Genomic DNA, 113354 nt, shown 5'->3' on the forward strand with positions numbered 1-113354 from the left:
CCACCTCCAGCAGCGCTTCCGCCTGGCGGACGCGCAATGCACGCTTGCCACCGCGTTCCCAGGTCCAGCCCAGGCCCACGGTGCTGTCCACCCGCTTGTCCTGCCAACGTCCAGGGCCGATGCCGTGCTTGGGGCTGATCTTGCTGGTGCCGATCGACAGCTCGGTGGCCGGGCGCAGCGCCGCCGTCTGCGCGTCACCCTGCACCCCGCGCAGTTCCAGTGCCGCGGCGCGCAGGTCCGGGTTGTGCGCTTCCATTGCACGCTGCGCTTCTGCCAGGGACAGCGCCGAAGCCGCAGGCGCGCACAAAAGGGCGGCCAGCACGACCGCAAGACGAGGGGAGAAATTCATGCACGTCACGGTAAGGTGACGGACTTGCGCCAAACTTGCCCCAACCTTGCACGAAGCTTGCAATGCGAATCCTGCTGATCGAAGACGACGCCGCACTGGCCGATGGACTGATCCGTGCCCTGCAGGGCGCCGGTCATCTGTGCGACCACCTCCCGCGCGGGCTGCACGCGCCGGCCGCGCTGGCCAGTACCCCATATGACGTCATGGTGCTCGACCTTTCGTTGCCGGACGTGGATGGCCTCGACCTGCTCTCGCGACTGCGCAACGACGGCGCTACCCTGCCGGTGCTGATCCTCACTGCGCGCGATGGCGTGGAGGACCGCATCCTCGGTCTCGACCGCGGTGGCGATGATTACCTGGCCAAGCCATTCGCACTGGGTGAGCTGGAAGCCCGCCTGCGTGCGCTGTCACGCCGCCGCAGCGATGCGCCGGCACAGAAGCGACTCGGCCGGCTGTGCTTCGACAGCATCCGCAATGAAGTGCAGGTGGAAGGCCAGCGCATCGAGCTGACCGCACGCGAGCTGTCTCTGGTCGAAGCGTTGATGCAGCATCCGGGCCGCACCGTCACCAAGCAGCGGTTGTTCGATGCGTTGTACAGCTGGGACCACGAGGCCAACCTGTCGGTGATCGAGGTGCATGTCAGCCGCCTGCGCCGCAAGCTGGAACAGGCGCGTGCCGGCGTCGGCATCCGCATGCTGCGTGGCCTTGGCTACCGGTTGGAGGCGGTGGGTGACTGAGCGCGTGCACAGCCTGCGCGGCCTGCTGCTGCGGCGCCTGTGGCTGCCGCTGCTGGTGCTGCTGCTGTGCAGCGCAGTAGGTTCGTTCGCGCTGGCGCGCTTCTACGCCGGCCAGGTCTACGACCGCTGGCTGCTGGACTCGGCGATGTCATTGTCCGAGCTGGTGACCGTGCAGGATGGCCGCGCCTCGATCGAGATCACCCCGGCCGTATCGCGCATGTTCACCTGGGACACCGCCGACGAAGTGCATGGCGAGGTGGTCGACGCTGCAGGCGGGCGCCTGTATGGCGACCTGCCCGAAGCATTGCCGCGCCCGGCGAGCGCTGCCGCGGATGACGACGCGGTCTACTACGATGCCCGCCTGCGTGGGCAGCCGGTGCGCATGGTCGAAGTGGTGGTCAGCGCCGGGCCGGGCCATGACATCCGGCTGCGCGTGGCCGAGACGCTGCGCAAGCGTCACCGGCTGGAACGCAAGCTGCTGCTGACCAGCGTTCCGTTCCAGGCCGCGATCTTGGCACTGGCGGCGTGGCTGGCCTGGTCCGGCACCGGCGCCGCCGCACGCCACGCGAACCTGGTCGCACGGAAGCTGGCCAGCCCGCGGCCGGATCCATTGGCACCGCTGGACCCGGCGCAGGAAGCTCCCCGCGAACTCTGGCCGGCGGTGGAGGCCTACAACGCCTTGCTGCAGCGCCTGGACGCGATGCAGGGGGCGCAACGCCGCTTCGTCAGCAACGCCGCACATCAACTGCGCACACCGTTGGCGGCCATGCAGGTGGAGCTGGAGAGTTCATTGCGCCAGCACGATCCGCAGGCGCAGCAGCTGGCGTTGTCCGGCACGCTGGCCGGGCTGGCGCGGCTGCAGCACCTGGTCAACCAGCTGCTGATGCTCAGCCGTTCCGAAGACCCGCAGGGCAGCGCGCTGCCGCTGCAGCCGGTGGATCTGGCCGTGCTGGCACGTGGCGTGGTGGAGCGTTACGCCGACCGTGCGTTGGCGGCGGGCGTGGACCTGGGTTACGACGGGCCCGACGACGGCGTGCAGGTACAGGGCGACCCGCAACTGCTGCGCGAGGCACTCGGCAACCTACTGGACAACGCACTGCGCTACGGTGCCGTGCGTGGTGTGATCACCCTGGGCCTGCAGCAGAATGCCGAAGGCGTCCAGGCATGGGTGGATGATGACGGCACCGGCATTGCCGAGGCCGAACGCGGACGCGTCACGGAACGCTTCTACCGGGCCAGCAGCGAAGGCGATGGCTGCGGGCTGGGTCTGGCGATCGTGGCCGAGATCGCACAGCGGCATGGTGCGACCCTGATGATTGATACCGCCCCGATCGGTGGCGCACGGGTGGGGTTGCGGTTTCGATCCCGCTGACGTCCTGCGTGCCCACCAAGGTTGGCACCTACCCGGTCACGCCACCCGGTAGTCGCCCACCTTGGTGGGCGCTGTTGACCTCCCGTGTGCCAACCAAGGTTGGCACCTACCAAAGCGGGATTCCCCGGGAGCATGGCTCGGTAGACGCCAACCTTGGTTGGCGCCGTTGACGTCCCGCGTGCCAACCAAGGTTGGCACCTACCAGAAGCGGGATCCCCGTACGCCAACCCACAACCCATCACCGGCTCATCGAATACGGCGCCTGCGCGCCCTGCCCCGGCCAGTCCTTGTTCGGCTCGGCCTGCATGCTGAAGCGCAGCTCGCCGCCGGCCAGGATCTCGTCATGGCGCAGGAAGGTGCGCTGTAGCGGCTTGCCGTTGAGGCTCACGCTGCCCACATAGGTGTGCTTGTCATCCAGCCCATCGGCCACGATGGTGAAGGTCTTGCCGTTCGGCAGGCGCATCGTGGTCTTCGGCAGGAACGGGCGGCCGAGGATGTACTCGCCCGAGCCCGGCGCCACCGGATAGAAGCCCAGCGCGGTGAACACGTACCACGCCGACATCTGGCCGACGTCATCGTTGCCGGCCAGGCCATCGGGGCGGTCGGCGTACTGGGTGTCCATGATCTGCTTCAGGCGCGCCTGGGTGCGCCACGGCTGGCCGGCATACGAATACAGGTAGGCCACGTGGTGGCTGGGCTCGTTGCCATGCGCATACCAGCCGATCAGGCCGGTGATGTCTTCCATGTGCTCGAAGATGGATGGATCGACCTTGGCGTTGAACACTTCGTCCAGGCGCGCGAGCAGCTTGTCGCTGCCCCCGTGCGCGGCGGCCAGGCCGGCCACGTCCTGCGGCACGTACCAGGAGTACTGCCAGGCATTGCCCTCGGTGTAGTCGGTGCCGTAGCCACTGGCGCTGGGGTCGAATGGCGTGCGGAAGCTGCCATCGCGCTTGCGTGCGCGCATGAAGCCGGTGTCCTTGTCGAAGGCGTTGCGCCAGTTGCCGGCGCGCGTGTCGAAGGTGGCCGCAACATCGGTCTTGCCCATCGCCTGCGCCATTCGAGCAATGGTCCAGTCATCGAACGCGTATTCCAGCGTCTTGCTGGCCGCTTCGCCTTCCTCGTCGATCGGCACATAGCCCAGCTCGCGGTACTGTGCGATGCCATCGTAGGGCCCGTAGTTGGCGGTCTCGACCATCGCCTTCAGCGCCTTGTCGGCGTCGAAGCCGCGGATGCCCTTCACGTAGGCATCGGCGATCACTGGCACCGCGTGGTAGCCGATCATGCACCAGTCTTCCAGGCCATGGAACGACCACACCGGCAGCATCCCGTAGGGGCTGTGCTCATGGTGGGCCAGCATCGAATTGACGAAATCGCTGTTGCGCTTCTCCGGCTGCACCAGCGTCAGCAAAGGGTGCAGCGCACGGTAGGTGTCCCACAGCGAGAACGTCGAATAGTTCGTGAAACCATCGGCTTTGTGCACCGCGTTGTCCGAACCACGGTACTGGCCATCGGCATCCATGAACAACGTCGGCCCCAGCATCGTGTGGTACAGCGCGGTATAGGCGCTGCGTCGCGCATGTTCCGGCGCATCGATATCGAGCACCGACAGCGCCTGCGTCCATTCCTGCTTTGCCTGCGCACGCACGCGGTCGAAATCGAAGCCGGCCACCTCCGCGTCGAGGTTGGCAATGGCACCGGCTTCGCTGACCGGCGAGATCGCCACCTTGACCACCAGCGGTGCGTCCAGCTTGCCGAAGGCGAAGGTGCCGACCAGCTGACGGCCTTCGATCTGCGCCCGCTGCGCTGGATTCTTCTCGCCCGGCGGCGGGAAGCCCTTGTAGACGATGTCCTGCTCGGTGTTGTGCAGCTCATGCCCGGAAAGCGGCCGCGAGAAACGCATCGCGAAGTACAGCTGGCGGCCCGGCGCCCAGCCGCGCGTCTCGCGGAAGCCGGTCACGGTGCCATCGGCGCGCACCCGCACCCGCGACCACAGCACCTTGCCCGGGTAGTCGTACATGCTGGTGCGCATGTCCAGCAGCACCTTGGCATCGGTGCCCTTGGGGAAGGCATAGCGGTGCACGCCCACGCGCGCGCTGGTGGTCAGTTCGGCGCGAACCTTGTAGTCGTCCAGGGTGACCGCGTAGTAGCCCGGCTCAGCCTTCTCGTCATCGTGGCGGAAGCGCGACGCGTAACCGCTGCGCGGCTTTTCCGGGTCACCGCGCTCCAGGCCGGGATTGCCGGTGAACGGCATCAGCAGGATGTCGCCGAGGTCCGAATGACCGGTGCCGGAAAAATGCGTGTGCGAGAAGCCGACGATGCTGCTGTCGTCGTAACGGTAGCCGGCTGCCCAGCCATAGGCCTTTTCGCGCGGCTGGATGCGTGTGTCCGGGCTGAGCTGGACCATGCCGAATGGCACCGTGGCACCCGGGTAGGTGTGGCCTTCGCCACCGGTACCAATGAACGGGTCGACCGAAGCGTATGCCCTGTCGGCGGCCGTTTTGGCGGGAGCGGCCGACGCCAGGCCGGAAGCGAGCATCGCCGTGGCGGCGACAGCGATCAGGAGACGACGGTCCAGCGTGGGCATCGGCGTTTGGATCGATTCAGGTGGTTGCCGGATGCTAGCACCGGGCATCCCGTGCCGCATGTTGCAGTGCGGCCATCGGCCTTGCACCCGCTGCATGCCCTCGCGCGGCTGACGCCCGCAGGAAATGCGACCGGCCATGGCTCACCTCTACGGCTGTACCGGCACTTGCCGTGTACCCCGCCCCCTCCTACCCTGCGTCCACACCCGGGAGAGGACGCATGCTCATCCGCACTGCACGATGGATCGTGATGGCAAGCCTGCTGGGTGTCGTAACGCTCAGCCATGGCGCGCCGCCCACGCCCCCCGCCCCATCGCGTGCTGCCCAGGACGACTACACCATCCTGCGCCTGCTGGTCACCGACGACCAGGACCACCTGCTGCTGGAACACAACCGCAGCGGCTGGATGACACCCGCTGTACGCGCCAACCGCAAACAGAGCATCCAGCAGGCGCTGCAACAGCTCTCATCGGATCTCGGCCTGCAGGTATCGCCGTTCACGCTGGCGGCCATCTACAGCTATCGTTTCAACGAAGATCCGCCGGACCCAAGCCACGACGCGGTGTCGTTCCGGCAGCACTATCGCGCCACCCTGCGGGCCGGGCAGCCACCGGCGAGAACCGCGGACAAGGAATACCGGTGGGTGAGCCGCGACGAGGCAGCGACGCTGATCGGCATGGAAGCGCTGCGGATGGAAACCCTGCAGGTGCTCGATCACCCCGGAACGCTGTGGGGCGGTGCGTTCGAGCTGTCATTCAAGGGCGATGAGGCAACGGGCACCCGATTGATCGAACCGTTCTACCCGTTGCGGTGAGGTCAGCACCGACGGGATAGCGTCGGCTGCGTCTTGCGCGGCGCGGAACCGCCGCGCTCCGCGCGACAGCCGAGCATGGGCTCGGCGCTACGGCAGATCGATCGGCCTCGCTACGCCGCCAGTGCCTTCTGGATATCCGCCAACGGTGCGTTGGTCAGGTCCTTGGCGATATCGCCGAGCAGGCGTGCCTGGACCTCTTTGTGCAGCAACGGACGGATGCGGCCCAGCGTGGTCGGATCAGCGATCAACACCAGATGCGCATAGCGGTTCTTCAAGGCATCCTCGTTGAGCTGTTCAGCCACCTGCTTGGCGAACGTTGCCTCGTTGAGTTGCGAGACCGACATGTCCTTGGGCACCGCCCCGGCCGGGCCCTGCCCGGACACCCCCTGCTCGCTGATGTCCTGCAGGCGCAGTTCACCCTCCTGCTTCAGTGCAAGCTGGTTCGCGCTGCCTACGTTGGTGAACACCCGCGCCGAACCCCCGTCGGCAACCACGATCAGCGTTCCTTCGGGAATCGTCCGCGCCATTGCATCCTCCATCAATCCAAAAAGTGGGTGTGCGCTCCACCTTATGCACGCCGATGTCACCAGAGCGCGTACAGGATGTGATTCCGTCATCGCAATCTGAAATCCGCCCTAAATTTGCCCGGAGGCCTGCCGCTATGGCCTCCATCATCGCGAGGAACCTCTGTGTACGCTGGCTCACTGTTCCACGTCTGCTTCGCCACCAGCCTGGCCATTGCCGGCTGCGCCGGTTGCATCCACCAGTTCCTGCAGGGCCAACCGTTCTTCGCCCTGGCCATCATGCTTTCGGTACTCACGATGATCGGCGCCGCATTGGTCACGCGGAAACTGGCACTGCCGGGCGCCCTGGCGATGGCCTGCACGGTGTTCGGTTTGATGACAAAGTCGGCCTGAGCCTTCTGAACAGGCGAGATGGAACACAGCGTGCAGATCAGCCTGCTTCGCTGCATGCTCACGCCGATGCCGTTATGATGAACGGATGATCGACACGACCCACTACGTGACGGGCGCACCTGTTACGTGGGAAGCACTGCCGACCGGCGCTTCGCTTGCCACGAATGCTCCCGCCCTGCATTGCCACCGCCTCGCGCTGGATCCCGGCGGATGACGCCCGCAGGCCCACGGCCTGCCTTCCCCACACGCTGATGTGACACGCGGCTGCCAACTGCGCGACCGTTGTGATCCCGTTGCCGCGTTTCCGCCGTTGCGGCGGTGCTTTGCCGTGCGCGTGGCGTTGCGCCTGCACACGTTCCCCGGCCCCCACGCCGCCTTCCGATGCCCCTGCGCCACTTGCGCCTGCATCGCCGTTTCCGATTTCCGGGACACACCACGCCGCCATTCCCCTATTCCATACCTACAAGGGAGCCCCCATGCAGGACACGCCCGAGGCACATGCCCATTTCGGCTGGTTCAAACGCCGCCGCCACCTGAAGGTCGATGAGATCACCGTCGTCGACAAGCCCATGCTCAAGCGCGCCGTGGGCGCCGCCGCACTCGGCAATGCCATGGAGTGGTTCGACTTCGGTGTCTACGGCTATCTCGCCGTCACCATCGGCCAGGTGTTCTTCCCGTCGAGCAATCCCACCGCACAGGTGATCGCAGCCTTCGCCACCTTCACCGTGGCATTCCTGGTGCGTCCACTCGGCGGTCTGGTGTTCGGCCCGCTCGGCGACCGCTATGGGCGCCAGAAAGTACTGGCGTTCACCATGATCCTGATGGCGCTGGGTACCTTTGCGATCGGCCTGATTCCTTCCTACGAGCGGATCGGCATCTGGGCACCGGTGCTGTTGCTGCTGGCGCGCGTGGTGCAGGGCTTTTCCACTGGCGGCGAGTATGGCGGTGCGGCCACCTTCATCGCCGAGTATTCCACCGACCGCAACCGCGGCCTGATGGGCAGCTGGCTGGAGTTCGGCACGCTGGGCGGCTACATCGCCGGCGCCGGTACCGTGACCGCGCTGCACATGCTGTTGAGCAGCGAACAGATGCTGGACTGGGGCTGGCGCATTCCATTCCTGGTGGCCGGCCCGCTGGGCCTGCTCGGCCTGTACATGCGCATGAAGCTGGAAGAGACCCCGGCATTCCGCGCCTTCGCCGAGGAAGCCGAGAAGCGCGAGCACGACCGGCCCGGGCTTGGCGCGCTGTTCCAGGTGCACGGCCGCCAGCTGCTGGTGTGCATGGGCCTGGTGCTGGTGTTCAACGTCACCGACTACATGCTGTTGACCTACATGCCCAGCTACCTCAGCGTCACCATGGGCTACGCCGAGAGCAAGGGCCTGCTGCTGATCATCATCGTGATGCTGGTGATGATGCCGTTGAACATTGTCGGCGGGTTGTTCAGTGACAAGCTGGGCCGCCGCCCGATGATCATCGGCGCCTGCATCGCGCTGCTGGTGCTGGCGATTCCGTGCCTGCTGCTGGTCGGCAGCGGCAACGACTGGATGATCTTCCTTGGCCTGATGCTGCTGGGCCTGGCGCTGGTGTGCTTCACCAGCTCGATGCCGTCCACGCTGCCGGCCCTGTTCTATACCCCGGTGCGCTACAGCGCGCTGTCGATCGCCTTCAACGTCTCGGTATCGCTGTTCGGTGGCACCACGCCGCTGGTTACTGCATGGCTGGTGGAACGTACCGGCGACCCGCTGGTGCCGGCCTACTACCTGATGGGCGCAGCGGTGATCGGCCTGGTCACCATGCTGTTCGTGAAGGAAACCGCGGGGCTGCCGCTGCGCGGTTCACCGCCGGCTGTCGGCAGCGACAAGGAAGCCGCCGCACTGCTGAAGAGCGATGTGCCGGTGACGGTGGACCCGAGCCTGCCGCCACTGCCGGAGGCTGCGGAACCTGAGCAGGTAAAGCCGGCCTGAGGCTCGGTGGAGCCGGCGTTGTAGAGCCACGCCCGCGCCGGGTTGCCTTTCGGGGGATCAGCCGAGCGTGGGCTCGGCTCTACAACGCATGCGCCCTCAATCGCGCGCAGCGTTCAACTCCATCGCGCGCATTACGATGGGTTTGGCCCAGTCCGGCGTGTGCAGCAGTTCGGCCACCGAGACCGGGTACTGCAGCTGGCCATGTGCCATCGCCAGCACCGGCAGCGGTTCGACGCAGCCTTCGGCATCGGCGGGCGCGCTGTTGTCGTAGACATGCAGTTCGGCCAGGTGGGGCAGCAGTTCCAGCAGATTCTCGCGCGCCGAATCGAAGCGCGCATGGATCTTTTCCACCGGGATGTCATGGCCGCCGGCAGCCACCCGCGCCGCAACGCGGGCGATATGCAGCTCCACCGTGGCCAGGCCGCAGAACCAGATCGCAACGTGATGGCGTTCGCAGGCTTCGCGCAGCAGGCGGGGAATGGTGTTGCCGCCCAGCGTGGTCTCGAAGGCGAAGTCCGTGCCATCGGCCATGGCCTGGCGCAGGCGGCGGGTGCCTTCCTGCCAGGCCTCGGCATTGGCGTCAGGCAGCGGCCAGCCGGTCTCCACCAGGCGGCGGGTGAACGAATCGGGGTTGAACCAGCCCAGCCCTTCGGCTTCCAGCCAGGTGCCCAGCAGCGAACTCTTGCCGGCGCCGTTGACGCCGGCCAGCACCAGGATCCGCCCCATCGGTCAGAGCGGACGGCCGAGGGTGACCTTGCGACCGCGACGGATCGGCTGGCCGAGCACCTTGCCCAGCCCTTCCCCACGCTGCAGGCCGGCCAGGGTCTGGTCGAATTCGCTGCGCAGGCGCAGCAGCTCTTCGTTGCGCCCTCCGGCATCTCCGCCAGCCGCCTTGGCCAGCAGCTCCTGGTAGGTGCGGATGTCGACGATCACCGCTTCGGGGTGATTGTGGTTGGTGATGACCAATGCCTGCTTCTCACGCACGGTACGCATCAGGCTCGGCCAGCCCCGGGTCTTCACCGATGAGGCCGGGGCCTTTTCAAGGCCAGGCAGATCCAGCGGCAGGGTCATGGCACGGCTCCAAACGGCGACGGTTGTGGCCATTATGCCCAATTTGGCCCAATTGGGGATAAATGGACGTTCAGCTGCCCGAACCGGGCCCCGACGCGCCCGGGGCATCGGTCTGCAGCAGGCTGTCACGCTCGCGCAGCGGGAAGCGGATCCAGGCATCCAGCCCCTGCGGGCCGAAGCGCAACTCGCCGCTGCCGGCCAGTTCATAGGGCACGCGCTGCTCGATCAGCGCCCGGCCCAGGCCACGCTGGCGTGGCAGCTCCCAGTCCTCCACCTCGGCATGGCGCTCGCACCAGTGCAGGCCCAGCCAGGGCTGCCCGGCCTGAACCTGCAGGTCCCAGGTCACCTCGATGCGACCGTCTTCATGGCTGAGCGCGCCATGCCTCAGGGCGTTGGTCGCCAATTCGTGGATCGCCAGGGACAGCACTTCGGCCGCCTTCGGTGGCAGCAGCACGTCCTCGCCCTGCAGGCGATAGGCGGCCGTGGCCGGCATCTGCGCTGCGATCTCCTCATCCAGCATGCCGCGCAGGCAGACCCCCGCATTGGCGCCGCGGGTCAGCAGGCTCTGCGTGCGCGCCAACGACATCAATCGTCCGCACAGGCGCTCGGCATATTCGTCCACGCTGCTGACCGACGCGCGGGTCCGCCAGGCAATGGCGTGGATGGTCGACATGATGTTGCGCACCCGATGCTGCAGTTCGGCCAGCAGCACCGACTGGCGCTCGGCGGCGCGCTTGAGATCGTCGATGTCCACGGCAATGGCGAACACGCCGCTGACCTCGCCATCGGCGTCGCGCAACGGCGCGGCAGCGACCCGGGTCCAGCGCGCGCGGCCATCATCATGCAGGTACTGGAACTCCAGCCCCGGCACCACGGTCTCGCCGCGCATTGCGCGGGCGATGGCGAAGTCGTCCGGTGCAATGGGGGTGCCATCGGGATGGCAGCCGTGCCAGCGATGCTGGTTATCGGCGTCTCTGGAAGGCACCTTGCCGGTGGGCAGATAGGCGCGCATCTGATCGTTGGACAGCAGCATGCGGCCCTGCAGATCAACAATGCACAGGCCGACCGGCAGCATCCTGAAGGCCAGCTCCAGGCGCCGCTCGCTCTCGCGCCGCCGTAGTTCCTCGCGCTCGCGCGCGGCCAGCGCCAGATGCGCGGCGGTGGTTTCGAACATGGTCACCAGCACGCCGTTGATCCGCCCTTCCTCGCCGCGGATCGGGCTGTAGGTGATCGTGAACCAGATGTCTTCCAGCCGGCCGCGCCGGACCAGCGGGTACAGCTTGTCTTCGAAGGTGAGCGTCTCGCCCTGCCAAACCCGGGTATAGAGCGGCCCGTTGATGTGCCACACCTCGGGCCAGCACTCGCGGGTCGGCTGGCCGAGCCCGCCGGGATGCTTGTCGGCCAGGATCTCGGCATAACCATCGTTGTAGAGCTGCACCAGCTGCTCGCCCCACAGCACGATCATCGGGAAGCCATGGGCCAGCATCAGGTCCACGGTGGCGCGCAGGTGGGGCGGCCACTGCTCACAGGCACCCAATGGCGTGGACGACCAGTCGTGGCGGGCAATGCGGGCCGCCATGCCATCGTGGCGGGCATGCAGGCGCAGTGCGGGTGGCATCGCCCCGCGCGGTTCGGCAACCTGGAGACCTTCGATACGGCGCACCATGCGGCGCGATCAGGCGATGCCCGCAGAAGCCTGCGGCGTCGCCACCAGCCCGGCCAGCTGCTGGACCAGGGCTTCGATGTGATAGGGCTTGGTGCAGCGCGGGGCGGCAGCGAAACGACTGGGCAGATTGTCGTCGTAGCCGGAGGTCAGCAGGAACGGGGTGCCGGCCTCGGCCAGGCGGTCGGCCAGTGGATAGACCTGTTCGCCGCCCAGATTGATGTCCAGCAGGGCCACATCGATGGGATGTGCATCAACCAGCTGCCCCAACGCCTGCAGGTCACCGGCAGGCCCCACCACCTGCGCTCCCTTCAGTTCGAGGTAGTCGACCAGGAACATTGCAATGGCGAATTCATCTTCCGCCACCAGCACACGCAACCCTTTCAGGCCCTCTGGTTTGTTACCTGCTTCCAGCACGCCCTGCACTCCTCGATGCACGCGACCCGCCTGCGGTCGCCACGCGGGCAGGATGCGCGATCGGCCCTACAAGAGCGCGTGATGATCGATGAAGACTCCGCGCAGAGCGTACTCACTCCGTCGTTGCATGGACACCACTGGGCGCAGGTTCAGAACGCGCGCTCCCACTTCAGGCTGAGCAGGCTGCGGTCATGGCTGTACAGCCAGCCGACGTTGCTGTCGATGCGGGCGTAGCGCAGGCTCAGGCTGGGCACCAGCCCGGCCACGGCAAGGCGCTCGCTGCGCAGGATGGCGATCAGGTTCTGTTCGTCGTCCTGCCTGCGCGCTTCCAGCAGGGGACTCCAGGCATCGTAATCGCGATGGCGCAGCGATATGAACACAGTGGCCGTGGTGCCGCTCCACTGCCGTGCCGCGCCCAGCCGCAGGCCGCGCTGGCGGTAGCCGTTGGCCGGGGCGGCAGCGCTGCTGTCGGTGACATCCAGCCCGGCAAAGACCGTCCAGCGCGGATTGAGCGCGCGGAACCAGGTGGCATACAGCGATGCCAGCTCGCCGTCGTAGTTGCCGGCCAGGCCCTGCTGGCGATACCGCTGGCGCTTCCAGTCGGCCTCCAGCTTGAGCAGGCTGCGCGCGTCCAGCGCATATTGCCATTCCCCGTGCACGCCACTGCCGCCCTGCAGCGCATGATTGCCCAGGCCCTGGTAGTCATAACTGGGGGCAAGCATCACGGTCTGCCGTGCACTACGCCAGCTGTAGCCCGCCTGCACGTTGGCATTGAGCTCGTTGTAGGCACTGTGCCCGCGCCATGCCTGACCGAAGGCAAGACCGCGCACGTACAGCCCATGATGCCCGCCGAGTACCCAGCGCCGTTCCAGGCTGGCGTCGTAGTCGAGGCCCGCCGCGCGCTGTGCGTCGGGCAGTTTCCGTTCGATGATGCAGGCGTCGCCTACGCCGAACAGGCAGGTGCGACTGGCCGAGCTGCGGTTGATGTTGTCACTCCATGCCGGGCCGGCGGACAGCGCGCCTTTCCAGCGCTGGCGCGCCTGCAGGGCACCCAGGTAGCCGTCCACGCGCGCGCGGACGCCGGCCGTGGCTGGATCATCGGCATTGATGCCATCCGCGATCGCCGTGAACAACGCCACCGCATCGCGATCGCGCTGGTCCTCGGCGTAGACGCGCGCAAGTTCAAGGCGGGCCGGCAGGAAATCCGGCTGTGCCTCCAGCAGCGCCTCGTACTCGTTGGCCGCGCGATGGTGATTGCCGACCACCCGCGCCAGGCCGCCCTGCGCATAGTGGCGCAGCAACGGGTCGTGGCCAGGCAGTTCGATGTATTCATCCAGGAAGCGTTGCGCGGCGCCCCATTGCTGATGCTGCAGCGACAGGTACAGCGCCTGGCCCAGATCGTCGACCGTGCGCTCCACGCGCAGGGTCTGGCCGTCGATGGTGATGGTCGGTCGCTCCGACTCGGCCTGCTGCAGGCGCTGCTGGTCCTGCTGCTGGTGGCGCAGGTCGGTGCCCTGTTCGAGCACGCGGCGAAGATCGTCCTGCTGGGCGCACACGTCGGCGGCCGCCAGCAGCAGTACGACAAGGAAGATGGGATGGCGCATGGTCGATCCGTGGTGGTGCATGCAGCGGGCCGAAGCAGGGACTGGCGGATCGCGGCTTGTCCCTGCCCTGCCCCGTCAGGGGCGTGGCAATCAGTTCTTGCTGCCGCCGAAGGCGGTGTCGTACTGGCTGTTGCCGCTGAAGGTGGCGATACCGGCCAGGGCGGCCGCGTTGGCGCCGAAGAACTGCCCCTGGGTGGTGCCGGCAACGCTGCCGTTGGCGGTGGCCGAACCGGCGAACGATGCGTCGGCACTGTTGATGTTGGCAACGATGGCCAGGTTCAGGCCGTTGCCCGACAGCGCACCATCCAGGGTGCCGGCGCCGAAGTCGGCGTCGAAGGTGCCGCTCAGCAGGTTGCTGCCGTTGAACTTGTTCAGGCCAGCCACGGTGTAGGACGCCACGCCGGCGGGCAGCGTGGTGCCGGCGCGGTCACCAACGAAGTAGACCTGGCGGTTGTTGAAGCCACCGGCGGCGCCATCCTTGGACCATTCACCGAACCAGACATCGCCACTGCCGACCTTGACGAAGTTGAAGTGGCCCATGCCAGCGTGGCTGCCCGGTGCGCCGGTGATCGGCATGGCCAGGGTACGTACCGTCACGCCATTGACGGTGGTGGGTGCCGAGTAGGCGCTCAGGCCCTGGAAGTCCACCGGCTTGGCCTGGGACACGGTGCCGACACCGATACCGGCCTTGCCAGCGCGGTGCGGGCCGCCATTGACCTGCGATTCGCCAACCGCCACATACAGCTCGGCATCAGTCTTGGCACTGGCGGCACCAACGATATCGGCAGCATGCGCGGCACCGACCAGAGCCAGCGAGGCGGCAACGGCGAGAACCGAACGGGAGATCATTTTCATGGTATTGCTCCTTGGTTGAGGGAACTACGGGTACAACGCTTGAAGGTGGGAGATCAGAAGCGTGCGGTGACGCCGAGCTTCAGGGTGCGACCCGGGGCCGGCAGCGTGGACCGCGTGGCTGGATCGACGTAGTAGCGGTTGCCGAGGTTGCTGCCGACCAGTTCGACGCTGGCATGCTCGTTGAAGCGCCAGCGCGCATAGGCATCGACGGTGGTGATGTTTCCCCAGGTGAACGGCACGTTCTGCCAGAGCAGGCCGCTGCCACCGCTCAGCAGGCGGTCACGGTAGGCCTGCAGATCAGGGTTCTCGTGGCGCTGGTAGTGCACGATGCGGCTGCCAAGCTCCAGGCGCTCATCGAACAGGCGCGTGCCCAGCGACCAGTTGATCGACAGCTTGGGAATGGCCTGGGTCAGCAGGTAGCCACCGACGAAACCATCCTGCACGCAGTTCGGGACCAGGCCGCGGTTCGCATCTAGGAGCACCGCCGTGCTCTCGTCACACACCTCGTTTTCCAGCGTGCGGGTGATGCCCAGATCGGTGAAGAAGCGCCGGTTGTCGAAGCGGGCCTGCAGTTCGATGCCACGGATGGTCTGCTTGTCGATGTTGTCGAACAGGAAGTTGCCATCGCGCTCGATCACGTCACGGGTCTTGTGCACGTAGTACGCCAGCTTGACGTCGGCATCGGCGGTGTTGCCGAACAGGGCCGACAGGTTGTGCACGTAGCCCACTTCGTAGTTGTAGGCGTGCTCGGGCTTGAGCGCATGCAGCGGATTGAGGCTGCCGGAGAAAGCGATCGTGCTTTCGAACATGCTCGGGAAGCGCACCGCTTCGCTGTAGCGCACGTAGGCACGGGCGGCCGGGGACAGGTGTGCAGTGGCCGAGAAGGTCGGCAGCCAGGCATGGTCGCGGCGGCGGCTGTTGCGTGCATCGACCGGCTGCGACTGTACGCTGTTGCCGATGTTGCAGACCTGGTCGCTGCCGGCGAACACCGGCTGCACGCCGGGAATGGCCGCCACTTCGCCATTGAGGCAGGGATTGCCGGCGCGGGTGTAGTTGCCATCGGCATCGGGCAGCCAGGGCCGCGTGTACCTGACCGGACGCGGCGTCTCGTACGGTGCCAGCAAGGCACGGATGCTGTCATCGATGAACCAGCCCATGCCGCGCTTTTCCCATACGGCGCGGCGTGCTTCCAACGCGTCGATGCGGGCCTGCAGATTGGCGGGACGGGGCGGCAACTCGTTCACGGTGTACTGCGCTTCCTTGCCACCTACGCCCTTGGTCAGCAGCTCGGGGTGCGCCTCGAGGAAATCGTCGAAGGCCCAGTAGCGGCTGTAGCGCACGCCTGCATTGAGGGTAAGGAAGTCGACCGGCCGCCACTCCAGGGTCAGGTAGCCCTCGCCCTCCTGTCGGCGCCCGGCACGCGGGAACATGCGCCAGCCATCGGTGGTACCGAAGTACGGATCGCTCGAACCGAGCTTCTCGTATTGCCAGTTGCCGCCCAGGGTCAGGTCCAGGGTCGAATGCAGGGCGAAGCGGTTGCTCAGGGTCAGGCCGGTCCGGTCGTTGCTCGCATTCGCCAGCGCGGTGTTGCGCAGGATCGGGCTGGCACCGGCATTCCAGTCCGGATTGCCGGGGGCGAAGTTCGGGAAGCCGCCTGCGGTGTAGGTATCGCTGTCCGTCTCGGTGCGCCACAGGTTGGCGTAGAGGTCCAGCCAGCGGCTGCCGGCCGGCTGGAAGCGGTATTCCAGGTTCCAGGCATCGGACGCAACCCGGCTGAGCGGCCACTGGATGCGTCCGTAGTCGGGCGCGGACAGGATGCGCGACGGCATGATCTCGCCGTAGTGGGACAAGGTACGCCGCCAGGTAGCCTTCAGCTGCTGGTCGTCATTGATCTGCCAGCTGCCCTTGACCAGCCAGGACTCCTGTTCGCTGGAGGTATTGGGCACTTCATCGCCCGGTTTGAAGTAACGCGCCAGCGTGGTGATGTAGTCGATGCCCTGGTACTCGAACTGCTCACGCCGGTCCTGGTCGTAGTAGGCGCTGCCCTGGGTCCCGGAGAAATAGTTGCCGCGCTTGCGCCAGGCGTAGGCAGCCATCAGGTCGACGTTGTCGCCGCGTACGCCCAGTGCCAACCGCCAGGCCTGATCTTCGCCATCGAAGGGGTTGTTGCCGCTGCGCGACTTCACCGGCACCACCAGGGTGCGGTCATCATAGGGCGAGTTCGGCGAGCCCTGCGGGAACCCCGGCACCGTGCGGTAATCCTCGCCGGTGTGCAGGCGCGGCAGGCGTGGCGCCACCGCATTGCTGCTGCCTTCGATCTTCAGCTCCCCGCCGAAGCGTTCGCCGGCAGCAACAATGTCGTCAACGTCGATGGTCTTGATCACCAGCGCACCACCGATCCCGCTGTGCACATCGCGCACCAGCCCTGGCCCCTTGATGACCTGGATGCCACCAATCAGGTTGGGATCGATGTAGTTGCGGTTGCTCACGCCGTTGTAGCCGCGCCAGACCGTGAGCGCCTGTTCGCCGCCGTCGATGCTGACCGGCACCCGCCCCGGCCCCTGGATGCCGCGGATGTTGATGTCCAGCGCGCCGCTGTTGCGCGCATCGCCACTGAACACGCCGACCAGATCCTTGACCACGTCGGCCGGGTTGGAGCCACGGTAGCGCTCCACCCGGTCGCGCCCCGAGTACGCCGTGGTCAGGTCCAGCGCGAACACATCATCGTAGCCGCGCCGATCGCGGGCCTCGCCCCCTTCCGACTGCAGGCGACCGGCCACGTCCAGCGTCTCGGTCACCCGCACCCCTTCCCCTTCACCCGCCTCCGCTGCGGCCCGCAGGCTCCAGGTGCCGTCCATGCCGCGCTGTGCGCGCACGCCGCTGCCGCGCAACAGCTGCTGCAGGGCCTGCATCTGGCTGTACTCGCCTTTCACTGCACTGGAGCGGCGGCCTTCCACCAGGTCGCTGCGGAACACCACCTGCACGTCGGCCTGGCGGCCAAAGGCACGCACGGCATCAGCCAGTGGCTGCTCCGGAATGGTGTACTGGCGCAGCGGCGCGACGACCGCCGGTTGCGCCTGCACGGCCGGCACCCAGGCCAGCGGCAGCAATGCGGTGGAGATGGCCAGGGCCAGGACGGTGGCGCGACGATGACAGGCGGATGCCGTGGACGGCATGGACAGGAACTCCTCAAGCGTGGCGGGACCACGGGCACATCCGGTGCCGGTGGTGTCTCTGGCTTGAGGAAAAACGGTGTTTCGCTCTGGCTATACCTCTATAGACAGCGGGGCACTGCAGGTGCCCACGGTTTTTTCATGTTTTTTTCATGCGACCCGTTCATCCGGGTGCTACGCGGGCCTCACCACAGCACCATCGCCCCGCCGGGCAAGCGCTGCACGCGCAGTCCAGCCTGCGCGGCCACCGCATCGATGGCCGTCTCCGGTTGCTGCAGGTGGAACAGGCCACTGACCCGTACGCTTGCGCCCTGCCCGCCCAGTACCCAGACCGGGGCACGGCGGTAGCGCGCCAGACCGGCGATGGCCTGCGCGGCCGGCTGATCGTCGATCACCACCTCGCCACGCCGCCACGGCGCCATGGTCTCGCGATCTTCCAGCTGCACCGGCTGCAGCCAGCGACCGTCACGGAACACGCGTGACTGCCCCGCATGCAGGCGCTGTACGCTGCCATCGCCCGGACACACGTCGACCACACCCTCGCTGACCTGGGTGGTGACCGTGGTATCCAGCATCGACACACTGAAGGCGGTACCGATGTCACGGACCAGGCCGCCCGCCGCCTCGACCTGGAACGGGCGCGCCTCGTGTGCCACCTCGAACCAGGCCTGGCCGCGCAGCAAGCGCAGGTGGCGCTGCTGGCCGTCGAACTCAATCGCCAGTGCGGTGCCAGCGTCAAGTACGGCGGTGCTGCCGTCGTCCAACTGCACCACGCGTGGCGCATCGCTGCTGCGCAGGTCACTGCGTGCCAGCAGCAGCGCGTGCGGCGCAGCGGCAACCATCAGCACCACTGCGGCTGCACTGGCCAGCAGCCAAGGCAGGCGGCGACGCGGTGCGATCGGTCGCAATCCCTGGCGGTCGGCGGTCAGTTCAGGCAGCGCCGCCAGCACGTCGGGCCCGGCAGCATCCAACCCCTGCCAGAAGGCCTGCTGCTGGCGCCAGGCCAGCGCATGACGCGGATCGGCCTGCAGCCAGCGCTGCAGGGTTCGTTGCTGGCGTTCCGGCAGCGGGCCTGCACTGCACCGGATCACCCAGCGCAACGCCTGCCTGGCCTGACGCGGCGAGGGTTCGGACGTGGTCATGGTTGTGGCCTGCCGCACCGCGAACGGGTGCGCTTTCCTGTTGTGACAATGGCGGGCGCGATCTGCCCACGGCAATCGCCGGTCATCGGCGCGTTCCCTGTTGATGCTGCTGGATCAGCAGCGCCGCGCGCAGCACGTGCTTGCCGACCAGGCTCTTGGAAATACCCAGCCGTGTGGCGATCTCGCGCTCGCTCAGGCCCAGGTAGCGGTTGAGCACGAAGCACTCGCGGACCTGCGCTGGCAGCGCGAGGATGGTCTGGGTGATCTCGCGCAGCTGTGCCTGGTCCAGTGCCTGCGCCTCGCCGTCGTGGCCCGCCTCGGCCATGTCGGTGGCGTACTCGGCCATCGCGCGCCGCTCGCGGGCGTCGGCCTGGCTGCGGTTGAGCGCATGGTGATAGGCCATCCGGTACAGATAGCCGCGCGGCTCCAGGATCGGTGGATCACCGGGCACGCTGCTGGCCTTCAGGTACAGGTTCTGCAGGGTGTCCTCGGTACTGGCCGGGTCGAGATAGCGCGCGATGAAGCGAAACAACGCACGGCGCTCGCGGATCAGCAGCTCGACCAGCGCCAGGGCATTGGGAGACATAGGTGCCAAGGCCGGACCGGGGAATGATGGGCGTGATGGCGACGGTCCGGACATGGATTGTGGGCTGCGCGGCCGCAGGCGGCAAGCGAAAGCCCGTCGCGCGGCACCAGGATCATCCACGCATGGCGTGGATCTACCAGGCGGCGCCGGATCCAGTAGATCCACGCCATGCGTGGATGCGGAGCCTACGGTTCGTCCAACGCCTCGAAACGCTCGGCGAGGTAATCGATCAGCGCGCGTACCGCCGGCAGCAGCCCACGCCGCGACGGGAACACCGCATGCACGATGCCGTGTTTCGGCACCCACTCGGGGAGTACCGGCAGCAGCGCCCCGCTCTCCAGCTCATCGGTGATCATCATCCGCGGCAGCATCAACAGCCCGACCCCGGCCACCGCGGCTGCGCGCAACGCGATCATGTCATCGCTGACCAGGCGCGGGCGGTGATGCACGCTGGCCTGGACCTCGCCAGGCCCACTGTATTCCCACACATGCTGCTGACTGGGCGAGGCCAGATCGACAGTCGGCATCATCGCCAGGTCGGCCGGCACCTGCGGCGTGCCCAGCCGCTGCAGCAGCGCCGGGCTGGCACTGGTGCACCACACCCGGCGCGCCAGCACGCGTACCACAAGGTCACTGTCCTCCAGCGGCGGCGGCCGTACCCGGATCGCCACATCCACGCCCTCGCCCACCACGTCCACGCGGCGGTTGGTGGCGTCCAGCTGCACCGTCACCTGCGGGTGCAGGGCCAGGAAGTCGGCCAGCATCGGGCCGATGCGCGCGTGCAGGATCGCGATCGGGCACGCAAGGCGGATGGTGCCGCGCGGCTCGGCGCGCGACATCGCAATCGCTTCTTCGGCTGCTTCGGCTTCGACCAGCATCGCCTTGCAGTGGCGGTAGTAGTCCTGGCCGACCTCGGTGACCGAGAAACGCCGCGTCGAGCGCTGGATCAGGCGCACGCCCAGACGTTCCTCCAGCAGCGCGATGCGCCGGCTCAGTTTCGACTTCGGCATGGCCAGCGCCCGGCCGGCCTGCGAGAAGCCGCCGTGCTCGACCACCATGGCGAAGTAGAACAGGTCGTTGAGGTCGCAACGGCGGATATCAGCGATGAACACGGGGCGATCTCCTGTGGCGCAAGGCGCGCACCCATTGTTCACCAGATAGGACTATGACGGCAAATATTGGCGTCTACCGGCCCAATTGTCGCGGCGATATCGTCTCCTGCAACGAAGAACAGCGGCCGGCAGCCCCGGCCAGGAGATCGCCATGAAGCGTGTCACCGGTACCTACAGCGCCCCCCGCCCGCACTGGGTGGGCGACGGATTCCCCGCCCGCTCGATGTTTTCCTACAACACCCACGGCCAGCACCTGAGCCCGTTCCTGCTGCTGGACTATGCCGGCCCGTACAGCTTCGCGCCCAGTGATACCCCGCGTGGTGTCGGCCAGCATCCGCACCGCGGTTTCGAGACGGTCACCATCGTCTATGAGGGCGAGGTCGCCCACCGCGATTCGACCGGGGCCGGCGGCACCATCGGCCCGGGTGACGTGCAGTGGATGACGGCTGCCTCCGGCATCCTCCACGAGGAATTCCACACGCCGGAATTCAGCAAGCGCGGCGGCACGCTGGACATGGTCCAGCTGTGGGTCAACCTGCCGGCGCGGGACAAGATGGGCGCACCGGGCTACCAGACCCTGCTTGACGCAGAGATCCCCTCGGTGGATCTGCCTGAGGGCGCCGGCCGCGTGCGTGTCATCGCGGGCCGCTTCGACGGCCACGCCGGTCCGGCCCGTACCCACACGCCGATGGATGTCTGGGACATCCGCCTGCAGCAGGGCCACCACGCCGAACTGCCGGTGGCCGATGGCCGCACGCTGGCGCTGGTGGTGTTGAAGGGCCAGGTCCGGATCAACGGCGGCCAGCCGGTCGGCGAGGCGCAGTTGGTCACCTTCGATCGCAGCGGCGAGGACGTGTTCGTCGACGCCGACAGCGACGCCACTGTGCTGCTGCTCAGCGGCGAGCCGATCGACGAGCCGGTGGTGGGCTATGGCCCGTTCGTGATGAACAGCCAGGCCGAGATCACACAGGCGGTCAACGACTTCAACAGCGGCCGTTTCGGCCAGATCGCGCACTGAGCGCTTCCGCGCGGCGGGTGATGACCCGCCGCGCCAACGGGCCATCGCCCACCTTCCCCAGGAGACTGACCATGAGTACCCCCGCCAACTTCAACGGTGCCCGCCCGGTGATCGATCCGGACAACGCCGCGATGCTGCTGATCGACCACCAGAGCGGCCTGTTCCAGACCATCGGTGACATGCCATTCACCAGCGTGCGCGCCCACGCCACTGCGCTGGCGAAGATGGCCACGCTGGCAAAGATGCCGGTGATCACCACCGCCTCGGTCCCGCAGGGCCCGAACGGCCCGCTGATCCCGGAGATCCACGACGCGGCCCCGCATGCTCAGTACGTGGCGCGCAAGGGTGAGATCAACGCTTGGGACAACCCGGAATTCGTTGCTGCAGTGAAGGCCACCGGCCGCAAGCAGCTGATCATCGCCGGCACCATCACCAGCGTGTGCATGGCCTTCCCGTCGATCGCCGCCGTGGCCGATGGCTACCAGGTGTTCGCGGTGATCGATGCCTCGGGTACCTATTCGAAGATGGCCGAAGAGATCACCCTGGCCCGCGTGGTGCAGGCCGGCGTGGTACCGATGGACACCGCTGCGGTGGCCTCGGAGATCCAGCGCACCTGGAACCGCGACGATGCCCAGCAGTGGGCCGAGGTCTACACGAAGATCTTCCCGAACTACCAGCTGCTGATCGAGAGCTACCTGAAGGCGCAGGACGTGCAGAAGAACCAGGAGCAGCTGGATTCGCAGCGCAGCTGAGCTGCCCCCGGGTGCCGGCCCGCTGTCGGCACTCCTTTCAACCGGAGACCCATCATGTCCAGTGAACCGATCCGAGACCCGGCCAGCGATCATCTGCTGACGCCGCAGAATTCCACCTTCATCATCATCGACTACCAGCCGGTGCAGGTGAACTCCATCGCCTCGATGGACCGCCAGCTGCTGGTCAACAACATCGTCGGCACCGCCAGGGCAGCTGTGGCTTACGGTCTGCCGATCGTGCATTCGACGGTCAACGTCAAGACCGGCCTGAACAAGCCGCCGATTCCGCAGCTGCGCAAGGTGCTGGGCGACTACCCCACCTACGACCGCACCACCATCAATTCCTGGGAAGACGTCGAGTTCCGCAAGGCGGTGGAGGCCACCGGCCGCCGCAAGCTGATCATGACCGCACTGTGGACCGAAGCCTGCCTGACTTTCCCGGCCCTGGATGCGTTGAAGGAAGGCTATGAGGTGTACGTGGTGGTCGATGCCGTTGGCGGTACCTCGCTGGCGGCGCATGACGCAGCACTACGCCGCATCGAACAGGCCGGGGGCCAGTTGATCAGCGTGCCGCAGCTGTTCTGCGAGCTGCAGCGCGACTGGGCCCGCTCGGAAACGGTGCCGGCTTTCATGAATCTCTTCATTGAAACCGGTGGTACGGCAGGCATCCAGTTCTCGTACGATCGTACCGAGTGATTTCGTGGCGGCGCTGGCCTTGGCTGGCGCCGCCTTTTGGAGCAGTCGAGCACGGCTCGACTTTACAGTGGGTTGGTCGAGCGTGGCTCGACGCTAGAGACAGATGGAGAATGTGATGGCCTACGCGCGCATTGTTTCGGCCGGCGACAACTACCTGCACCACATCAGCAATGGAAGCTTTGATGTAGACGCGGACGAGCCCGCCTCGCTGGGCGGTCAGGGCAAGGGCTTCGCGCCCTTCGATCTGTACCTGGCCTCGCTGGCCGCCTGCACCGCCATCACCCTGCGCATGTATGCGCAACGCAAGGGCTGGGAGCTGGGCGAGTTCCATGCCGAGCTGCGCTCGGAACGCGACGAAGATGGACGCTTCCACGTGCACCGCGTGCTGCATGCCAGCGCCGAGCTGAGCGATGCGCAGTGGCAGCGGTTGCTGGAGGTGGTGGAAAGGACCCCGGTGACGCTGGTGATGCGCGAAGGTGCGCGCATCACCAGTGAGCGCGGCTGAAGGAGGTCTGGCCCACCTGCGGCGGATCTTGGCCGGTTCCTCGCTTGCTCCGGCCTCGCCCCTGTTCCAAGCTGCGCGTCCGCGTTCGGATGCAGTGAGCGCGCAGCAACAGGAGGACCGCACGCGATGTTACGTGCCCATGCTTTGGATCTGGATTTCAACGGCCGCGCCCTGCTGGCCGACGTCAACCTGCACCTGCCCTCAGGTGCCCGCATCGCCCTGATCGGCGACAACGGCAGTGGCAAGAGCTGCCTGCTGCAGATGTTGGCCGGTACTCTGGTGCCCAGTGGCGGGACCATCATCCGGCGCGATGGCGCACGCATCGCCTACGTGCCGCAGCACGTGCTGGATGACTCCGCTCGCAGCGGCGGCGAGCAGATGCGCCATGCGCTCGCCCGCGCGCTCGATGCCGCCCCCGATGTACTGCTGCTCGATGAACCCAGCAATCACCTGGACCGCAGTGCACGCCGCTCGCTGATCGCGCGCCTGCGCCAGTTCCACGGCGCACTGTTGGTGGCCACCCACGATGAAGCCCTGATCGATGCGCTCTGTAATGAGCTCTGGCACATACGTGGCGGGCGCGTGAGCCACTTCGGCGGCCGCTACCGCGACTATCAGGCGGACCTGCAGCAGCGACGCGAGGCCAGCGACCGGCAGCTGCGCCAGCTGGATCAGGAGCGCGGCCAGGCCCATGAGGCGTTGATGCGCGAACAGCAGCGCGCTGCCAGCTCGCGGGAACGCGGTGTGCGCAAGGTGGAACAGCGCAAGTGGGGCGGCGTGCGTTCAGCCACCAAGCTCGGCCGTGGCAATACCACCGCCGGCAGCAAGCAACTGCTGATCCGTGAGCAGCAGGAAGACATCGTGGCTCGTCGCAATGACCTGCAGCGCGAGACCATCATCGAGCCTGCCTTCGCGTTGCCGGCCGGCTGGCGACGTGAGGGAGTGGTGGTGCAGCTGACCGACGCCAGCGTGGCGCATGCCACGGAAACGGTGCTGGGTGGACTGCATCTGCGCCTGGATGTCGGCGATCGCCTGGCGATCACCGGTGACAACGGCAGCGGCAAGTCCACGCTGGCACGCGCGCTGTGCGGCGACCCAAGCATCCGCCGTGATGGTGACTGGTTGCTGCCGCCAGCTGATCAGATCGCCCTGCTCGACCAGCACTACCGGGACCTGCCGATGCAGGCCACGCCTCTCCAGGCGCTGTCTGCCCAGATGCCGGACTGGAGCCAGACCCAGTGCCGGCTGCACCTGGCCGACTTCCTGTTCCGCGGCGATGCCACGGCGCAGACGCCCGTGTCCGCATTGTCCGGTGGCGAACGGGCGCGGCTTTCATTGGCATTGATGGCGGCCAAGCCCCCAGCGCTGCTGGTTCTGGACGAACCAACCAACAACCTGGACATGACGCTGCGGATGCACCTGCTGCAGGTGCTGCGGGTGTTCCCGGGCACTTTGGTGGTGGTGTCGCATGACGACGCGTTTCTGCAGGCGCTGGAGCCGGGACAGGTGCTGGCGTTGTAGCTGCCGCCGGGTGTGGCCTATCCACATACGGCGTGGATCTACTGTAGAGCCGAAGGCAACGGCAGGGGCTGTTGCCAACGTCGCGTGCAACCGCCCGAAAAGCCGAGCATGGGCCCGGCTCTACGGAAGGCTCAGCGCCGTGAATGCAGCACGGTACGCTGGCGCATGGCGTTGAATTCCTGCTCCACCTGCTGGATGTCCTCGGCCTGGAAGCCGGCCGCATCCAGCAGCTGGTCGGCGGCAGCCGCCGCCAGCGGATCATCGTCACGCTGGCGCCAGCAGCGCGCCGGCAGGAAATAGCCCACTTCGCTGCGCCCGCGCATGATCACCACCGGCCGGCCCGCATACAGCAGGAACTCGGCCAGGTGCTGGCGCAGGCCCTCCACTGAAACATAGGCCGGTCCAACACCCAGCATCTGGCTGGACGGTTCGGGACTCTCGAACAGCTTGCGACGGCTCATCCACTCCTCCTTTTGAACAACGCGTGGTCTCCTTTCCTTAGACGGGCGCATCGCTGCGCCCCCGCCACGCACTACGTGATCCGCATCACGCCCGCCACTCAGAACCCGGTGTTGAACTCCAGCTGGAACACGTCGATCGACAGCGGCGCGCCGGACACTTCCTTGGCCGCCATCCACTTGCCGCTGATCCAGCTGCGTGCATCCAGCGCGTAGGCGCCGCCCACGTAGTAGCCGCGGGCGTTGGTGCCGCCCAGGTGGAAGTTCGGATCGTTGTAGGCATCGGGCAGTGCGTCGGCCTCGATGTGCTTGTAGCCCAGCAGCGCCTGCCACTGGCCCTTCTCCTTCAGCTCGGTGGCACCGAAGGTGGCCTGCACCATCCATGCGGTGTCGCCACTGCGGAAGGTATCGATGCCGACAGTATCGCCGGCGCCGTAGTTGTTGACGATGCCGTTCTGGGCACGACTGAACATGGCCTGCTTGTCGTAGGCCAGGTTGCGGATGTAGTCGCCATCCAGGCGCAGACCGATGCCCTGCGCCAGCTGCGTGTCCCAGCGCAGGTTCAGCGTGGCCAGGCGGAACGCCGAGGCCAGGCCGACATACTGCGGGGTCGGCGTACCGGCCGGATCCACCGGATTGCGCGCGATGTTGCGGATCAGCATCAGGGTATTTCCCTTCTGCATGAACGCCGGGCGCGACCAGTCGGTGTCGCAGCCCACCGCACCCGAGTACAGCGAGCACGTTGAGGACAGGCGACCGCTGATGTTCTTGAAGTCGTAGTAGCCCAGCGCAGCACGCAGCGCGTTGTCATCGTTGAAGCGCCAGTTCACGCCCACCTGGGCACCGGACAGCCACTTGTTCTCGTTCGGAGTCTTGACCTTGCTCTGGCTCGGCGAGCTGTCGGAGGTGTACTCCAGCGGTACCACCGCGAGGTTGCCGAACAGGTCGAGGTCGCCACCATCGAAGTCATACTTCAGGTTCGCGGCCAGGCCATCGAAGTTGAGATCGTTGGAGAACAGCGTGTCGCTGGTCCAGAACGGATTGCCGAAGCGGCCGCCACGCACCGTCACCCAGTCCGCCGGGCTGTAGGCCAGCCAGGCCTGGTCCAGCCACACGTCCTTCTTGCTCAGGCCGCCGCCTAGCTGCTCGGTGGTCGACACCGGGCCATTGCTGCTGCCGCTGGCCAGGCGCACGCCGGCCGTGGTGTGCTGGCCAATGGTTGCCTCGATGCCCAGGCGGGCACGGATGCGCCACAGGTTACGGCGGTCCTGGCGGGTGTTCAGCAGCGGCGGCAACTGCAGGTTGGTATTGGTGTTGGTGTCGAAGCCGTTGCCGGAGTTGATCGACGACCAGTTGCTCACGATGTCGCTGTTGCGCTCGGAGTAGAAGCGCGACTCGCTGCGCACACGCATGTCACCGGTGACCTTGATGCGCTTGGTCCACTCGGCCACTTCGTTGGGTGCCGCCCAGCCTTCCGACTTCGCCTGCGCCATCACGTCCTGGCGCACTTCGTCGCGGATACCGTCGCGCACGCTCTGCGGTACGTACGGCACGCGCACGTCACCGGCCTCCAGGGCCACGCCACCGCTCGCCGCGGTGCTGCCCGTGGCTGCAGTGCGCTGTGCGGCCGCCGCTTCGGCTTCGGCCTGTACCAGCAGTGCCTGGCCGTCTTCGGGTTTCAGTGCACCGCTGGCGATCAGGCCCTTGATCAGCTTGACCATGGTGGTTTCGGCCGCCATCGCACCGGCCGGGGCGGCCAGGCTGAGCAGCACGGCGCAGCACAGCAGCGCCCGTCGGGCCGGCCGCGGGCGGCGGGAGTCGGTTCGTGCGCGGACGTGGTCGTTCATCACGGTTCTCATCGAAAGAAGGGAAATCACGGAAGTCGGAGTCAGGCCCCGGGCCGGCGGCCCTGGATCAGGACGCGGGCAGGGAAATCGAGTGACGGCGGCGGTGCCTGGTCAACCTTGCCGATGCGACGCAGGGCATCGAGCACGGCCGCGTCGGCCTCCTCGTTGCCACTGCCGCGTACCAGTTCGACCTTTTCCAAGCGGCCGTCGTTGGCCAGCCACACATTCACCTGCAGCTGGAACGCCAGGCGCTTGACCTTGTCGTCGCGCGAGATCGCCTGCTGCATCAGGTAGCCCAGGTAGCGGCCGTAGGTAGCGTTGCCGGCGCCACCACGGCCAACGCCGGACGAACCGCCACCACTGCCGGACTGGATACCGAAGTTGTCACCACCGGCCTGCGCGTCGGCATTCATCGTCACCGGATCGCTGTTATCCGGCGTCGGCGTCGGCTCTTCGGCCGGCGTCGGCTGATCCAGCGGCTCCGGTTCGGGCATCGTCTCTTCCGGCGGTGTCTCCGGCTCCGGTGGTTTTTCCGGGGGCGGCGGGGGCGGCGGCGGAGGGGGTGGCAGCGCCAGCATCGGCGGCTGCACCACCGGCCGACGGGTGCTGGCGGTGTCCTTGAACAACAGCCACCACACCGCGATGCCGAGCACCAGCAACGCGGCCAGCACCAGTGCCACGGTCACCAGCAACTGGCGACCGCGCATGCCGGGCTCCGGTCGAGGGGGTTGATGGGCCGTCATGCCTCAACCCTGCGCCTTGCCGGTGACCAGGCCGACCTGGGCCAGCTCCAGGCGCCGCAGCAGGTCCAGCACCTCGACCACGCGGGCGTACTGCACCTGCGCATCACCGCGCACGATCACCGGGAAATCCGGCGTGGTCGCGCGTTCGGTACGCAGCCGGTCTTCCAGCTCGGCCATCGTCACCGGGTAGGCATCCAGGAACACCTGGCCACTGGGGTCGATGGTGATCGCCTTGGTCTTCGGCTTTTCCAGGGCCACGCTGTTGCTGGCCTTCGGCAGATTGACCTCGATGCCGGGGATGGAGGCGTTGCTGGTCAGGATGAAGATCACCAGCACCACCAGCAGCACGTCGACGAAGGGCGTTACGTTGATGCCCTTCTCGCGCTTCTTGATGCCGAACTTCGCCTTCTGGCCCATGGCGCGCCCCTCAGCCCTGGACCGCGGCCGGGCCGCGCCCGTCCTGCTCTTCGGCCAGGCGCGCGGCGAACTCGTCGATGAACACCGCCATATCCGCGCCGATCGCTTCGGCACGCGCACCCAGGTAGTTGTAGCCGAACAGTGCCGGGATGGCGACGCCGAGGCCGGCAGCGGTACACAGCAGCGCCGCGGCCATGCCGGGCGCCACCGAGTTGATGTCCACTGCGCCGGCCATCGCCGCCACCACGAACACCAGCATGATGCCGATCACGGTGCCGAACAGGCCCACGTAGGGCGCGCCTTCGATGGTGGTCGACAGCCAGTTCATGCGCCGCGCCATCGCCTCCTGCTCGCGCACCATCACCGCATCCATCGAGGCACGGATCGCGGCGATGGTGGCGCCACTCAGGTAGCCACTGTTGCCGTCGCGCTGGTGGCGCTGCTGCATTTCATCGATGGCCACCTGGTAGATGCGCCACAACGAGCCATCGTGCATCGCAGTCGGTGCCTTGCCCTGGCGATCCATGTCCGACAGGGTGCGCAGCGGCACGCCGGACAGCTTGCCGAAACTCTCGGTGAACACCGCATTGGCCTTGCTGGTCCGGCCGAAGTGGCGGCTCTTGGCGATCATGATCGCCCACGACAGCAGCATCATCAGGCCAAGGATGGCGACCACCACCCAGGCATCGAACGGCATCGCCTTGAGGATGAAGGCGAAGTGGCTCTGGCCGGCCGACTGCTCGTCGGCACCGTAGCTGATCAGGCGTGAATCGGCGCCCTGCGCGGTGGCGTCGGCCAGCAGCAGCGCCGCCGGGCGTGCCACCCGCGAGACGCGCAGCTCATCCAGCGCTCCTTCGAAGTTGGCCAGCGGCTGCGCCGCACCCGGGGCATCGGCGCCCACCACCGGCGCGGTACCCAGCGCCGGCAGCTCGCCGCTCAGCTGGGCCACTACACGGCCGTTGAGGTACAGCTGCAGCGCACCCTTCTCCGCGGTCAGTGCCACGTGCGCCCACTGCCCTTCCGGAATCGGCTGTGCCGGCGTGCTGCGCTGGCCATTGAGTTGCACGAACGGCACCCGGTTCTCGATACCGACCACCAGCTCGGAGGCGCCATCGCGACGGGCATAGATTGCTTGCGCCGCATTGTTGCTGCCCGGCTTGATCCAGGCCGAGAGGGTCAACGGCGCCCCCGCTTCCTGTGCCAGCGAGGCGCTGGCCGGCAACGGCAGCGGGCCTGCGCCCAGCTGCACGCCACGGCCGATCACCGAACCTTCGGACGGCGGCACCACAGCACCGGCATTGTTGCCGTAGGCGGTGGTGTCGCGTGCCGGCGCATTGGCTTCGGCGAAGTGGTAGACCAGCGTGTAGTCCGGGTCGAACACCTGCTGGCCGTTGCCGCTGGCCGGTGCCTTCTCATTGCCGTAGTACATCCAGATCGTCTGCGGCGCGGCAGCGCTGACTGCCGGCACGTCCACCCAGACCAGGGCCAGGCCCAGCTTGGGATCGAACTGCTCGATCTGATGGGCCAGCACGGTGCGGCCATCGCCCGACACGAAGCGCAGGTCGTTGCCCGCGTCCTGGGTACCGTCGAAACCGAAGTTGCCGGTATGCAGGCGCAGCAGCAGCGGCGTGCGGCCCGGGTCACCGGCCAGGCCCGCGCCCTGCGGGCCGGCGTCGACGGTGATCGGCTTGCGGTACTTCCATTCGGCCTGCCACCAATTGGCATCGGCCGCAGCAGCAGGCAGCGCAAGCAGCGCGGCCAGCAGCAACAACACTCGGGAAAGCAAACGGTCCATGCGAAGGGTCTCCGGAGAACGCATGTTCAAGGGAAGGGTCAGTAACTGGTGCTGATGTTGAAATGCAGGCGTGGGTCGTCCTTGCGCGTGACCGGGCCATCGGCATAGGGCCAGGCGTAGTCCAGGCGCAGCTGCAGGTGCTCACCCAGGCGCAGCTGCGCGCCCAGGCCGACCGAGGCCAGGTTGTACTTGTCACGCTGCTCGGGCAGCGGCTGGCGCAGGCGCAGGTAGGCGGCGTCGGCAAAGCTGTAGACGCGCAGATCCGTGCCGCTCCACAGCGACCACGCCGGGGTACGCCATTCCAGGCTGGCCAGGCCGCCGTAGTCGCCGATCGCCTCGGCCGACAGATAGCCGCGCACGGTGTACATGCCACCGGCGGCGAACTGCTCGGCCGACACCAGCGGTGCGTCGGTCACCTGCAGCGAGCCGCGCGCGTACCACTGCCAATCGCTGCCGAAGGTGTGGGTGTTGGCCACATCGGCCTTGAACGCGATGAAACTGGGGTCCGCCCAGTAGCGCTTCTGCCCGAATCCGATGGCATCGCTGCCATAGCCGAACAGGCGGCGGGTACCGGCCACCAGCTGGGTATTGATGCTCAACTGATCCTGCTCGCCCTGGCGCACACCGACAAACGCCAGGGTGATCGGCGCGTACTTCAGCGGCGTCTTCAGGCTCTCCTTGCCCATCTGCGTGTCTTCCTCGGTGTCCTTGAAGTCCACGCCGAGGCTGAGCTGGCGCCACCACTGGCTGCTGCCGGCCAGTCGATAGTTGAGCTTGAGACCGATCGAATGGCCGTTGCCGATTACATTGGTTCCGGTGCCGGTACCCACCTGCCCACCCGCGTTCAGCACGCGGCTGTCGGACTTGTAGCCGGACGCTTCCAGGCTCCACGGCGTGCCCTCGAACGGCATCATGTACGAGGCCGAGAACACCTTGGCCTGCTTGGTATCTTCCGGCGCCAGGTACACGCCGATGTTGGCGCTGTGCCCGCGCTTCCACAGGTTGTCGTAGGCCAGCGATGCACTCAGGCGCAGCTTCTCGGTGTCGGCGCTGTGGTCGTTGTTGAGCGCCGCGCTGGCACGCCACGGCGACTTCTCCTCGACCTGCAGGTCCACATCCATCGTGCCCGGCACCTGGCCCTCGCGCACCAGCGGCATCACCTGCCGACGTCCACCTTCATTCAGCGCGGTCAGTTCCTTCTGCGCCTGGTCGAAGTCCGGCACCTTGCCCTCGGCAAGTGCCGGCACGCGTTCGCGGATGCGTTCGGGCGATTCGTGCTTCGTGCCTACGACCCGCAGCTGCCCAATCGGCGTCTGCTGCACCTTCAGCAGCACCACGCCACCACTGACCTGCTGCTCGGGCAGCTCGACGTAGACCGACTGGTAGCCTGCCTGCTGGTACAGCGCATTGACGGCATCGCGCGCCTTCTCGACATCGGCCAGGGTCTTGCCCGGGCCGAGGAACGGCTCCACCGCACGTTCGATCTGGCGCGGATCGAGCACGGTGTTGCCGCGCACGATGTATTCATTGATGTTCACGCTGGGCGCAGGCGCCGCGTCCTGCGCGAACAATGGCAGCGGCATCGCGGCCAGAGCCAGCACCAGCGGATGCAGGCGCAGCGGAAGGCGGACGGCTCGGCACGGAACAGGAGTCATCGAAGGCATCGCGTCGTATCGAAGGGAGTGGCCAGGGAGCGGCGCGTGGGTCTATCAACAGGACGTGTACGTCGCGTCAAAACCGCCAACAGTTTTGTGACAGTGCTGTCATCTTTTGACAGCGCCGGAACAGTTGCAGGCGGACACTGTCTTCGCCATACGTCTTCATTGCTGAGCGTCGGTTTTCGCAGGAGATTCAAGATGAGTGAGTCGTTGAAGGCGGGCCTTCGCCCTGCCCTCGCCCTTGCCTTGTTGCTGGCGTTGCCATCGGCCTGGGCCGGAGAGGCGAAGAAGCAGGACGATGCCGCACCCTGCATCGAAGTACAGGTCAACGGCGAGCGCATCCCCGCCTGGGAGTGCCTGCAACGCAAACTGGCCCCGGCGCCGAAATCGGCGAAGTCACCGGCGCTGCCTGAAGCCGAACGCCTGATGCGGCAGCCGGGCAACCAGCTGATGCAGTACAACCTGGAAGGCACACGACAGCGCATGGGCGATGCCTTTGGTCGTTCGGTGGAACCGCAGCGTCCGGCGCGTTGAGCCTGCGCAGCTGTAGAGCCGGGCCCGCGCTCGGCAGGATTTTGTGGAGTCGAGCCATGCTCGACTGTTCTTCCAGACGCAGCCGAGCGTGGGCTCGGCTCTACAGGGAGCTGGCGGGCACGATGCCATCGCTTGGCACCGGTGGCAGCGCGGGCACCGGCAGGCTGCGCGATTGCCCGGCCTGGTTCAGTTCCACAGCGCTGGCGCTGATGCTGGCCAGTACCGTGCAGGGTCCGAGTCGTTGGCCGGGCGCATACGCTTCCGCTGGGCGTCCATCTACCGAGAGCAGGGCCAATGGCGCATGGTCACCCGCCATCACGCCCAGCACGACCACCTCGGCCTGCACCGCGCCGGGAGACAGCAGCCGCACCAGTGGCAGGCTGGCCACTGCATCGAACATCGGCCGTACCGGCGCCTCGGCATGCGCTTCGCTCGCGGCCGCCGCTGGCGCCACCGCAGACAGGGTGACGCTCCAATAGGCCACCACGGCCAGCAGCAGCGTCGCCGCCAGCAGGGTCAACATCCGATTCCGATCCCAGCGCCTGCCGTCCATGTTCCACATCATCGCCACGTTCGTGTCCGCCTACGCTAGCAGGTGCGGCTGACGCTTTTGTTTCATCATGCGGGCCTACGCTGGCACGCATCGGCAAGGGACAGGAGGCAATGTCGATGCGACGCATCCCGCGTGGTTTCACCCTGCTGGAACTGATGGTGGTGCTGGTGATCATCGGCATCTGCACGGCAGGCATCGGCCTGGGCCTGGGCAGTCTGCTCGACCCCGCGCGCCAGCTGCGGCAGGAAGGCGAACGACTGGCGCAGCGCCTGCAGGTGGCGCGCGACGAGGCCCGCATCGATGGCCGCCCCCTGCGCTGGCAGGCCGACGCCGCCGGCTATCGTTTCAGCCGCCTCGAAGGCAGCCGCTGGGTCACCGTCGAACGCGATGATCTGCTGCGTCCACAGAAGTGGCAGGCTGCAGGCATCGCGGTGCAGCCCACCAACGCCATCGAGCTGAGCCCGGAGTGGATCGGTACCGCCTGGGAGCTTGGACTGTCGCTGGACGGCCGCGCACTGCGTCTTCGTGATGATGGCAGCGGACAATTGCAGGTCGTGCAGTGAAGCAGACGGCGCGCGGATTCACCCTGATCGAGGTGTTGATCGCGCTGGCGATCGTATCGATTGCACTGGCTGCGGTGATGCGCTCGGTGGCAGTAGCGACCGACGATCAGTCACGGCTGCGCGACCGTCGCCTGGCGCTGTTGTGTGCGCAGGACCGCTGGCAGGAGCTGCGCCTCGCCGGGCAGCCGCCGCAGGATGCCCGGCAGCGCTGTGTGCAGGGACGCGGCAGCTTCCTGGTCCTGCAGCATCTGGGCACCGGCAGCGACGGGCAGCCGCAACTGGAATTGACCGTGGTGGCCGAAGATGCACCGCGACAGTCGCTGGCGCGGATGCAGCTGCCGTGGACGGCGGCGCAATGAAGCGTACCGCAGCAGGTTTCACCCTGATCGAGGTGATGATCGCGATCACCATCATGGGCGTGCTGGCGCTGATCTGCTGGCGTGCGCTGGACAGCGTGGCCAGCAGCGACCAGCGCCTGCGCCAGGCCGATGCAGAGACCACGACGGCGCTGCGCGTGCTGCAGCAGTTCCAGCGGGATATCGAGATGCGCGCAGACGATGCGCTGATGAATGGCGCGGTGCGCCCGGCAGATCGTCCGCAGCGATTGGTGCCCCCGTCGCTGGTGAGCGAGCGGCACCCGGATGGCAGCTTCGCGCTGGAGATCACCCGCAGTGTCGGCAGTGATGGGCTGCACTGGCAGCGGGTGCGCTGGTGGCGGCAGGGCAGCACGCTGTGGCGGGCCAGTGGTGCGGCTACGGACCGGTATCCCCTGCCCGCACCGGATCCGTCGAAGGGCATTGCGGTGGCGCGCGATGTGCAGCGGTTCGAGGTGCGGGCGTGGCAGCCTGGAACGGGATGGGCCGTGTTGCCGAGCGAGGGCGAGGTATTGCCGGCCACCGGACTTGAACTGCGGTTGGGACTGCGCGATGGGCGTGGGCCGTTGAGTTACCGGCGGGTGCTGGAGCTTTAGGATTGGTTCGTGGCAATGCATCCACCTATGGCGTGGATCTACTGCCGAGCCTGTTCCTGCTGCGCGGCCTGCTCTGGTGGGTGCCGACCTTGGTCGGCACTGACGCTGGCCAAGCCATCCACGCATGGCGTGGATCTACTGCCGACCAAGGTCGGCATCTACCGTGACACATGCGCGCGTCCCTCCTGCCGCCGGGTGCTCTCCTGCACCCGGCGGCGCTGTGTCGGTGGTCCTCACCGCTGATGGCCTCTCCCTGCCCTCCGTGCCGTCCTGGCTGGGGCCGCCACCGCTCCCTGGCGGCTGGCCCGATGCTGTCTGTTCTTCCGGCCCGTTCGCGTCCATGCCTGCCGTGGATCTACTGCCGACCGAGATCGGCAGCGGTGTGTGCCGACCAAGGTCGGCACCTACCGGGATCGCGCGATGCCTACCGGCGCTGCGTGCCCTCGTCGCGGCTTGCCTGCGGGAACTGGAACGCGCTGTTGGCGTCGTAGCCGCTGTTGGCAGTAGTGCCGCGTGCCGGCGGCGCAATGCTGCTGGTGCCACTGCCGAAACCGAGGATCTGCACGCTGATCACCGATGGCTGGTTGCGTCGTGCATCGTCCTGGCTCTTGCGCATCACGTCCTGTGCCGCCTGGCTGGCGCTGTTCGCTGCCGCACTGGCCGAAGCCAGCGCATTGACGTTCACCGTGGCCAGCACCGGCAGGCCCTTGCTCTCACCCTGCACCTGGATGTTGGCCGCGTTGAGCACCTGCAGGGCGGCGAGGTTGATGTTGCCCGAGACACGGATGCCCGCTTCGCCCGCATCGATGGTGCCCAGCGGCGCGATCAGGTCGACGTCGCCCGGCGGCACTTCGGGAATCGGGTCCAGCGTAGCGAAGCCGGCACCACTGACCGGTGCGAGCGGTGACAGACTGACGTTGCCCCAACGGTCGTACAGGCGGCGTGGCGGGGTATACACCAGCGTGGTGCGCGAGCCACGGCCCGCATTGATATCGCCCTGTTCGGACCAGGCCAGGATGTCACCGCCAAAGGTGGTCATCACCCGCGACAGGCCCAACAGCACGCTGTCCTGGCTGAACAGCCGGATGTCGCCCTGCCCCTGGGTCACCAGGCCCGCGCTTGCCGGCGGCGCCTCGCCAACCACGCCCACCACGATCTGCCCGCCCGGCGCCATCAGCTCGATGTTGCCACCGGCCTCGGTGCGTACGCCGGCGCCGCCATACATCACGATATCGCCGGTGCGCTGGATCGTCTTGCCCGCTGCATCCTTGTCCGGCATCAAGGTGGCGATGGCCTCGCGGCCGCGCAGGTAGGAGCCTACGCGCGGGCCATCCGCATCGGTGTACTCGCGGCCGCCCTCGCGCAGTTCGGCGTAGTAGACCTGGCGCAGGAAGATGCGCTGCTGCTCCTGTGGCAGTGTGTCGAACAGGGCCAGTGCCTGCGCGCCGTCAGCGCTGATGTTGAAACGCTCCAGCAGCCACTGCTTCAGTTCCTTGTCATAGACCTTGACCACCTTGCCCGGCTGCGACGCCAGTGTCTGCGCGGGATCGGCCAGCCGTGTCGCATCCAGGTAGCGTGCACGCACGGCGCCGAAGTCGACCTGCTGGTTGCCGGCGGTCATCGCGATGCTGGCACCCGGGCGCGTGTCGCCCTGCACCAGGCCGCCGCGGCTGACGATGCTGCCGCGGTCTTCCTGGCGCAGCTGACGGCCGGCGCTGACATCGACATTGCCGCTGCCGTATACGGTGACGTTGGCATGCACGATGTCCCGCCCGGCCTGCAGCACCGTGACATCGCTGGCACTGTTGTTCAACGCAAGGACGGTGCTGGACAGGATGTCCTGGCCTGCACGCAGCTGCACCGGCGCAGCCACATCAATCCACTCGCGAACGGTGCGGCGGCTGCCACCGGCGGCGTTCAGCATCCATTGTTCGCCCGTGCGCAGACCGATGATGTCGCCCGAGCCTGCGTAGAAGCGGTTCGGCGTGCCCCCGGCGGTGCGTGCCACCGCCGCCATGGGACGGTTCGGCCCAAAGGCGAACAGCGGTATGGCATCGCCCCATGTGGGTACCCGAGCATTGATGCCATCGGGCGAAATGTTGCCGAGCAATTCGGTGCCCTTCGCGTCCCGTGCGGTGAACACCGGATCGAACGGGGATGGCAGGCGAGTGTCCGCACCAGAGCTGCTGATGTACGGTGACCGATCGCCGGCGATGATCGAATTGCCAGCCAGCAACTGCATGCTGCCCGTAGGGGAAGGAGCGGTAAGCAGTATGTTGTTCTCACCGCCTTCGCCCAACTTGATGTCGCCGCTGGTGGCCTGCACCTGCAGCCTGGAGGGATAGATCCAGTAGGCGAAATTGTCGCCGGTGGATTCCGATCGCAGATTCTGCCCCGGGGTGCTGGCATGCGCTGTCAGCGGGGTGGCGTCGCCGCCGAACGAAACCAGATTTACTGCCGTGGCCGCGGTCCACAGCGAGAAGCCGGTAGTACCCGCCGCAAGACCGCCTCCCGCCAGCGCCACCTGCGGCGCATTGAATTGCACCACACGGCCGGCATCGGCGACGCCGCCCAGGATGACGTCGCCCCGGGCGTGCAGGTTTGCCACGGCGTCGCCCAGCACCAGCACCGGACCACCCATCGCCTTGCTACCGAAAGCGCGGAACGGATCGCTGGGGCGCAGGCCACTGCTGGGATCAGTGTACTGGGAGATGCCGACGGCACTGCCGCCAATGCGGGAGGCCTCAAGACTCAGGCTGCCGCGCAGGTTCGTGAATGTGCCATTGAGTTCCAGGTCCTGCTCGTTGCTGACGTGATTGATCGTAGTGGCCATCAGGTTCGGGTTGAGTGCACCGCTGGCGCGCAGGCTCAGATCGCCACCACCTGTCAGCACCAGCCGCCCATCATCAACACGTCCGGTCGAGCCCACGGCTGCGTTGATCGCGGTGGAGAAACGGGTGCTGCTTGTGTTCTTCAGCGCGTCACCCTTGGCATCGGTCACACCGGCATGCCTGCCCGCATCAATCTCCAGATTGCCGCCACCCAACGTACCAAAGCCGGTGAAGCCGACCATGCGTGGACTGGGGTTGGAGAACGTGGACACATTGGCGTAAGTGCCGAAGTTGATCCACCAGGCGACAGGCTGCTGCTCGACGCCCGCAACCGCACCTGTGCCCTGGCGCCACAGCCAGTTGGCAACCGCGCCGCTGGCGTGGTTGGCCAGGTCACCCGCCGCCGAGCCGGACGACGACAGCGCACCCCATGTTGCCCCGGTCACGTCGCGGCCGGCCGCGATGCTCAGGTTGCCGCCGTGATCCGGATACCACGCGCGATAGGCGGCAAGTGCCGCGTCATAGTCACCGCTGGACTGCTGCAGCCCGAGCAATGCCTCGCGTCCGGACGGCGGCGCGCGCTCGGACTGGAAACGGGCATCGAGGCCATTACCCAGCGCGGTCGGCGTTCCCGCGGTATAGACGCCGTACACCGAGCGCATCGACAGATCGCGGCCGGCCATCAACTGCAGGTCGCCACTGCCGGTGCGCAGCACGCTCCACAGCGGCGTGCCATGTTTCGGTTGACCCATGGTCGCCACGTCACGCATCTCGCCGGGCATCACGCAGATGCCCGAACTGACCGAACCGCACAGCTCCTCTTCGGTCATCCCGAACATCTCGGCAGTTTCCTTCACGGGCATGCCGACCAGCGACGGATCGCCCATTTCATCGGCACCTTGCGCCGTGAACAAGTAAGGTGCCGCCTCGCAGCTGCTGCCAGCCGCGCAGATCGCAGACTCGGGCTTGCCCAGGTGCTCGGCCAGCGCCTTCACCGGCTTGCCGACCCAGCTTGCATCCACTCCTTCGCGCTGCGCGCCCAGGGCGGTCACCCGTTGTTCGCGCACGAACGTGGAGACCATGGTAGCCGCACGCACAACACCGTAATGGCTATCGGCCATCACCAGATCGCCGCTGCCGATCCGCCGTGCGCGCGGATCGGCCGCCTCGGTATCGGCGCCCGCAACGGCGGTCAGATCCCACGAGGTGGTGCCCTCGGGCAACATCTGCGCCAACGCCCAGTTGCGCCCCTGTCGACCATCGCTGCCCACCGGGCGCAGGTTGATCGGTTGCCCACCGGCCAGCTCCAGCGTGGTCATTGCCGGAATCAGTGAACCTCGCGCCAACGGGGTGCGCGTCGCCAGTCGCAGCTCCGTCGGCAATCGCGCGCCGGCCGGCCAGGTCGTGGCCCTTACGTTGGCCTCGCTGCGCAGCTGGAAACCGGCGCCCAGGCGCGAACCAGCGAGCAGCTGCAGCGCCTGCGCCAGCACGCTACCTGCGGCATGCACCTGGCCATCGGTCAGCGTGACGGAGGCCGGCAGCACATAGCCTGCCGGCAACGTAAGTGCCTGCCCCAGCGTCATCTCCACCGGCAACGTGGTGCCGGCAGGCAGCACCGCATCGCGCACCGCAATCGCGTAATTCAGCACGGCACCCGCCGGGAAGCGCGTACCGGCCTCCAGTACGACGTTGTCATTGGGCACCAGGATGTCACTGCCGAACGGTGTAATGCCGGCACCGAAACTCTGTCCAGGCACCAGCTGCCAACCGCGATCATCCGGGCTGGCAGGTGGCGGCGCAAAGCCGTCGTTGATGCTGCCATGGATGAACAGGTCGCCGGCTGCGCGCAGGCGCAACGCGCCCGCCTCACCGAAGCCGCGTCGCGCGGGGTCCTGTCGATTGGCCTGCGGGCCGTAGCGATAGCCGGAAAGATCGATATCGCCGCTGACGGTCAGATCACCATGCGGGTTGCTGGACGAGATCGCGCCGACGACATCCACGCCGGGACGCAGGCGCACGGTCCCCAGTGTGGCCAGCCGTGCCGACAGCCCGGCATTGCCCAGCGCGGCATTCATCCATGCAGTGTTGGCTGGGTCAACCACCGTATCCAGCCACGACTGGGTAACCAGCTGGCCGCGTCGGCCGTTCACATCCGCCGTGTCAGCCAGGGGTGCGTCGTCATAGCGGCGCACGCCGGTCACGAAGATATCGCGCGCGCCGAGTACCTGCACGCCACTGCCGGTATCGACGCCGGCATCGTCGCTGCCCACTCGCGGCACGTTCAGCACGAACGTGCCGCGGGCGCGTCCATCGTTCTGCCCTGCTCCGGTACCGACGGCAACGCCGGTGCCGCTGCGAAGATCGATCCGCGCCGCCGAACCCAGCTGCACGCGCCCATCGCGGCTTTCCAGCTCGACGATGGCACGGTTCGGGCTGTCGATGATCTTGCCATAGCTGTCCACACGCAGTGCCGTGCCGTGGGCGTCCAGGCTTCCGTCCAAATGCAGGCCATCGCGCGCGGCCAGGCGGATGCTGCCAACCTGGTCGCCGCTGGCGTCGATGCGCCCGAGCACCCGCAGCGCACCACCGTCGACGCTGATATCCACCTTGCGCGCTTTCACTTCGTCGCCGATCAGCAGGTCTCCCTGCTTGATCTGGAAGCTGCGCGCTCCAGTGACACCGTCGCGGGTAAGGCGCTGGTTGAGGCCACTGAAGTCTGTCAGTTCACGTGCGCGCACCACCAGCTCACCGTTCTCATACGGCACCAGGCTGCCACCTGCGTCCAGCGTGCCGCTGGCCTGGCCAAGCAGCCGTCCTGCCAGGTCGACATGCCCGCCGGCAGTACCCAGCGCGGTCACGGTGAGACGACCCGCGCGGTTGTTCTGCGCCGACAGATCGACGCGCGATGCTGCGTCGCTGCGCACGTCACCTTCCGTTGCTGTCAGCGTGACGTCACCGCCGACACTGTAGGTATCCACATCGAACAGGCTGACCTTGCGCCCGGACAGATCGAGGTTGGCGCTGCTGCCAAGCTGCACCGAGCGGGCCGCCGTGGCCGCCAGGCGGCCCGAGGCCAGCGCGATACGGGTGTCGAGGAGAATATCGTCGGCGTCCAGCGTCAATTCTGCGCCCAGAGCATCGGCCGCCGTCGAGGCGCCTGCGCCGTGCACGCGCAGCGTGCCACCAGCAGTCACCGCCAGCTTCGCGCCTGCTTCGGCAGTGACCAGCGGTGCCTGGATATCGAGGTTGCCGCCACTGTAGGTCCAGCCCTTGGCTGGGTCGTAGGCGCCCTGGAACTGATGCACATTCAACGCACCATTGCCGGCGAAGACCACCTGCTGTGCGGCACGCAGGTTCACCCCGGCGAAGCCGAGGACCTGGCGTCCGGCCACGACCTCCGAGGCGGGCCACGACTGTGGCGCCGGGCCGAGCCGCAACGTATCGGCAATGATGTCCAGCTGGCCACTGCCAAGGCGGTCGACCATCGCCGCCCCGCCGGGCTGCGCGGCATTCGAATCCGCAAACCCACTTGCCGCAAGTGCACCGGCCCAGGTGAGGTTGCCGGCGAAGATGCGCGCACGGTCGCTGCTGTCGCCATAGCCATGGATGGCCGGTGCGCCCAGCACCAGGGTGCGCAGGCTCGACTTGCCGGTCGCGCTGTCGCGCGTATCAAGATCGACACTGCCGAATACATTGATTGACTCGGCCGCCGAGAGCTTCAGCGTCTCCAGTGCCGGTGCGCCGGTGGCGGTATTGCCGCGCAGCAAGCTGGTCAGCACCTGCTGGTTCATCAGCATGCCCGGCGGCAAAGCGGCGGCCGCGGCGGCCTGCGCGATGGCATCGTCGCTACCCAGATTGATCGCCGCCACGCTGACGCCGAGCTGGCGGGTGCCGTAGCTGGCCGTGTCGCGCAGCTGCAGGCCGCCATTGGTGGCGACGTTGATGCTTCCCTCCGACACCAATCGTGCCTGGCCCGCACACTGACGGCCCGGGTCGCAGGTGCCGATGTCGAAGCTGACCAGCGACGGATCGGCTCCCTCGCGCAAGGGCGCGGCCAGCAGATCGGTGCGCCCGTTGGACACCACCATCACTCCGCCTTCGGCCTGGTAGTAGAAACCGGCGTTGTCGGGCAACGGAGCGGCGCCGCGACCGAGCGTGTCGATGCCTGCGCCTGCCTCCACGCGCACGCCCTTGCCTCCGGCCACCGCCCCCAGAATCACCTCAGGCGCACGCAGGACCGCGCCGTCACGCAACACCAGGTTCTGGCCGACACCGGCCACCTGCAGGCGCTGGTTGCTGGTCGCGCGGACCTGTGCGTTGAGCACCAGGCGCGAGGGCTGCAACGCGTTGAGCACGTCCGCCTCGATGGTGGCACCATTGCCAGTAGAACTGGGCGTGCGACCGGCCGCCACCACTTCCAGTTCACCCAGCCGGTTGACCAGGTTCACTTCCACCGAACCGCCAATGCCGGCGCTGCCCGCCGCCGGCGCAAACCGGGTCTGGCCCTGGAAACTCACAGCGGGCGTGCCGTCCCTGCCGGCGCCATTGCCAAGCCCGAGGCGCAGCGTGCCGGCATCGACGGTCTGCCAGCCGCGCGGCGTGCCCAACCGTTGTGCCGACGTGGTCACGAATGCGTTGTAGCTGGTCTCGTTGTAGCTGGAATGCCGGCGAACGGTATCGGCCGGGGTCAGCAGCAACGCGGTCAGCAAGGGCGAACGCAGGCCACCCAGCGCCGACCCCGTGTGTCCGCCGACCATCCAGGAGCCGGTGCCGGTGGCCAGCGGTGCACCGATGCCGACCGCGCCGGTGCGCCCCAGCTCCACCCGGAACGCGCCCTGCTGCAGCGCGAAGCTGGCCGGCAACAACGTGTAGGTGCCGGCCGGCAATCCAGGCACGCCTGCGGGAATCGTGATCTGCTGGCCAATGCCAGGGTCCAGCGAGCCGTCACTCAATCCCAGCGGCGCTGCACTGCCGGTGTAGCCGGGCAGGATCGCATATACCGGACTGGCCGATTCGCTGAAGCCATAACGCGGATTGGCATCGGCCAATGCATGGCGCAGGATGTCGACCGAGCCACCGCGCCCGCTGACAAAGGCAGCACCGGTCAACTCGCCGCCGCCGGAGAGATCCAGCAGCGCCCCTTCGGCCACCTCGGTACGGCTGCTGATGATGGCGATGCCCTTGGGGTCCGCGCCGGGCGCGACACCGCCTACCGGCGGTATGGCATGGGCGCTGCCGTCCCTGCGCCAGTCCACGCCATCGACGGTGCCACCGAACGGCACACTGAGCCCCGCGCCGCTGGTGGAGGTCACGCTTCCGGGCAGCAGCGTCACCGAGCCGGCCCGGCGCCCGTCGGCATCGGTACCGCCCAGGGTGATGGCGCCCAACGGCGCCCGGAGGATGCCGCCCTGCTCGATGGTCGCTGCCACCACTGACAGGCCGCCGGACACCGACAACGGCAGGACTGGAACCGCCCCGCCAAGACCATGGATGCGCACGATGCCTTCGGCATCATCCCAGCGGCTGATCGCACTGCCCGGCTGCGACACACCGGCCGCCAGCACGCCGCCCGCATCGGCCACCGGGTACAGCTGCGCTGCGGTTACGTCCAGGCTGCGCGGCGCGATCAGCTGCGCGCCGGTACTGCCGAGCGCTGCGCCACTGCCCAGGAAGCGCAGATCGCCGCGACTGCGCAGTTGCACGTCATCAAACCCCGCCAGCCAGGTGGTATTGCGCAGGTCGATCAGGTCCGCATCCACACTGAAGCGATGCTGGCGACTGGTATCCACCGCCACGGCAGCGGTACCGACCAGGGTATCGCCAGGCAGCCTCAACCAGCTGCTCTGCGCCAAGCGCACGTAGGGCGCGCTCAGCGCAAGCAGGCCGCCAGCGCTGCCGCCCTGCAGCATGCCCAGCCCATCCTGTTGCAGACCTTGGAAGCGCAGGCTCTGGCCGAGGCGCAGTTCCACATCACCTTCGGCACGCACGTTGCCGAACAGCGAAAGATTGTCGAAACCACCGGCACCGACCTGCGCCGCCGACAGGCGTGCGTGCCCGTACTGCAGCTTCGCCGGCACGGCCTGCTCGCGATCGTCCTGGCTGAGCACGATGGCGCGCGGCGCCAACACATCTTCGCTGGCACCGCCCGCATGGATGCTGCCTCCGAAGGCGATACCCAGGGTTCCGCCCTGCGCGCCGGCGCCGCCTGCAGCGGCCTGCAGAGCGCCCTGCAAGTACAGCGCATTGGCCGAGCGCACCACGATGGTGCCGCCATCGCTGGCCACATCCTGGCGGCCGGCGCCATCGATGTCCAGCTGCGCCGAACTGCCGTTGGCCAGCAGTTTCGCACCGCGTTCAACCACCACGAATGCATCCACCGGCCGGTCAGGCACGTTGTCCTGGCCGTCCCAGTCGAGCGCGCCTCCAATCTCGATGCTGCCCCCCTTGCGCACCTGCCCGCGCAGGCGGCCACTGGCATCACGCGCAGTGAAGGCGTTACCGCTGACGTCGAGTACACCCTGTGCACCGATGCGGTAGGTGCGCTCGTTGCGCTGCGAATCGAACAGGCTGGTCGGTTCGCGAATGTCATCCAGGCGGATGCGGCCACCCGCCGCTTTCAGGCTGCCATCAACCGTGATGCTGCCCGCGCCGCGCAGGGTGATCGATTGACCGGCATCCACGCTGACCAGGGCGCCGCGACCGATGCGCAGATCACCACCGGCCTCGCCCTGCTGTGAACGCAGCGTCAGGCTCGCACCGTTGCGCTGACTGAACCTGCCGGTGATCGGATCCGCGCTGTACAGGGGTGCCGACCAGACCTGCAATGCGTCGTGCCGGTCGCGTGCCTGCATCGCTGCTTCGGCCAGGCGCAGGCCCGGCATGCGCACGGCGACGATGGCTCCGTCCGCCACCTCCACACCTTGCTGGCCATTGATGTCATAGCTGGCAAAGCCCTTGTTGAACAGGGTCTCCTGCAGGGTGAGTGCGCCGTCGGCCGGCTGCCCGCCGATCACGATACGTCCACCATCGCTCAACGACAGCGTACCGCTGCCGCCGCCGAGCGCGCTCAAGCGTGCATCGCCGGACAGCTGCAGGCGACCGACCCGTCCACTGCTGTCGGCCACGCTCGCTGCCTGCAGGCTGACGTCGCCGCCCTTGCCGATCGTGACCTTGCCCTTTGCATCAACCCGACCGCCGCCATCGACGCGCACGTCGCTGCCCGGTACCACAACATCATGGCTGTTCTGCAGCCGCAGCTTGCCGCCGTCGGTCCACGCCATGCCCGGGCTGGACGCCGGTTCCAGCAACGCATTCACCCAGCGGCCACTGAGATCGATGCGCGTGCCCTCCGCCAGGGCCACGTGCGAACGGCCGCCCTGCAGCAGCCAGGCGGCGGGAGCGCCCACGCGGGTCAGTTCATTGCCCGCCTGCACCTGTCCACCCGCGATCTGAATGTCACCCCCCAGCAGTACATCGGCGGCCGTGAGCACCAGCTGGCCACCGTCCTGCAGGCGCAGCGCACCCTCCACCGCGATGCTGCCACCGCTGGCCAGATCGATGCGTCCCCACTGCTGCGCGCTGAGCTGGTTGGCATCCAGCCACAGCGTATTGCGCTGTTCCTGTTGCAGCGGCGCCTGCAGGGACACGTCGGCGGCAGGCAGCCCGCCATCGACGATCCGCACTTGTGTGTCGAACACCGCGTTTCTGCCGTTGCCGTCGTAGCGCCCAAGCCACAGCTGGGCATTGCGCGCTACGGCGGTCTGCGCCTGCGCGTAGCCGTCGCGCGCAGCATCGGGTGTCTTCGATTGCTGCGCACCCTGGAAAGTATCGGTCGCCACCTGACCCTGCAGTACCGCACTGGGCGCGGACACCAGCAGACGGCCCGCGTCGCGGCCCACGGTATAGCCGTTCTCCACCCGCTGTTCGGCACCGATCAGCGGATTGCGGAACACATCGGTGGCTCCCCAGCGCTCCTGCTTTACTTCAAAGCCCCGATACAAGCCGTCGTACCGCATCTCGGCCGGCGCATCATCCAGCCGGTACAGCTGACCGTCGGTGCCACGCAACCAGCTCTGCTTGATGGCACCGCTCTGCACATCCAGGTTGCCGCCAGCCAGGTTGATCCTCGAGCCGGCATGGGTGACCACTTCGCTGCCGGACAATTGCACGGTACCGCCCTGCGCGGCCCATTCGCCGATCGAATGGCCCTGGTTGTCGAGATACCCCCCGACTTCCAGCAGGCCACCACCGGCATACCAGCGCTCGGCGGTGTTGCCACCGGTGCCTGCGGCCACGTGCTGCAGCTGGCGGCGATCGATCCAGACCTCGCTGCTGATCAGCTTGCCGCTGTCGCGGTTGTCGGGCGAATCACGCAGTTCGTTGCCCTGCACCTTCACCTGGACGTTGTTGCTCTCCATCGCAACCCGCACGCCCACCGCACCGGACACATCAATGCGCGCGGCATTGCCGGCGTAAGTCCGGCGTGCGGCTTCCGCTACCACCTGACCGCCGGTGGCCACGGTCAGCGAACCGTCCTGGAAATTCACGTCGCCGCCGGACACAATCTCCACGCGTGACTGGTCACGCCGGTCCTGCATGCGCGAGAGATTGTCGAATGTGCCAGTGCTGCTGGCGCCGCGCAGCAGGTCCTGCTCGGCCGAAGCCTTGACCAACGCATCACGGCGGCTGTCCAGGGCCGTGTTCTTGCCATCGTCTTCGATCAGCACCGCCGTGGTCGCGCCGCTGGCCAGGGTGACCGTACCGGCACGGTCGCTGATGGCGTTGAGCAGGTGCACCGTGCCGCGCTGGTCCAGCGTGGTAGTGGCCACGGCTACGCCGGCCTGTTCCACCCTGCGCCCGGCCAGCGTGATGTCGCCCTCGCGCGCCTGGATCAGGCCGCTGTTGCGCACGCTGCCGGCATTGCTGCCGGCCGCGATGCGTGGCGCGATCTCGTTGCCGGCTGTGGTCGATGCGGTGTTCTGCGCGGTACCCACACCACGTCGTATCACGAACGCGTCACCAGCGGCCAACTGCGTCTGGCCCTTGCGCGTTTCAATCTGCCCTGCATTCTCCACGGTGTGGCCGGCCAGCAGCACATAACCACCGGCGCGGGTTGCCGAGGCAGGCGCCTGCGTGGTGATGCGTGCACCCTGCTCAACCAGGACCTTGCCGAAGGCATCGGTGAGCGCAGCGGTGTTGTTGTCGCCACTGTACAGGCCGTTGTCACGGAACTGGCCATCGCTGATCCGTGTCGCTGCCGCGACCAGATTGCCCACGTTGACCTGGCTGTTGTTGCCGAACACCACGCCGTTGCGATTGACCACGAACACGGTGCCGTTGGCCTTCAGCTGGCCGAGGATCTGGCTCGGACGCGCGCTCGGATCATTGACCCGGTTCAGCACCGCCCAGTCCGCATTCTGTTTGAAATCGAGCGTGGTGTTGCCGCCGATGTTGAAGGTTTCCCAGTTCAGGATCGCGCGGTCGGCGGTCTGCTCGATGCTGACCTGCACCTTGCCGTCGCTGCCCTGTGACTGGATCGCTTCGCGTGCATTCACCCAGCCACGGGTCAGCGGATTCTCATCAACCTTCAGGCCGTCCTTGCCGAGGCCGTCAGCAATCACAAACCCGGCGGCGCGCTGCTGCGTGCGCGCCTGCTCCTGCAAGCGCTGCTGCAGCGCAATGGCCTGCGCGGCGGTGCCCAGATTGTCGATCGACTGCTGCAGTTTCTGTCGCGCTGCATCCTGTTGCTGGACAGGCAACTGGAACTGGATCGGCACACCGTTGGGCATGCGCCCGCTCTGCGCGGCTGCGCCCTGCGCTGCACCGCGGTCGGCAAACCAGCCTGGCGAGAATGCCTGCTGCGCCTGGGCAGACACCATCGGCGCGGCCCCCAGGGCGAGCGCGATGGCCCAGGCCATCGGATGGCTGCGTGGCGCAGTGTGCAGGACGGGCATGTGCGGGTGCGACATCAGGACCTCGAGCGACCGACGGACGGTCTTCGGCATAGGAGGAGATTCGGCTGCCCGCAGGTACGGCCGGGCACTACCAGATAGACGGGGCATGCGCCGGAAAAACGACAGTGCCTTCACAGGCGAAGGACGCAAAAAAAAGCGCCGACCTCGCGGTCGGCGCCCTGTTCAGCAGGTTCGGTGGATCAACGGCCGATACCGGCGCAGGTGCTGGCGTTGCCCAGACCGGTGGCCGGGGTGGCCGAGATCAGGTTGTTGGCAACGGCTTCACGCCAGGTCTGGGTCAGCGGGATGAAACCGTGCGCACGCACGGCAGCATCGTTGTTGCCATCGACGCCCAGGTTGTAGTGCTTTTCCAGGAAGTTGCGCACGGCCTGGCGCTGCGGCAGGGTGCGGTAGCACTGTGCGAACAGCAGGTTGGTGTAACCGGCGATCGGGTAGCCGGCGGTCGGGTTGGTGAACACCGGCACCCACTTGGCCGGGTTGGAGATGTCGGCACCGGTCGGCGGAGCGATGGTGTTCAGGGTGGCGGCAACGCTCACTTCATCCGGCGAGAAACCCTTCACCTTGGCAACCTTGGTCGCGTCCTGCAGGTTCGGGATCACGTCCGGGCCGACATAGCCGATGGCGCCGGCAACCTGGTAGACACGGTTGTACAGCGAGGTGCCGCCGGTGGCCGGGGCCGCTTCCAGGAAGGCCGGCAGGTTGTTCTGCGCATCGCGGGTGAACAGATCAGCGAAGGTCGACTTGACCTGGAACTTGCCGCCGACCAGACGGGTGGCGCTCAGGTCTTCGGTGGCGCAGGCGGCGGTCAGGAAGCGGGTCAGCAGCTCGCTGGTGCCGCTGCTTTCGCCGCGGTAGATGACCTTGATGGCGCCGCTGCGGGCGCTGTCCAGCTGCGACCAGTCGTTGATCTTGCCCGAGAACACGCCGCAGATCTTGGCCACGTCCAGGTTCAGATCACCACCGGCCTTGTTGTACGGCACGGTGACCGAGGTGGCGACCGACGGCAGCTGCAGCACCGGGCCGAGCGTGGAGGCCAGCGCCGAGTTGTTGTAGTTGGTGATCTCGGTGCTGCTCAGGACCGAGTCGCTGCCAGCGAAATGCACGTTGCCGGTGCCGTTGGTGATGAACAGGCCGATGGTGTTCTCGAGGAACGCCTTCTTGCCGGTGCCCGAGCCGGTCACGGCGTAGCTGAAGTTGGCCGGCAGGATGCTGTCGGCCTGGCCCTTGTACAGGTCGGCCGGCAGCGAGGCGCCGCCACCGTTGATGAGCGACTGCTGGGCCGAAGCGGCACCGGCGGTGGCGAGCAGCGCGGTAGCAACCAGCGCGGCCAGGGTCTTGTACTTGTTCATGATCTTCTCCTGAAGGGTTTACTGCGAAGGGAAACACCAAGGGAGGAACGGTCACTACACGCCTGCTGCCGCCGAGGGCCTCCCAGCCCACTCTGCGGCGACGTGGCTATGCTGGTCCGCGCCGATGACAGGCCGCTTAAGAAACCTGTGGAAGATCGAAAAAAGGTGTGGAGGATTGTGTGGAGAATCGAAAGCGTGCCTTGATGCGCGTTGCGCATCACTGGACCAATTGATTCATTTCCATGATCGGCATCAGCACGGCCAGCACGATCGTCAGCACCACGCCGCCCATCACCAGGATCATGGTCGGTTCCAGCAGCGCGGTCAGCGCCATCGCGCGACGCTCGATCTCGCGCGAGATCGTCTGTGCAGCGCGGTCCAGCAGTGGCGCCAGCGAGCCGGTCTTCTCGCCGCTGGCCACCAGGTGCACCAGGATCGGTGGATACACCTTCTGCACCTTCAGCGCAGCACCCAGCGCCGCACCTTCGCGCACGCGCGCAGACACGTCATCGGCACAACGCGCCAGCAGCGCATTGCCAAGCGTCTGCCGCGCCGCCTCCAAGGCACGCAGCAGTGGCACACCGGCATCCAGCAGGATCGCCAGCGTCGAGGCAAAGCGCGCACTGTTCACGCCCAGCACGAAACGCCCGACCATCGGCACCCGCAGCAGCATCGCGTCCCATCGCAGGCGCAGCTCGGGCTTGCGCAGGGCCAACCGCCATGCCACCACCAACGCAGCGATGCCGAGCCCTGCCCACATGCCCCAGCTGCGCACGAACGCGCTGGCGGCCAGCATCACCTGGGTCAGCATCGGCAGCGTCTGCCGCGCCTGCACGAACGCGGTCACCACCTGCGGCACCACGTAGCTGAGCAGGAAGATCACGATCGCCACCGACACCAGGCTGATCGCCGCTGGGTAGATGAAAGCGGTCAGTACTTTGGCCTGCAGCGCGTTGCGTTCTTCGATGTAGTCGGCAAGGCGCTCCATCACCCGTGCCAGGTCGCCGGAGTCTTCACCGGCGCCCACCAGCGCCCGATAGATCGGCGGAAAATCGCGCGGCCGCGCAGCCAGCGCAACGGTCAGGCGCTGGCCGGCACGCACGTCGGCGCGTACGGCGGTGAGTGCCTGGGCCACATGCGGGCGCTCGGCCTGTTCGATCACCGCACTCAATGCGGATTCCAACGGCAGGCTCGCGGCCAGCAGGCTGGCCAGCTGGCGCGTGGCCCAGGCCAGCTCGCTGGCAGACAGTCGCCGCGTGCCCCAGCCACTGCCCGCACTGCGGGCCGCGCTGACCTGCACGGGCGTCAGCCCACGACCGCGCAGCACCTGGCGCGCACCGCGCGGGCTGTCGGCGTCCAGCTGGCCCTTCTCGATGCGGCCCTGCGCGTTGGCGGCCTGGTAGTCGAACAGCGCCATGCAGCCCTCAGTCGTCGCCGGTGACGCGCAGGATCTCTTCCAGCGTGGTCACCCCGCTGTCGACCCAGCGCTGGCCGTCCTGGCGCAACGTGCGCATGCCGGCACGTCGTGCCGCCTCGCGCAGCGCAGGTTCCCCCTGCCCTTCGTGGATCAGCGCACGCACGCGGTCGTCGACCACGAACAGTTCGTGGATACCGGTGCGTCCCCGGTAGCCGCTGTTGGCACAGGCCGCGCAGCCCACCGCACGCCACACGATACGGCCCTCGTCGTCCACCTCGGCGCGCCGGCACTGCGTGCACAGCCGCCGCACCAGCCGCTGCGCCAGCACGCCGCGCAGCGACGAGGCCAGCAGGAACGGTTCCACGCCCATGTCGGCCAGGCGGGTCACCGCCGAAATCGCGTCGTTGGTGTGCAGGGAGGCCAGTACGCCATGGCCGGTCAGCGACGACTGCACCGCAATCTGCGCGGTCTCCAGGTCGCGGATCTCACCGATCATGATGGTGTCCGGGTCCTGGCGCAGGATCGCGCGCAGCGCCGTGCCGAAGCTCATGCCGATACGCGCGTTGACCTGGATCTGGCCGATGCCGGCGAAGTCATACTCCACCGGGTCCTCCACGGTGAGGATGTTGCTGGTGCTGCTGTCGAGCTGGCCCAGCGCGGCGTACAGCGAGGTGGTCTTGCCGCTGCCGGTCGGGCCGGTGACCAGCACGATGCCATGCGGCTGCCGGATCAATCCGGTGAACGTGGCCAGGGTGTCATCGGCCATGCCCAGGCGCTGCAGCTGCAGACGGCCGGCATCCTTCTCCAGCAGTCGCAGCACGGCGCGCTCGCCATGCCCGGTCGGCACCGTGGAGACGCGGATGTCCAACGGACGCCCACCCACCCGGATCGCGATGCGCCCGTCCTGCGGCAGCCGCTTCTCGGCGATGTCCAGGTGGGCCATGATCTTGATGCGCGACACCAGCGCCGCGTGCAGTGCGCGCCGTGGCTGCACCATATCGCGCAGGGTGCCATCCACCCGGTAGCGCACCACCGAGTGGGTCTCGAACGGCTCGATGTGCAGGTCGCTGGCACCATCGCGTGCGGCCTGTGCCAGCAGCGCGTTGATCATGCGGATCACCGGCGCATCGTCCTGCGCGTCCAGCAGATCGGTGACTTCCGGCATGTCCTGCATCAGCCGGTCCAGATCGACTTCGCTTTCAGCAGCACCGACCACGGCAGCGGCGTCGCCGCCGTCACGGTACTGCTCACCCAGCCGCTGCTGCCAGGTCGCAGCATCCAGTGCCTGGAACGGCAGCGGGCCATGCCGTCGGCGCAGTTCGGCCACGGCCCACGCCGCGGTTTCGGCGGTGCCCAGCAGCACCGACTCGCCGCCAACTTCGGACAGCATCACGCCATGGCTGCGCACCCAGGCGTACGGCAGTGGCGCGGCGGCGCTCACGGCCCGATCACCAGTTCCGGCGTGTAGCCCAGCCCGCGCAGCTGCTGCAGCGCGGGGTCCAGCGTCGCCGGATCGCGCGGCAATCGCACGCGCAGGCGTTGCCCGCTCTCGCCGGGCGTCGTTTCGGCATAGGCCTGCAGGCCCAGTGCACGCACCTGCGCCACGCCCTGGCTGGCACGCGCCGGGTCCAGCCCCTGCGCGAACTGCACCAGCTGCGCATCGCCGTCACCGGACGGGTACAGCGCCGCCAGGCTGCTGTTCTGCAGCGGCTGGCCCTGGCCATCGCGTGCATTGCCCTGGCCGAGTACAGACAGGTCCTGCGGTGGCAGCTGCGGTGCCGACAGCGTCGGCAAGGCCCAGCTCTGTACCGGCTGCGCGCCGGCCTGCGCGTTGCGCATGTAGTCGTAGCGGTCGCGGGTCAGGCGCTGGCCGGCGGCGGGGTCACGCACCACGTGCGGGCGCAGGAACACCATCAGGTTGGTCTTGGCGCGCTTGCGCGTGTCGCTGCGGAACAAGGCGCCCAACACCGGAATCTTTCCCAGCCCCGGCACCGCATCACGGCCATGGCTGACGCTGTCTTCCAGCAGGCCACCCAGCACCATGATCTGGCCATCGTCCAGCAGCACGCTGGTATCCAGGGCGCGCTTGTTGGTGATGATGCCGGCCGTGCTGTTCGCGCTCTGCGCGTCGATGCTGCTGACTTCCTGGTAGATGTCCAGCTTCACCGTGCCGCCCTCGGAGATCTGCGGGCGCACCCGCAGCTTCAGGCCCACGTCCTCGCGCACGATGGTCTGGAACGGGTTGTTGCTGCCACCACCACCGTCGGTCACGTAGCGGCCGCTGACGAACGGCACGGTCTGCCCGACCATGATGCTGGCCGCTTCATTGTCCAGCGTCATCAGGTTCGGCGTGGACAGGATGTTGGCACCGCCCTTGCTCTGCAGCGCGTTGGCCAATGCCTTCATGTTGAGGATCTGGCCGACGCCGGGCAGGTTGATGGTGCCGTCGATCACGCCGATCTTCAGGCCATCCTTGGGCAGCACGTCCAGAGTGGTGCGTGCGGTGGTGTTCAGCCCGCTGCCACCGGTGGTGCCGCCGAAGTGGGTGCCGCCGAAGGTGCGGCCATTGCCCAGCATCCACTGCACGCCCAGTTCGGCCGCGTCGGTCTGGTTGACCTCCACGATCAGGCTTTCCACCAGCACCTGTGCACGACGCTGGTCGAGCTGGTCGATCACCCGCCGCAGGTTGCGGTACACCGGCTCGGGGGCGGAGATCAGCAGTGTGTTGGTGGCCACGTCCGCCTGCACCGAAATGCCATTCTGGCTGAAGCCGGTGCTGCCGGCGTCGATCGGGTCGCGGCGGTTCGGGTCCAGCCGCTGCGACTCCAGCGCATTGCCACCGGCCTTGGCCTGCTGTGGCTGCGACGGTTGCGCGGGTGTGGAACGGTTTGCATCGCCGGGCAGTGGCGTGATGCCCTCGTTGCTGCCCATTGCCGGTACATCGCTCTGCCCGGCCACCACGCCGCGCAGCACACCGGCGAGCTGATTGGCCTGGGCATTGCGCAGGTAGACCACATGCAGGTTGCCGGACTCGTCCTGCGCGCGGTCCAGCTTCTCCACCAACTGCCGCGCCAGGCGCGTTCGGCCCGGGCTGCTGGAACGCAGCAGCACGCTGTTGCTGCGGGGGTCGGCCATCACCACCACCTTCTGGCTGGGCTCGGCGCCCTGGGCATCCAGCAGCGGCGCGACCATCGCAGCCACGTCCACCGCGATCCCCTGCTGCAGCTTCACCACGTCGGTGTCCATGCCGGCCGGTGTATCGACACTGGCGATCACCCGCGCAATGCGCTCCAGATTGTCGGCATAGTCGGTGATCACCAGGGTGTTGTTGCCCGGATTGGCGGTGATCGGGTTGTCCGGGCTGATCATCGGCCGCAGCACCGCCACCAGCGCGGCCGCGTTCTCGTAGCGCAGCGCGAAGGTGCGCGTGGCGACCTCACCGCCCGCACCGCCGGTGCCGACGCGCCCGCCCAACAGCTTGGCGTCGGCCTGCGGCACCACCCGGCTGACGCCGCCGTTCTCGACCACCGCGAAGCCACGCATGCGCAGCGCGCCCAGCAGCAACTGGTAAGCCTGGGTACGGCTGACCGGGCCATCGGAAACCACCGTCATCTTGCCGGTCACCCGCGGGTCAACCAGGAACTGGCGGCCGGTGAACCGAGCTGCCATGCGCAGCACGCCGCCGATATCGGTATCCACCAGGTTCAACTGCACCGGCTCATCGCGGGCGTCCTGCGCCTGTGCCGGCGTAACAACGTGAGCGGCACCCACGATCAGGGCCAATACAGTGCTGCAGGCAAGGCTGCGCATCGCCCTCATGAATGGCCACCCGCAGTGAGTGCCATCACGATGTTTCCGGATATCCGTGCCGCCGGCATGTTCGCATCCCCTGTGCGTGTCAGTTGCAGCTGCTGCAGTTCGATGGCCGGATCGGCCAGCACGGGCAGCAGCCAGTTCCACAGTGCGTCAGCAGGTACCGCCTGCACCTGCAGGTGCCAACGCCCGTCGCGTGCTTCGACATGCAGTCCATCGGCGAGGCCGGCGGACTTGATTCCATTACGCAGCGCGGCCAGCGTCGGGCGCTGCCCCTGCACCTGCTGCTGGCGTTCGCGTGCACGCAGCAGCGGCGCCAGTGCGCGCGCCTGCGCCTGCAGCCGCGGCAGCTCAGCCTGCCAGTGCGCGCGCTGTTTCAGCAGCGGCTCCAGCCAGAAGGACCACAGCCCCGCTGCCAGCAGCGCCAGCACCATCACCCACAGCATCCAGCGGTCGCGCGGCGGCAGGTGCTGCCAGCGTCGCTGCAGACCGGCCACACCCTCGCCCAGGCGCACGGCTCTGGCGGTCACTGTCCGCCCCCGCTCACGCGCAGGCGTCCACCGGCCTCGCGCGCCAGCTGCAGGCCCTGCGCCCGCGCCGCCTGCTGCCACTGCTCCAGCCGCTGTGCGTCATCGGCTACCGCCTGCGCATCGGCGTCCAGCTCCAGTTCCAACTGGCCGGGTTGATAGTGCAGGCCGCGCACCTGGCCGCCCAACTCCGGAATCGCCTGCAGCGTCGTTGCGACCTGCCGCTGTACCGGTGGCAACGGCGGCGCCGGCAACGGCACGGCCAGCGCGCGCCGCGCCTGCAGCACCGGGTCCACCACATCGGTGATCTCCGGAAAGTGCGAGCCGAACTGCCGCGCCATGTCCTGTTGCAGCGCCTCGCCCTCGATCCGCCAGCGCGAGACCTGCAGCTGCAGGCCGAGTGCGGCCAGCAGCACTGCCGCCAACGCGAGGCCGATCGCCAGTCGTGGCGCTTGCCGACCCGCACCGGGCAGCGGCAATGACCATCCCGGCAGAGGGCCACACGCCTGCTGTTCATGCGCGACCACGGTGGCCGGCAGGTTCTCCGGCCACGCCGACGGCACGCTGTCGATCCACTGCACGGCCTGCACCCCGGATTGCTGAAGACGCGTCGCGAGCGACTGCAGCACCGCCGCTGTGTCGCGCCCACCGCACCACTGCACAAAACCACGATCGCGCCCGCAGCGCACCAGCAGATGCTCACCGGCAGCCTGCAGCGTTGCCTGGCCGTTCTGCCACGGCAGCAGCAGCGGCGTCGGATACAGCGCCTGAAGCTGCAGTGCGCACGAGGCCAGCAGCTGCTGCGCCTGCAGGACCGCCTGCTGGCCGAGCCAGGCCACCGGAACCGTGCCGTCCGCCGCCTGCGCACCGTGTGCCAACGCGACCTCCTGCAGGTCATCCAGCAGCATCGCCTCTACTTCGCCCTGCAGTGCGGCCTGCAGCCTGCGGCCCGACAGTGGCGGCAGCTGCAGTTCCAGCAGGATCAGGTCCTGCGGATCGAGACAGGCCAGCACCTCGGCCTGCGGATGACGTTGCCCGAGCACGGCCAAGCCCTCGCGGCCATGGGCCAGCACCCCACTCTTGTGCAACTGCGCCCACTCGACCGTACTGTCGGCGCGCAGGTGTTCCAGCGCCGGCAGGCGCACCCTCAGCTGCACGCTCATGCTCCAATCCTCGTCCACACACGCTGCACGCGCACACTGTCATCGCGGTACTCGCGCCAGATCAGGGCCCGGAAGTCGACCACATTGCCATCGGCCTGTACCTGGCCGACGGCAAGGAACCACTCGCTATGAATGCCAAGCGGCACCACGGCCATCTGCGCGTTGCTCAGTTGCAGTCGATTGGCGATATCGCCGCGGTTGAGCAGCCAATGGCCACCGTCGCGCTCACCGAGCAGCGCCTGCAGGCGCCCCGGCTCCACGCCGGGAGTGACCGCCTGCAACACGCTGATGTCACTGGTGTTGGCATTGACCAGGGTCTGGGCCGGCAGCACCACGGTGCGCCCAGCCAGTGCCTGCACCGCCACTGGGTCGGCGCCCGCCAGGGCCTGCTCGATCAGCGATTCACGCGGCAACGGCGCCTGCGCCTGCAGGTCGCCATCACGCAGCCGCGCCTGGATGTGATCGGCAGCAGATGCACAGGCACCCTGCCCCAGCCCCTGCCCGGCACACAGCGCGATGAACGCGCGCCGTGCCTCCGGGTCCGGCTTGCCATAGGCCAGCAGGTTGCGCAGGTTGAACATGGACTGTGCATCGACCAGCTGCAACTGCACCGGCAGCGGCGCCTGCAGCGTCAGTGGACGCGCCCAACGGCCGCTGCGCACCGTGGTCAACTGCTCCTTTACATCGTCACGCAGCTGCTGCGCCGCACGCTCCAGGGTGGCATCGACCGCCATGCGCACCTGCGCACGCAGCTGGTCGCCACGCAGCGCACGCAGCTGTGCCGACTGCCGGGTCAGCAGTGCGGTGGCAATCACCGCCACCAATGCCACCACCAGCAGGGCGACGATCACCGCCATGCCGCGCTGGCGGGTGCACGGGACCGAACGCGTCCGGGCTGTCATCTGCACGCCTCACAGCTGCCAGGAGCCGATGTCCGCGTTCCCGGCGTCGCCACCGGGCTTGCTGTCCGCACCCAGCGAGAACACATCGATGTCGCCATGGGTTCCGGGAATCTGGTACTGGTACGGATGGCCCCATGGGTCATTCGGCAGGCGATCCAGATACGGTGTCACCGGCATCGCACCGCCGCCCTGCGGCGGCTTCACCAGCGCCTGCAGGCCCTGTTCGGCGCTGGGATAGCGACCGTTGTCCAGCTTGAACAACTTCAATGCCTGCATCAGCGCCGCGATGTCCTGGCGCGCCGCCACCACGCGCGCCTGGTCGGGACGGTCCATCAACCGCGGCACGATCAATGCCGCGAGAATGCCGATGATCACCACCACCACCATGATCTCGATCAGGCTGAAGCCCTGCTGCCGAGCCCTGCGACCACCCACCTGCCTTGCCATTGTTCCGCCCTCGTCATCCTGGAAGAGACCGCTGTGCCATGGTCAGCGGTGCATGTGTCAGTACGATAAACATCCGCCTGCTATTCGCTGCGCGTGTGCCTGTGCAGGCGCAGCACGTGCCGCAGGTACACATGCAGACTCGAACAAGTGCTGCGGCACGCTGGCCAGCGCATCGTCGATGCAGCCGCGCAGCAACGGGTGCGCGCAGGCCTGCAGCAGGCGCACGCACTGCATCGGCGACCACGCGGTGCCATGGTCGAGGCCGATGAACATCCGGTAGGCCTGGTGGTAGCGCAGATCGTCGTACACGCGCTGCGCACTGGTGAGATCACGCACGACCACCAGCAACGCCGCACGTTGCAGCTGCCGCACATCGCCCGCGTCAAGCGGCAGCGCGTTCATGGCCGCTTCGGGCCAGGGCCGCAGCTGCAGATCGAGGGCGCGCCGCAGCGCGGCCAGCGGATGCGCGCTGCTGTCCAGTGCCGCCCAGCGCGCCGCATCGGCCCAGGCATCACTGGACAGCACCCAGACCCACGAGTGCCCATAGCGCTGCACGTTCACAGGCGTGTGCCGAGCCTGCTCCAGCGACTGGCTCAGGTGGCGATCCAGTTCCAGCATGCTGATCCTGCGACTATCTGCCATCGGCGCCGCCCGTGCTCCACGACGCGTGGTGCGTCGTACTCTGGAGAAGACGTCAGCAAGGCAGTTGAAACGACAACGCGAATGCATCTCTGTGCGCTGTGTGGCGCTTCATCAGCAACGTCATCGCAGCGTCATCTGCCTGCAGGCTTCGCGCTCCAGTCGCGGCGCTTCGCCCCCGCAACGGCGCGCCAGTATCGCCACATCGCTGCGTGCGGCGAACGTTGCCAGCGCATTGGACATATCCACGTCATCGCACCATGACGCCATCGCAACACGCAGCGCCGGCAGCTGCCAGCCATCCATCACGCCCTGGGTGCCGGCCACGAACCAGTGCCAAAGACGATGGTGCTGCACCTGTTCGTGCAGTTGCACGAGATCGTCGATGCCGTGCATGCCCATCAGCAGCAGCACGCGCGCCATCGCCGCAGGCGGCAGCGTGCCGGCCTCAGCGAGGGGCAGCACCTGCTGCTGCAGCCGCAACAGCATCGCCAACGGGTGGGACTGCGGATCGAACTCCAGCAGAACGGCCTGTTGCTGCCATTGCGCATCGGATACCACGCACACCCACGGCGATCCATAGCGATGCACCATCAAGGGCCGTCGCTGCGTGGTTTCCAGCAACGCCGACAGATTGCGGCGCAGATCCAGCACACCGATGGTCTCGTTGCGCATCCTTGGCGTCTCCTTGCTTGCAACAGCCCTGCGCGGCGCGCACGGCCAGCGTCTTCACCTAACCAAGGACGGCAATGCCACCCGGAAAGCGACGCAGATCCAGCGACATCGTCAGTCGCAGCTGCTCCAGCGCCGCGTCCGGATCATCGATGCGGAAACGGCCGCTGACCGGGGCCCGCGCCAATGCCGATTCGCCCAGCAGCACCTTGCCGCGGCGGTAGCGGTTGATTTCATCCACCACCTCGCGCAATGGAGCGCGGCGGAACACCAGCATGCCCTCGGTCCAGGCGCTCACTTCCGAGGCCAGGGCTTCGGCCACCACGCCACTGAGGCGCTCGTCGTACTGGGTCTGCTGGCCCGCCTGCAGCTGCAGGCGGCCCTGCGGGTGCTCGATGCGGGCGCTGCCCTGCAGGCAGGTTACCCGTACCTGGCCGTGGGTGTTGCGGACGTCCAGGCGCACCGCACCTTCATCGGCAATCACGCAGCCCGGCCCCGCGAACAGGGCAAGGCGCAGGCCTGCCTGGGTTTCGATCGCGGCCTGGCCCTGCACCAGCTCGAAGCCTTCGCCCTGCGTGTCCGCACGACGGCGCAGGCTGCTCTGCGTATCCAGTTCGATCTTCAGCTGCGGCAAGGGCGCGATCTGCAGCCGTTCACCGGTGCCGGTGTGGAAATCGGCCGCCATCGCCGTCACCGAGGGCCACAGCCCCAGCGGCGGGCGGATCGCCGCCACCACCACCAGACTGGCCGGTGCGGCAATCGCGGCGCCCAGGAAGGCGCGCCGGCTCCAGCGCTGGGCCGGCGTCGGCGCGACCGGCTGGCGCGCAGCGGCGGGCAGCTGTTCGCCGGCCAGGCGTACCTGCTCCCATTGCCGGCGCGCACGGCCGAATGCTTCGCGATGACGCGGGTCAGCCTCGCACCACTCACGGAACCTGCGCCCATCGGCGGCGGTGGCCTCGCCCGAGGTCAGCCGCACCACCCACGCGTGGGCCTGACGCTCGACGGCATCCAGCGGGCGTTGCGGGCGATCGTCAGGATCCATGGGGGCTCATGCCGGACCCGCACGCTGCGGGGTTCTGCTCGGCGTCAAAGTGTAGACGGATGCCGCCGCTCAGAACCGCACCTGGCGCCCCTGCCCGCTGCGCTCGGCCAGGTAATCCTGGGCCGCCTTCAACTCACGCTGCACCAGCCGCAGCGACACGCCCAGCTGGTCGGCGACGTCGCGCTGCTGCAGGCCATCGACGCGGATCGCCAGCAGGATGCGGCGTCGGCGCTCGGGCATGCGCTGCAGCAGGCCGACCATGTCTTCCAGCGCGAAATCCAGTTCGGCCGCCTGCGCCGGGCCCGGTGCCGGGTCGGCCATCTCCATCAGCGCATCCACCTCTTCCAGGCTCAGCAGGCGGTGGTCGGCACGCTGGCGGTCGATCACCGTGTTCATCGCCATGCGCAACAGGTAGGCCGCGGGGTTCTGCACGGCATCCAGGCGGTCACGGCGCGCACTCAGGCGCATCCAGGTGTCCTGCAGCGCATCGCCGGCCAGCTCCTCCGAGCCCAGCTTGCGCACCAGCCGGCGCTTCAGCTCGTCGTAGGCCCCCAGAAGGTGGTCCATCAGGTCAACTGCCCCAGCCGTACCGTTGCTCATGTTCGAATCCTTGAAGTCATGGAAGGGGCGCGCGCCGGCCACAGTCGTGGTCGGCGCCGGAAGGACGGATCTGCAGGGTCACCGGCTGCGGCAGCGCAGCGGCATCGCGCGCCAGCACCAGGCCCTGCAGCGCCTGAAGCAGGCGCGCATCGCGGCGGGCACTGCCACTGCCGGACAGCAGCTCGGGCTGCTGCACCTGGCCCTCCCCATCGACGTGGAAGCGCAGCGTTGCGGCATAGCGGCCGGGCGCGATCTCGGGGTCGTCACAGAACGCCGCACGCAGGCGCTGCTGCAGCCCGCCATAGCGGCGCCGACGCTCGGCATCCGGGAGCTCGGCGCCAATACCGGGTTCGGCTGCCGCGGGCGTGCCCCGGCGCAGCACCACGCGCTGCTCGCCGATCACCTCGGCCTCGATACCGGAATCCTGCAGCAGCATCTGCAAGGCAGGCAGCGGCGCGAGGCTGGCGCGCAGCGCATGGCTGCTACGGCCCGCGGCAAGATCGCCCGGGTACATCACCGACCACCCGCTGATGACGCTGAAGCGCTCGACCGCCTGCTCCAGCGGTTGCGCAGGGATGTCGTAGGCATGAACACCGTCCTGCGCCACAGCGGCAAAGGACAGCAGCAGCCATGCGGCGATGGCCACCTTCCAAGTTCTGACCGCATGGTGTCCATTCAGCCCCCTGACGTAGAACACATGACCCTCGGCAGCGACAGCAGCTGCAGTGGACGCGCGCCACGACCGGAACCCCGGCCCGCGCGCGACCAGCAAGCGGGCTCAAACCGTACCGGGGGCACATGTCATTGCGATGACCGCCGCCCACGGCCGACCGTCGGGCCAGCCTTCCTGGAGCCAGTCACGGATCAGGCATCAACGAATCGAACAGACCACGCTATCTACGCACGGGGGTCAGAGCCCGTTGCGCAGCAACGGGATCCGACCCCGTGCCGGCCAAAACGTGTCGACCAAGGTCGACACCCACCAAGAGCAGCTCATGCCGTTCCGACAGATCGCGGAAATCTGTCGAAGGCGGGGTGGGTCCGGTTGCGGGGGCGTGAGCCGCATGGGTCGGGCGCATGCGCCCGGCGGGTTGGGCAGGACGCCCAACCCCGGTCTTGCCGTGTGCGCAGGACTGCGCACACGAGCAAGCGGCGACCGAGCTTACATGGGTGAGGGCGCTTTGCTTGCGAAGCACTGCTTCGCAAGCGCCCGAACGCACAGCCGCCAGCGGCTGGGCCGGGCCCCGGAGGGGGGCTTGCAGCGTCCCCCGCAATCGGACCCACCCCGCCATCCCTCAGCAGGCCTGCTGTTGCTGTTGCTTCGGCTGTTGCTCCTGACGTTGCCGGCCAGCGGCCGGCACTACCGCGGGTGCCGGGTGCAACCCGGCCGGCCCCCTCATCCTCAAAGCGGCAACTGGGTGGTCTGCTTGATCCGCTGCATCGGAATCTCGGTCTTGGTGTTCTGCACCCCGGCAATCCGGTTCAGGTGCTGCATCTGGAACTGCCGGTAGGCATCAAGATCCGCCACCGCCACCCGCAGCAGGAAATCGCAGTCGCCCGCCATCAGATGGCATTCAAGCACTTCCGGGAAAGACTTGATGCTGTTGATGAAGTGGTTGGTGGTGTCCTCGTCCTGCCCGCGCAGCCACACCCGCACGAACACCGTGAAGCCACGCCCCACCTTGGCCTCGTTCAGCAGGGCAACGTAGCGGTCGATGTAGCCGCCTTCCTCCAGCAGCCGCACCCGCCGCAGGCAGGCCGAGGGCGAAAGGCCCACCTGCCGGGCCAGCTCCAGGTTCTGCAGGCGACCGTCACGCTGCAGGGCATCGAGGATGCGGCGATCGAGGTTGTCGAGCTGATACTGCATGGGATTTCACCTTTGGCGACCCCGGCCGCATGGAGTACCAATATTCCCGAATCGAATGGCATCAACGCAACCCGATTTCGCGATCGGACCGCTAGCATGGGCCACCCCCACCTCGTTGTGCCGTTCCATGGACGCCCGTACCACCCTCCCCCTGCCCGATACCTGCGATACCGCGCCGCGCGCCGAATTCCTGCGCGGCCTGCGCGCCGCCGTACCGGTGATGATCGGCTTCATTCCCTTCGCCCTGGTGCTCGGCGCCCAGGCCGCCCAGAAGGGCCTGAGCGCGCTGGAAGTGCCGCTGATGACCGGCCTCAACTTCGCCGGCGGCTCGGAATTCGCTGCCGTCGAACTGTGGACCTCGCCACCGCATATCGCGCTGATCGTGGCGATCACCGCGCTGGTCAACAGCCGCCACCTGCTGATGGGTGCCAGCCTGGCCCCGCTGCTGCAGCACCTGCCGCGCCGCCGCGTGCTGCCGGCGCTGTTCTTCATGTGCGACGAGAGCTGGGCGATGGGCGTGGCCGATGCGCGCCGCCGTGCGCTCGGCTTCAGCCTGGCCTATTACCTGGGCGTGTCGGCAGGCCTGTACACGGTCTGGGTCGCCTGCACCGCGCTGGGCGCGATCGTTGGCCCGATGCTGGGCGACATCCACGCCTACGGTTTCGACATGGCCTTCCCCGCCGTGTTCCTGGTGCTGCTGCGCGGCATGTGGCAGGGCATGAAGGCCGCGCGCCCGTGGCTGGTCAGCCTGGTGGTGGCCGCTGCCACCTACCTGCTGGTGCCGGGTGCGTGGTACGTGGCCAGCGGCGCACTGGCGGGCCTGGCCGCGGCCTGGCTGCTGGCGGAGGACGCGGCATGATCTTCAACGGATTGATCCACTGGACCTCGGTGCTGACCATCGTGCTGATGGCCGCCGCCACCTACCTGACCCGCATCGTCGGCTTCCTCGCGCTGCGCAACCGCACGCTGAGCAAGCGCGCGGTAACGGTGATGGAAGCCGCGCCGGGCTGCGTGCTGATCTCGGTGATCGCGCCCGACTTCGTCGCCGACAAGCCCGCCGACCTCGCCGCGCTGGCGATCACCCTGCTGGCCGCCACGCGGCTGTCGATGCTGCCGACGGTGCTGATCGGCGTGGTCTCGGCGGGTGTACTGCGCTATCTGATGGGCTGACGCGCTCGCCGTTCCTGTAGCGCCGAGCCCATGCTCGGCTGCTGGCATTCCCGCTTGCCGCGTGAGCCGAGCATGGGCTCGTCTCTGCAGAGATTCTCCCTGCGACACCCGGTCGCAGCCGATCCCGCCACCCACTTGATCAATGTCAAACCGCCCGCCGCCGTGCGGGCGTATTTCTATGCAGGACCCGAACACGCCGGCGTTACCGGCATCCACAAGGACCCTGCGATGAGCTACACCCCCGACAACGCCCAGCTGCTGAATGCCATGCAGAACGTCATGGTGATCTCCACCACCGACCTGCAGGGCAACATCACCTACGCCAACGACCTGTTCTGCACGCTCACCGGCTTCGCCCGCGAGGAGCTGATCGGCCAGCCGCACAGCATCGTGCGTCATCCGGACGTGCCCAAGGCCGTCTACAAGGACATGTGGGACACCATCAAGGCCGGCAAGACCTGGACCGGCATCGTGCCCAACCTCGGCAAGGGCGGCGTGCTCTACGTGGTGGACACCACCGTGCAGCCGCTGTTCGATGCCGAGGGCAACATCACCTCGTACATCAGCATCCGCCGCGTGGTGAACGACCTGATGCAGAACTACGACCTGGTCGAGTTCAGCAAGGAAAAGTTCGACGACTTCTACGAGGCCGCGTGAACGCCCTCCCGACCAGTACGCCCTTCAGCCGCCTGCTGGTGGGTTTCGCGTCCGAGTCGGGCAATGCCCGCGCCCTGGCCCAGCGCCTGGGCGCGGACCTGCAGCCGCACGCGCCGCAGGTGCTCCCGTTCAACGATATCGACGTGGCCAGTCTCGGCCACGGCGATGTACTGCTGGCGATCTCCAGTTCCTTCGGTGACGGCGAACCGCCAGCCAACGGCGAGCAGTTCTTCGAAACGCTGCGCCAGACCCCGACGCTGAGCGGCCTGCGCTATGCAGTATTCGGCCTCGGTGACACCGGCTACCCCAGCTTCTGTGGCTTCACCAAGGCGCTGGATGCCGTGCTGAGCGAGCGCCAGGCGCAGCCGCTGCTGCACCGCGTGGATGCCGACCTGGGCTACGAGCAGTTCTTCCAGCAATGGCAGCCAGTGCTGGGCCAGGTGCTGGACGGCGACGTGAACGCGGGCCAGGACCTGCACCTGCAGGTCACCGCCTATGGCGAAGACAACGCCTTTGCCGCCCCCATTCTGGAACGCCGCCGCTTGAACAGCAGCGACCCGGCCGCCTGGCACCTGCAGCTGGACATTGCCGGCAGTGGCATGGCGTACCGCGCGGGTGACACCCTGCACGTAGTACCCGAGAACGACCCTGCCCTGCTGCAGGCATTGGCCACCTGGTATGGCGACACCGCCGCCGTGGCCGCCCTGCATGACCGCGAGCTGCGCCTGCTGAGCAAGGGCGTGCTGCGCGAACTGGCCAGGCTCGGCGGCAGCGAGCTGCTGAAGGGCCTGTTGAAGGTCAGCCAGAAGCGCGAGCTGGAAGCCTACCTGCACGGGCTGGACCTGCTGGACGTGCTGCAGGACCACGCCACCCCGGACAGCGTGCCGCTGGCCCGCCTGCGCGAGCTGCTGTCACCGCGCCTGCCGCGCGCCTATTCCATCGCCTCGCACCCCTGCAACGACCAGCTGAGCCTGTGCGTGCGCGAAGTACGCTACACCCTGCGCGGCCGCGAGCGCGTTGGCACAGCCACCGGCAGCCTGCTGCACGGTGGCGACCATGCCCGTGTGTACTGCCGCTCCAACCCCGGCTTCCATCTGCCCGATACCGGCGAAGCCCCCCTGTTGCTGGTCGGCACCGGCACCGGCATTGCACCGTTGATGGGGCTGATGCAGGAGCTGCAGGCCAGCGCGTGCGCGCGCGAAGTGCACCTGGTGTTCGGCGAGAAGCACAGCAAGCACGATTACCTGTACCGCGAACAGCTGCAGGACTGGCACACGCGAGGCGTGCTGGCCGGCCTGCATACCGCATTCTCGCGCGATGGGGCCGAAAAGGTCTATGTGCAGCATGTGCTGCAGCAGCGCGGCGATGACGTGCGCGATGTATTGGCCCGCGGTGGGCATCTGTACCTGTGCGGCAACAAGAGCCACCTGGAAGGCGCGGTGCGCGAGGCCATCGATGCCATCGGTGGCGAAGGGCGCTGGGACGCGCTGCGGGGCGAAGGCCGCACCCATTGCGAGTTGTATTGATCCATTCCACTGGATTGCACGAACGCTCGACTGGTAGAGCCGGCCGCTGGCCGGCTGCGCTTCGCACCATGAAGCTGCCGGCCAGCGGCCGGCACTACCAGACCGCTCTACATCGGCACGCCCACGATCACGCTCGACGCCTTGAACAGCGCTGCGGTACTGGCGCGGGTGATCACCGTCGGTGGCCAGGGGCACTGGGACACGCTACGAGGTGAAGGCCGCACGCACTGCGAGTTGTATTGATCCATCACCACTGGACCACACGAACCCTTGATCGGTAGAGCCGGCCGCTGGCCGGCTGCGCTTCGCACCATGAAGCTGCCGGCCAGCGGCCGGCACTACCAGACCGCTCTACATCGGCACGCCCACGATCACGCTCGACGCCTTGAACAGTACTGTTGCCGTGCTGCCTTCGCGCAGTTCCAGCGCTGCGGTACTGGCACGGGTGATCACCGCCACCACGCTGCAGCCATGGCCGATGTCCACCACCACCTCGTCATTCACCGCGCCCTCGGTGATCCGCTCCACCGTGCCGGTGAACTGATTGCGCGCCGAGTAGCGCGCGCCCTCGCCCTGCGCCACGATCACCGACGAGGCTTTCACCAGCGCATAGGCCGGCACGCCCACCGCCAGCCCCAGCGATTCCACGCTGCCATGGGTGATGGTGGCCACCAGCGCCAGGCCCGGTGCCACTTCGATCTGCACTTCATCATTCACCGCGCCGGTGGCCAGCGCGCTGACCCGGCCGTGGAACTGGTTGCGTGCACTGGTGATCATGCCGATTCTCCGGATCAGGGCCAGATCCTCGTCCAGCCCGGGGGTGGCCTGCAGCGACTGCAGGAACGTACGGTGCGCGCGCTCGACCTCCTCGAACCGCGCGATCAGCTGGTGGCCGCGCTCGGTCAGTCGCGCACCGCCACCACCACGGCCGCCCACGCTGCGCGCGACCAGCGGTTCGCCGGCCGCGGTGTTCATCGCGTCCACCGCGTCCCAGGCGTTCTTGTAGGTCATGCCCATGCGCTTGGCGGCCTGGCTGATCGAGCCACACGCATCGATCAGGCCCAGCAGCGCGAAGCGTCCGCGGCCACCCACGCTCTGCCCGGCAATGCTCAGCCACAGGTTGCCCTGCAGCTCCAACGGCGGCTCGGCCTCACTCATCGTGCTTCGATCCCTGCGTTCGCGCGAGCGGCCAGTGTACGGCGTGACCGCCCTGCACCGTGCTTGATATCGATCAAGGTGGCCGTGCCGGCCAGCGCCGAGAATCCCCGGGTCGGTCATCAAGTTGACCCCTGCCAACCGTTATATCATCTTGGATATAACGAACCCGAGGACTCGCGAGGATGCGTACCTGTCGTTTCGTTCTACCCCTGTCCGCCCTGCTGCTCCCGCTTGCCGCCACCGCGGCCGACACGGCCTCGCCGCCGGTGTTCACCCTGGGCACGATCGACGTGCATGCCGAGCGCGGCACGTCGCCCACCGTGGCCGAACGCAGCCTCGACGCCGAACGCATCCAGCAGCTCGACCGCAACACGGTCGGTGATGCGGTCAGCGTATTGCCGGGCGTGAGCCTGGCGCGCAACTCGCGCAACGAGGACATGGTCTACCTGCGCGGCTTCGATGCGCGCCAGGTGCCGGTGTTCCTCGACGGCATCCCGCTGTACGTGCCCTATGACGGCTACGTGGACTTCGGCCGCTTCACCACCTTCGACCTGGCCGAGATCCAGGTCGCCAGCGGCGGTGCCTCGCTGTTGTACGGACCGAACATCCTCGGCGGTGCGATCAACCTGGTCAGCCGCCGCCCCGAGCGCCCGCTGGAGGGCGACGTGCGGCTGGGCATCGCCGATGGCGGCGAGCGCAAGGCGGCGGTCAACCTCGGCGGGCGTCGTGGCGACTGGTACTTCCAGCTCGGTGCGTCGATCCTGAAGGCCGATGAGTTTCCGCTGCCGGATGGCTTCGTCGACTACAAGCGCGTACCCACCGACACCGGCAAGGACCGGCGCAACGCCTCGCGCGACGACCGTCGCCTGTCGTTCAAGCTGGGCTACACCCCGCGCGAGGGCGACGAGTACGCAATCGGCTACGCGCGCCAGGACGGCGAGAAGGACAACCCGGTCTACACCGGCACCGCGCGCAGCGGCATCCGCTACTGGCGCTGGCCGTGGTGGGACAAGGACAGCCTGTACTTCATCGGCAACACCCGCCTGGGTGAGCACACCACGCTGCGCACCCGCGTCTACCGCGATACCTATGGCAACGGCCTGGACGCCTACACCGACGGTAGCTACCAGGTGGCGATGGACAACAGCAGCTTCCCCAGCATCTACGATGACCGCACCGTGGGCGGCTCGGTGACCTTGGCCACGACGGCGCTGCCGCGCCAGGAACTGCAGTTCGCGATCCACTACAAGGAAGACCAGCACAGCGAGCGCAACCCGCACTCGCCGACCAAGGACTTCCGTGATGTCACCACTTCGGTGGCGATCGAGGACCGCATCGCGCTGACCGACACCTCGCACCTGTGCGTGGGTATCGGCCATGACCGCCGCGACGCCAAGCGCGTGTACTTCTGGCCGACCGGCAGCACCGATGCCACCAACGCCGTGCTGGAGTACGTGCAGCAGCTGGCGCCGGACCAGCAGTGGTACGCAAGCGCCGCGCGGCGCACGCGTTTCCCGACCATCAAGGACCGCTACTCGGCGCGCATGGGTGCGGCGCTGCCCAATCCGGACCTGAAGGCCGAACATGCCACGCATTTCGAAATCGGCCTGCGTGGCCGCTGGTGGGACGGTGGCCAACTGCAGGCCGCCCTCTTCCAGAGCCGCATCGATGACCTGATCCAGAACGCCGTGGTGGCCTCGCGCGAATGTGGTGGCAGCACCTGCAACCAGGCGCAGAACATCGGCAAGGCCCGCCACCAGGGCGTGGAACTGGGCCTGCGCCAGCGCATCGGCGACGACTGGGACCTGCAGACCAGCTACACCTGGCTGCGCCGCACCAACCTGGAAGACCGCCGCGTGGCCCTGCTCGACAGTCCGCGCCAACGGCTGTTCATGGCGGTGGGCTGGCAGCTTCTGCCACAGCTGAAGCTGCAGGCCACGCTGGAAGCCGAACAGGGCCGCAAGGTCAGCTACGCCGATGCCACACGTCCGGTGCGCGAGCTGCCCGGCTATGGCATCACCGGCCTGAAGGCCAGCTGGAGCCCGCGCGACGCCTGGGATTTCGACCTCGGCGTGCGCAACATCGGTGACAAATGGTACGAACTGGCCGACGGCTACCCGATGCCGGGCCGCACCTGGTTCGCCAATGCCAACTGGAGGTTCTGAGCATGACCGCCATACAGGCCCCGCGCATTGCCGCGATCGTGCATGACCACAGCGGCGAGCCCGATGCCCTTCTGGCCGCGTTCGCCGCACGCCAGCTGGCCGCCGGCCACCGCGTGCGCGGGCTGGTGCACCTGCCGCACGAACCCATCGCCAACGGCAACAAGCGCATGGCACTGATGGACGTGACCGATCCCGGCTCACGCTTCCCGATCAGCCAGGCGCTGGGCCCGGCCTCCTGTGGCTGCAACCTGGACCCGGGCGGCATCGCCGATGCCAGCGTGGTGCTGCGCCGCGCGTTGCAGGACCACGCCGCGCTGGTCATCGCCAACCGTTTCGGCACGCTGGAATCGGAAGGCGGCGGCATGGCCGATGAGCTGCTGGCGCTGATGCTGGCCGGCATCCCGTTGTTGACTGCGGTGAAGCTGCCCTACCTCGACGCGTGGCACCAGTTCACCGGCGGCATGGCCGTCGAGCTGCCCGCCGATGACGCGGCGTTGCAGGCCTGGTGGGATGCCTGCCGCACCGCGCCGGAGGCCGCCGCATGAGGCGGCGCGCCCTGCTGCAGGCATTCGCGCTGGCACCGCTGCTGGTCGCCAATGCCAAGCTGCTGGCGATGCCGGTGCAGCGCGTGCTGCGGCTGGGTGCGCCCAAGGCCACGCCCAAGCGCGTGTTCGCGGCCGGTCCGCCGGCTGCGGTACTGCTCGCCGCCGTGGCACCCGAACGTCTGCTCGGTTGGCCGATGAAGGTATCGCCCGAAGCCCTGGCGCAGCTGCCGGCGTCGCTGCGCACGCTGCCGGTGGTCGGTCGCCTGGCCGGGCGCGGCAGCACGGTCAGCCTTGAACGCCTGCTTGCGATGCAGCCGGACCTGGTACTGGATGCCGGTGACTTCGATGCCAGTTACCGCGACTCGGCCGAGCGGGTCTGGAAGCAGACCGCGATTCCGTTCGAGCTGATTGCCGGCCGCCTGCCCGATCATCCGGCGCAGCTGCGCCACGTCGGCCGGCTGCTGGGCGTTGCTGCACGTGGCGAAGCACTGGCGCAGGCAGCGGAGGCGCAGTTGGCACTGGTGCACGAGGTGCTGGCGACGCGTCCCGCTGCGACGCGGCCCACCGTGTACTACGGGCGTGGCAGCGATGGCCTGGAAAGCGGTCTGTCCGGCTCGATCAACACCGAAGTCATCGAGTTCTGTGGCGGCCGCAACGTGGCTGCCAGTGCCGGCGCCGGGGGCCTTGCCCGGGTGTCGTTCGAACAACTGCTGGCCTGGGATCCGGACGTGATCCTGACCCAGGATGCCGGGTTCGCTGCTCGTGCAACAGAGGACCCGCGCTGGCGCGCCCTGCGTGCCGTGCGCGAGCGTCGCCTGCACTGCGCGCCGGTACTGCCATTCGGATGGCTGGATGGTCCGCCCGGTGTCAACCGCCTGCCCGGCCTGCCCTGGCTGCTGTCCAGGCTGCATCCGGGCGCAGTCCCCGCGCTGGCACCCGCCGCACTGCGCGGCCGCATCGGCACGCTGCATCAGCTGCTGTGGGGCCAGCCACTGCCCGCCGCGCTTGCACGCAGCCTGGATGCGAACGCCTGAACATGCGAACGCTTCCACGTTGGACCTGGCATGCCGGTGGCTGGAGCCTGTTGCTGGCAATGCTGTTGCTGGCGTTCTCGGTCGGCCAGTTTCCGGTGCGCCCGGCGGCGCTGTTGCAGGCCATCGGCTGGCAGCTGTTCGGCATCGGCGAACCCAGCGCGCCCGCAGTGCAGGCCGCGCTCTGGCACATCCGCCTGCCACGCGTGCTCGCGGCCATGCTGATCGGCGCGGTACTGTCGGCAGCCGGTGCCGCCTACCAGGCCATGTTCCGCAATCCGCTGGTATCGCCGGACATCCTCGGCGTCTCGGCCGGCGCGGGCCTCGGTGCGTCGCTGGGGCTGTTCCTCGGCCTGCCGATGCTGCTGGTGCAGGGCATCGCCTTCGCCGGTGGGCTTGGGGCCGTGGGCCTGGTCTGCTTGGTGGCAGCGCTGGTGCGGCGGCACGATCCGGTCCTGGTGCTGGTGTTGGCCGGCGTTGCGGTGTCGGCGCTGCTCGGCGCCGGCATCTCGCTGCTGAAGCTGCTGGCCGATCCGTACACGCAGCTGCCGTCGATCACCTTCTGGCTGCTGGGTGGCTTGAACGCGGTGGTCATCGACGACCTCAAGGTCACCGCGCCGCTGCTGCTGATCGGGCTGGTGCCGCTGGTGCTGCTGCGCTGGCGGGTGAACCTGCTCGGCCTGGGTGACGAGGAGGCCAGCGCGCTGGGCGTGGCGGTCACCCCGCTGCGCTGGACGCTGATCGCCGCCGCCACGCTGTGCACGGCGGCAGCGGTGTCGCTGGCCGGCATCATCGGCTGGGTCGGGCTGGTGGTTCCACACATCGCGCGGCTGCTGGTCGGCGCCGACTTCCGTCGCCTGCTGCCGGCCAGTCTGCTGCTCGGCGCCAGCTTCCTGCTTGCCGCCGATACGCTGGCGCGCACCCTGGCGCCGATCGAACTGCCACTCGGCATCCTCACCGCCTTCGTCGGCGTGCCGTGTTTCCTGCTGGTGCTGGCACGCAGCGAGCGTCGCCCATGAATGCTGCGGCCCCGCTTCTGGAAGCACGTGGCCTGGTCATCGGCCATGCCGGCGTGGCACTGGGCGTGCCGTTTGCACTGTCGGTGCAGCCCGGCGAGGTGCTGTGCCTGCTTGGCCCGAACGGCTGTGGCAAGACCACCCTGTTCCGCACCCTGCTCGGCCTGCTGCCTGCGGTTCGCGGCGAAGTCGACCTGCAGGGCACGCCGCTGCGCGCGCATGATCGCGCCGCCCGCGCCCGCCGCATGGCGTACGTGCCGCAGGCCGCGCCGCTGCCCTTTGCCTGGCGCGTGCGCGAGGTGGTGGCCATGGGCCGCGCCGCGCACCTGGGCCTGCTGTCCGCACCTGGCCGCGCCGACGAGGCCATCGCCGATGACTGCCTGCGCGAACTGGGCCTGCAGGCCTTGGCCGAACGCACCGTCACTACGCTCAGCGGTGGTGAGCGCCAGCTGGTGCTGATCGCGCGCGCACTGGCCCAGCAGGCGCAATTGCTGGTGATGGACGAACCCACCGCCAGCCTCGACTTCGGCAACCAGCTGCGCATCCTCGATACCGTGCGCCGCCTGGCCGAGCGTGGCATCGGCGTGCTGCTGTCCACCCATCAACCGCAGCACGCGCTGCAGGTGGCTGATCGCATCGCGTTGATGTCCGCCGGTAGCCTGCAGGTGCTCGGTTCTGCCCGCGAGGTCGCAACGCCCGAGCGCCTCGCCACCCTGTATGACGTCGATGCCATACGCGTCGCCGCCGCCCTGCCCGCTTCCGGAATTTCCACATGAGTACCCCGCTACCGACCCCGATCGACCACAGCGCACGCTACCGCCAACACCTGCAGGCCTGTGGTTTCCAAGCCAAGCCGGCCAGTGCCTGGGATACGCGTGCCGCGCAGTCCAGCTGGAAGCGGCGCCACGATGACTTCAGCGAGGCATTCCTCGACCGGCTTGATCTCAGTGGCGTGGCCACGGTGCTGGATGTCGGCTGTGGCCCCGGCCTGCTGAGCCTGCCAATTGCCGCACAGGTGGGCCATGTGCACGCGCTCGACTACAGCACCGGTATGCTCGAAGGACTGCGCGCCGCGATCACCCGCGACGGCATCGGCAACATCACACCGTGGGCGCTGTCGTGGACCGACGACTGGGACGACGTGCCACGTTGCGATCTGGCCATTGCCTCGCGCTCGTTGATGGTGCCGGATCTGGAGGCCGCGCTGCGCAGGCTGGATGCGCACGCCCGCCAGCGCGCTTGCATTACCTTCGCCACCGGCCCTCGTGCCGGCGTACCGGAGCTGGCCGGGCTGCTTGGCCGTGACTGGGTGCCGATGCCCGACCATCGCTACCCGATCAACATGCTGCTGGACATGGGGCGCGAGCCGCAGGTGGATTACCTGCCCGAATCGGTACGTGATGTCGCACAGGATGCCGATGGCCTGGTGCGCCAGGCAGTAGAGCTGTTCGGTGCATTGGATGCGGATGAGGAAGCGCGCGTACGTGCATGGCATGCCCGCTCGCCGCAGCATCGTTTCGGCATGGCACCGACCCGGCGCTGGGCGTTCATCCAGTGGGCGACGAACGGTTGAACCGGTAGAGCCGGCCGCTGGCCGGCTGCTCCGGATTCCATGGTTGCCGGCCAGCGGCCGGCACTACCATCAGATGCAACCATTCATCGCCTGAGCGTCGCGGAACCCCTGAACCGGTAGAGCCGGCCGCTGGCCGGCTGCTCCGGAATCCGTGGTTGCCGGCCAGCGGCCGGCACTACCATCAGACGTAACCAACCATCGCCTGTACGTCACGGAACCCCTGAACCGGTAGAGCCGGCCGCTGGCCGGCACTACCATCAGATGCAACCAACCATCGCCCGTGCGCCCATCACGGATCAACCACCGACGATGCGGCCATCTACCACGCGTGCCACCTGATGGCCGAACATGGCCACATCCTGCGGGTCGTGGCTGATCAACAGCAACGGAATACCAGTCTTGTCCAGCACGGTCTCAAGCTCCTGGCGCAGGTGCTGGCGCAGGTCATGGTCCAGCGCGGAGAACGGCTCATCCAGCAGCAGCGCCTGCGGCTGTGTCACCAGGGCGCGCGCCAGGGCGGTACGCTGGCGCTGTCCCCCGGATACCTGTGAGGGCAGCAGATCGCCCACCGTGTCGATGCGGAATGCGTGCAACCACTGCTCCACCGCTTCGAAGCGCTGCCCGGCGCGCGGATTCAACCACCCCTTCTGCAGACCGAACGCCACGTTCTGGCGCACGCTCAGGTGCGGGAACAGTGCGTAATCCTGGAACACGTAGCCCAGCCGGCGGCGCTGCGGCGGCAGGTCCACGCCGGTCGCCGCGTCAAACAAGGTCTGCCCCTGCAGGCGCACGTGGCCCTGGCCCGGCCGCAGCAGCCCGGCCACCGCCTTCAGGGTCAGGCTCTTGCCGGCGCCCGAGGGGCCGAACAGCACTACCTGCCGCTGCGTGCACTGCAAAGCTACGTCCAGCATGAAATCCTGGCTGGCCGCCTGCAGTCGGCGCTGGACCTGCAGGTCAAGCCACATCACGCAGCTCCCGGCGACGCCCGCCCACCAACCGTGCGGCCAGCAGCAGGATCACGATGCACACCACCGAGGTCAGGATCACCAGCGCATTGGCCTTGCCGTCCTGGCCGGCCTGCACCGCCTCGTAGATGGCGATCGACAGCGTCTGCGTGCGGCCCGGAATGCTGCCAGCCACCATCAAAGTGGCGCCGAACTCGCCCATCGCACGTGCAAACGCCAGCAACAGGCCGGCGAGGATGCCGCGCCAGGCCAGTGGCAACGTGATGCGGAAGAACACCGCCGCTTCGGACACACCGAGCGTGCGTGCGGCCTGCTCCAGCTGTCCGTCCACTTCCTCGAACGCCGCGCGTGCCGGCTTGAACACCAGCGGCAGTGAGGCCACCGCCGCAGCGATCACCGCCGCCTGCCAGGTAAACACCAGGTTGATGCCGAACCACGACTGCAACCACGCACCGATCGGTCCGTTACGGCCGATCAGCACCAGCAGGTAATAGCCCAGCACCGTCGGCGGCAACACCATTGGCAGGGTCAGCAGTGAATCCAGCAGCTCACGGCCAGGAAATCGCCGACGCGCCAGCAGCGCACCCAGTGCCACGCCCAGCACCAGATTGATCGCGGTGGCCCAACCGGCCACCTTCAGCGACAACCCCAGCGCGCTCCAGTCGAGATCCATGCCTCAGGGCTTGCCGAACCCGTGCCTGGCCAGGATCGCCTGGCCCTGTGCCGAACGCACGAAGGCGGTGAAGCGCTTGGCTTCGGCCTGCTGCGCACTGGCCTTGGTCACCGCCAGCGGATAGGCGATGCGCCCCGCCACCGGCACCGCGAAGGCACGGCGCACCCGTTCGGGCATCGCCTGCGCATCGGTGGCATAGACGAAGCCGGCATCCACTTCACCGCGCGCCACGTAATCCAGCGACTGGCGCACGTTCTGCGTGGTGATGGTCTTGCCCTGCACCGACGGCCACAGGCCTGCTGCTTCCAGCGCGCCCTTGGCATAGCGGCCGACCGGCACGCTGTCCGGGTTGCCCAGTGCGATGCGTTGCACGCCGGCACCGGCCAGGTCCTTCAAGGTACGCGGCGCAGCCTTGGCCTGCGGCGGCACCACCACCCACAGCGCATTCACCGCGAACACCTCGCGGGTACCGGCCGCCAGCAGGTCCTGCTGCTGGGCCTGGTCCATCGTGGCTTCATCGGCCGACGCGAACACATCCACCGGTGCACCACGGCTGATCTGCTGCAGCAGCACGCCGGACGCGGCGAAGTTGAAATCGACCTTGGTTCCCGGGTGCGCCTTCTCATAGGCGGCGCCCAGTTCGCGGAAGCTCTCGGTCAGGCTCGATGCCGCCGACACCGTCAGCTCGGCCGCCCAGGCCGGCAGCGTGGCCAGCAGTCCCAGCAACAACAGTCCAGCGCGCTTCATCGTCGGCTCCCGGCCAGGTTCAGTTCGGATCGGATTCGTCGGCCACCGCCAGCGCCGCCAGGCGCTCGGGCTGCAGCAGCAGGATCTCGCGCTGCTTCACCGCGATGATCCCATCATCGCTCAGGCGGCGCAGCACGCGGCTGGCGGTTTCCGGCGCCATCCGCAGGTAATTGGCGATCTCGGTGCGTGCCATCGTCAGGTTGAAGCGCGTGGCGGAAAAGCCGCGGCGTGCGTAGCGCTCGGACATGTCCAGCAGGAACGCCGCCATGCGCTCTTCGGTACGGTGGTTGGCAGCCAGCGTGGCGACCTTGCCGATCTCCGCACTGAGCAGGCTGAACAGCTTGGCCTGCAGCCCCGGCATGCGCGTGGCCAGCAGGCTCAACTTGGGGAACGAGATGCGGCACAGGTGCACGGTGTCCAGCGCCACCGCGTTGCAGGGGAAGCGCGAACCGTGGATCGCATTCAGGCCGATCACTTCGCCGGGCAGGCTGAAGCCCAGCACCTGCTCGTTGCCCTGGCTGTCATCAACGAAGGTCTTGACCATGCCAGCGCGCACCGCAGCGATCGAATCGAACGACTCACCGGCGCGGAAGATGTAGTCGCCGGCATGGAACGGACCGACGTGGTCGACCAGCACATGCAGGTCACCCAGCGCGGTCTTGTCGTAACCCTGCGACATGCAGGCATCGGAAAATGCACAGGTACTGCAGAAGTGCAGCGCGTCGCCATCATCGGCGGCGGCGGGGTTCGGCGTGGCCCGGCCGAGGCGACCCTGGGAAGGCGGAGTTGAAGACATCAGGGCAGGACTCAAGCGATGGCGGCCGCCGGCCGGAAGCATGCGGCCATCATACGCCACAGCAACCGCCCTTCTTCGGCCAGCCGCAGCACGCGTGCATCCCACTGCGCCCAGCCGCGCGCCAGCAGCGGCGACAGCGCCGGCAGCTGTGCGGCGAAGCATTCCTCGAACGGTTCATCATTGCGCCACTCGAAGGCGGCCGCATCGAGCGCATGATCGCAGGCGATGCTCTGTGCCACCTCGGCCGCCATCCGCTCGTCCTCGGACAGGATCAGGCCCGCGGCCACGCCCATGTGACCGGACTGCAATCGCGCCCGCCATTCGCCCAGCTCGTCCTCCAGCCGGTAGAACACTTCGCCGATCTGGCTGCAGGCGGACAGGCCAAGCCCGATGAAATCACTGCGGTCACGCCGTGGCACACCGGCGAGGTCGCAATGGCGCTGGCCGTCACCCGGCCCATGCGGGTTGGGCAGGTCGCCGCGCTGGTAGTGGTCACCACCGATCGGTTCGTAGCCGGCCGCGCGCAGCAGCCGCCAGGCCTGCAGCCAGTGGGCCGCCGAGGGATCCCGTGGCAATGCGCACGGCGCTGGCAACAGGATGCGCTCGGGCGCTTCGGCCAGCACCTCATGCAGACGCTCGATGAAGCCGATGTCCTCACTGGCGGGCACGCGCAGTTGGTAGTAGCGCGCGGTGAAGCCGACCTGTCGCGCCTGTGCCAGCAGGGTCGGCCCCGGCGCATCGGCACGGTCGATCACGTTCAGGCGGGTACAGCCGACCGCACGCAGCTGCGCCGGTGACAGCGCACTGCCGGCGTCCAGCCGCACTTCCACCTGCGGGCGCGCCACGGTGCGCAGGTGCTGCGGCACGGCGTCCAGCAGCTGGCCCAGCTGCGGCGGCGGCAACGTCTCGGCCAAGCCCAGCTGCAACACCATCGCCACCACTTCGCGGTCCTCGGCCAGGGCATCGGCCTGCAGTTGCAGGGCCAGCAGCAAGGTGTCCAGATACGCCTGCGGCGGCACATCGCGACCACCCCGACCGGCCTGAAAGCCGAGCGTCAACCCACGCGGAATCAGGTGCTCGTTGCTGGCGCGCACGGCGGCGCGCCAGCCGCTTTCGCCAAAGCCGGTGCTGAACTGGTCAGCCGGCGGAAACAGCACGTGCCGGGGCTGCCGCAGCAATGCCGCCTGCAGCGCAGTGTCCTCACTCTCATCGACGTGGAAGCTCATGGCACACATCTTCGGGCGTTCCTCTTCGCGTGGCCCTGATTGAAATCAAGCGTGGCGCATCGGTAGGTTCATGCCGGCCAGCGGCCGGCACTACCCTTTCGCCCGCTACCCGGTAGTGCCGGCCGCTGGCCGGCACCCCCTCCACCCACCGCGCACCGTCCCGGTAGTGCCGGCCGCTGGCCGGCAACCCCCTCCACCCGCCGCACACCGTCCCGGTAGTGCCGGCCGCTGGCCAGCAACCCCGTTCACCTGCCGCGCGCCCGCTCGGCCGCGGCCGCATTGATGGCTTCGGGCAGGTCGGTCTCGCGGTCGATCTGCGGGAAGTGACGGCGCTCCATGCGACGGATCGCAAAATGCATCCACGCCAGTGCAGCCGCCACCAGCACGAACAGCAGCATGAAACAGCTGCTCCAGATGCCCACGGCATCGTTCAATGCCCCGAACACGATCGGCAGGATGAAACCACCCAGGCCGCCGATCATGCCGACCACACCGCCCACCGCACCCACGTGCTGCGGGTAGTACACCGGAATGTGCTTGTAGACCGCCGCCTTGCCCAGCGACATGAAGAAGCCCAGCACGAACACCAGCACGGTGAACATCACCACACCGATGGCCAGATGGAAGTGGATCGGGCCATGGATGCCCTTCACCACGTACTCGGTATCCGGGTAGGCCAGCAGGAAGGTGCAGATGGCCGACACGCCGAAGGTCCAGTACATCACCCGGCGCGCCCCCATCCGGTCCGACATCCAGCCCCCGACCACGCGGAACAGACTGGCCGGGATCGAGTAGCACGCCGCCAGCATGCCGGCGTGGCCCACGTCCATGCCGTAGGCACCCACCAGGTAGTGCGGCAGCCACAGCGCCAACGCCACGAAACCGCCGAACACGAAGAAGTAGTACAGCGAGAACCGCCACACCTGCAGGTTCTTCAGCGGCGCCATCTGCTCGGCGAACGGCACCGGCTTCACGCCCTCGCGGCGACGCTGCTCCAGCGAGGGGTCTTCCTTGCTGAAGAGGAAGAACAGCACCGCCGTGACCGCCAGCGCGACCGCCCAGACCTTGGCAACCATGGTCCAGCCCGCGGCCACCATCACCAGCGGCGCCAACAGCTTGGTCACCGCCGAGCCGATGTTGCCGGCACCGAAGATGCCCAGCGCAGTGCCCTGCTTGCTGGCCGGGAACCACTTCGACACGTAGGCCACGCCCACCGAGAAGTTGCCGCCGGCGATGCCCACGCACAGCGCGGCGATCAGGAACTGGGTGTAGGTCTGCGCGTAGGTCAGCATCCAGGTGGCCACGGCGCCACACAGCATCACCAGCACCATCACCTTGCGGCCACCGAACTGGTCGGACCAGATGCCGAGGAAGACGCGGCTGACCGAGCCGGTCAGCACCGGCGTGGCGATCAACAGGCCGAACTGGGTGTCATTCAAACCGAGCTGTTGACTGATCTGGATGCCGATGATCGAAAAGATCATCCACACCGCGAAGCACACGGTGAAGGCGAACGTGCTCAGCCACAGCGCACGCTGCTGCTGCCCGGCACTGGCGGGGGCAAGGGCCTGGTTCATGGGGTCTCCTCGTTCAATGGGGGTCAGCCGATATCCGCTTCGGCTTCGATCTCGTCCAGCCCGCGCACGGGGTAGCGTTCCCGCAGCTGCAGCAGGTAGGCCTGCACCTCGCGCTGGCGTACCTGCAGCTCCAGGTACTCACGCAGCTGCGGCAGCACCGCCGCGAACGGCTGTGGCTGCCCTTCCTCGCGGGCATCGACGCAGACCACGTGGTAGCCCCAGCGCGATTCCACCGGGAAACCGGCCAGGCCCTCGCGCAGGCGGAACACCTGGCGGTCGAACTCCGGCGTGGTCTGCCCACGCTGCAACCAGCCCAGGTCGCCGCCCTCGCTGCTGGACGGGCAGCGCGAATGGCGCAGGGCGAAATCGGCGAACAGGTGCGGTGATTCCTTCAGCAGTCCGACCAGCCGCTCGCCTTCGGTGCGTGCGGCGAAGCGCCCGGCCACGTCGTCGGCCGGCGCAGCCAGCAGGATATGGCGCAGGCGCACGCGGTCAGGCGAGCGGAAGCGCTCCGGGTTCTGCTCGAAGTAGCGACGGCAGTCTTCGTCGGTCGGCACGCGGTCTTCGATCGCGTCTTCCAGCAGCTGCTGGATCAGCACTTCCTCGTCGCTGACCCGGTTGCCCTCCGGTGCCTGCAGGCCCAGCCGCTGCGCTTCCAGCCGCAGCAGCTCGCGCACCACCAGGGCACGTGCCGCCTCGGCACGTGACTGTTCCGGGCGCATCGCCCGATGGTGCTGCATCTCGCGGGCGATATCGGCCTCGCTGATCGCGGTCTCGCCCACGAACAGCCGGCACGGTGCCGGCTGCCCGAGCGAGCGCGGCCCCTGCTCCGCCGCGTCGTGATGGTGCGAATGGGCCTCGGCCGGAACCGGGGCATTGGAGTCGATCACGGTGATCGGCAGGAATTTCGGCAGGCTGCCCATCGCTTACTCCCGCGGACCGTAACGCAGCGTGGCCTGGCGGCGGCGCACCACCTGGTAGGGCCGCCACAGGTAGCTGATCGGGATGCTCCACACGTGCACCAGGCGGGTGAACGGCGCGATCAGGAACAGGGTCAGGCCCAGGAAGATGTGCATCTTGTAGACCCAGCTGACGCCCTCGATGTAGTCGGCGGCACCGGCGCGGAAGGTCACGATGTGCTGCGCCCATTCGGCCAACTGCACCATCACCGCACCGTCCAGGTGGCCGGACGAGATGCGGATGCTGTACAGGCCCAGGCACAGCTGTGCGAACAGCAGCACCAGCACCAGGGTGTCACCGAAACTGCCGGTGGCCCGTACGCGCGCATTGAACAAGCGGCGTACCAGCAGGATGCTGATGCCGATGAAGCACAGTGCGCCGAACACACCACCGACCACCATCGCCAGCATCTGCTTCTGCGACGAGGTGATGAAGTGCTCATACACCGCGTGCGGGGTCAGCAGGCCGACCAGGTGGCCGCCGAGGATGGCCAGGATGCCGATGTGGAAGCAGTTGCTGCCGATCCGCATGCCCTTGTCCGACAGCATCTGGCTGGAGCCGGTGCGCCAGGTGTACATGGCCTTGTCATAGCGGGCCCAGCTGCCGATCAGCAGCACCGCCACGGCGATGTACGGGTAGTACTGGAAGGCGAATTGATGCAGGGAGTAACTCATGGCTGGACCTCTCGATGCGAAGGACGGGCCGGCGAACGCACGGGTGGCTTGCAGTCTTCGGAGGGTGCTTCGGCGCCGAAGCGCACCGCCTCCTCCTCCCACAAGCGGTCCATGGCCTCGGCGGTATCGTCGCGGACTTCTTCGCTGGCACGCTGGCGCAGCGCTTGCAGATCGGCCTTGCCGTCACCGGCTTCGACCAGGATCTCGAACAGCACTCGATGCGGCAGCTCGCGCTCGGCGGCACGTGCCGCCAGCATCCCGGCGATGTGGCCGATGTGATGCAGCCACTCGCGGGCCTCGCTGCCGGGGCGATGGGCCAGGAACTCCAGCAGCAGCGGCAGGTAGTCCGGCAACTCGCGCGCATCCAGTTCGAAGCCGTTGCGGCGGTAGGTCTCGACCAGATCGACCATGGCCTGGCCGCGGTCGCGCGACTCGCCATGGATGTGTTCGAACAGCAGCAGGCTCATCGAGCGGCCGCGGTCGAAACTGGCCAGCCACGCCGCCTGCGCATCCAGCGCATCGGTGTCCAGCAGCTGCTGCACGAAGCTGCGCAGCTGCTGGCGGCGGGCGGTGTTCAGCGCCGGGTCGTCGCAGGCGGCGAGCAGTTCCTCGCCGTGCTGCCACAGTTCTTCACGGGGGTAATCCAGCAGCACCCCGACCAGCTTGAGCACGCTCATCACACCACCTCCTTGCGGCGATGATTGGGGCCGTTGTCCACCACGAACGTTGTGCTCTTGCGCTGGCCGAACAGATCGGCCGGGCTGTCACCGTTGCAGCCGTTGCCGAAGGTGAAGCCGCAGCCGCCGCGCTCGCCGAAGGCATCGTTGGCGTATTCGCGGTGGCCGGTCGGAATCACGAAACGGTCCTCGTAGTTGGCAATGGCCAGGTAGCGGTACATCTCTTCCACCTGGGCGATGCTCAGCCCGGTCTGTTCCAGCACCGCGGTGTCTTCCACGCCATCCACGTTCTTGGCCCGGCGCCAGGCACGCATCGCCATCAGACGCTCCAGTGCGCGTACCACCGGCGCTTCGTCACCCGCCGTCAGCAGGTTGGCCAGGTAGCGCATCGGAATACGCAGCGAGGCCACGTCCGGCAGCTCACCGCTCATGCCCACGCGACCACGTTCGGCGGCCGACTGGATCGGAGACAGCGGTGGCACATACCAGACCATCGGCAGCGTGCGGTATTCCGGGTGCAGCGGCAGCGCCAGCTTCCAGTCGATCGCCAGCTTGTACACCGGCGACTGCTTGGCCGCGTCCAGCCAGCTGTCCGGGATGCCCTCCTTGCGCGCGGCGGCGATCACCGCCGGGTCGTTCGGGTCCAGGAAGATGTCCAGGTGGGCCTGGTACAGGTCTTTCTCGGCGGCCACCGAGGCGGCCTCGGCGATGCGATCGGCGTCGTACAGCATCACGCCCAGGTAGCGGATGCGGCCCACGCAGGTTTCCGAACACACGGTCGGCTCGCCCATCTCGATGCGCGGGTAGCAGAAGATGCACTTCTCCGACTTGCCGCTCTTCCAGTTGTAGTAGATCTTCTTGTACGGGCACGCCGACACGCACATGCGCCAGCCGCGGCACTTGTCCTGATCGATCAGCACGATGCCATCTTCCTCGCGCTTGTAGATCGCGCCCGACGGGCACGCCGACACGCACGCCGGGTTCAGGCAGTGCTCGCACAGGCGCGGCAGGTACATCATGAAGGTCTTCTCGAAGGCGCCGTAGATCTCCTTCTGCACCTGGTCGAAGTTGTAGTCGCGCGAGCGCTTGCTGAACTCAGAACCGAGGATCTCCTCCCAGTTCGGGCCCCACTCGATCTTCTGCATGCGCTCGCCACTGATCAGCGAACGCGGCCGCGCGGTGGGCTGGTGCTGGCTGTCCTTGGCGGTGTGCAGGTTCTGGTAGTCGAAATCGAACGGCTCGTAGTAGTCGTCGATCTGTGGCAGGTCCGGATTGGCGAAGATCTTGGCCAGCATGCGCCAGCGGCCACCGGCACGCGGCACCAGCTTGCCGGCGCGGGTACGCACCCAGCCGCCGTTCCACTTGTCCTGGTTCTCCCATTCCTTGGGGTAGCCGATGCCCGGCTTGGTTTCCACGTTGTTGAACCAGGCGTACTCGACGCCCTCGCGCGAGGTCCAGACGTTCTTGCAGGTGATCGAGCAGGTATGGCAGCCGATGCACTTGTCCAGGTTCAGCACCATCGCGATCTGTGCACGGACCTTCATCACACCACCTCCTTGGCCATTGCAGGAACGCTTTCACCATCCAACCAATCAACCTTGTCCATCTTGCGCACGATCACGAACTCGTCGCGGTTGGTGCCGCAGGTGCCGTAGTAGTTGAAGCCGTAGGCCAGCTGCGCGTAGCCACCGATCATGTGGGTGGGCTTGAGCACGATGCGGGTCACCGAGTTGTGGATGCCGCCGCGGGTCCCGGAAATCTCCGAGCCCGGCACGTTGATGATGCGTTCCTGGGCGTGGTACATCATCGCCATGCCCGGCATCACGCGCTGGCTGACCACCGCACGCGCGGCAATCGCACCGTTGACGTTGAACAACTCGATCCAGTCGTTGTCGACGATGCCGGCACTGCGCGCGTCGTCCTCGCTCAGCCACACGATCGGGCCACCGCGCGACAGCGTCTGCATGATCAGGTTGTCGCTGTAGGTGCTGTGGATACCCCACTTCTGATGTGGGGTGATCCAGTTCAGCACGATCTCCTTGTTGCCGTTCGGGCGCTGGTTCAGCAGCGGCTCCACCGTGCGCGTGTTGACCGGCGGTCGGTAGCCCATGAAGGCCTCACCGAAGTCGATCATCCACTCGTGGTCCTGGTAGAACTGCTGGCGACCGGTCACCGTGCGCCACGGAATCAGCTCGTGCACGTTGGTATAGCCGGCGTTGTAGCTGACGTTGTCGTCCTCCAGGCCCGACCAGATCGGCGAAGAGATGATCTTGCGCGGCTGTGCCTGGATGTCACGGAAGCGGATCGCCTCGTGCTCCTTGCCCACCGCCAGGTGGGTGTGCTCGCGACCAGTGAAGGTGCCCAGCGATTCCCAGGCCTTCACCGCCACATGGCCGTTGGTCTCCGGTGCCAGGTGCAGGATCACCTCGGCCGCGTCGATCGCGGTCGAGATGGCCGGGCGGCCCTGGCTCACGCCCTCGTCGTGCACGGTGTGGTTGAGTTTGCCGAGGAATTCGACTTCGTGCTTCGTGTCCCAGCTCATGCCCTTGCCGCCGTTGCCCAGCGTGTCCAGCAGCGGGCCCAGCGAGGTGAACTTGCGGTACAGGTTCGGGTAGTCGCGCTCCACCACCGTCATCGACGGCATGGTCTGGCCCGGAATGGCCTCGCACTCGCCCTTCTTCCAATCAGCCACGCCGAACGGCATGCCCAGCTCGTTGGGGGTGTCATGCAGGGTCGGCACCAGCACCAGGTCCTTCTCCACGCCCAGCACACCGGGCGCCATCTCACTTACGGTGCGGGCAACTTCCTTGAAGATCTCCCAGTCGCTGCGCGATTCCCAGGCCGGATCCACCGCCTTCGACAGCGGGTGGATGAACGGGTGCATGTCCGAGGTGTTGAGGTCGTCCTTCTCGTACCAGGTGGCCGTGGGCAGCACGATGTCCGAGTACAGCGCGGTGGTGCACATGCGGAAGTCCAGCGTCACCAGCAGGTCGAGCTTTCCTTCCGGCGCTTCGTCACGCCACTTCACCTCCTCCGGCTTGACCGCGCCCATCTCGCCCAGGTCCTTGCCCTGCAGGCCATGGCGCGTCCCCAGCAGGTGCCGCAGCATGTACTCGTGGCCCTTGCCCGACGAACCCAACAGGTTCGAGCGCCAGATGAACATCATCCGCGGATGGTTCTGCTGTGCATCCGGATCGGCAAACGCGAAGTCCAGCGAGCCGTCCTTGAACTTGCCCAGCGCGTAGTCGGCCGGGGCAACACCCGCCGCTTCGGCCTCGCGTACCAGCTGCAGCGGGTTGCGGTCCAGCTGCGGCGCACACGGCAGCCAGCCCATGCGCACCGCGCGCAGGTTGAGGTCGGCCAGGCTGCCGCTGTACTTGCTCGCATCCGCCAGCGGCGACAGCAGCTCGTCCACCTGCAGCTTCTCGTAGCGCCATTGCCCGGTGTTGAAGTAGAAGAACGAGGTGCCGTTCATGTGGCGCGGCGGGCGGCTCCAGTCCAGGCCGAAGGCCAGCGGCTGCCAGCCGGTCTGCGGGCGCAGCTTTTCCTGGCCCACGTAATGCGCCCAGCCGCCACCGGTCTGGCCCACGCAACCGCACATGATCAGCATGTTGATCAGGCCGCGGTAGTTCATATCGTTGTGGAACCAATGGTTCATCCCGGCGCCGACGATGATCATCGAACGGCCATGGGTCTTGTCGGCGGTACGGGCGAACTCGCGGGCAATCTCGATCACTTCCGCACGCGACACGCCGGTGATGCGTTCCTGCCAGGCCGGGGTGCCCGGCACCATGTCGTCGAAGCTCGATGCCACGTTGCCGCCGCCAAAGCCACGGTCGACGCCGTACTGGGCCAGCAGCAGGTCGTAGACCGTGGCCACCAGGGTCTCGCCACCCTCGGCCAGGGCCAGGCGACGCACCGGGATGTTGCGCTCAAGCACGTCGTCGGCCGGCGCAGCGGTCCAGCCCTCAGACTCGATGCCACCGAAGTACGGGAAGCTCACCGCTTCGATGCCCTCATGGCCATCGGCCAGGCTCAGGCGCAGGCGTGTATCGGCGCCCTTGCTTTCCTTCTCCTCGATGTTCCACTTTCCCTTCTCGCCCCAGCGGAAGCCGATGGAGCCATTGGGCACCACGATCTGGCCGCTGCTCTCGTCATAGGCCAGGGTCTTCCAGTCCGGATTGTTGGCTTCACCCAGGCCACCCAGCTCGCTCGCACGCAGGAACCGGCCCGCCACCAGACGGCCATCGTCGCGGCGTTCCAGTCGCACCAGCATCGGCATGTCCGAGTACTGGCGGCAATAGTCCTGGAAGTACTGCGAGGGCGAATCGACGTGGAACTCGCGCAGGATCACATGGCCGAAGGCGAACGCCAGCGCCGCATCGGTGCCCTGCTTGGGGTGCAGCCAGTGGTCGGTCAGCTTGGCCAGCTCGGAATAGTCCGGGCAGATCGCCACCGTCTTGGTGCCGTTGTATCGCGCCTCGGTGAAGAAGTGCGCATCGGGCGTACGCGTCTGCGGCACGTTCGAGCCCCAGGCGATGATGTAACGGCTGTTGTACCAGTCGGCCGATTCGGGCACGTCGGTCTGCTCGCCCCAGATCTGCGGCGAGGCCGGCGGCAGATCGCAGTACCAGTCGTAGAAGGACAGGCAGGCGCCGCCCAGCAGCGACAGGTAACGCGCGCCGGCGGCGTAGGACACCATCGACATCGCCGGAATCGGCGAGAACCCGACCACGCGGTCCGGGCCATACTGCTTCACCGTGTACAGGTTGGAGGCGGCGATGATCTCGTTGGCCTCTTCCCACTGCAGGCGCACGAAGCCGCCCATGCCGCGGCGGGTCTTGTACGAACGCGCCTTCTCCTTGTCCTCCACGATGCTGGCCCAGGCATCGACCGGAGCCTTGCTCTTGCGCGCTTCGCGCCACAGGCGCAGCAGCGTGCCGCGGATCAGCGGGTACTTCAGCCGGTTGGCGCTGTACAGGTACCAGGAATAGCTGGCGCCACGCGGGCAGCCACGCGGTTCATGGTTGGGCAGGTCCGGGCGCGTACGCGGGTAATCGGTCTGCTGGGTTTCCCAGGTGACCAGGCCGTTCTTGACGTAGATCTTCCAGCTGCACGAACCCGTGCAGTTCACGCCGTGGGTGGAGCGCACGATCTTGTCGTACTGCCAGCGGGCGCGGTAGCTGTTTTCCCAGTCACGGCCTTCGCTCTTGGCGAATCCGTGGCCATCGGCAAAGGTCTGGGGGTCACGCTTGAAGAACTGCAAGCGATCGAGGAAATAACTCATCGGGGGTCTCCCTTTGCGGACATCGGCATCGTGGCTGTGTGTGTCATCTGGCTGCGGTGCGTTTTCATGTCGTCAGCAGGGTGTCTCGGCACCGCGCCGGTAGTACCACCACCAGGTCACGGCCAGGCAGGTGACGTAGAAAACAACGAATCCGTACAGCGCCATGTCGGGGCTGCCGGTCAAGGTGATGGACGAGCCGTAGCTCTTGGGAATGAAGAAACCGCCATAGGCACCGATCGCACCGGAGAAACCGACCACCGCGGCCGACTCGATGCTGGCCTGGTGCGCGGCGGTAGCCTTGCCCTCGGCGTTGTCGTTGGCCGACCAGCGCTCATGCAGGGTGCGGAAGATCACCGGGATCATGCGGAAGGTGGTGCCGTTGCCGATGCCGCTGAGCACGAACAGCGCCATGAAGCTGAGCAGGAAGCCATGGAAGTTGCCGCCCTGGCCGTGACTGGGCAGGAAGTGCAGCACGCCGAACACGGCCGCGATCATCAGCGCGAACACCCAGAAGGTCAGGCGTGCGCCACCCCAGCGGTCGGCCATGCTGCCGCCCACCGAGCGCATCAACGCACCCAGCAGCGGGCCGATGAAGGCGTAGGCCAGCGGGTTCACATCCGGGAACTGGCTCTTCACCAGCATCGGGAAGCCGGCCGAGAAACCGATGTAGGAACCGAAGGTGCCGATGTACAACCAGCACATCAGCCAGTTGTGCTTGCGGCGGAAGATCACCGCCTGCTCGGAGAACGACGAGCGGGCGCTGGTCAGGTCGTTCATGCCGAACCAGGCCGCGATGGCACACAGCGCAATCGCCGGCACCCAGATGAAGCCGGCGTTCTGCAGGAACAACGGCGCCCCACCCTCCACCGTGGGCTGCGGTGCACCACCCAGCGCACCGAACACGCCCACGGTGATGACCAGCGGGATCACCGCCTGCGCCACCGACACGCCCACATTGCCCAGGCCGGCGTTCAAGCCCAGCGCCAGGCCCTGCTTCTGCTTGGGGTAGAAGAAGGAGATGTTGGACATCGACGACGAGAAATTCGCGCCACCGAACCCGCACAGGATCGCGATGGCCACGAACACCCCGTACGGCGTGGCCGGGTCCTGTACCGCAAAGCCGAGCCAGAGCGTCGGCGCCAGCAGCGAGGCCGTGGACAGCGCGGTCCAGCGGCGGCCACCGAAGATCGGAATCACGAACGAATAGAAGATGCGCAGCGTAGCGCCGGACAGGCTGGGCAGCGCCACCAGCCAGAACAGCTGGTCGGTGCTGAAGTTGAAGCCGATCTTCGGCAGGCTGATCGACACCGCCGAGAACAGTACCCAGACCGAGAAGGCCAGCAGCAGCGAGGGGATCGAGATGACCAGGTTGCGGGTGGCGACCCGCTTGCCGGTACGCTCCCAGTAGCCGGGGTCCTCCGGCGTCCAGTCGCTGATGACGCGACCCGGACGGGCAGTGCTGCGGACAACAGGATCGCTACCGACGGTCATACATGGCTCCAAGGCTGTGGAATGACGTGGGTACTGCTTTCAAGTTGTGACCCGTCGTCATGCAGCCATTAGGCCGTGCAGCAACAACGACGGGGTTGATCTGGATCAATCAGGGGGCGGTTTCCACCCTGCCCCTGACAAATGTCAAACCGAAGGCGCGGTGGTGCGGCGGGTCACCCCGCGCTGGCGCACGCTGTCGCGCACATCCACATCGAACTGCAGCTGAAGCTGGCCGCCATCTTCCAGGGCAATGTCGAACGGCAGGCCGTCACGGCACGGCAGCCGCGCCGCCAAGGCCTCGACTGCCGGGCGCGGCAACACCAGGCGGCAGAAGGTGCCGCCATCGAGCAGCACCGGTTGATCACCGCCATGCAGCGACACCGCCATGCCCCAGCCCTCGATGCCGCCAAAGCGGGTCATGTTCTCGACCGATTCACCGGCCAGCAGGCGCGCCAGTTCGGCCTCGTCCAGGCGAAGCCGTACTGATTGATCCTGCAACTGCACTTTCATGACGCAACATCCTCCCATTGTTCGGGGGTATTGCAGTTGACCAGGCAGGCTTCGTCAACGCTTTCCAGCAGCAGCGCGTGCATCTGCAGGCGGCGCTGGAAGGCCTGTACCGAGCGCGGCCCGTCCGCATCATCCAGCATCGCGGCCAGCACGCTACGAGTGGCATTGTCCACATTCAACCGCATGGGAAAGGGATGCCCGTCAAAGATCGTGCATGCGCCCTGCCCCTCGGCAGCCAGCCGTTGCAGCAGCCGTGGCGCCAGCAACGGCGTATCCACCGCTACCACCCAGGCCGGGCTGTCGGGCATCTGCTGCATCACGCTGTGCAGTCCACCCAGGGGGCCGCAGCGCGCTACCTGATCGGGGATGCCGCCGAAGGCCGGATAGTCACCGCTCACCCAGACCCGACCGGCGCCAGCCTGCAGCAGCAGGCCACGCATGTGTTCCAGCAGGGTGCGCCCCTGCCACGGCAGCAGCGCCTTGTCGCGCCCCATCCGGCTGGACAGGCCACCGGCCAGCACGATGCCGTTGATGGTTCCATTCATGGTAGAGCCATGCCATGCGTGGCTGCAGCGGGCTCAATGGGGGTGGTCGTGCGCATGGTCATGGGCATGTGCGGGCTCGCTGTCCGCATGGCACAGGCTGCAACCCTCGCTCCACTCGCTGTCGCCGTCCTCGTAATGCTCCTGCTTCCAGATCGGGCACTGGTGCTTCACCACCTCGATCAACTGGCGGCAGGCACGGAACGCCTCGTCCCGGTGCGGGCTGCCCGCAGCCACCACCACCGCCACATCGCCAATGCCCAACCGGCCCTTGGCATGGGCCACATACAGCTTCAGCTTCGGACCGAACGTCGCCTCGACCTCGGCGGCCAAGCGCTTGAACTCGTTCAACACCAGCGGCTCGAACAGGTCGTAGGTGATCCCGGTCACCGGTCGGCCGATATTGACGTCGCGCACCTTGCCGATGAACACATCGATGCCACCGAAACCCGGATCGGACACCGCAGCGATGCCCTCGGCCGGATCGATCGCCGCCTGCGCGCGGTCCACCACCTTGGCGATGATCTTCTCGCTCATCGCTCAGCCCCCGCTTACCGGCGGCAGGATCGCCACCCGGCCATCGTCGGGCAGCGCTTCGTGGTCACGCAGCACGCGTTGCTGGTCGGCGAACGCCGAGTAGTCCAGCAGGCCAGCGCGGAAACCCGGCCAACGCGTCGGCAGCAGCTCGCGCAGCGCCTGGCGCAGGTCGGCCACGGTGCCACCGGCCACCTCCACCGCGATCTCGCGGCTGGCATCCAGATCGGAAAACGCACCAAACAACTGCAGATTCACCTGTTTCATCATGACTCCTGGCTCGCCAGCTGCACCGGGTCATGGTGACCCCAGCCCTGCACACGCACGTAGGTGCCAGCGTTGGCCAGGTCTCCCTCGGCCTCCAGCACCACCCAGGCGTTGGCCTGCAGCATGGACATCAAACGGAACGACTCCTGCCCGGACAGCACGCGCGCACTCAGGCGGCCCTGAGCGTCCACTTCCACCCGCGCACGCGCGTGGAAGCGCAGGCCCGGCGGCTTGCGCACGTCGGCCTGCAGCGGCAGCTGCAACACGGTTTCCGGTGCCAGCCCCAGCAGGCGCCGCAGCACCGGCTCGACGAAGAAGCGCTGGCCCACGGCGGCCGACACAGGGTTGCCGGGCAGACCGAAATACAGCGCACCATTAGGCAGCACCGCGAACAACAGCGGCTTGCCGGGGCGGATCGCTACCTTGTGGAACACGATGCGCGCACGACGTCCACGCAGCGCATCGGGAACGAAATCGTAGCGGCCGGCCGACACCGCGCCCGTGCTGATCAGCAGCTGCGCGCCTGCAGCCAGCGCGTCATCCAGCACCGCATTGAACGCGGCCACGTCATCACCCACCGTGCCCTGCCACACCACTTCGGCACCGGCGGCCTGCAGGCGGCCAACCAGATACGGCCGGTTGCTGTCACGGATCTGGCCGGATTCCAGCGTCTGCGCCGCCTCGGTCACCAACTCCTTGCCGGTAGCGATCACTGCCGCCTTCGGCCGCGCCACCACCGCCACCTGGCCCACGCCGATGGCATGCAGCAGGGTGCGCGCATTGATGTCCAGCACCTGCCCGGCCTGCAGCACGCGCTCGCCTTCGCGTACATCCTGGCCGCGCAGGCGCACGTTCTGGCCCGGCTTCACCGTGCCCTTCAGGGCGATGCGGGTCGGGCGTCCTTCCTCGCTGGCGAGGATCTCCACGTTCTCGACCGGCACCACCGTATCCAGCCCAACCGGCATGCGCGCACCGGTCATGATTTCCCAGGCACCCTCGCCACCTTCGGCGCCGGCATCGCCGGCCGCCTGCCAACCCTGCACCGCGAATTCGGTACCGGCTTCGAACGTCGTGCCGTTGGCGCGCAGCGCGAAACCGTCCATCGCAGAATTGTCGAACGGCGGCAGCGACTGCCCACTGATGATGTCACTGGCCAGAGTGCGGCCGCCGGCCTCATGCAACGGCAGGCGCTCGGCCGGCAGCGGCGTGGCCGCATCCAGCAGGTGCTGCAGGGCTTCGCTATAGGCAATCATCAGTGGCCACCACCATCGACCATCGCCAAAGCGTGGCCCAGCACCGGCGCCAGAATATCGAGGCACTGCGCCGCCGCCTTCGGGCTGCCCGGCAGTGCGAACACCAGCATGTTGCCCAGCTGCACCACCTCGGCGCGGCTCAGCCAGGCCATCGGCGTGTGCTGTGCGCTCAGTGCCCGCACCATCTGCGCCAGGCCATGCACCGGCCGTGCGTTCAAGGAACGCAGCGCCTCCGGGGTCAGGTCACGCGGGCCCAGCCCGGTACCGCCGGTGCACAGGCACAGGCGCACGCCCTCGGCGGCCAGTGCCTGCAGGCGGCCCGCCAACGGCTCGATGCCGTCGGGCAAGATCTCGGCGGCCACGACCTCACCGCCCAGCTTTTTCAGGCCGCTTACCAGGGTTGGGCCGGACACATCTTCATAGGTGCCCTCGCTGGCGCGATCGCTCAGCGTGATCACCGCGCAGGCCGCGCCCTCCAGGCCCTTCGGCGCACGCGGCTTGAAGCGCGCGCGCTCGGCATCGTCCATGCCATCCGGGTGCAGCCACACGCCGCGCTTGCCGCCTTCCTTGAACAGCAGGCGGATGCCCTCGATGCGCAGTGCCGGTTCCACCGGCTTGCTCAGGTCGTACAGGGTCAGCAGGGCCGCGTTGACGCCGGCCAGTGCCTCCATCTCCACGCCGGTGCGCGCCTCGCTGGCGCACTCGCACCACACGCGGATCGCCTGCCGTTCCGGTACCGGCGCGCAGAACACCTGCACCAGTTCCAGCGGCAGCGGGTGGCACAGCGGCATCAGCATCGAGGCCATCTTGGCGCCCTGCAGGCCGGCAATCTCGGCCATCACCAGCGCATCGCCCTTGGGCAGGCGGCGCTCGACGATCAGCGGATAGGCCACCGGACCGGCATGCAGCTCGCCCACCGCCACCGCACGGCGGCGGGTGATGCGCTTGTCGCGGACATCGGCCATGTGGAAGGCCGCATTCAATTCCCCACTCATCGTGTTGCTCATCCTCCGATGGAGGCCAGGTGCGGGGTCAGCCCGGTCTGGCCCTGGTGCAGTCCATGCCCGGCCGCTTTCAGGCCAAGCTGTGTGGTGATGCGTGCCAGCAGCGCCTCGTGGTCATCGTCGCTCTGCAGCAGCGGGCGCAGCGGCACGCCGAACTCGCCGAACAGGCATAGCCGCAGGTCACCCTTGGCGGTCACCCGCAGGCGGTTGCAGCCCTTGCAGAAGTCACGCGAATACGGGGCGATGATGCCGATGCTGCCGCGATGGTCGGGGTGGCCGAACTCACGCGCCGGGCCGGCATCGGCCGCACGCGGACGCTCGTGCCAGCCGGCCGCCAGCAGCTGCTCGATCACCAGGTCGGCGCGCAGGTGGTGGCGCTGGAAATAGGCTTCGTTGTCGCCGGTGCGCATCAGTTCGATGAAGCGCACGCTGAAGGGGCGGTCACGCAGGTAGTCCATCCACTGCGGCAGCTCGTCGTCGTTCAGGCCGCGCAACAGCACCGCGTTGAGCTTGATCGCCGGCAGGCCGAGCGCCTGCGCCAGGGCCAGGCCCTGTTCGATCTCCGGCAGGCGGTCATGCCCGGTGATGGTCCTGAAGCGTTCGCGCTGCAGGCTGTCCATGCTCACGTTCAGCGCGGTCAGGCCGGCGCGGTGCCAGCCCGGCAGGCGACGCGGCAGCAGCGTGCCATTGGTGGTGATGGCCACCTTGCGGATGCCCGGCACCGCCGCCACGGTGGCGATGATCTCGTCCAGGTCCTTGCGCAGGCTGGGCTCGCCACCGGTCAGGCGGATCTTGCTCATGCCCAGCGCGGCGAACGCGCGCACCAGGCGCGCGATTTCATCCACCTGCAGGAAGCGCGGCCGGCCATCGGCCTGGTAACCGTCGGGCAGGCAGTAGCTGCAACGGAAGTTGCAGGCTTCGGTCAGCGACAGGCGCAGGTACGGAAAGCTGCGTCCGAAACCGTCGGTGAGTTGGCTCATGGCTGGTCCACCTTGTTGCTCCACCGTCTTGCCTGTGCCCGGAACGGCCCGGAAACCCTCGTCTGCTGGAACGATTGCCAGAGTACGCGGCAGTCAGTTCCATGGGCATGACTTAAATCAATCGTCTTCGGCCCCGCGCGGCAGGCGTTATGGCAGCATGCGGCTTTCCGTGCAGCGGGCGTGTGACAACCCTCATGATGATGAACGATTTCCAGCAGCTGCTGCACGCCGCAGGCCAGCAGGCTGAACCGCAACGCTTGCTGTTCGTATTCGTGCGCGCCGAGCTGCCCGAATCGCCCACCAGCGATCAGCGCGACCGGCATGACCGCCGCGAGGGCGGCACCCTGTCGCCGGTGCTGTGCGTGGACAAGCTGCCGGCCGAGGTGGCCAGCTTCCAGGCGCTGGCCACCGAATCGACCACCACCGGCATCGACTGGGACCTGGTCTTCGTGGCGGCGCTGGACGGCCGCGCCGGTTTCGCACCCAACAGCGACGAAGCCGCCCGCCCGCTGCAGCTGATGGTCAACGCCATCCACGACGGTCAGATCGGCCGCTTCGCCGCCTTCGACCGGGGCGGCGAGCCTGTTCAGTTCTATTGAGCCACCAGCTGCAGGGTCAGGAAGAAGATCACCAGCACGGTGTTCAGCCCCCAGGCCACGGTCAGCCCGCGCGCGGCCACGCCCAGGTTGGGGTTGTGCGCAGTGGGCGCCGCCCGCCACACCGCCGGGATGATCCAGCCGGTATAGAGCAGCAACACGGCGAACACCCCCAGCAGCAGCGACGTGCGCTGGTTGGCCAACGCCCAGAGGGCCACGGCCCACAGTATGTTGCTGGGAATGACGCCCTGCAGCCAGAACACACTCCAGAGCCGTGAACGCCCCGGGGTATCGGGCGCCGGGTGCAGGGAAGCGGTGGCGGTCATAAGTCTCCTTCTGGTTAGGAAACGTGCCGGACCAGCCTGCGCTTGGTGGTTGGGAACGTCAACCCGAGTCGCACGTCACGCTTTGGCGCCGGTGGGGCCCAGCGACGCTCGACTCAGGCTCGCGCGGAGCCTGTCGCCATCGCCCCGCCCAACCCGCGCCCTTCCCTCCCCCAACCTCGACGTCTGTCGCAGATTGCACGGTGTGGGCGGATCACCGCGCCAGCCCGCGCTGGCGGTGCTTAACAGCGTGGGAGAATGCCGAAAGCGTCTCCAATCGAGCGATGTTTGCAACTCTTCTGATTGGCATTGCACAGCGCCAGGGGCTCAGATGGCGTGCCACCGGAAAAGGGTGGCCGGGTTTCGAATCCCGAGTTGGTCCTGAGTGATTGCGCTTGCCAGTCGGCGTCCACATTCCGTGGCGCCGGCTGGCAATCCGTCTGCCGGCTATGGCGGGCGGTGCGTGGGGGCGTTCGCGCCCACCGGCTTGGGACCAACCCGGATTCGAACCATGCACCGCCCGCCACTTTTATGGGTGGCGGCTACCGATTGCCCTGCACGGAGCCTTGCCATGAACAAATCGAACTTCCCGCACCTGCACGCCGACCACGGCACCACCCACGACGACGGTTCGCCACAGGCTGCGCCTGCAGTGGACAGGAACACCTTCATTTCCAATCTCAACCGCATCGGCTCCGGTGCGGCAGCCGATGGCCAACCCTGGCCGGAGCGGCATCAACTCCCCGGCCGCTGCCTGGCCCTGGCCGATGCCGATTGCGCGTTGAGCGGGTTGCGTGTGGTGCTGGAAATGCTGCTGGCGGCCGAACGCACCCGGCAGAACGGCGAACCGGAAGAGTACGTGGGCGACCGGGTGATGGAGGGGTTGGTACTGGCCAGCCAGTCGTTGTGCGCGCAGGCGGTGGGGCGGTTGCAGCCTGAAGGCTGATCGGCACCCGCTATCCGGAAGCGGTGATGGGCGCCCATGCACTGCAGGAAACGGTGATGCTGATCGACCAACGCAGTCAACACGTGGCGACCTGAGCGGGCAGCCACCACCGCAACTGAGTCACTGGCGGTGTGCTGCTCGCCATGCCGGCCACGCTTCAGCGATCACGCTCACTGCCGACCTCAGGAACAACAGGGCGATCACTGCGCCGACGACAATATCCGGCCAGCCGCGCCCGGTCATGGCCACGCCGCCTGCGGCCACCAGCACGCCCAGGTTCGCGGCCACGTCATTGCGCGAGCACTCGAATGTGCTCTTCATGTTGATGTTCAAGCTGCGGAAACGCCACAGCAGCGCCACGCAGGTGAGGTTCGCCACCAGGGCAATGCCACCGAACACCAGCATCAGCGTGCTGGACGGTGGCACGCCGTTGACCAGCTTGACGGCCACTTCGAACACGATGAACACGAAGAAGGCCAGGATCAGCAGGCCCTTGGCCAGCGCCGCGCCCGCCTCCCAGCGTGCGCCTCGGTTTACCGCCCACAGGCTCAGGCCATAGACGATGGCATCTCCCAGCATGTCGACCGCATCGGCCTGCAGGGCACTGGATCGCGCGGCAAGGCCCGCGCCGAACTCGATGAAGAACATCGCCAGATTGATTGCCAGCACCGCTACCAGCACCCGCCGCTGGGCGCTGTGCAGCGCTATCGATGCCAGCTCCTGGCGCTTGTGGCCGCAGCACTGGTCCATGGGGGCGCTCCGCCGGGCGTGCCCGGGATTGAAATGAAAGGGAGCTGCCTTTATCAACCTTGTAGCCCCTACAAGGTCAAGCCCATGACAGCCCCACTTACCATCGGCCAACTGGCCCGCCACACCGGCACCAAGGCAGAGACCATCCGCTATTACGAAAAGATCGGGCTGCTGCAGCCGCCGTTGCGTTCGCAGGGCAACTACCGCTGCTACGGCGCGCAGGATCAACGGCGGCTGGCATTCGTGCGCCGTGCGCGCGAGCTGGGGTTCGCCATCGAGCAGATCCGCGAACTGATCGCCTTCGGCGAACAACGCGAGCACCAGTGCAGTTCGGTGGATGACGTGGTGAAGGCACACATTGCCGACATCGCGCGCAGGATTGCCGACCTGCAGGCGTTGCAGGGCGAACTGCAGCGGATGATCGGCAACTGCCCCGGCGGGCGCGTGGCCGACTGCCGGGTACTGGAAGCCCTGCAGCCTGCGCCGGCTAGCTGAGCAGGAACCGCACGCGATTCGGCACCCGCCTTAGACGCCGGTCGCTCCCGCCGCTTGCGCCAGCTCCGCCGCCAACGCATCGCCCTTGCGCTCGCTGTAACGGTCCACGAGGTAGTCCGCGCGGCCGCGGGTGAGCAGCGTGAACTTCACCAGTTCTTCGACCACATCCACCACGCGATCGTAGTAGGGCGAGGGCTTCATCCGTCCGTCTTCGTCGAACTCCTGCCAGGCCTTGGCCACCGACGACTGGTTGGGAATGGTCAGCATGCGCATCCAGCGGCCCAGTACCCGCAACGTATTGACCGTGTTGAACGACTGCGAACCGCCGCAGACCTGCATCACCGCCAGCGTCCTGCCCTGGGTCGGCCGCACGCTGCCGTCTTCCAGTGGCAGCCAGTCGATCTGGTTCTTGAACACGCCGGTCACCGTGCCGTGCCGCTCCGGGCTGACCCACACCTGTCCTTCCGACCAGTGCGACCACTCGCGCAACCGCTGCACTTCCGGATGCCCCTTGTCCACGCTGTCCAGCAGCGGCAAGGCATGTGGATCGAACACGCGCGTTTCGCAGCCCAGATGCTGCAGCAGGCGTTCGGCCTCCAGTGCCAGCTTGCGGCTGAACGATTGCGGCCGCAGTGAGCCGTACAGCAGCAGGATGCGTGGCGGCCCCTGGCGTTCGGCCGCCAACCGCTGGTGATCCGGCTGGGGAAGTGAGGTTGCCCTCAGATGGGGCAGCGAAGGACTTGTGGTCGACTCATTCATTCGACTATTCTAGAAATATGGAAACATCAAATGCAATCGCTGCGCTCACCGCGCTCGGCCACGCCACCCGCCTGGCAGCCTTCCGCCTGCTGGTCGAAGCCGGCCCGGCGGGTCGCATGGCCGGCGACATCGCCGCAGCGCTCCAGGTTCCTCCCGCCACCCTCAGCTTCCACCTGAAGGAACTGGTACAGGCCGGCCTGGTCGAGAGCGAGAGCCAGGGCCGCCACGTCTGCTACCGCGCGAATTTCAGCGCAATGACCGGCCTGATCGAGTACCTCACGCACAACTGCTGCGCCGGTTCGCCCAGCGAACAATGCACCCCGTCAGGCAATCCCTGCAGCTGCTGATTCGGAAACGCCACCATGTCCCGCTCCATCCTGTTTCTCTGCACCGGCAACAGCGCCCGCAGCGTGCTGGCCGAAGCCACCCTGCGCGCATGGGGCGGCGACCGCTTCACGGCCTACAGTGCCGGCAGCCACCCGACCGGCCAGGTCAATCCGTTCGCGCTTGCACAGCTGCGCGCAGAAGGCATCCCGATCGCGGGACTGCGCAGCAAATCCTGGGATGAGTTCGCCGACGCGGCTCCGATGGATCTGGTGATTACCGTCTGCGATGCGGCGGCAGCGGAAGCCTGCCCCGTGGTGTTCGGTGACTTCATCCGCAGCCATTGGGGCCTGCCGGACCCGGCCGAGGCAGAGGGCAGCGATGCCGACAAGGCCGCCGCCTTCGCCCGCGCGCATGCCATCGTGAAGGCACGCGTGCTGGCCCTGCTGGCGCTGCCCGGGCACGTGTGGCAGGACCGCGGAATGCTGCAGCGGGCACTGGACCAGATCGGCCACCTGCTGCCGGCAGCGCGCACGCCATGAGCACAGCGGCACCCATGGGCCTGTTCGAGCGCCACCTGACGCTCTGGGTCGCGCTGTGCATCATCGTCGGCACGCTGCTCGGGCACTTCCTGCCCGTTGCTTTCGCCTCCCTGGCGGCGGCTGAAGTGGCCAAGGTCAACCTTCCGGTGGCGGTGCTGATCTGGCTGATGATCATTCCGATGCTGCTGAGGGTGGATTTCGGTGCGATGCGCCAGCTGGGGCAGCACTGGAAAGGCATCGGGGTGACGCTGTTCATCAACTGGGCGGTGAAGCCGTTCTCGATGGCGCTGCTGGGCTGGCTCTTCCTGCGCCACGTCTTTGCGGACTGGCTGCCCGCCGGCCAGATCGAGAGCTATATCGCCGGCCTGATCCTGCTGGCCGCCGCGCCTTGCACGGCCATGGTGTTCGTGTGGAGCAACCTGTGTCGCGGCGATGCCAACTTCACACTGAGCCAGGTGGCACTGAACGACGCGATCATGGTGGTGGCCTATGCGCCGGTGGTGGCGCTGCTGCTGGGGCTGTCGGCCATCACCGTGCCGTGGGATACGTTGCTGCTGTCGGTCGGCCTGTACATCGTGGCGCCGGTGCTGGTGGCCGCGTTGCTGCGGCGCTGGATCCTGTCACGCCATGGCCAGCCCGGGCTGCAGGCGGCGCTGCGCCGGCTGGGGCCACTGTCACTGTCGGCACTGCTGCTGACGCTGGTGCTGCTGTTCGGGTTCCAGGGCCAGCAGATCGTGCAGCAGCCGCTGGTGATTGCGGTGATCGCGGTCCCGATCCTGATCCAGGTCTATTTCACCTCCGGCCTGGCGTACCTGCTCAACCGGCGCCTGGATGTGGCGCACTGCGTGGCCGGGCCGTCGGCACTGATCGGCGCCAGCAACTTCTTCGAACTGGCGGTGGCGACGGCCGTGGGCCTGTTCGGTGTCCACTCCGGCGCGGCGCTGGCTACGGTGGTGGGGGTGCTGATTGAAGTGCCCGTGATGCTTTCGGTGGTGAAGATCGTGAACCGCTCACGCAACTGGTATGAGGCGCGCGAGCGCGCTTGAGGCGGCCATGCCGGAGGCGGCGGCGTCGCGCCCGAGCCGCCAGTTGCAGCGCAGTGGAAAGCGCCCTGCTGCGAAGGTGACAGTTCAGAAGTCCGTTCACATTCCTTGATCCATACTCCGCAGCACCACGCCGCATGCAGCGGCAAGGCCCCGAGGTTGCGATGAACACTGCACGCTTGTTCGCCATTGCGTTGACCACGGCTGCCGCGCTGGCCGCGGCACCCGCCTTCGCTGATCCGCCGCACCATGCGCGCGGCAACGGGCCACCGCCGCACGCCGGTGGCCCGCACAACCGTGATGCACCGCCGCCAGGCTGGCAGAAGAAGGCCTGGCGTCGCGGCGAGCGCCTGCCATGGGCGGAAGTGGACCGCCGCTACTGGGTGGACGACTACGCGCGCTATCACCTGCGCGAGCCGGGCCGCGACCGGCGCTGGGTGCGCCAGTCCGATAACGAGTACCTGTTGGTGGAGATCGCCACCGGCTTGATCATCGACGCGCTGCATCGCTGAAGCGACTTGCAGCATCTCCACACGCGGCGAATTACCCCTGCGATGCGGCCCGGCATTCATGCTGGGCCGCAATGAGATGTTCCCGCACATCAACACCGCGGCAAAGAGCCCGATCACCAAAGAGCAGGCGGATGGATATCTCCCGTGTGAACAGCCTACGGTGATGTCCAGCGCGACGTTGCGAGCACGCGATCAGAAGCATCCAGCTCCACCGACCAGGCTTCGGTATCCAGGCCCAACCGGTTCTCATACCACCATCGCTGCGCACAGCGACCACTGCATCCACTGTTTGCATAACAGGTAAAGGGAATACCGGCGTGCTCCACCACGTCAGGTTGCCCCGGCGCCAGAATGACCTGTGCCCTGCCCGCCCCGACCGGGACCAAGGCAAGCGCATGGCAATGCCTCGCCGAGATCGCCGAACAACCGGCAATGTACGCCACGGACAGGCCGGCACCGGCCTGTTGCGCCGCCCGGCATCCGTGCTAGCGTGCGCCGTCAAACTCTCCATGAGGTGCAGGATGCGCAATGGAATGCGATGTGGCCTGGTCATGGCCTGCATGGCCCTCACGGCCGCCGCGGCGGCCGCATCACCGGCTGCAACGCCCGGTGATCGCAGCCAGGACTTCGTGCAGACACAGGCGATCGCCGCGCGCTGCCAGAAGACGCTGCCCGGCCTGGAACTGCAGTTGCAGGAGGGCCGCCAGCACTGGCTGTCGACGCTCGACGCTGCGCAGCGGCAGGCGGCCGAGGCTTATGCCGGCAGCAAGGAAGGCAAGGCGCTGGAAAAAGGCGTGGAGCGGGATGCCTCCCGCGCCTTCGGTCGCAATACCTTGTCCGCCGCGGCGACCTGCGTTGGCCTGCTCGCCGGATATGGCCCGGCTCATCCGCTGCCTGCCGGAACGGCAATGCCGGCCGACCGGGTGCAGCACTACATGCTGCACTTCGCGCCGATGGCGCTGGCCCGGCTGCAGTGCGCACGCCTGGAGGGCATCGACGTGACAGCCCAGCCCGATGGTTCGGAAACCTGGCAGTACCGGGCCTGCGGCCGGACCGAATCCGTTCGCATGGCCCCGCTCGGACAGAGCTGGTCGATGAGCGATGCGGACCGGAATCGCCTGTTCGACGCGCTGACCCGATAGGTCCGACGGCATTCCACGGGGACGCAAGGACGATGTTTGCACTCGCCAACTGGACCAGGATGCGATCCATCCTTCCATTGACGGTCTGCACGGCGCTCAGCGCCTGCGGACTGGTGATGGACAGTTCGTTCGACACCCTGCAGCAGGCCATCGACGCCGACATGGTGAACAAGGGATGGATTCCCGATTGGGTGCCCCACGAAGCGACCAACCTGCGTGAAGTACACGATCTGGATTCAAACACCAGCGCGCTGGCGTTCACCAAGCCCCGTGTGGTGCTGCTGAAGTTGCCTGCCGATTGCCAAGCGACCGCGTCCGGCGACAGCGATCCTGTTGCGTTCGATCGATACTGGTGGCCTGGCAACGCGACGCTCAGCGCGTCGTACCGCGTCTTTCGCTGCGCGCCAGAATCCGGAAAATCGGTCTTCGTCGCCATCAACAGGACCGAAGACCACGTGCTTTTCTGGCGAACTTACGCGCGGTGATGCGTTAGCGCCACCTCACTCCTCCCCAGGACGCCATGATGCCCAACGCACGTGCACGCTTCGCCGCCCTCGCCCTTCTGCTCCCGGCGTGCCTGCCGGCCTACGCCACGCAGAACACCCCCGCCGACGTCAAGGCGATCGAACAGGTGGTCGAATCCTTCCGCACCTCGCTGATCAACAAGGACAAGCCGACCTACATGGGCCTGTTCTTCTCCGACAAACCGGAAGACATCGGCTGGCAGTTTGTCTCCGAGGATGTGCGCCTGCAGGACATCCGCAAGGCCAAGCCCGATGCGATCAAGGCACGGCGGATTCCCACCAACAACTTCATCGCGCTGATCGACGGCGTCGTTGCGTCGCCGAAACCGAAGGAGGAGACATTCTCCAACACGAAGATCGAGACGGATGGCGATGTGGCCTCGGTGTCGTTTGACTACAGCTTCCAAGACGATGGAGTGAAGACCAACTGGGGCAAGGAAATGTGGCAGCTGATCCGCACCGAACAGGGCTGGAAGATCTTCTCGGTGATCTATTCGATCCGCGATTCACGCAGCCCGGCCGAATGAGTGATCTGTCAGACTGGTGCCCACCGTTCGTCCATGCCAGCCAGACCCGATGACCCGGATTGCCGACCTCAACGCCGACCAGCTCGCCCACCACGCGCTCAACATCTTCATCGCCCAGGGCCGCCATGTGGAAGGCGCCCGCGTGATCTATCGGGCGCTGCAACTGGACCCGCATCATCCCGGTGCGCTGCGCTGCCTGAGCGATTTCCTGGCTCACCAGGGCACCGAGCCCTTCGCGGCGGTGACGCTGGAACACGCCCTGTCCGGTGCCGTTCCACTGGATGACGATGCGCGCCGGATGCTGGATGAACTGCGTTTCCTCGACATCTGGTCCTGGGGGTTTTCTCGGCACGTCTCCGGCGAAGCCAACCTCAGCGGCGAAGCGTTCAAGAACCGCGAGGATTTCGTGTTCGATGGCCCGGCCTATGCGACCTTCCTCAACACGGTGACCGAGCCGGCCGGTTCGTTGCAGGGCGCCTTCCAGGCCGCAGTCCGTATCTGCGGGTTGATGTCGGGCCTGCTGCGCCATCCGCAGAAGGACAATCCAGCGTTCGATGATGTGCTGCGTTCCTCCGCCTTCATCGAGACCGAGGCATACCCGGCATGGCTGGCCTCGCCGACCGACGATCTGGATGCCCTCGACCAGGCCATCCAGGCACAGCGCCAGGCCGGCTGAAGGAAAATCCAACGGGCGTCCGACGCTTTCCCGACGCCCGCCTGCACATCCTGTTGTGAGGTCAATTCATGGCAGAACCCGCATGCAGCCACCTCACCCCAGGGACAGCGGCAAGTACCCGCATGGCAAGACCGGCCTTCGCCGCATCTTCCACACGCTGATCCATTCGCGCGACGGCTTCATCGCCACCTTCCGTGGCGAAGCGGCCTTCCGGCAGCTGTTGCTGCTGCATGCACTGCTGATGGTCGCGGCCTTCGTGCTGGACATCAGCACGATCGAGCGGGCCGTGGTGCTGGCCGTCTGCTTCATCAGCCTGCTGGTGGAACTGCTCAACTCGGCCATCGAAGCGGTGGTCGACCGTATCTCGCTGGACCACCACCCGCTGTCCAAGAACGCCAAGGACATGGGCAGCGCCGCCCAGACCACCGCGCTGCTCATGGTCGGCACGGTGTGGGGCGTGATCCTGCTGGGCTAGGTCACACCCCAGCCGCCGGATGTGACCCAACGCTACCCTGCGCTGATGCGTTACTGGGCGGCCAGGGCGAAATCCAGACCCGCGCATACCGCTGCCACCTGGGCGTCATTGCATTCCTGCGGGTTGGTACGCGGGCTGTCCGGGTAGACCTCGGTGGTGGTGGCAAAGCGTGCGTCGGTGAAGCCGGCGCAGGCGCCGATCGAGCGCGACTCGCCCCAGACCACGCCCGGTGACTGCAGCGGCAGGCCGACCAGGTTGCCTTCGGCGTCGGCCGGGGCGATATGGGTGACCGGGGCGACGGCGGTGATCAACGCCTTCTGGAACTCGGCCTGCGGGTCTTCGCTGTTGCCGATCACGTAGAAGCCATCCGGAATGGTGTCGCGCTCGAACGGCTTGCCGTCGCGGGCGCAGCGCGCCGGATCGAACTCGTGCAGGTCGCTGTCGGTGGTCTCGTGCAGGTCCAGGTGCACCAGCAGGTTCGGCTTGCGCTCAGCCACCCAGCGCATCAGCGCGGCGGCCTCTTCGATCTGGCCACCGTCACGGAAGCTGCGGTTCGGGTCGATGGCATCCGGGTTCCAGCGCTGGATGCGCTCGTAGCCCCACGGGCTGACGCACGGCGCCACGATCAGGTTCAGCCGGCCCAGGTAACGCTCGGCCTGCTGCTCCAGGAACTGCAGGGCACCATGCACGCCGCTGGTCTCGTAGCCATGCACGCCGCCGGTGATCAGCGCGGTCGGCAGCGCCGGGTTCCAGTCGTGGTTGACCACGGCGAACAGCGGGTAATGGTCCGGCGCATAGTCCAACTGGCCGTACTGGATCACATCGAAGCTGTCGTCCAGGCGTTCAAGGGCGGCCACCACGTCGTCGTGGTAGCTGCGCTGGCGCTGCTGGCGGGCCCGCCACTGTGCGCGTTCCGCGTCGCCCCAGGGCTGTCCGGGGGTGCCGATCGGGTAGAACTGCGCAACAGTCATTAGGTACTCCAAGGGTCGAACGGGATGGGTGCAGCCGGTCATTCTAAGCCTTGTCGCGCCTGCGGGTCCCCTCCCCCCGCCCCGCCTTCATCCAGGCCGGGTCATCTGGTTGTAAAATCAACGGTTTTTGGCCCCTCACCCCTTGATGGCGAAAGCAGCGCAGCCGGTCCTGGGTGGACCGGAATTCCTCCGCCTGCTCGCCCGTCTCAGCGACGGCGCGATGCCGGCCAGCAGTCCCGCCCTGACCGATCGCCTCGGCCAGTGGGTGGACTGGAGCCGTGCCGTGGCCCTGTCCGGGGCCTTGGGCGGGCGCCTGCCCGAGCCGGGTGAGGCCACCGAAGCGGCCGAGGATGTGCTGGACGACTGCGCCCAGGCCCATGCCAGCCTGCTGGCCTCGATCAGCGAGGATGCCGAGGCCGAGCGCCTGCTGGACCTGGCCGAAGCCGCCGCCGCACCGAACTTCGCCTCGCTGCGCCAGCGCTACCGGGTGCTGCAGCAGGCGATCCAGACCGCCACCGGGCGCCTGCGCGGCCGCCTGCGCGACCAGCTGGTGCAGGTTTCGCCCGAGCTGGCACGGCTGGCCGAGGTCGATGCGGTGATGGAACAGACCCTCACCCCGCGCGAGCACAGCCTGCTGGCCACCGCGCCGGCGGTGCTCGGCGCCCGTTTTGAACGCGTGCACGGCCAGCCCGGCTGGCGCGCGGCCTTCCGCCATGACATGCGCATCCTGCTGCTTGCCGAGCTGCAGCTGCGCTTCCACCCGATCGAAGGGCTGCAAGACGCCCTGCGCTCCCACTGACCGGAACACCATGTCCAGAACTGCTTTCCATGTCGTTGTTTTCCTTGTCGGCCTGCTGGCCGTGTGCTGGATCGGCATTGGCTACGTTTCGGTGCATCCGCTGGGTGCAGCGGTGGCGGCAATCATCGCGGCCTGCTACATCGCCGGTGGCGTGGAGCTGTACCGCTACCGCCAGGCCAGCAACGGCCTGCGCAGCGCGCTGAGTGACCTGTCCAGCGCGAAGGAAAGCCTGGCCCCCTGGCTGGAGCGCGTGCCGATGGGCCTGCGCAACGCCGTGCGCCTGCGCGTGGAAGGCGAGCGCACCGCCCTGCCCGCGCCGGTGCTGACTCCCTATCTGGTTGGCCTGCTGGTGCTGCTGGGCATGCTCGGCACCCTGCTCGGCATGATGGACACGCTGCGCGGCACTGGCCTGGCCCTGCAGAGCGCGACCGACATGGCCGCCATCCGCGGCTCGCTGGCCTCGCCCGTGCAGGGCCTGGCCGTGGCATTCGGCACCTCGATCGCCGGTGTGGCCAGCTCGGCCATGCTCGGCCTGCTGGCGGCGCTGCTGCGCCGTGACCGCCTGCAGGCCGTGCAGCAGCTGGACCGTGCCATTGCCGGCGACCTGCACCCGTACTCGCAGGCCTGGCAGCGCGCCGAATCGCTGCGCCTGCTGCAGGCACAATCTGCCGCGCTGCCGGCGCTGGTCGACCGCCTGCAGGCGATGACCAGCACCTTCGAACAGCACAGTGCGGCCGCCAATGAGCGCCTGCTGGCCGGCCAGGCCGAGTTCCTGACCCAGAGCCAGGCGCTGCAGGAACGCCTGGCGGTCTCGCTGCAGCAGTCGCTGCGCGAAGGTGCCGAGGCCAGCGCCGCCGCCATCGGTGGCGCGCTGCAGCCGATGGCCGAGACCACGCTGGCCGGCCTGGCCCACCATGGTGAGGCGCTGCATGCGCGTGTCGAGCAGGCGGTGCAGCAGCAGCTGACTGGCCTGAGCGACGGTTTCGAGCGCAGCCGCGTCGCCACCGAAGCCAGCTGGGCCAAGGTGGTGAGCGAGCAGGCCCAGGCACAACAGGCGCTGGTGAGTGATCTGCGCCAGCACCTGCAGGCCTTCAGCGATGGCCAGGGCACGCAGGCCGAAGCACTGGTCGCGCGCATTGGCGAGCGCCTGCAGGCCGATGCCAGCGGCAATGCCGAGGCCTGGCGCGCCGCTGCCGAACAGCAGCAGGCATTGAATACCGCGCTGGTCGAACGCCAGCAGCAGGCCTTGCTGGCCGCCAGCGAGCACCTGGACGCGCGTGCGCAGGCGCTGCTGCAGGCACTGGAACAGCATCACAGCGCCAGCCAAGCGCTGCTGCAGGATCATGAAGAGCAGCGCTCGCAGCAGTGGCAGGCCGCGCAGGCCGCCGCCGCCACCGCGCACGCCGAACTGCAGGCCCGCCTGGACAGCCGCGAGCAGCAGCGCCAGGCACGCTGGGATGCGGTCAGTGCCGAACTGCAGCAGGCCCACGCCGCGCTGCAGGCCCAGCTGCAGGCCGGCGACGAACAGCGCCTGCAGCGCTGGAGCGATGCCCTGCAGCACGTTTCCGCCGATCTGGCCGAGCGCCTACACGCCAACGGTGAACGCCTGGCCGCGCAGCAGCAGCAGGTCTGCGACACGCTGGCGGCCACCGCACAGCAGATCGGCGAGAACGGCCGCGCCCAGGCCAGCGCCACGCTGGCGGAAGTGTCCACCCTGCTGCAGACCGCGGCCGCTGCACCGAAGGCCGCCGCCGACGTCATCAACGAGCTGCGCAGCACGCTCTCCGAGAGCCTGGTGCGCGACAACGCGATGCTGGAAGAACGCGGCCGGCTGCTGGCCACCGTGCAGACCCTGCTCGATGCGATCAACCATGCCTCGCACGAACAGCGCACCGCCGTGGACGCGCTGGTCGGTGGTTCGGCCGAGCTGCTGGAACGCGTCGGCAACCGCTTCACCGACCATATCGCCGCCGAGACCGGCAAGCTGGATGGCATTGCCGCAGCGCTCAGCGGCAGCGCCGGTGACGTCGGCCAGCTGGCTGGCGCCTTCGGCGATGCGGTTGCGCAGTTCGGCAGCGCCTCCACCGAGTTGTCCGGCCGCCTGGAACAGATCGGCGGCGCACTGGATGCCTCGCTGGCCCGCAGCGACGAGCAACTGGCCTACTACGTGGCGCAGGCACGCGAGGTGGTCGACCTCAGTCTGCTGTCGCAGAAGCAGGTGATGGAAGAACTGCAGCAGCTGGCCGCGCGCCGCGGCAAGGCCGGCAGCGCATGAGCGACGAGCTGGAGGTCGACGGCGGCTCACACGCCCCGATCTGGGCCGCCTTCGGCGACCTGATGTCGGTGCTGCTGGGTGCGTTCGTGCTGATACTGGTCGGTGTGGTCGCCGTGCAGCTGGAGCTGTCGCAGCGGCTGGACCAGGAAGTGAAGCAGCGCCAGGCCGAAGCCAAGCGCCTGCAGACCCTGGAACAGGCGCTGGCCGGCCCGTTGGCCGCCGGTCGCGTGACCCTGGTCGATGGCCGCATCGGCATCAGTGGCAGCGTGTTGTTCGCGCTGAATTCCGACCAGCTGCAGCCGGAAGGCCAGGAGCTGCTGCGCAGCCTGGCCGCACCGCTGGCCGCTTACCTGGGCACGCGCGAAGAGATCCTGATGGTCAGCGGCTTCACCGATGACGCGCCGGTGCGCGAAGGCAACCGTCGCTTTGCCGACAACTGGGAGCTGTCCGCACAGCGATCGCTGACCGTGACCCGCACCCTCATCGCCGATGGCGTACCGGCCGACGCGGTGTTCGCCGCCGCGTTCGGCAGCGAGCAGCCGGTCAGCTCCAATGCCAGCGAAGACGGCCGCGCGCGCAATCGTCGCGTGGAAATCGCGCCGATTCCCAAGCCCAGGGCCCCGGATGCCAAGTAAGCCGCCCGCACTGGAGGGCCTGCGCGCACTGGTGCGCGACCTCGATGCGGGGTCGCGCTCGCTGCCGCATTACCCGCAGGTGCCGATGCTGCAGCAGGTGCAGCGCGAGTGGTCGGAGCTGCGCAGCGAGCTGCAGGTACGCCGTTCGCTGCGCACCGAAGCCCCCGCCGACGGCGGCCCGCTGAACTCGGCGGTGCTGGTGCAGCGCATGCTGGACACGATGCAGTCGACGAGCCCCGGTTACCTGCGCCACTTCATCGACTACGTGGACACCCTGTCCTGGTTGCAGGCGCTGCAGGATGGCGCCGCCAGCGGCGGTGATACCGCGAAGCCGAAGCGCACGCGCAAGCCGCGCTGAACACCGATTGGTAGTGCCGGCCGCTGGCCGGCAGCTGCACATTGCCAGATGGGTCCACGTGGCTGCCGGCCAGCGGCCGGCACTACCCGTCGTGGTAGGCGCCTCACAACGAATGAACATGTCACCAGACAGTCATCTGTCTAGCGCACCATTTTCACGTTGACCCACGGCGCCTGCAGCGCCCGCTGGTCGCATCGGTTCTCTCCCCTTCTGAACTCCATGAGCTCCGCGCCCGTGCGGTGGCTCGTACCTGCCTGAGTGTCCGTAACATGACGAAGACTTTGTTGGCCGCTGCGCTGTCGATCGCGCTCGCTCCCGCGGCCTGGGCGCAGGATGCTGCCCCGACCTCCAGCACGCCCTCCGCGACCAACCTCGATGCAGTCTCTGTGATCAGCAGCGGTGAAGCGCGCCAGGTGCAGCGCATCACCCGCGAGAACCTCGACATCCTGCCGCCAGGCACCAGCCTGCAGAAGACGCTGAACCTGCTTCCGGGCGTCAACGCGCAGTCGGCCGATGCACTGGGCACCAACGAGCAGTCGATGACCCTCAGCCTGCGCGGCTTCAACTCCACCCGTCTCGGTTACACACTGGATGGCGTGCCGCTGGGCGATGGCGCGTACAACAACTACAACGGCCTGACCGTCAACCGTGCGCTGATCAGCGAGAACATGGCCGGCGCCGAACTGGCGGTGGGCATCGGCAGCCTCGGCACGCCGTCCACCAGCAACCTCGGCGGCACCATTTCCTATACCTCCGACCGCCCGGCGCAGGAACTCGGCGGCCGCGTGGTGCAGACCTTCGGCAGCGATGCCAACCGCCGCACCTTCGTGCGCGTGGACAGCGGCGAGTACAACGGCTTCTCCGGCTACGTCTCCGGCATGAATGCCGTCTCCGATCTGTGGAACGACCAGACCGCCTACAACAAATCCACCACCAAGCAGTTCAACGCCAAGGGCGTGTGGAACTTCGGCCGCGGCCAGATCACCGGTTTCGTCGATACCTCGCGCACCACCCAGGCCGACTACTTCTACCTGTCCAAGGACGAGATGTCGCGCGGCCTGGGCTGGGACTGGGGCGGCTACGCGCCGGACTGGAACAGGGCGGTGGCCAAGGCCTACTGCAACACCGCCAGCTTCAATGCGAAGAAGTGCGACAACAGCGGCCCGGACAAGGATGCCGACGGTGCCTTCACCGCCGGCCAGATCCTGCGCGATGACAACCTGTACTACCTGGCCGGCGATTTCTTCCTGGCCGATGGCTTCAGCCTGCGGGCGCTGGCCTACCACCACGATGACCGTGGTGAAGGCCACAACTGGAACAGCGGCGCGTGGTCGAACAAGGGCACCGCGCAGGAGATTCCGATCATCTTCCGCAACACCATCTATACCATCGACCGCGACGGCGGCACGCTGTCGTTCGACTGGGAGCTGGGCGCGCACCGCATCGAAGGCGGCGTCTGGTACGAGCGCAATACCAGCAGCGCCGAGCGCTACCAGACCGCCGTGGACGGCCCGCGTGACCTGAGTGGCATGAACACCCTGCCCTCCGATGTGGGCGTGTTCGCCCAGCGCACCCGCTGGAAGACCCACCAGTTCTTCCTGAAGGACACCTGGCGCCTGCTCGATGACCGCCTGACCCTGGAGTTCGGCGCCAAGAGCCTGTACGCCACCTCCGATGCACAAGCACTGCCGGGCGATGCGAAGACGCCGATCTCGCCGACCTCCAACAACCAGTTCGCCACCGGTTCGTTGAAGGCCAGCAAGAATTTCCTGCCCAGCATCGGCGCCAACTTCCGCCTGGCCGAGCACCACGAGATCTTCGCCAGCTATGCCGAGAACATCGCCATGTTCCAGGGCGGCTTCAAGCTGGGCCCGCAGGCGGTCAGCCAGGCCACCTGGAATGCGCAGGGCAACCTGAAGCCGGAGGAGTCACGCTCACTCGAAGCCGGCTACCGCTTCGTCACCGATACCCTGCAGGCCTCGATCGCGGCCTACAGCGTACGCTTCGACAACCGCCTGCTGCAGTACAACCCCTGTGACTCGCGGCAGCCGGTCGGCCCGACCTGCGGCAACCGCTTCTACAACGTCGGCGGCGTCGACAGCCGCGGTGCCGAGCTGACCGTGCTGTGGACCCCGAACGAGCACTTCAGCTGGTACACCTCGGCCTCGCTGAACCGTTCAACCTACGCCTCCAACTACGTGCAGGCCGGTGTCGAGCAGCAGATCAAGGGCAGGATCCAGACCGACACGCCCAAGCAGCTGCTGGCCACCGAGATCACCTGGCGCGACAACGGCTGGTTCGCCAGCCTGCGTGGCAAGTACACCGGCGAGCGCTTTTACACCTACACCAACGACCAGGGCTTCGGCGGCTTCACCGTATTCGACCTCGCCGGTGGCTATGACTTCGGCCAGGTCGGCTTCGCCAAAGGCATGCGCCTCTCGTTCAACGTGACCAACCTGACCAACAAGCGCTACGCCAGCAACCTGGATTCGAGCGTGTTCGCGCCCAGCGACCCGGCCGGCAAGCTGTATGTGTTCCATGCCTCGGCACCGCGCCAGGTGTTCGGTACGATCGACCTTCGCTTCTGATCGACCGCCCGGAGTCCGCTGATGCTCATGACCGCCCTGCTGCTGGCCACCCTCTCCGCCAGCGGATACTCCGCTCCGCATGAGGCAACGGGTGCACCACCGCGCACCCTGCAGCTGGGCGGTCGTACCTATGTGGACAAGGGCCTGGTCGCTGCCGGACGGTTGCCCGCGGGCACGGTGGACTTCCTCGGCGATACGCTGGGCTCGTTTTCGTCGCTGGCGGTGCAGCCCGGCACCTGGAAGCGCACCGCCAGCGGCTACGAAGGCGTGCTCTGGACCCTGCCCGACCGCGGTCGTAATGATCCCGAGGCCGGCCTGTTCTACGACTACGCCGGCCGCGTGGAGCGCATGCAGCTGCGCATCGACATTGCCCCAGGCAAGCCCGGTGCGCTCGGCGCGCTGACGATGGTGCCCGACAAGGGCGTGGTACTGAAGGATTTCAAGGGGCAGCCGTTCACCGGTGCTGACCCGGGTGAGCACACGATCACCCAGCGCGATGTGGTGCTGCCCTCGCCGGCCAGCGGCGCAGGCGCTGGCAAGGTCTCGCTGGATGCGGAATCGCTGCAGTTTACCGCCGATGGCCACTTCTACATCGGCGACGAGTACACCGCCAACGTCTACTACTTCGATGCGCAGGGTCAGCTGCAGGGTGTGATCGTGGCGCCGCCGGCGATCCGTCCGCAGCGAGATGGCAAGCCCGCCTTCGGTTCACTGGCGCCACCGCAGACCGGCCGCCGCAACAACCAGGGCGTGGAAGGCATGGGCCTGTCACCCGACGGCAGCCGCCTGTTTGTCGCCCTGCAGAGTGCAACGCTGCAGGACAGCGCGCAGGGCAATGCGGCCGGACGCATCAACACCCGCGTGCTGGTCTACGACGTGACGGCCTCGCCGACGCCACAGCAACCGATCGGCCATTACGTGATGGCCCTGCCCGCCTATGCACATGACGGCAAGGGCAAGCTGGACCGCACTGCCGCGCAGAGCGAGCTGCGCGCGCTGGATGCCCACCGCTTCCTGCTGCTGGCCCGCGACGGCAACGGTCTGGGCAAGGATGGCGACGACCCGATCGTCTTCAAGTCGGTGCTGCTGGTGGATGTGGCCGAAGCCAGCAACCTGGCCGGCAGCACCTATGAAACCGGCACGACCTCGGTACTGGCTGATGCGGCGGACACCACGTTGAAGGCCGGCATCGTGCCCGCACGCAGCGATGAACTGCTGAACCTGCTCGACCGCCCGCAGCTCGCGCGTGCCGGCCTTGACCTGGACACCAAGCGCGGCCCGCATGCCGGTCTGCTCTCGGAAAAGTGGGAAGCCATGGACGTGCTGCCTGCCTTGGACCCGCAGCATCCCAACGACGTGCTGTTGCTGATCGGCAACGACAACGACTTCATCGCCCGCCACTGCCGCATGCAGGGCCAATCCTGCGACAGCCCGTACGACAACGACAACCGTGTGCTGGTCTACCGCCTGACGCTGCCCTGACTGCAACGTGTATTGCCGCAACCGTCTCGCTCAAAAGCCTGGTAGTGCCGGCCGCTGGCCGGCATCACGCCCAGACCGACCACGCATACGGATAATCGCCAATCTACCCAGCAACACCTGCGCGTACCGGACTCCCCACGATGTACAGCGCCTGCTCAGCCCTCACCGCAACGGGTAGTGCCGGCCGCTGGCCGGCATCACGCCCAGACCGACCACGCATGTGGGTACTCGCCAATCTGCCCGGCAAGATCAGCGCGCACCGGATTCCCCAGGATATACAGGGCTTGCCGCGCCAGCGACTCCTCAGCCCTCACTGCATGATCGAAGTAGCCAGGCTGCCATACCGTACTTCGACGCCCCGCCAGGCGATTCAGGGCAAGCGCGCTTGACGACTTCATTCGGCGCGCAATGTCTGGAAGGTGAGCTGCACGCAGCTCGAACATCCAGTGGACGTGATCCGGCATGACGACCCATGCGAGTGACTGCACCAGCCCCCGACGTTCGATGTAATGGAACTGGTCGATTACACATGCCACTGCAGCTTCGCTTTCAAAGAGCCGGCGGCGCTGATGTGTCGTCGCTGTCAGAACGTAGACCTGACCGACAATGGAACGCCGGCCCAGGCGGAGGCGGTGGCTGCTCATGCCCCATGGTGGAGCGATCATTGCGCGTTGAACGTCAGGCCATGCCTCGATGGATGTTCGGAGATGTCTGAAGTTGAATGAGGTTGCCGGCCAGCGGCCGGCACTACCGGGAACTATGGGTTGCCGGCCAGCGGCCGGCACTACCGGGGCCAGGGTTGCCGGCCGGTATCGACAGGACTCACCCGCGCAGGGTGGCGCCGCCGTCCACGTACAGGTCACTCATCGCCACGTGCCCGGCCTGCTCGGAGAGCAGGAACATCACCGAATGAACGATGTCTTCCGGGGTGGCCAGCTTGCGCAGCGGGATGCCGGCCTTGTACGTCTCCAGGCTGCCGGCGATCACCCGCTCTGCGCCATGCGCGTCCTGCCACATGCCGGTCTGCATCGGGGTCAGCGTTGAACCCGGGGCGACGATGTTGCAGCGGATGCCCAGCGGCGCCAGTTCCAGCCCGAGGCAGCGGGTGAACATCGTGGCAGCAGCCTTGGACGCGGCGTAGGCGGCCATGCCGTGCCGCGGCACGCCGGCGGCATTCGAACTGACGGTGACGATCGCACCCTGACCTCGCGGTGACATCACCCGCGCCAGCGCACGCCCGACATGGAACACACCATCGGCATTGACCGCGAATACCCGGCGCCAATCGGTATCGGTGGTCTCCGTAACAGCTCCCACATGCAGGACGCCCGCCACGCTGGCGGCGAGACCGATCGGCCCAATGCTGGCTTCCACACGATCCACCAGGGCGTCCACCGCTGCGCTGTCGGTCACGTCGAGCGCAAACGCCTGCACACGTGCATCCACTACCACAGGCGCCTCGCGGTCGGTTGCCACCACCGTGCAGCCGGCCTCGGCCAACAGCCCTACCAGTGCCTCGCCGATGCCGCCGGCGGCACCGGTCACCAGTGCCACGCGACCTTCAAAGCCGGTCAACTGCATGTTGCGATCTCCTGTTGCTCATCCCAGTGGCGCAGGCGCGCCGACAACCACGGTGCCAGCTGCGCCACCGCATCGCGGCCGGTCAGCTCGGCATGCAGGAACGGCAGTTCCAGCGCCTGCACCTTGCGCGCGTGCGTGCGCCACAGTGCCGACTGCAGCTGCGGCCGCGCCTGATGATCCCGGCCAGCGCGCACGTGCACCAGCGTGCCGTCGAACGGTTGGTGGATGTGCTCGCGGATCAACCGGTTGGTGCCGGTCACCGCACGCACCACGCCATCGAGCACTACATCCGGCAGGCTGCCGAGCGCACTACCACCGCGACGCAGGAAGCCGAGAATGCGTTCACGGCTGTCCAGCTCCGGATGTGCATCCGGGTCATGGCCGGCAATCGCCAGC

At 67.4% G+C, this 113354-nt stretch carries 104 protein-coding genes (2 of these 104 cut by a window edge); 42 read left to right on the plus strand and 62 right to left on the minus strand.

Annotation, left to right across the window (positions count from 1 at the left end):
- On the minus strand, positions 1-349 hold the start of the coding sequence (locus SriyCCGPB3_RS11810) for a TolC family protein (protein ID WP_153855468.1). Its footprint begins 902 nt before the window's first position; only the first 349 of its 1251 coding nucleotides appear in the window; its start codon is at positions 347-349; its stop codon lies off the left edge, out of view.
- Between the two features lie 62 nt (positions 350-411).
- Here SriyCCGPB3_RS11810 and SriyCCGPB3_RS11815 point away from each other — a divergent pair, with 62 nt between their 5' ends.
- Both SriyCCGPB3_RS11815 and SriyCCGPB3_RS11820 read left to right on the plus strand, forming a co-directional pair.
- Positions 412-1086, plus strand: a complete 675-nt coding sequence (locus SriyCCGPB3_RS11815; protein ID WP_071227978.1) for a response regulator — start codon at positions 412-414, stop codon at positions 1084-1086.
- Positions 1079-2458 (plus strand): sensor histidine kinase N-terminal domain-containing protein, encoded by a 1380-nt coding sequence (locus SriyCCGPB3_RS11820; RefSeq protein WP_180847650.1) that lies wholly within the window; start codon positions 1079-1081, stop codon positions 2456-2458. Before SriyCCGPB3_RS11815 ends, SriyCCGPB3_RS11820 begins: the two co-directional genes overlap by 8 nt.
- A gap of 238 nt (positions 2459-2696) precedes the next feature.
- On the opposite strand, the gene SriyCCGPB3_RS11825 is transcribed toward SriyCCGPB3_RS11820, so the two are convergent.
- Positions 2697-5042 (minus strand): GH92 family glycosyl hydrolase, encoded by a 2346-nt coding sequence (locus SriyCCGPB3_RS11825; RefSeq protein WP_110712495.1) that lies wholly within the window; start codon positions 5040-5042, stop codon positions 2697-2699.
- A 218-nt stretch (positions 5043-5260) separates the two neighbouring features.
- Between SriyCCGPB3_RS11825 and SriyCCGPB3_RS11830 the strand changes: the two genes are divergently transcribed.
- Complete coding sequence (locus SriyCCGPB3_RS11830) at positions 5261-5854, plus strand: NUDIX hydrolase (RefSeq protein ID WP_180853947.1); 594 nt, start codon at positions 5261-5263, stop codon at positions 5852-5854.
- A gap of 110 nt (positions 5855-5964) precedes the next feature.
- Here SriyCCGPB3_RS11830 and SriyCCGPB3_RS11835 read toward each other — a convergent pair whose 3' ends face one another.
- Complete coding sequence (locus tag SriyCCGPB3_RS11835; RefSeq protein WP_164161894.1) at positions 5965-6381, minus strand: host attachment family protein; 417 nt, start codon at positions 6379-6381, stop codon at positions 5965-5967.
- A gap of 162 nt (positions 6382-6543) precedes the next feature.
- Here SriyCCGPB3_RS11835 and SriyCCGPB3_RS11840 point away from each other — a divergent pair, with 162 nt between their 5' ends.
- On the plus strand, positions 6544-6771 hold the full coding sequence (locus tag SriyCCGPB3_RS11840) for a hypothetical protein (RefSeq protein WP_350259282.1): 228 nt from the start codon (positions 6544-6546) through the stop codon (positions 6769-6771).
- Between the two features lie 476 nt (positions 6772-7247).
- Entirely contained in the window at positions 7248-8735 is a 1488-nt protein-coding gene (gene proP, locus SriyCCGPB3_RS11845) for a glycine betaine/L-proline transporter ProP (protein ID WP_110712498.1), read from the plus strand.
- A 96-nt stretch (positions 8736-8831) separates the two neighbouring features.
- Here the strand turns inward: proP and SriyCCGPB3_RS11850 are convergent, their stop codons facing one another.
- From SriyCCGPB3_RS11850 to SriyCCGPB3_RS11895, 10 genes are all read right to left on the minus strand, one after another.
- On the minus strand, positions 8832-9461 hold the full coding sequence (locus tag SriyCCGPB3_RS11850) for an AAA family ATPase (RefSeq protein ID WP_164161895.1): 630 nt from the start codon (positions 9459-9461) through the stop codon (positions 8832-8834).
- Between the two features lie 3 nt (positions 9462-9464).
- Positions 9465-9806: a type II toxin-antitoxin system prevent-host-death family antitoxin gene (locus SriyCCGPB3_RS11855; protein ID WP_248857775.1), complete on the minus strand. Its 342-nt coding sequence runs from the start codon at positions 9804-9806 to the stop codon at positions 9465-9467.
- A gap of 70 nt (positions 9807-9876) precedes the next feature.
- Positions 9877-11472, minus strand: coding sequence for a sensor histidine kinase (locus tag SriyCCGPB3_RS11860; protein ID WP_350259283.1), 1596 nt, complete (start codon positions 11470-11472; stop codon positions 9877-9879).
- Between the two features lie 9 nt (positions 11473-11481).
- Positions 11482-11886 carry a response regulator gene (locus SriyCCGPB3_RS11865; protein ID WP_110714327.1) on the minus strand — a complete coding sequence of 135 codons (405 nt, stop codon included), beginning with the start codon at positions 11884-11886 and terminating at the stop codon, positions 11482-11484.
- 149 nt (positions 11887-12035) lie between these two features.
- Complete coding sequence (locus SriyCCGPB3_RS11870) at positions 12036-13490, minus strand: porin family protein (protein ID WP_248857777.1); 1455 nt, start codon at positions 13488-13490, stop codon at positions 12036-12038.
- A 90-nt stretch (positions 13491-13580) separates the two neighbouring features.
- On the minus strand, positions 13581-14345 hold the full coding sequence (locus SriyCCGPB3_RS11875; RefSeq protein ID WP_032129432.1) for a Slam-dependent surface lipoprotein: 765 nt from the start codon (positions 14343-14345) through the stop codon (positions 13581-13583).
- Positions 14346-14398: 53 nt separating this feature from the next.
- The gene (locus tag SriyCCGPB3_RS11880; protein ID WP_350259284.1) at positions 14399-17521 is read right to left on the minus strand and encodes a TonB-dependent receptor; all 3123 of its coding nucleotides are present in this window, start codon (positions 17519-17521) and stop codon (positions 14399-14401) included.
- Between the two features lie 182 nt (positions 17522-17703).
- Positions 17704-18660: a FecR family protein gene (locus SriyCCGPB3_RS11885; RefSeq protein ID WP_350259285.1), complete on the minus strand. Its 957-nt coding sequence runs from the start codon at positions 18658-18660 to the stop codon at positions 17704-17706.
- Positions 18661-18742: 82 nt separating this feature from the next.
- The gene (locus SriyCCGPB3_RS11890) at positions 18743-19246 is read right to left on the minus strand and encodes an RNA polymerase sigma factor (protein ID WP_350259286.1); all 504 of its coding nucleotides are present in this window, start codon (positions 19244-19246) and stop codon (positions 18743-18745) included.
- A gap of 185 nt (positions 19247-19431) precedes the next feature.
- Positions 19432-20358, minus strand: coding sequence for a LysR family transcriptional regulator (locus tag SriyCCGPB3_RS11895; protein WP_006370410.1), 927 nt, complete (start codon positions 20356-20358; stop codon positions 19432-19434).
- Positions 20359-20509: 151 nt separating this feature from the next.
- Between SriyCCGPB3_RS11895 and SriyCCGPB3_RS11900 the strand changes: the two genes are divergently transcribed.
- The 5 genes from SriyCCGPB3_RS11900 (at position 20510) to SriyCCGPB3_RS11920 (ending at position 24850) form a co-directional block, all read left to right on the plus strand.
- Positions 20510-21376, plus strand: a complete 867-nt coding sequence (locus tag SriyCCGPB3_RS11900; RefSeq protein ID WP_350259287.1) for a pirin family protein — start codon at positions 20510-20512, stop codon at positions 21374-21376.
- A gap of 71 nt (positions 21377-21447) precedes the next feature.
- Positions 21448-22128: a hydrolase gene (locus tag SriyCCGPB3_RS11905; protein ID WP_164161901.1), complete on the plus strand. Its 681-nt coding sequence runs from the start codon at positions 21448-21450 to the stop codon at positions 22126-22128.
- Positions 22129-22182: 54 nt separating this feature from the next.
- Positions 22183-22824: a hydrolase gene (locus tag SriyCCGPB3_RS11910; protein ID WP_350259288.1), complete on the plus strand. Its 642-nt coding sequence runs from the start codon at positions 22183-22185 to the stop codon at positions 22822-22824.
- Between the two features lie 115 nt (positions 22825-22939).
- Positions 22940-23329, plus strand: a complete 390-nt coding sequence (locus SriyCCGPB3_RS11915; RefSeq protein ID WP_350259289.1) for an OsmC family protein — start codon at positions 22940-22942, stop codon at positions 23327-23329.
- A gap of 126 nt (positions 23330-23455) precedes the next feature.
- On the plus strand, positions 23456-24850 hold the full coding sequence (locus SriyCCGPB3_RS11920) for an ABC-F family ATP-binding cassette domain-containing protein (protein WP_350259290.1): 1395 nt from the start codon (positions 23456-23458) through the stop codon (positions 24848-24850).
- Positions 24851-24981: 131 nt separating this feature from the next.
- On the opposite strand, the gene SriyCCGPB3_RS11925 is transcribed toward SriyCCGPB3_RS11920, so the two are convergent.
- The 6 genes from SriyCCGPB3_RS11925 to SriyCCGPB3_RS11950 all read right to left on the minus strand — a co-directional run bounded on the left by SriyCCGPB3_RS11925 (position 24982) and on the right by SriyCCGPB3_RS11950 (position 31765).
- On the minus strand, positions 24982-25311 hold the full coding sequence (locus SriyCCGPB3_RS11925; protein WP_005409871.1) for a hypothetical protein: 330 nt from the start codon (positions 25309-25311) through the stop codon (positions 24982-24984).
- A gap of 98 nt (positions 25312-25409) precedes the next feature.
- Positions 25410-27155 (minus strand): putative porin, encoded by a 1746-nt coding sequence (locus SriyCCGPB3_RS11930; protein ID WP_012511241.1) that lies wholly within the window; start codon positions 27153-27155, stop codon positions 25410-25412.
- A gap of 41 nt (positions 27156-27196) precedes the next feature.
- Positions 27197-27862 carry a cell envelope integrity protein TolA gene (locus tag SriyCCGPB3_RS11935; protein WP_049399763.1) on the minus strand — a complete coding sequence of 222 codons (666 nt, stop codon included), beginning with the start codon at positions 27860-27862 and terminating at the stop codon, positions 27197-27199.
- Positions 27863-27901: 39 nt separating this feature from the next.
- Positions 27902-28315: an ExbD/TolR family protein gene (locus SriyCCGPB3_RS11940; RefSeq protein WP_005409874.1), complete on the minus strand. Its 414-nt coding sequence runs from the start codon at positions 28313-28315 to the stop codon at positions 27902-27904.
- 10 nt (positions 28316-28325) lie between these two features.
- Entirely contained in the window at positions 28326-30110 is a 1785-nt protein-coding gene (locus tag SriyCCGPB3_RS11945; protein WP_350259291.1) for a DUF2341 domain-containing protein, read from the minus strand.
- A 38-nt stretch (positions 30111-30148) separates the two neighbouring features.
- Complete coding sequence (locus SriyCCGPB3_RS11950) at positions 30149-31765, minus strand: ShlB/FhaC/HecB family hemolysin secretion/activation protein (protein WP_049399765.1); 1617 nt, start codon at positions 31763-31765, stop codon at positions 30149-30151.
- Between the two features lie 201 nt (positions 31766-31966).
- Between SriyCCGPB3_RS11950 and SriyCCGPB3_RS11955 the strand changes: the two genes are divergently transcribed.
- On the plus strand, positions 31967-32302 hold the full coding sequence (locus tag SriyCCGPB3_RS11955) for a hypothetical protein (protein WP_049399766.1): 336 nt from the start codon (positions 31967-31969) through the stop codon (positions 32300-32302).
- A gap of 100 nt (positions 32303-32402) precedes the next feature.
- On the opposite strand, the gene SriyCCGPB3_RS11960 is transcribed toward SriyCCGPB3_RS11955, so the two are convergent.
- Positions 32403-32867 carry a hypothetical protein gene (locus SriyCCGPB3_RS11960; protein WP_350259292.1) on the minus strand — a complete coding sequence of 155 codons (465 nt, stop codon included), beginning with the start codon at positions 32865-32867 and terminating at the stop codon, positions 32403-32405.
- A gap of 104 nt (positions 32868-32971) precedes the next feature.
- Here SriyCCGPB3_RS11960 and gspH point away from each other — a divergent pair, with 104 nt between their 5' ends.
- From gspH to SriyCCGPB3_RS11975, 3 genes are read left to right on the plus strand one after another with little or no spacing between them, the layout of a single operon-like run.
- Positions 32972-33418, plus strand: a complete 447-nt coding sequence (gene gspH, locus SriyCCGPB3_RS11965) for a type II secretion system minor pseudopilin GspH (protein WP_049462512.1) — start codon at positions 32972-32974, stop codon at positions 33416-33418.
- On the plus strand, positions 33415-33777 hold the full coding sequence (gene gspI / locus SriyCCGPB3_RS11970) for a type II secretion system minor pseudopilin GspI (protein ID WP_032128115.1): 363 nt from the start codon (positions 33415-33417) through the stop codon (positions 33775-33777). Before gspH ends, gspI begins: the two co-directional genes overlap by 4 nt.
- On the plus strand, positions 33774-34388 hold the full coding sequence (locus SriyCCGPB3_RS11975; protein WP_350259293.1) for a prepilin-type N-terminal cleavage/methylation domain-containing protein: 615 nt from the start codon (positions 33774-33776) through the stop codon (positions 34386-34388). The genes gspI and SriyCCGPB3_RS11975 overlap by 4 nt, the downstream gene beginning before the upstream one ends.
- Before the next feature lie 424 nt (positions 34389-34812).
- On the opposite strand, the gene SriyCCGPB3_RS11980 is transcribed toward SriyCCGPB3_RS11975, so the two are convergent.
- The 15 genes from SriyCCGPB3_RS11980 to SriyCCGPB3_RS12050 all read right to left on the minus strand — a co-directional run bounded on the left by SriyCCGPB3_RS11980 (position 34813) and on the right by SriyCCGPB3_RS12050 (position 61631).
- The gene (locus SriyCCGPB3_RS11980; protein ID WP_350259294.1) at positions 34813-47187 is read right to left on the minus strand and encodes a filamentous haemagglutinin family protein; all 12375 of its coding nucleotides are present in this window, start codon (positions 47185-47187) and stop codon (positions 34813-34815) included.
- Between the two features lie 185 nt (positions 47188-47372).
- Positions 47373-48542 (minus strand): substrate-binding domain-containing protein, encoded by a 1170-nt coding sequence (locus tag SriyCCGPB3_RS11985; RefSeq protein ID WP_164080112.1) that lies wholly within the window; start codon positions 48540-48542, stop codon positions 47373-47375.
- 217 nt (positions 48543-48759) lie between these two features.
- Positions 48760-49959: a type II secretion system inner membrane protein GspF gene (gspF, locus tag SriyCCGPB3_RS11990; protein ID WP_350259295.1), complete on the minus strand. Its 1200-nt coding sequence runs from the start codon at positions 49957-49959 to the stop codon at positions 48760-48762.
- A gap of 7 nt (positions 49960-49966) precedes the next feature.
- Positions 49967-51400, minus strand: coding sequence for a type II secretion system ATPase GspE (gene gspE / locus SriyCCGPB3_RS11995; protein WP_324187298.1), 1434 nt, complete (start codon positions 51398-51400; stop codon positions 49967-49969).
- On the minus strand, positions 51397-53778 hold the full coding sequence (gspD, locus tag SriyCCGPB3_RS12000) for a type II secretion system secretin GspD (RefSeq protein ID WP_350259296.1): 2382 nt from the start codon (positions 53776-53778) through the stop codon (positions 51397-51399). The genes gspE and gspD overlap by 4 nt, the downstream gene beginning before the upstream one ends.
- On the minus strand, positions 53775-54302 hold the full coding sequence (gene gspM / locus SriyCCGPB3_RS12005; protein ID WP_032128120.1) for a type II secretion system protein GspM: 528 nt from the start codon (positions 54300-54302) through the stop codon (positions 53775-53777). The genes gspD and gspM overlap by 4 nt, the downstream gene beginning before the upstream one ends.
- Positions 54299-55462: a type II secretion system protein GspL gene (gspL, locus tag SriyCCGPB3_RS12010; protein ID WP_350259297.1), complete on the minus strand. Its 1164-nt coding sequence runs from the start codon at positions 55460-55462 to the stop codon at positions 54299-54301. The genes gspM and gspL overlap by 4 nt, the downstream gene beginning before the upstream one ends.
- On the minus strand, positions 55459-56364 hold the full coding sequence (gspK, locus tag SriyCCGPB3_RS12015) for a type II secretion system minor pseudopilin GspK (RefSeq protein WP_350259298.1): 906 nt from the start codon (positions 56362-56364) through the stop codon (positions 55459-55461). The genes gspL and gspK overlap by 4 nt, the downstream gene beginning before the upstream one ends.
- 9 nt (positions 56365-56373) lie before the next feature.
- Positions 56374-56811: a type II secretion system major pseudopilin GspG gene (gene gspG, locus SriyCCGPB3_RS12020; protein WP_110712520.1), complete on the minus strand. Its 438-nt coding sequence runs from the start codon at positions 56809-56811 to the stop codon at positions 56374-56376.
- Between the two features lie 57 nt (positions 56812-56868).
- The gene (locus SriyCCGPB3_RS12025; protein ID WP_239496473.1) at positions 56869-57429 is read right to left on the minus strand and encodes a hypothetical protein; all 561 of its coding nucleotides are present in this window, start codon (positions 57427-57429) and stop codon (positions 56869-56871) included.
- Between the two features lie 144 nt (positions 57430-57573).
- The gene (locus SriyCCGPB3_RS12030; RefSeq protein WP_110712521.1) at positions 57574-58125 is read right to left on the minus strand and encodes a hypothetical protein; all 552 of its coding nucleotides are present in this window, start codon (positions 58123-58125) and stop codon (positions 57574-57576) included.
- A gap of 58 nt (positions 58126-58183) precedes the next feature.
- Positions 58184-59164: a FecR family protein gene (locus tag SriyCCGPB3_RS12035; RefSeq protein WP_164162463.1), complete on the minus strand. Its 981-nt coding sequence runs from the start codon at positions 59162-59164 to the stop codon at positions 58184-58186.
- A gap of 69 nt (positions 59165-59233) precedes the next feature.
- Positions 59234-59764, minus strand: coding sequence for an RNA polymerase sigma factor (locus SriyCCGPB3_RS12040; protein ID WP_180853969.1), 531 nt, complete (start codon positions 59762-59764; stop codon positions 59234-59236).
- A 16-nt stretch (positions 59765-59780) separates the two neighbouring features.
- The gene (locus tag SriyCCGPB3_RS12045) at positions 59781-60461 is read right to left on the minus strand and encodes a TonB-dependent receptor (protein WP_032128127.1); all 681 of its coding nucleotides are present in this window, start codon (positions 60459-60461) and stop codon (positions 59781-59783) included.
- A gap of 705 nt (positions 60462-61166) precedes the next feature.
- Positions 61167-61631 (minus strand): Lrp/AsnC family transcriptional regulator, encoded by a 465-nt coding sequence (locus SriyCCGPB3_RS12050; protein ID WP_005409896.1) that lies wholly within the window; start codon positions 61629-61631, stop codon positions 61167-61169.
- Positions 61632-61758: 127 nt separating this feature from the next.
- Here SriyCCGPB3_RS12050 and SriyCCGPB3_RS12055 point away from each other — a divergent pair, with 127 nt between their 5' ends.
- The 4 genes from SriyCCGPB3_RS12055 to SriyCCGPB3_RS12070 all read left to right on the plus strand — a co-directional run bounded on the left by SriyCCGPB3_RS12055 (position 61759) and on the right by SriyCCGPB3_RS12070 (position 64984).
- A complete protein-coding gene (locus SriyCCGPB3_RS12055; protein WP_014037422.1) occupies positions 61759-62490 on the plus strand; it encodes an AzlC family ABC transporter permease in 732 nt (243 codons plus the stop codon).
- A complete protein-coding gene (locus SriyCCGPB3_RS12060) occupies positions 62487-62801 on the plus strand; it encodes an AzlD family protein (protein ID WP_005409898.1) in 315 nt (104 codons plus the stop codon). Before SriyCCGPB3_RS12055 ends, SriyCCGPB3_RS12060 begins: the two co-directional genes overlap by 4 nt.
- Before the next feature lie 228 nt (positions 62802-63029).
- Positions 63030-63458 carry a PAS domain-containing protein gene (locus SriyCCGPB3_RS12065; protein WP_032128130.1) on the plus strand — a complete coding sequence of 143 codons (429 nt, stop codon included), beginning with the start codon at positions 63030-63032 and terminating at the stop codon, positions 63456-63458.
- Positions 63455-64984: a flavodoxin domain-containing protein gene (locus SriyCCGPB3_RS12070; protein WP_180847672.1), complete on the plus strand. Its 1530-nt coding sequence runs from the start codon at positions 63455-63457 to the stop codon at positions 64982-64984. The genes SriyCCGPB3_RS12065 and SriyCCGPB3_RS12070 overlap by 4 nt, the downstream gene beginning before the upstream one ends.
- A gap of 351 nt (positions 64985-65335) precedes the next feature.
- Here the strand turns inward: SriyCCGPB3_RS12070 and SriyCCGPB3_RS12075 are convergent, their stop codons facing one another.
- Entirely contained in the window at positions 65336-66142 is an 807-nt protein-coding gene (locus SriyCCGPB3_RS12075; RefSeq protein WP_180848229.1) for a TOBE domain-containing protein, read from the minus strand.
- A 182-nt stretch (positions 66143-66324) separates the two neighbouring features.
- On the opposite strand from SriyCCGPB3_RS12075, the gene SriyCCGPB3_RS12080 reads away from it, so the two are divergent.
- The 6 genes from SriyCCGPB3_RS12080 to SriyCCGPB3_RS12105 are packed head-to-tail and all read left to right on the plus strand — an operon-like array spanning position 66325 to position 72472.
- The gene (locus tag SriyCCGPB3_RS12080) at positions 66325-68307 is read left to right on the plus strand and encodes a TonB-dependent receptor plug domain-containing protein (RefSeq protein ID WP_350259299.1); all 1983 of its coding nucleotides are present in this window, start codon (positions 66325-66327) and stop codon (positions 68305-68307) included.
- A gap of 2 nt (positions 68308-68309) precedes the next feature.
- Complete coding sequence (locus tag SriyCCGPB3_RS12085) at positions 68310-68852, plus strand: DUF2478 domain-containing protein (protein WP_350259300.1); 543 nt, start codon at positions 68310-68312, stop codon at positions 68850-68852.
- Positions 68849-69886, plus strand: coding sequence for an ABC transporter substrate-binding protein (locus tag SriyCCGPB3_RS12090; RefSeq protein WP_350259301.1), 1038 nt, complete (start codon positions 68849-68851; stop codon positions 69884-69886). The genes SriyCCGPB3_RS12085 and SriyCCGPB3_RS12090 overlap by 4 nt, the downstream gene beginning before the upstream one ends.
- 2 nt (positions 69887-69888) lie before the next feature.
- A complete protein-coding gene (locus tag SriyCCGPB3_RS12095; protein WP_350259302.1) occupies positions 69889-70902 on the plus strand; it encodes a FecCD family ABC transporter permease in 1014 nt (337 codons plus the stop codon).
- A complete protein-coding gene (locus tag SriyCCGPB3_RS12100) occupies positions 70899-71675 on the plus strand; it encodes an ABC transporter ATP-binding protein (RefSeq protein WP_350259303.1) in 777 nt (258 codons plus the stop codon). The genes SriyCCGPB3_RS12095 and SriyCCGPB3_RS12100 overlap by 4 nt, the downstream gene beginning before the upstream one ends.
- The gene (locus tag SriyCCGPB3_RS12105) at positions 71672-72472 is read left to right on the plus strand and encodes a class I SAM-dependent methyltransferase (protein ID WP_350259304.1); all 801 of its coding nucleotides are present in this window, start codon (positions 71672-71674) and stop codon (positions 72470-72472) included. The genes SriyCCGPB3_RS12100 and SriyCCGPB3_RS12105 overlap by 4 nt, the downstream gene beginning before the upstream one ends.
- A 296-nt stretch (positions 72473-72768) precedes the next feature.
- Here SriyCCGPB3_RS12105 and SriyCCGPB3_RS12110 read toward each other — a convergent pair whose 3' ends face one another.
- From SriyCCGPB3_RS12110 to moaA, 19 genes are all read right to left on the minus strand, one after another.
- Complete coding sequence (locus SriyCCGPB3_RS12110) at positions 72769-73437, minus strand: sulfate/molybdate ABC transporter ATP-binding protein (protein WP_248857794.1); 669 nt, start codon at positions 73435-73437, stop codon at positions 72769-72771.
- Positions 73427-74110 carry a molybdate ABC transporter permease subunit gene (gene modB / locus SriyCCGPB3_RS12115; protein WP_006371078.1) on the minus strand — a complete coding sequence of 228 codons (684 nt, stop codon included), beginning with the start codon at positions 74108-74110 and terminating at the stop codon, positions 73427-73429. Before modB ends, SriyCCGPB3_RS12110 begins: the two co-directional genes overlap by 11 nt.
- Before the next feature lie 3 nt (positions 74111-74113).
- On the minus strand, positions 74114-74857 hold the full coding sequence (gene modA, locus SriyCCGPB3_RS12120) for a molybdate ABC transporter substrate-binding protein (protein WP_110712535.1): 744 nt from the start codon (positions 74855-74857) through the stop codon (positions 74114-74116).
- Between the two features lie 19 nt (positions 74858-74876).
- Entirely contained in the window at positions 74877-75653 is a 777-nt protein-coding gene (locus SriyCCGPB3_RS12125) for a helix-turn-helix domain-containing protein (RefSeq protein ID WP_012511268.1), read from the minus strand.
- 11 nt (positions 75654-75664) lie between these two features.
- Entirely contained in the window at positions 75665-76879 is a 1215-nt protein-coding gene (locus SriyCCGPB3_RS12130) for a coproporphyrinogen III oxidase (RefSeq protein WP_350259305.1), read from the minus strand.
- A gap of 245 nt (positions 76880-77124) precedes the next feature.
- Entirely contained in the window at positions 77125-78456 is a 1332-nt protein-coding gene (locus SriyCCGPB3_RS12135) for an MFS transporter (RefSeq protein WP_350259306.1), read from the minus strand.
- 23 nt (positions 78457-78479) lie between these two features.
- The gene (locus SriyCCGPB3_RS12140; RefSeq protein WP_350259307.1) at positions 78480-79379 is read right to left on the minus strand and encodes a peptidylprolyl isomerase; all 900 of its coding nucleotides are present in this window, start codon (positions 79377-79379) and stop codon (positions 78480-78482) included.
- A gap of 3 nt (positions 79380-79382) precedes the next feature.
- A complete protein-coding gene (narI, locus tag SriyCCGPB3_RS12145; RefSeq protein ID WP_125895825.1) occupies positions 79383-80090 on the minus strand; it encodes a respiratory nitrate reductase subunit gamma in 708 nt (235 codons plus the stop codon).
- Positions 80087-80767, minus strand: coding sequence for a nitrate reductase molybdenum cofactor assembly chaperone (narJ, locus tag SriyCCGPB3_RS12150; protein WP_350259308.1), 681 nt, complete (start codon positions 80765-80767; stop codon positions 80087-80089). Before narJ ends, narI begins: the two co-directional genes overlap by 4 nt.
- On the minus strand, positions 80767-82311 hold the full coding sequence (gene narH / locus SriyCCGPB3_RS12155; RefSeq protein ID WP_065723460.1) for a nitrate reductase subunit beta: 1545 nt from the start codon (positions 82309-82311) through the stop codon (positions 80767-80769). The genes narJ and narH overlap by 1 nt, the downstream gene beginning before the upstream one ends.
- A complete protein-coding gene (locus SriyCCGPB3_RS12160; RefSeq protein ID WP_350259309.1) occupies positions 82311-86054 on the minus strand; it encodes a nitrate reductase subunit alpha in 3744 nt (1247 codons plus the stop codon). The genes narH and SriyCCGPB3_RS12160 overlap by 1 nt, the downstream gene beginning before the upstream one ends.
- Positions 86055-86126: 72 nt before the next feature.
- Positions 86127-87545, minus strand: coding sequence for a NarK family nitrate/nitrite MFS transporter (locus SriyCCGPB3_RS12165; protein ID WP_088026206.1), 1419 nt, complete (start codon positions 87543-87545; stop codon positions 86127-86129).
- 144 nt (positions 87546-87689) lie between these two features.
- Positions 87690-88055, minus strand: coding sequence for a hypothetical protein (locus tag SriyCCGPB3_RS12170; RefSeq protein WP_329893602.1), 366 nt, complete (start codon positions 88053-88055; stop codon positions 87690-87692).
- Complete coding sequence (mobA, locus tag SriyCCGPB3_RS12175; protein WP_350259310.1) at positions 88052-88600, minus strand: molybdenum cofactor guanylyltransferase; 549 nt, start codon at positions 88598-88600, stop codon at positions 88052-88054. The genes SriyCCGPB3_RS12170 and mobA overlap by 4 nt, the downstream gene beginning before the upstream one ends.
- A gap of 33 nt (positions 88601-88633) precedes the next feature.
- On the minus strand, positions 88634-89134 hold the full coding sequence (locus SriyCCGPB3_RS12180) for a molybdenum cofactor biosynthesis protein MoaE (RefSeq protein ID WP_248857805.1): 501 nt from the start codon (positions 89132-89134) through the stop codon (positions 88634-88636).
- Positions 89135-89137: 3 nt separating this feature from the next.
- A complete protein-coding gene (locus SriyCCGPB3_RS12185; RefSeq protein ID WP_049462752.1) occupies positions 89138-89398 on the minus strand; it encodes a MoaD/ThiS family protein in 261 nt (86 codons plus the stop codon).
- Positions 89398-90651, minus strand: a complete 1254-nt coding sequence (locus tag SriyCCGPB3_RS12190; protein ID WP_350259311.1) for a molybdopterin molybdotransferase MoeA — start codon at positions 90649-90651, stop codon at positions 89398-89400. Before SriyCCGPB3_RS12190 ends, SriyCCGPB3_RS12185 begins: the two co-directional genes overlap by 1 nt.
- A complete protein-coding gene (gene moaCB / locus SriyCCGPB3_RS12195) occupies positions 90651-91646 on the minus strand; it encodes a bifunctional molybdenum cofactor biosynthesis protein MoaC/MoaB (RefSeq protein WP_110712544.1) in 996 nt (331 codons plus the stop codon). The genes SriyCCGPB3_RS12190 and moaCB overlap by 1 nt, the downstream gene beginning before the upstream one ends.
- An 8-nt stretch (positions 91647-91654) precedes the next feature.
- The gene (gene moaA, locus SriyCCGPB3_RS12200) at positions 91655-92635 is read right to left on the minus strand and encodes a GTP 3',8-cyclase MoaA (RefSeq protein WP_350259312.1); all 981 of its coding nucleotides are present in this window, start codon (positions 92633-92635) and stop codon (positions 91655-91657) included.
- Positions 92636-92829: 194 nt separating this feature from the next.
- On the opposite strand from moaA, the gene SriyCCGPB3_RS12205 reads away from it, so the two are divergent.
- Positions 92830-93234 (plus strand): ribonucleotide reductase subunit alpha, encoded by a 405-nt coding sequence (locus tag SriyCCGPB3_RS12205; RefSeq protein WP_329893665.1) that lies wholly within the window; start codon positions 92830-92832, stop codon positions 93232-93234.
- Here the strand turns inward: SriyCCGPB3_RS12205 and SriyCCGPB3_RS12210 are convergent.
- Positions 93228-93557 carry a hypothetical protein gene (locus SriyCCGPB3_RS12210; protein ID WP_094000759.1) on the minus strand — a complete coding sequence of 110 codons (330 nt, stop codon included), beginning with the start codon at positions 93555-93557 and terminating at the stop codon, positions 93228-93230. The two genes, SriyCCGPB3_RS12205 and SriyCCGPB3_RS12210, sit on opposite strands and share 7 nt — an antisense overlap.
- A gap of 568 nt (positions 93558-94125) precedes the next feature.
- On the opposite strand from SriyCCGPB3_RS12210, the gene SriyCCGPB3_RS12215 reads away from it, so the two are divergent.
- The gene (locus SriyCCGPB3_RS12215) at positions 94126-94500 is read left to right on the plus strand and encodes a hypothetical protein (protein WP_153855512.1); all 375 of its coding nucleotides are present in this window, start codon (positions 94126-94128) and stop codon (positions 94498-94500) included.
- 120 nt (positions 94501-94620) lie between these two features.
- Here the strand turns inward: SriyCCGPB3_RS12215 and SriyCCGPB3_RS12220 are convergent, their stop codons facing one another.
- Positions 94621-95250, minus strand: a complete 630-nt coding sequence (locus tag SriyCCGPB3_RS12220) for a cation transporter (protein WP_350259313.1) — start codon at positions 95248-95250, stop codon at positions 94621-94623.
- An 84-nt stretch (positions 95251-95334) separates the two neighbouring features.
- Here SriyCCGPB3_RS12220 and SriyCCGPB3_RS12225 point away from each other — a divergent pair, with 84 nt between their 5' ends.
- Positions 95335-95745: a MerR family transcriptional regulator gene (locus tag SriyCCGPB3_RS12225; RefSeq protein WP_153855514.1), complete on the plus strand. Its 411-nt coding sequence runs from the start codon at positions 95335-95337 to the stop codon at positions 95743-95745.
- Between the two features lie 30 nt (positions 95746-95775).
- Here SriyCCGPB3_RS12225 and arsH read toward each other — a convergent pair whose 3' ends face one another.
- Positions 95776-96504: an arsenical resistance protein ArsH gene (gene arsH / locus SriyCCGPB3_RS12230; protein ID WP_350259314.1), complete on the minus strand. Its 729-nt coding sequence runs from the start codon at positions 96502-96504 to the stop codon at positions 95776-95778.
- Positions 96505-96521: 17 nt separating this feature from the next.
- On the opposite strand from arsH, the gene SriyCCGPB3_RS12235 reads away from it, so the two are divergent.
- From SriyCCGPB3_RS12235 to SriyCCGPB3_RS12275, 9 genes are all read left to right on the plus strand, one after another.
- Positions 96522-96851, plus strand: a complete 330-nt coding sequence (locus SriyCCGPB3_RS12235) for an ArsR/SmtB family transcription factor (protein ID WP_065723473.1) — start codon at positions 96522-96524, stop codon at positions 96849-96851.
- Positions 96852-96866: 15 nt separating this feature from the next.
- On the plus strand, positions 96867-97370 hold the full coding sequence (locus SriyCCGPB3_RS12240) for an arsenate reductase ArsC (protein WP_350259315.1): 504 nt from the start codon (positions 96867-96869) through the stop codon (positions 97368-97370).
- A gap of 14 nt (positions 97371-97384) precedes the next feature.
- Positions 97385-98416: an ACR3 family arsenite efflux transporter gene (gene arsB / locus SriyCCGPB3_RS12245; RefSeq protein WP_350260376.1), complete on the plus strand. Its 1032-nt coding sequence runs from the start codon at positions 97385-97387 to the stop codon at positions 98414-98416.
- Positions 98417-98577: 161 nt separating this feature from the next.
- Entirely contained in the window at positions 98578-98925 is a 348-nt protein-coding gene (locus SriyCCGPB3_RS12250) for an RcnB family protein (protein ID WP_032129966.1), read from the plus strand.
- Between the two features lie 560 nt (positions 98926-99485).
- Entirely contained in the window at positions 99486-100067 is a 582-nt protein-coding gene (locus tag SriyCCGPB3_RS12255) for a hypothetical protein (protein ID WP_350259316.1), read from the plus strand.
- A 32-nt stretch (positions 100068-100099) separates the two neighbouring features.
- The gene (locus SriyCCGPB3_RS12260; protein ID WP_350259317.1) at positions 100100-100552 is read left to right on the plus strand and encodes a hypothetical protein; all 453 of its coding nucleotides are present in this window, start codon (positions 100100-100102) and stop codon (positions 100550-100552) included.
- Positions 100553-100587: 35 nt separating this feature from the next.
- Positions 100588-101118: a nuclear transport factor 2 family protein gene (locus SriyCCGPB3_RS12265; protein WP_248857821.1), complete on the plus strand. Its 531-nt coding sequence runs from the start codon at positions 100588-100590 to the stop codon at positions 101116-101118.
- Between the two features lie 49 nt (positions 101119-101167).
- Positions 101168-101794, plus strand: coding sequence for a hypothetical protein (locus SriyCCGPB3_RS12270; protein ID WP_350259318.1), 627 nt, complete (start codon positions 101168-101170; stop codon positions 101792-101794).
- An 82-nt stretch (positions 101795-101876) separates the two neighbouring features.
- Positions 101877-102269: a diacylglycerol kinase gene (locus SriyCCGPB3_RS12275; RefSeq protein ID WP_008265627.1), complete on the plus strand. Its 393-nt coding sequence runs from the start codon at positions 101877-101879 to the stop codon at positions 102267-102269.
- A 50-nt stretch (positions 102270-102319) separates the two neighbouring features.
- On the opposite strand, the gene SriyCCGPB3_RS12280 is transcribed toward SriyCCGPB3_RS12275, so the two are convergent.
- The gene (locus SriyCCGPB3_RS12280; protein ID WP_014037468.1) at positions 102320-103240 is read right to left on the minus strand and encodes a M14 family metallopeptidase; all 921 of its coding nucleotides are present in this window, start codon (positions 103238-103240) and stop codon (positions 102320-102322) included.
- Between the two features lie 145 nt (positions 103241-103385).
- Between SriyCCGPB3_RS12280 and SriyCCGPB3_RS12285 the strand changes: the two genes are divergently transcribed.
- From SriyCCGPB3_RS12285 to SriyCCGPB3_RS12310, 6 genes are all read left to right on the plus strand, one after another.
- Positions 103386-104039, plus strand: coding sequence for a DUF3348 family protein (locus tag SriyCCGPB3_RS12285; protein ID WP_350259319.1), 654 nt, complete (start codon positions 103386-103388; stop codon positions 104037-104039).
- A gap of 10 nt (positions 104040-104049) precedes the next feature.
- Complete coding sequence (locus SriyCCGPB3_RS12290) at positions 104050-106314, plus strand: DUF802 domain-containing protein (protein WP_350259320.1); 2265 nt, start codon at positions 104050-104052, stop codon at positions 106312-106314.
- Complete coding sequence (locus SriyCCGPB3_RS12295) at positions 106311-106949, plus strand: OmpA family protein (RefSeq protein WP_097047766.1); 639 nt, start codon at positions 106311-106313, stop codon at positions 106947-106949. Before SriyCCGPB3_RS12290 ends, SriyCCGPB3_RS12295 begins: the two co-directional genes overlap by 4 nt.
- Entirely contained in the window at positions 106867-107307 is a 441-nt protein-coding gene (locus SriyCCGPB3_RS12300; RefSeq protein WP_343203054.1) for a DUF2894 domain-containing protein, read from the plus strand. The genes SriyCCGPB3_RS12295 and SriyCCGPB3_RS12300 overlap by 83 nt, the downstream gene beginning before the upstream one ends.
- A 269-nt stretch (positions 107308-107576) precedes the next feature.
- Positions 107577-109895, plus strand: coding sequence for a TonB-dependent receptor (locus SriyCCGPB3_RS12305; protein ID WP_350259321.1), 2319 nt, complete (start codon positions 107577-107579; stop codon positions 109893-109895).
- Between the two features lie 21 nt (positions 109896-109916).
- Positions 109917-111377 carry an esterase-like activity of phytase family protein gene (locus SriyCCGPB3_RS12310; protein WP_350259322.1) on the plus strand — a complete coding sequence of 487 codons (1461 nt, stop codon included), beginning with the start codon at positions 109917-109919 and terminating at the stop codon, positions 111375-111377.
- A gap of 197 nt (positions 111378-111574) precedes the next feature.
- Here SriyCCGPB3_RS12310 and SriyCCGPB3_RS12315 read toward each other — a convergent pair whose 3' ends face one another.
- The 3 genes from SriyCCGPB3_RS12315 to SriyCCGPB3_RS12325 all read right to left on the minus strand — a co-directional run.
- Positions 111575-112021, minus strand: coding sequence for an REP-associated tyrosine transposase (locus SriyCCGPB3_RS12315; RefSeq protein WP_350259323.1), 447 nt, complete (start codon positions 112019-112021; stop codon positions 111575-111577).
- A 178-nt stretch (positions 112022-112199) separates the two neighbouring features.
- On the minus strand, positions 112200-112958 hold the full coding sequence (locus SriyCCGPB3_RS12320) for a 2,3-dihydro-2,3-dihydroxybenzoate dehydrogenase (RefSeq protein WP_350259324.1): 759 nt from the start codon (positions 112956-112958) through the stop codon (positions 112200-112202).
- Positions 112949-113354: the final stretch of an enterobactin synthase subunit F gene (locus SriyCCGPB3_RS12325; RefSeq protein ID WP_350259325.1), read on the minus strand. The gene runs 3485 nt beyond the window's last position; only the last 406 of its 3891 coding nucleotides appear in the window; the start codon falls outside the window, past its right edge — the gene reads right to left on this strand; its stop codon occupies positions 112949-112951. Before SriyCCGPB3_RS12325 ends, SriyCCGPB3_RS12320 begins: the two co-directional genes overlap by 10 nt.

Origin of the sequence: Stenotrophomonas riyadhensis (genome assembly GCF_040256885.1) — a bacterium.
GTDB classification, from domain to species: domain Bacteria; phylum Pseudomonadota; class Gammaproteobacteria; order Xanthomonadales; family Xanthomonadaceae; genus Stenotrophomonas; species Stenotrophomonas riyadhensis.

Bases quoted from the DNA above. Each gene is read 5' to 3' on its own strand.
- SriyCCGPB3_RS11815 (WP_071227978.1), top strand. From the start codon at position 412: ATGCGAATCCTGCTGATCGAAGACGACGCCGCACTGGCCGATGGACTG.
- SriyCCGPB3_RS11825 (WP_110712495.1), bottom strand. From the start codon at position 5,042: ATGCCCACGCTGGACCGTCGTCTCCTGATCGCTGTCGCCGCCACGGCG.
- SriyCCGPB3_RS11830 (WP_180853947.1), top strand. From the start codon at position 5,261: ATGCTCATCCGCACTGCACGATGGATCGTGATGGCAAGCCTGCTGGGT.
- SriyCCGPB3_RS11835 (WP_164161894.1), bottom strand. From the start codon at position 6,381: ATGGCGCGGACGATTCCCGAAGGAACGCTGATCGTGGTTGCCGACGGG.
- proP (WP_110712498.1), top strand. From the start codon at position 7,248: ATGCAGGACACGCCCGAGGCACATGCCCATTTCGGCTGGTTCAAACGC.
- SriyCCGPB3_RS11850 (WP_164161895.1), bottom strand. From the start codon at position 9,461: ATGGGGCGGATCCTGGTGCTGGCCGGCGTCAACGGCGCCGGCAAGAGT.
- SriyCCGPB3_RS11855 (WP_248857775.1), bottom strand. From the start codon at position 9,806: ATGACCCTGCCGCTGGATCTGCCTGGCCTTGAAAAGGCCCCGGCCTCA.
- SriyCCGPB3_RS11860 (WP_350259283.1), bottom strand. From the start codon at position 11,472: ATGGTGCGCCGTATCGAAGGTCTCCAGGTTGCCGAACCGCGCGGGGCG.
- SriyCCGPB3_RS11870 (WP_248857777.1), bottom strand. From the start codon at position 13,490: ATGCGCCATCCCATCTTCCTTGTCGTACTGCTGCTGGCGGCCGCCGAC.
- SriyCCGPB3_RS11875 (WP_032129432.1), bottom strand. From the start codon at position 14,345: ATGAAAATGATCTCCCGTTCGGTTCTCGCCGTTGCCGCCTCGCTGGCT.
- SriyCCGPB3_RS11880 (WP_350259284.1), bottom strand. From the start codon at position 17,521: ATGCCGTCCACGGCATCCGCCTGTCATCGTCGCGCCACCGTCCTGGCC.
- SriyCCGPB3_RS11885 (WP_350259285.1), bottom strand. From the start codon at position 18,660: ATGACCACGTCCGAACCCTCGCCGCGTCAGGCCAGGCAGGCGTTGCGC.
- SriyCCGPB3_RS11890 (WP_350259286.1), bottom strand. From the start codon at position 19,246: ATGTCTCCCAATGCCCTGGCGCTGGTCGAGCTGCTGATCCGCGAGCGC.
- SriyCCGPB3_RS11900 (WP_350259287.1), top strand. From the start codon at position 20,510: ATGAAGCGTGTCACCGGTACCTACAGCGCCCCCCGCCCGCACTGGGTG.
- SriyCCGPB3_RS11905 (WP_164161901.1), top strand. From the start codon at position 21,448: ATGAGTACCCCCGCCAACTTCAACGGTGCCCGCCCGGTGATCGATCCG.
- SriyCCGPB3_RS11910 (WP_350259288.1), top strand. From the start codon at position 22,183: ATGTCCAGTGAACCGATCCGAGACCCGGCCAGCGATCATCTGCTGACG.
- SriyCCGPB3_RS11915 (WP_350259289.1), top strand. From the start codon at position 22,940: ATGGCCTACGCGCGCATTGTTTCGGCCGGCGACAACTACCTGCACCAC.
- SriyCCGPB3_RS11920 (WP_350259290.1), top strand. From the start codon at position 23,456: ATGTTACGTGCCCATGCTTTGGATCTGGATTTCAACGGCCGCGCCCTG.
- SriyCCGPB3_RS11925 (WP_005409871.1), bottom strand. From the start codon at position 25,311: ATGAGCCGTCGCAAGCTGTTCGAGAGTCCCGAACCGTCCAGCCAGATG.
- SriyCCGPB3_RS11930 (WP_012511241.1), bottom strand. From the start codon at position 27,155: ATGAACGACCACGTCCGCGCACGAACCGACTCCCGCCGCCCGCGGCCG.
- SriyCCGPB3_RS11935 (WP_049399763.1), bottom strand. From the start codon at position 27,862: ATGCGCGGTCGCCAGTTGCTGGTGACCGTGGCACTGGTGCTGGCCGCG.
- SriyCCGPB3_RS11940 (WP_005409874.1), bottom strand. From the start codon at position 28,315: ATGGGCCAGAAGGCGAAGTTCGGCATCAAGAAGCGCGAGAAGGGCATC.
- SriyCCGPB3_RS11945 (WP_350259291.1), bottom strand. From the start codon at position 30,110: ATGGACCGTTTGCTTTCCCGAGTGTTGTTGCTGCTGGCCGCGCTGCTT.
- SriyCCGPB3_RS11950 (WP_049399765.1), bottom strand. From the start codon at position 31,765: ATGACTCCTGTTCCGTGCCGAGCCGTCCGCCTTCCGCTGCGCCTGCAT.
- SriyCCGPB3_RS11955 (WP_049399766.1), top strand. From the start codon at position 31,967: ATGAGTGAGTCGTTGAAGGCGGGCCTTCGCCCTGCCCTCGCCCTTGCC.
- SriyCCGPB3_RS11960 (WP_350259292.1), bottom strand. From the start codon at position 32,867: ATGATGTGGAACATGGACGGCAGGCGCTGGGATCGGAATCGGATGTTG.
- gspH (WP_049462512.1), top strand. From the start codon at position 32,972: ATGCGACGCATCCCGCGTGGTTTCACCCTGCTGGAACTGATGGTGGTG.
- SriyCCGPB3_RS11975 (WP_350259293.1), top strand. From the start codon at position 33,774: ATGAAGCGTACCGCAGCAGGTTTCACCCTGATCGAGGTGATGATCGCG.
- SriyCCGPB3_RS11980 (WP_350259294.1), bottom strand. From the start codon at position 47,187: ATGTCGCACCCGCACATGCCCGTCCTGCACACTGCGCCACGCAGCCAT.
- SriyCCGPB3_RS11985 (WP_164080112.1), bottom strand. From the start codon at position 48,542: ATGAACAAGTACAAGACCCTGGCCGCGCTGGTTGCTACCGCGCTGCTC.
- gspF (WP_350259295.1), bottom strand. From the start codon at position 49,959: ATGGCGCTGTTCGACTACCAGGCCGCCAACGCGCAGGGCCGCATCGAG.
- gspD (WP_350259296.1), bottom strand. From the start codon at position 53,778: ATGAGGGCGATGCGCAGCCTTGCCTGCAGCACTGTATTGGCCCTGATC.
- gspL (WP_350259297.1), bottom strand. From the start codon at position 55,462: ATGAGCGTGCAGCTGAGGGTGCGCCTGCCGGCGCTGGAACACCTGCGC.
- gspK (WP_350259298.1), bottom strand. From the start codon at position 56,364: ATGACAGCCCGGACGCGTTCGGTCCCGTGCACCCGCCAGCGCGGCATG.
- gspG (WP_110712520.1), bottom strand. From the start codon at position 56,811: ATGGCAAGGCAGGTGGGTGGTCGCAGGGCTCGGCAGCAGGGCTTCAGC.
- SriyCCGPB3_RS12025 (WP_239496473.1), bottom strand. From the start codon at position 57,429: ATGCTGGAACTGGATCGCCACCTGAGCCAGTCGCTGGAGCAGGCTCGG.
- SriyCCGPB3_RS12030 (WP_110712521.1), bottom strand. From the start codon at position 58,125: ATGCGCAACGAGACCATCGGTGTGCTGGATCTGCGCCGCAATCTGTCG.
- SriyCCGPB3_RS12035 (WP_164162463.1), bottom strand. From the start codon at position 59,164: ATGGATCCTGACGATCGCCCGCAACGCCCGCTGGATGCCGTCGAGCGT.
- SriyCCGPB3_RS12040 (WP_180853969.1), bottom strand. From the start codon at position 59,764: ATGAGCAACGGTACGGCTGGGGCAGTTGACCTGATGGACCACCTTCTG.
- SriyCCGPB3_RS12050 (WP_005409896.1), bottom strand. From the start codon at position 61,631: ATGCAGTATCAGCTCGACAACCTCGATCGCCGCATCCTCGATGCCCTG.
- SriyCCGPB3_RS12055 (WP_014037422.1), top strand. From the start codon at position 61,759: ATGGACGCCCGTACCACCCTCCCCCTGCCCGATACCTGCGATACCGCG.
- SriyCCGPB3_RS12060 (WP_005409898.1), top strand. From the start codon at position 62,487: ATGATCTTCAACGGATTGATCCACTGGACCTCGGTGCTGACCATCGTG.
- SriyCCGPB3_RS12065 (WP_032128130.1), top strand. From the start codon at position 63,030: ATGAGCTACACCCCCGACAACGCCCAGCTGCTGAATGCCATGCAGAAC.
- SriyCCGPB3_RS12075 (WP_180848229.1), bottom strand. From the start codon at position 66,142: ATGAGTGAGGCCGAGCCGCCGTTGGAGCTGCAGGGCAACCTGTGGCTG.
- SriyCCGPB3_RS12080 (WP_350259299.1), top strand. From the start codon at position 66,325: ATGCGTACCTGTCGTTTCGTTCTACCCCTGTCCGCCCTGCTGCTCCCG.
- SriyCCGPB3_RS12085 (WP_350259300.1), top strand. From the start codon at position 68,310: ATGACCGCCATACAGGCCCCGCGCATTGCCGCGATCGTGCATGACCAC.
- SriyCCGPB3_RS12090 (WP_350259301.1), top strand. From the start codon at position 68,849: ATGAGGCGGCGCGCCCTGCTGCAGGCATTCGCGCTGGCACCGCTGCTG.
- SriyCCGPB3_RS12095 (WP_350259302.1), top strand. From the start codon at position 69,889: ATGCGAACGCTTCCACGTTGGACCTGGCATGCCGGTGGCTGGAGCCTG.
- SriyCCGPB3_RS12100 (WP_350259303.1), top strand. From the start codon at position 70,899: ATGAATGCTGCGGCCCCGCTTCTGGAAGCACGTGGCCTGGTCATCGGC.
- SriyCCGPB3_RS12105 (WP_350259304.1), top strand. From the start codon at position 71,672: ATGAGTACCCCGCTACCGACCCCGATCGACCACAGCGCACGCTACCGC.
- SriyCCGPB3_RS12110 (WP_248857794.1), bottom strand. From the start codon at position 73,437: ATGTGGCTTGACCTGCAGGTCCAGCGCCGACTGCAGGCGGCCAGCCAG.
- modB (WP_006371078.1), bottom strand. From the start codon at position 74,110: ATGGATCTCGACTGGAGCGCGCTGGGGTTGTCGCTGAAGGTGGCCGGT.
- modA (WP_110712535.1), bottom strand. From the start codon at position 74,857: ATGAAGCGCGCTGGACTGTTGTTGCTGGGACTGCTGGCCACGCTGCCG.
- SriyCCGPB3_RS12125 (WP_012511268.1), bottom strand. From the start codon at position 75,653: ATGTCTTCAACTCCGCCTTCCCAGGGTCGCCTCGGCCGGGCCACGCCG.
- SriyCCGPB3_RS12130 (WP_350259305.1), bottom strand. From the start codon at position 76,879: ATGAGCTTCCACGTCGATGAGAGTGAGGACACTGCGCTGCAGGCGGCA.
- SriyCCGPB3_RS12135 (WP_350259306.1), bottom strand. From the start codon at position 78,456: ATGAACCAGGCCCTTGCCCCCGCCAGTGCCGGGCAGCAGCAGCGTGCG.
- SriyCCGPB3_RS12140 (WP_350259307.1), bottom strand. From the start codon at position 79,379: ATGGGCAGCCTGCCGAAATTCCTGCCGATCACCGTGATCGACTCCAAT.
- narI (WP_125895825.1), bottom strand. From the start codon at position 80,090: ATGAGTTACTCCCTGCATCAATTCGCCTTCCAGTACTACCCGTACATC.
- narJ (WP_350259308.1), bottom strand. From the start codon at position 80,767: ATGAGCGTGCTCAAGCTGGTCGGGGTGCTGCTGGATTACCCCCGTGAA.
- narH (WP_065723460.1), bottom strand. From the start codon at position 82,311: ATGAAGGTCCGTGCACAGATCGCGATGGTGCTGAACCTGGACAAGTGC.
- SriyCCGPB3_RS12160 (WP_350259309.1), bottom strand. From the start codon at position 86,054: ATGAGTTATTTCCTCGATCGCTTGCAGTTCTTCAAGCGTGACCCCCAG.
- SriyCCGPB3_RS12165 (WP_088026206.1), bottom strand. From the start codon at position 87,545: ATGACCGTCGGTAGCGATCCTGTTGTCCGCAGCACTGCCCGTCCGGGT.
- SriyCCGPB3_RS12170 (WP_329893602.1), bottom strand. From the start codon at position 88,055: ATGAAAGTGCAGTTGCAGGATCAATCAGTACGGCTTCGCCTGGACGAG.
- mobA (WP_350259310.1), bottom strand. From the start codon at position 88,600: ATGAATGGAACCATCAACGGCATCGTGCTGGCCGGTGGCCTGTCCAGC.
- SriyCCGPB3_RS12180 (WP_248857805.1), bottom strand. From the start codon at position 89,134: ATGAGCGAGAAGATCATCGCCAAGGTGGTGGACCGCGCGCAGGCGGCG.
- SriyCCGPB3_RS12185 (WP_049462752.1), bottom strand. From the start codon at position 89,398: ATGAAACAGGTGAATCTGCAGTTGTTTGGTGCGTTTTCCGATCTGGAT.
- SriyCCGPB3_RS12190 (WP_350259311.1), bottom strand. From the start codon at position 90,651: ATGATTGCCTATAGCGAAGCCCTGCAGCACCTGCTGGATGCGGCCACG.
- moaCB (WP_110712544.1), bottom strand. From the start codon at position 91,646: ATGAGTGGGGAATTGAATGCGGCCTTCCACATGGCCGATGTCCGCGAC.
- moaA (WP_350259312.1), bottom strand. From the start codon at position 92,635: ATGAGCCAACTCACCGACGGTTTCGGACGCAGCTTTCCGTACCTGCGC.
- SriyCCGPB3_RS12205 (WP_329893665.1), top strand. From the start codon at position 92,830: ATGATGATGAACGATTTCCAGCAGCTGCTGCACGCCGCAGGCCAGCAG.
- SriyCCGPB3_RS12210 (WP_094000759.1), bottom strand. From the start codon at position 93,557: ATGACCGCCACCGCTTCCCTGCACCCGGCGCCCGATACCCCGGGGCGT.
- SriyCCGPB3_RS12215 (WP_153855512.1), top strand. From the start codon at position 94,126: ATGAACAAATCGAACTTCCCGCACCTGCACGCCGACCACGGCACCACC.
- SriyCCGPB3_RS12220 (WP_350259313.1), bottom strand. From the start codon at position 95,250: ATGGACCAGTGCTGCGGCCACAAGCGCCAGGAGCTGGCATCGATAGCG.
- SriyCCGPB3_RS12225 (WP_153855514.1), top strand. From the start codon at position 95,335: ATGACAGCCCCACTTACCATCGGCCAACTGGCCCGCCACACCGGCACC.
- arsH (WP_350259314.1), bottom strand. From the start codon at position 96,504: ATGAATGAGTCGACCACAAGTCCTTCGCTGCCCCATCTGAGGGCAACC.
- SriyCCGPB3_RS12235 (WP_065723473.1), top strand. From the start codon at position 96,522: ATGGAAACATCAAATGCAATCGCTGCGCTCACCGCGCTCGGCCACGCC.
- SriyCCGPB3_RS12240 (WP_350259315.1), top strand. From the start codon at position 96,867: ATGTCCCGCTCCATCCTGTTTCTCTGCACCGGCAACAGCGCCCGCAGC.
- arsB (WP_350260376.1), top strand. From the start codon at position 97,385: ATGGGCCTGTTCGAGCGCCACCTGACGCTCTGGGTCGCGCTGTGCATC.
- SriyCCGPB3_RS12250 (WP_032129966.1), top strand. From the start codon at position 98,578: ATGAACACTGCACGCTTGTTCGCCATTGCGTTGACCACGGCTGCCGCG.
- SriyCCGPB3_RS12255 (WP_350259316.1), top strand. From the start codon at position 99,486: ATGGCCCTCACGGCCGCCGCGGCGGCCGCATCACCGGCTGCAACGCCC.
- SriyCCGPB3_RS12260 (WP_350259317.1), top strand. From the start codon at position 100,100: ATGTTTGCACTCGCCAACTGGACCAGGATGCGATCCATCCTTCCATTG.
- SriyCCGPB3_RS12265 (WP_248857821.1), top strand. From the start codon at position 100,588: ATGATGCCCAACGCACGTGCACGCTTCGCCGCCCTCGCCCTTCTGCTC.
- SriyCCGPB3_RS12270 (WP_350259318.1), top strand. From the start codon at position 101,168: ATGACCCGGATTGCCGACCTCAACGCCGACCAGCTCGCCCACCACGCG.
- SriyCCGPB3_RS12275 (WP_008265627.1), top strand. From the start codon at position 101,877: ATGCAGCCACCTCACCCCAGGGACAGCGGCAAGTACCCGCATGGCAAG.
- SriyCCGPB3_RS12280 (WP_014037468.1), bottom strand. From the start codon at position 103,240: ATGACTGTTGCGCAGTTCTACCCGATCGGCACCCCCGGACAGCCCTGG.
- SriyCCGPB3_RS12285 (WP_350259319.1), top strand. From the start codon at position 103,386: ATGGCGAAAGCAGCGCAGCCGGTCCTGGGTGGACCGGAATTCCTCCGC.
- SriyCCGPB3_RS12290 (WP_350259320.1), top strand. From the start codon at position 104,050: ATGTCCAGAACTGCTTTCCATGTCGTTGTTTTCCTTGTCGGCCTGCTG.
- SriyCCGPB3_RS12295 (WP_097047766.1), top strand. From the start codon at position 106,311: ATGAGCGACGAGCTGGAGGTCGACGGCGGCTCACACGCCCCGATCTGG.
- SriyCCGPB3_RS12300 (WP_343203054.1), top strand. From the start codon at position 106,867: ATGCCAGCGAAGACGGCCGCGCGCGCAATCGTCGCGTGGAAATCGCGC.
- SriyCCGPB3_RS12305 (WP_350259321.1), top strand. From the start codon at position 107,577: ATGACGAAGACTTTGTTGGCCGCTGCGCTGTCGATCGCGCTCGCTCCC.
- SriyCCGPB3_RS12310 (WP_350259322.1), top strand. From the start codon at position 109,917: ATGCTCATGACCGCCCTGCTGCTGGCCACCCTCTCCGCCAGCGGATAC.
- SriyCCGPB3_RS12315 (WP_350259323.1), bottom strand. From the start codon at position 112,021: ATGAGCAGCCACCGCCTCCGCCTGGGCCGGCGTTCCATTGTCGGTCAG.
- SriyCCGPB3_RS12320 (WP_350259324.1), bottom strand. From the start codon at position 112,958: ATGCAGTTGACCGGCTTTGAAGGTCGCGTGGCACTGGTGACCGGTGCC.